Raw genomic sequence first — 114,358 nt, 5'->3', positions numbered from 1 at the left:
AGCAGCGTGAGCCGGATCCCGGCGTGCGCGGCGGCCTCCACCAGCGCGGCGGACATCGCGTTCGGGTCGTCGTACGGGCTGCCGTCCGGGCCGTGGTGCAGGTAGTGGAACTCGCCCACGCAGGTGATCCCGGCGAGCGCCATCTCCGCGTACGCGGCGCGGGCCAGCGCCAGGTAGGAGTCGGGGTCGAGGCGGGCAGCCACCTCGTACATCAGGTCCCGCCAGGACCAGAAGTCGCCCCGGCCGCCGTGGGTGCGCCCGCGCAGCGCCCGGTGGAACGCGTGCGAGTGCGCGTTGGCCAGGCCGGGCAGCGTCAGGCCGGGCAGCCGGACGGCGTCCACCGCGACGCCGGCGGTCGGCGGGCCACCACCGGTCAGCGGCGTGACCGTGGTGAGCCGCCCGTCCGTCGCCTCGATCAGCACGTCCGGCGTGGGTTCGGTGTGGTCCGGCAGCCAGGCGTACTCGGCCAGCCAGCGGGTCAGCGGCATGCCAGCTCCTCCAGCACCCGGGCCAGGGCGGTCACCCCGGCCGCGCAGTCGGCGTCGGTGGCGGACTCGGCGGGGGAGTGCGACACCCCGGTCGGGTTCCGTACGAACAGCATCGCGGTGGGCAGGTGCGCGGCCAGCACCCCGGCGTCGTGTCCGGCGCCGGTCGGCAGCGTCGGCGCGTCGAGCAGCTCGACCAGCCGCCGCGCGAGCCCGCCGTCGAACGCGACGAGCGGGGTCGTCGACTCCCGCGTGCAGGTCAGCGCGGTGCCGTCCCGGCCGGCCCGCTCGGTGGCCTTGGCGCGTACCGCCTCGACCAGGCCGTCCAGCGTCTCCGCCTCGGCCGCCCGCGCGTCCAGCCAGCCGGTGACCCGGGACGGGATCGCGTTTGTGGCGTTCGGCTCGACGGACACCCGGCCCACGGTGGCGTGCGCGTCGCGCAGCCGGGCCTCCTTGTTCGCCGCGAGCACGGTGAACGCGTAGGTGAGCATCGGGTCGCGGCGGTCGGCCATCCGGGTCGTACCGGCGTGGTTGCCCTCGCCGGTGAAGTCGAACCGCCACCGGCCGTGCGGCCAGATGGCGGACGCCACCGCGACCGGCGCGTCCGTGTCGACGAGCGCGCGGCCCTGCTCGACGTGCAGCTCCACGAACGCCGCGAAACGGCCGAGCAGCGCCGGGTCGGCGCCCGCCGGCCGCGCGCCCAGCGCGTCGGCGAAGCTCACCCCGGCCTGGTCGCGCAGCCCGGCCGCGCGGTCGGCGTCGATCGCGCCGGTGAGCAGCCGCGACCCCAGGCAGGGTACGCCGAACCGCGCGCCCTCCTCCTCCACGAACGCGGCCACCACGACGGGCCGGGGCGGGGTGGTCCCGGCGGCCCGCAGCTCGTCCACGGCGAGGAACGCGCTGACGATGCCGAGCGGCCCGTCGTACCCGCCGCCGTGCGGCACCGAGTCGAAGTGGCTGCCGGTGAGCACCGCCCCGCCGGCCGCCGGGTCGCCCCACCAGGCGAACAGGTTGCCGTTGCCGTCCTGCTGCACGGGCATCCCGCGGGCGTCGGCCTGATCCCGGAACCACTCGCGCAGCCGCAGCTCCGGCTCGGTCAGCGCGTACCGCAGGTAGCCGCCGCTGCCAGCGTCCCGCCCAACCGGCGCGATCTCGTCCCACAACGCGCGGAACGTGTTAGGAAGGGGCCCTTCACATGCAGAATGCGTTAACAAGGGGCCCCTCCTTACCGCTCGGCCATGGGGATGCGGAGGGCGGTGCGCGCGGCGGTCTCGCGGGCGTCGTCGTAGCCGGCGTCCACGTGCCGGATCACGCCCATCGCCGGGTCGTTGGTGAGCACCCGCTCGATCTTCTGCCCGGCGAGTGTGCTGCCGTCGGCGACGCAGACCTGGCCGGCGTGGATCGAGCGGCCGATGCCCACCCCGCCGCCATGGTGGATGGACACCCAGGACGCCCCGCTGGCGGTGTTGACCAGCGCGTTGAGCAGCGGCCAGTCGGCGATCGCGTCGGAGCCGTCGGCCATCGACTCGGTCTCCCGGTAGGGGCTGGCCACGCTGCCGCAGTCCAGGTGGTCCCGGCCGATCACCACCGGCGCGCTCAGCTCGCCGGAGGCGACCATCTCGTTGAACCGCACCCCGGCGCGGTCCCGCTCGCCGTAGCCGAGCCAGCAGATCCGGGCCGGCAGGCCCTGGAACGCGACCCGCTCGCCGGCCATCCGCATCCACCGGGCGAGCGACTCGTTCTCCGGGAACAGGTCGAGGATGGCCCGGTCGGTGGCGGCGATGTCGCGCGGGTCGCCGGAGAGCGCGGCCCACCGGAACGGGCCCTTGCCCTCGCAGAACAACGGCCGGATGTACGCCGGCACGAAACCGGGGAAGTCGAACGCCCGCTCGTAGCCGCCGAGCTTCGCCTCGCCCCGGATCGAGTTGCCGTAGTCGAACACCTCAGCGCCCGCGTCGAGGAAGCCCACCATCGCCTCGACGTGCTGCGCCATCGACGCCCGCGCCCGGTCGGTGAACTCGGCCGGCTTGGCCGCCGCGTAGTCCCGCGCGTCGGCGGGGTCCACCCCCTCCGGCAGGTACGACAGCGGGTCGTGCGCGCTGGTCTGGTCGGTCACGACGTCGATCTCGACGCCGCGCGCCAGCAGCTCGGGGAAGACGGTGGCCGCGTTGCCGACCACGCCGACGCTGAGCGCCCGCCGGTCCCGCTTCGCGGCCAGCGCGCGGGCGACCGCGTCGTCCAGCGAGTCGGCGATCTCGTCCAGGTAACGGTCGTGCGCGCGCCGTTCCAGGCGGCTGCGGTCCACGTCCACGATCAGGCAGACACCGCCGTTCATGGTAACCGCGAGCGGCTGCGCGCCGCCCATCCCGCCGCAGCCGGCGGTGAGCGTCAGAGTCCCGGCCAGCGTGCCACCGAAACGTTTGGCGGCGACCGCGGCGAACGTCTCGTAGGTGCCCTGGAGGATGCCCTGGGTGCCGATGTAGATCCACGAACCGGCCGTCATCTGCCCGTACATGGTCAGGCCCAGCGATTCGAGGCGGCGGAACTCCGGCCAGGTGGCCCAGTCGCCGACCAGGTTGGAGTTGGCCAGCAGCACGCGCGGCGCCCACTCGTGGGTGCGCATCACCCCGACCGGCCGGCCGGACTGCACCAGCATGGTCTCGTCGTCGCGCAGCTCGGTGAGCGTCCGCACCAGCGCGTGGTAGGACGGCCAGTCCCGGGCCGCCTTCCCGGTGCCGCCGTAGACCACGAGATCCTCGGGGCGCTCGGCCACCTCCGGGTCGAGATTGTTCATCAGCATCCGCAGGGCGGCCTCCTGCGGCCACCCCTTCGCGGTGCGTACGGTGCCGCGGGCGGCGCGGACGGGCTGGTGCATCTCGTACTCCTCTCAGCCGAGGAACAACTGGCGGCGGGCGGCGGACGACTCGAACGCCTCGAGCCGGGCCTGGGTCTCGGCCGGGGCGGCGTCGCAGATCGCCTGCAACACCACCATGGCCACTGTCATCGGGGCGGTGTGCAGGTCGAAGACGAGGTCGGTGCCGACCGCGGCGGGCAGCACCACCTCGGCGTGGTCGACGGCCGGGCTGACCGGGGAGTCGGTGATGGCCACCACCGTCAGCCCGGCGTCGCGGGCCTCGCGCAGCGCGTCCAGCGTCTCCCGGGGGTAGCGGGGCAGCACGAACGCGAGCAGCGCGGTGGCGCCGGCCGCGACCGCCTGGTCGAGACGGTCGGCGAGCAGGCTGCCACCGTCGTCGAGGACCCGCACGTCCGGGTGCACCTTCGCGGCGAAGTACGCGAAGTACGCGGCCAGCGGCGCGGCGGCGCGCAGCCCGAGCACCGGCAGCGGACGGGTGGCCGCCAGCAGCTTGCCCACCTCGGCGATCCGGTCGGCGTCGGCGAGTTGCCCGGCGAGCCGGTCGAGGTTGTCCATCTCGGCGTGCACCGCCCGTTGCAGCGGGTTCCCGGTGGCGGCCGGCGCCGCCGCCTGGGTGGCGGTGAGTTCCCGCAGCCGGCGGCGCAGCGCGGGGTAGCCGTCGTGCCCGAGCGTGATGGCGAACCGGGTCACCGACGGCTGGCTGACCCCGGCCAGTTCGGCCACCTCCGCCGCGGACAGGTACGCCGCCGCGCCCGCGTGGCGCACCAGGCAGTGCGCGATGCGGCGCTGGGTCGGGGTGAGGCGGACGCCGTGGAAGAGATCGAGCAGGCGATCGGCGCTGGACGCACCGTTTTCATTCACCCGCCGACTCTATGCATGAAAACTTTCACCTGGCAAGGCTGCCTAGACGGTGAGTGGGCTCAACGGGACGGGCGGGTGTCCAGCCCGGCGGTGAAGGAACGGCAGGATTCGTAGTCGGGCAGCCGGCCCGCCGCCCGCGTCTCGGCGAGGCTCGGCGCGGCCGCGTCCCGCGCCGAGAGCAGCGGCGTAGCGGTCGGCCAGTCGATGGCGAGGTCCTCATCGAGCGGGTGCACGGTGTGCTCGGCCGCCGGCCGGTACGTGGTGGAGCAGAGGTAGCTCAGCGTGGCGTCGTCGGTCAGCGCGCAGACGCCGTGCCCCAGCCCCTCGGCGAGGTAGACGGCCCGCCGGTCGGTGTCGTCGAGGCGTACCGTCTCCCACCGGCCGAACGTCGGCGAGCCGACCCGGACGTCCACCACCACGTCGAGCACCGCCCCCCGGACGCAGGTCAGGTACTTCGCCTGGCCGGGTGGGACGTCGGCGAAGTGGATGCCCCGCACCACGTCCCGCGCGGAGACCGAGATGTTGGCCTGGGCCAGCCGCAGCGGGTGCCCGACGGTCTCGGCGAGCCGGTCGAAGCGGTACCACTCCAGGAAGCGCCCGCGCGGGTCGCCGTGCTGCTGCGGCGTGACCTCCCAGGCTCCCTCGATGCCCAGCGGCCGGATCTTCACGACCCGCTCCCCACGGCGGCCGGCCGCTCGGCCAGCAGGCCCAGCAGATAGTCGCCGTAGCCGCTGCGGGTCAGCGGGCGGGCCAGGGCGCGCAGCCGCTCGTCGTCGATCAGCCCGGACCGCCAGACCACCTCCTCGACACAGCCGATCTTCATGCCCTGACGCTCCTCGATCACCCGGACGAACTCGGCGGCCTGCATCATCGAGGTGAACGTGCCGGTGTCCAGCCAGGCGGTGCCCCGGTCGAGCACGGTCACGGACAGCTCGCCCCACCCGCGGTAGGTCTCGTTCACCGCGGTGATCTCCAACTCGCCCCGGGCGCTGGGGGCGAGCTTGCCGGCGATGTCGACCACCCGGTTGTCGTAGAAGTAGAGGCCGGGCACCACGTACCGGGAGCGGGGCCGGGCCGGCTTCTCCTCGATCGAGAGCACCCGGCCGGCCGCGTCGAACTCGACCACGCCGTAGTCGGCCGGGTTGGCCACCGGGTACGCGAAGACCCGCCCGCCGGCCGGGTCGCCGTGCTCGGCGAGCTGCCGGCCCAGGCCGACGCCGTGGAAGATGTTGTCACCCAGGATCAGCGCGACCGACCCGTCGCCGATGAAGTCCGCGCCGATCAGGAACGCCTGCGCGATGCCCTCCGGTCGGGCCTGCTCGGCGTACGCCAGCCGCAGGCCCCACTGGCCGCCGTCGCCGAGCAGCCGCTCGAACTGCGGGCGGTCCTCCGGTGTGGTGATCACCAGGATCTCCCGTACCCCGGCCATCACCAGCGTGGAGAGCGGGTAGTAGACCATCGGCTTGTCGAACACCGGCATGAGCTGCTTGGAGACGGCCCGGGTGATCGGCCAGAGTCGGGATCCGGTGCCACCGGCGAGAAGGATTCCGCGCACCCGCGGAGCGTACCGTCGCGTAAACTCCTCCACCCGTGAGGATCCTCGTCACCGGCGGCGCCGGCTTCATCGGCTCGGCGTACGCCCGGATGCTGCTCGGGCGGCCCGGCGGCGACGCGGCGTGGACGCCGGACCCCGAGCCCGCCGCGCTGACCGTGCTGGACAAGCTCACCTACTCCGGCAACCCGGCCAACCTCGACCCGGTGCGCGACGATTCCCGCCTGCGCTTCGTCCGCGGCGACATCTGCGACGCGGCGCTGGTCGACGAGGTGGTGCCCGGCCACGACGTGATCGTCCACTTCGCCGCCGAGTCGCACGTGGACCGCTCCATCACCGGCGCGGCACCGTTCGTCACCACGAACGTGCTGGGCACCCAGACGCTGCTGGACGCCGCGCTGCGCCACGGCGTCCGCCGGTTCGTGCACGTCTCCACCGACGAGGTGTACGGCTCGATCGACGCCGGCTCCTGGACGGAGGAGTGGCCGCTGGCGCCGAACTCCCCGTACTCGGCCTCGAAGGCCGGCGCGGACCTGCTGGCGCTGGCCTACCACCGCACCCACGGTCTGGACGTGGTGGTGACCCGCTGCGCCAACAACTACGGGCCGTACCAGTTCCCGGAGAAGATCGTCCCGCTCTTCGTCACCAACCTCCTCGACGGCGGCACCGTGCCGCTCTACGGCGACGGCGGCAACGTCCGGGACTGGCTGCACGTGCACGACCACTGCCGGGGCATCGCGCTGGTGCAGGAGAAGGGCCGCGCCGGCGAGGTCTACCACATCGGCGGCGGCACCGAGCTGACCAACCGGGAGCTGACCGGCCGGCTGCTGGCGGCCTGCGGCGCCGGCTGGGACCGGGTGGTGCCGGTCGCCGACCGCAAGGGCCACGACCGCCGCTACTCACTCGACATCACCAAGATCAAGACCGAGCTGGGGTACGCCCCGAGCATCGACCTCGACCGAGGGCTGGCCGCCACCGTCAACTGGTACCGGGAGAACCGGGCCTGGTGGGAGCCGCTGAAGGCGGCACACGGATGACCCGGCTGCTGGTCACCGGCGCCGGCGGAATGCTCGGGCGGGACCTGCTGGCCGTGCTGCGCGCCCGGCCGGACCGGGCCGTCACCGCCACCACCCGCGCCGACCTCGACGTCACCGACCCCGACGCGGTGCGGGACGCGGTCGCCGGGCACGACGTGGTGCTCAACGCCGCCGCCTGGACCGACGTGGACGCGGCGGAGAGCCGTGAGCCCGACGCCACAGCGGTCAACGGCGACGCGGTCGCACACCTGGCCCGGGCCTGCGCCGTCACCGGGGCCCGACTGGTGCACGTCTCCACCGACTACGTGTTCGGCGGCGACGCCGACGAGCCGTACCCGGAGGACGCGCCGACCGGCCCGGTCAACGCGTACGGGCGGAGCAAGCTCGCCGGGGAGCGGGCGGTGGCCCGGCTGCTGCCCGAGCGCGGGTACGTGGTGCGGACCGCCTGGCTCTACGGCACGCACGGGCGCAACTTCGTCAGCACCGTGCTGCGGCTCGCCACCGAACGCGACCGGCTCGACGTGGTGGCCGACCAGCACGGGCAACCCACCTGGTCGTACCGGCTCGCCGAGCGGCTCGTCGCGCTCGCCGACGCGGCGCTGGCCGGCGACGCCCCGCCGGGCGTCTACCACGGCACCGCGTCCGGCGAGACGACCTGGTACGGCCTCGCCCGCGCGGTGTTCGCGCTGCGCGGCCTCGACCCGGAGCGGGTCCGCCCGACCACCAGCGACCGCTTCCCGCGCCCGGCGCCCCGGCCCCGCTACAGCGTGCTGGCCCACGACCGGTGGGCCGCCGCGAAGCTTCCGCCGCCGGGGGACTGGCACGCGGACCTGACCGACGCGCTGCCCGCGCTCAGCGGCCGGCGCCCCGGAACACCTCCGTCACGGTCCGCAGCACGATCTTGATGTCGAGCCACAGCGACCAGTTCTCCACGTAGTAGTTGTCGATTCACGTTCCGGCGCGGTGACCCTCGTCCGGCCGGCGCGTGCCAGGCGTCCTTAGCTTTCGCTTAGCCCGCTTGTCCGGCGACCACCCGGTCCGGCAGCATCGACCGGCGTGACCGACGGCAGCGCGCCCCACCCACCGACGCCCACCGGCGACGAGCACCCGCTCGCCCGGACCGGCCGCCGCGCCCCGGGCCGGGCCCGCCGCCGGCTCGTCGCCGCCGGCCTGGCCACGCTCGCCGCCGGGGTCGCGGTGACCCTCGCGGTACGCGGCGGCGCCGCACCCGCCTGCGCCGCCCCACCCCGGGCGGCCCTGCCGCCGGCCGCCGTCCCACCGCGTGCGGCCCCGCCGCCGGCCGCCGTCCCACCGCGTGCGGCCCTGCCGCTGGCCGCCCCGCCGGTCGGCGGCGTCGCGCACACCGGCAAGGCCACGTTCTACGACTCGAAGGGGGCCGGCGGCAACTGCTCCCGGCCCGCCGCGCCGGCCAACCGGCTCTACGTCGCGCTCGGCCCGAGCGAGTACGCGGCCGGCGCGTCCTGCGGCGGCTTCCTCGACGTCACCGGCCCGCGCGGCACCGTCCGGGTGCTCGTCATGGACCAGTGCCCGGAGTGCGCGCCCGGCCACCTCGACCTCTCCGCCGAGGCGTTCGCCCGGATCGCCGAGCCGGTGCAGGGCGTGGTGCAGGTCAGCTACCGGGCCGTGGTGGACCCGCCGCTGCCCGGCCCGCTCACGTTCCGCCTCAAGGAGGGCGCGTCGCAGTGGTGGTTCGCCGTCCTGGTCGGCGACCACGGCAACCCGCTGCGCTCGGTGGAGGTCCGACAGGGTGGATCGTGGCGCGCGGCGGCCCGGGAGGACTACAACTACTGGCTGATCCCGTCCGGCGCCGGCCCCGGCCCGTACTCGATCCGGGTCACCGACGTGTACGGCCACCGGGTCACCGCCACCGGCGTCAGGATGCTCCCCGGCCAGGTGCAGCGCAGCGGCACCCGGATGTACGGAGCCGGCACGGCGACCACCGCCCGCACCGCGAAGCCGTCCCGCTCGTCGCCGATTCGTCCGACCCCGACCCCGACCGCCAGCCGTCCCGCCTCCCCACCCCCGCCCACGTCATCCCCGTCCAGCCCACCCCCGCTCACCCCACTCCCGACCGCCCCACCCCCACTCACGCCGCTCCGCGAGGCCGCCGCCCCCACCTGCGCCTGACCCCCACCCCACCCCACCCCACCCCGGGCCCCTGATTCACGGAAACAGTGGCCATCCGGCCCGGAACAGCCACTCTTTCCGTGAATCAGCACACCGGAGCGGCCCAGGGGGGGAGGGGGGGGGAGGGTGGGCGGTTACCGGCGGGGGAGGTCCCGCCACATGAGGATCTCGTCTCGGGAGTCCGTGGGGGAGAGGCGGAGGGCGGCGGGGAGGCGGCCGACCTCGCGGTAGCCGAGGCGACGGTAGAAGCGGTCCAGGCCGAGGCCGTCGCGGATCGTCACGTGCAGCGCCGCCACGCCCAGCGCGCCGGCCACCCGCTCGGCCTCCCGCATCAGCGCCGCGCCGTGCCCGCGCCCCTGGGTGTCGGGGTGCACCATGACGCGCTTGAGCACCCGCCAGTGCGTCTTCAGGTGGAAGCGGTTGTCGGCGATGACGAGGACGGCGACCAGCCGGTCACCCTCGTAGCCGGCGAGCAGCCGGTCCGGCCCGCCGGCGACCTCGGCGAGCGTCGAGTCGGCGACCGGCCGCACCTCGGCGGCGCTCACCGGGGCGACGAAGCCGACCGCGCCGCCGGCGTTTGTCACGTCCACCCAGAGGGCGACGAGCTGTTCGCGCAGCTCGGGGGTCAGGTCGGGGTCGAGCACGAAACGCAGGTCCACGCCGCCATCCTGCGCGTGACGACGGGGCCCGGACCTGCGTTCGTGACCTTCCCGACAGCCGCCGGTGCCGAACGGCACCGGTGACCGGGTGGTAGGGCCGGCGGGACTCGAACCCGCACTGGTGCGGACCTAAACCGCATGCCTCCTGCCAATTGGGCTACGACCCCTTCACGGTGAACACCGTCGTCCTCCACGGCCATTCTGGCCGACGCCGCAGGCGCCTGCCGATCGGGAAGCCGGTCGGTGTCACAGCCTCCGGATCGTAGACCACGTCCGGTGCCGGCACGGCCGGCCTACGGTTGCCGGCGTACGTGGCGGTCTGGCTGTGGCAGTTCGGGCAGAGCAGCCGCAGGTTGCGTGGCCGGTTGTCCAGGAAGTCGCCGTTGATGTGGTCGACGTGCAGCGTGAGCGGCGCACCCTGCCAGGTGGCACCGATCCCGCACGCCTCGCACTCCTCCGGCAGGCCGATCGCGCGGAGCGCCCGCTTGAGTCGGTGGCCGGCAACTCTGCGGCTGCCCTCCGGGCGGTTCGTGAGCAGCGCCGTCACCGGGAGGCGGACGCCCCGCCCGCCCCGGTTGTGCGCCTGCCCGGTGAAGTGTGAGGTGTCGATGCCGAAGCGCTTGAGCTGCCGGCTGATGTGCGCGTGCGACCCGCCGCTGATCCGCACCCCGAGCAGCCGCATCACTTCGGTGACGCCGTGGGCCTGCGCCGCCGCTGCGGCCAACCGCTCGGGGGAGTATTTGTAACGAACCACGTGCCGACGGTAACGGAACCCTCCGACGGGTTCAGTCGAGACCGAGGTCGCGGCGCAGCTTGGCGACGTGGCCGGTGGCCTTGACGTTGTAGAGCGCCCGCTCGACCTTGCCGTCGGCGTCGATGACGAACGTGGAGCGGATCACGCCGGTGACGGTGCGGCCGTACGACTGCTTCTCGCCGTACGCCCCGTACGCGGTCAGCACCGCCTTGTCCTCGTCGGCGACCAGCGGGAACGTGATCGCGTCCCGCTCGCGGAACTTCGCCAGCTTGGCCGGCTTGTCGGGCGAGATGCCGACCACCTGGTAGCCGGCGGCCTGGAGCGAGGCGAGCGAGTCGCGGAAGTCGCACGCCTGCTTCGTGCAGCCGGGCGTCATGGCGGCCGGGTACGCGTACAGGATGACCTTGCGGCCGCGCAGGTCGGCCAGGGCGAGCGTCCCGCCGTCGTCGGTGGGGAGGGTGAACTCGGGGGCGGGGTCGCCGGGGTTCAGGCGGTCGGTCATGGCGGGAACGATACCGCCGTGCGGGGGTCGGTGGCGGGCGGCGACGCGCGGCGGACGGTGATCATCACCATGGCTTGTTGCAAGGGATTGGCAACAACACCGCCCGGGAAATAGGCTCGGCCCGTGGAAACCCTGGCGATGCACATCTCCAACGGGATCATCGACGGTCCCGTCGCCGCGATCTTCGCGGCCTTCGCGCTCGCCGCGCTCACGTTCTGCGTGCTGCGCGGCCGGGCCGATCTCGACGACCGGCTGGCGCCGATGGCCGGCCTGGTGGCCGCGTTCATCTTCGCCGTGCAGATGCTCAACTTCCCGATCTTCACCGCCGGGGTGAGCGGCCACCTGCTCGGTGGCGCGCTCGCCGCGCTGCTGGTCGGCCCCTGGGTGGGCGCGCTCTGCGTGGCAGTGGTGCTGGTCGTGCAGGCTCTGGTGTTCGGCGACGGCGGGGTGGCCATGCTCGGCCTGAACATCACAAACATGGCGATCCTCGGCACCGCCGCCGCGTACCTGCTGATCGCGCTGCTGCTGCGGGTGCTGCCGCGTACCCCGGCCGGGCTGGCGGTCACCGCGTTCGTCTCCGCGCTGGTCAGCGTCGTGGTCGCGTCGCAGGGCTTCGTGCTGCAGTACTGGCTGGGCGGCACCACCGACCTCGGCGGCAACCTCGGCGGGCTGGCCGGCACCATGGCCGTCGCCCACCTGCTGATCGGCATCGGCGAGGGCCTGATCACCGCCACCACCGTGGTCACCGTCGCCAAGGTCCGCCCCGATCTGGTGTACGCGCTGCGCGCCCTGAAGAAGCCAGCCGTTCCGGTTCCCGCCGTCCCGGTCGCCGGAGGTGCCCGATGAGCAAGCGTTCCTGGCCGTTCCTCCTCGGTGGCCTGCTGGTTGCCCTGCTGCTGGCCGGTGTGGTCAGCAACTACGCCTCGTCGCACCCGGACGGGCTGGACTCGTCGCTGCTCGAGGGCTGCACGGTGAACGCCGACGACGAGATCACCGGCGGCAGTTGCCCGGCCCAGCAGGCGAAGGACCACGAGTTGGCGGACAGCCCGCTGGCCGACTACGGCGTCCGGGGGATCGGCAACGACTTCCTCTCCACCGGCCTGTCCGGGGTGCTCGGCGTGCTGCTCACGTTCGCGCTCGGCGGCGGCCTGTTCTGGCTGGCCCGCCGCCGCAGCCCGGCAGGTGCCACCCCGGCCGGCCCGACGCGCGCCACCCCGGCCGGCCCGACGACCGAGGCCGGGACGGGCCCGGTAGGTGCCGCCGCCACCCGCCCCACCGGCGACCGCTGAGCCGGGGAAGGACGACGATGGGCGCCGGACACGGGCACGTGCTCTACCGGGAGTCCGGCTCGCCGGTGCACCGCCTCCCGCCGGAGGTGAAGATCACCGCCATGGTGCTGTTCACGGTGGCGGTGGTGGCCACGCCGCGGGAGGCGTACTGGGCGTTCGGCGGGTACGCGCTGCTGGTCACCGCCGTGGCGGCGCTGGCCCGGGTCGGCCCGCGCTGGCTGCTCGGCCGGGCGCTGATCGAGCTGCCGTTCGTGCTGTTCGCGTTCGCGCTGCCGTTCCTCGGCGCCGGGGAGCGGGTCGAGGCGGTCGGGCTGAGTCTCTCCGTCGACGGGCTGCACGGCGCGTTCAACATCCTGGCCAAGGGCACGCTGGGCGTACTCGCGTCGCTCCTGCTGGCGGCGACCACGACGACCCGGGACCTGATCCTCGGGCTGGACCGGCTGCGGTGCCCGCAGATCCTCACCCAGATCGCCACGTTCATGCTGCGCTACCTGGAGGTGCTGGTCGGGGAGGCCCGGCGGATGCGGCTGGCCCGGGTGTCCCGGGGCGACGACCCGCGTTTCCTGTGGCAGTTGCGCGGCTTCGCGGCCGGTGTCGGCGCGCTCTTCCTGCGGGCGTTCGAGCGCGGCGAGCGGGTCTACCTGGCGATGGTCTCGCGCGGCTACACCGGCCGGATGCCGGCGGTCTGGCAGGGGGCCGGCGCGGCCACCGCCGGGCAGTGGGCGGTCGCCGCGACGGTGCCGGTGATCGCGGCCTCCATCGCCGCCGCCGCACTCGTCCTGCAATGATCGGGTACGTGCAGCAGCCGCCCTCTCTGGACGTCCGTGGCGTCCGGTACGCGTACCCGGACGGTCACGTCGCCCTGCACGGGGTGGACCTGACGGTGCCGCGCGGCGACCGGGTGGCGCTGCTCGGGCCGAACGGCGCCGGCAAGACCACGCTGGTGCTGCACCTCAACGGCATCCTCGCCCCGACCGAGGGGACGGTCGAGGTGGGCGGGCTGACCGTCTCCCGCGACCGGGACACGCTGGCCGAGGTGCGTCGCCGGGTCGGGATCGTGTTCCAGGACCCGGACGACCAGCTCTTCCTGCCGACGGTGGCGGAGGACGTCGCGTTCGGGCCGGCCAACCTGGGGTTGCGCGGGGCGGAGCTGGCGGAACGGGTCGACGAGGCCCTGGCGGCGGTGGGCATGGGCGAGCACCGGGACCGGGCGCCGCACCACCTGTCGTTCGGGCAGCGGCGGCGGGTGGCGGTGGCCACCGTGCTGGCCATGCGCCCGGAGATCCTGGTGCTGGACGAGCCGTCGTCGAACCTCGACCCGGCGGCCCGCCGGGAGCTGGCGGAGATCCTGCGCGGCCTGCCGGTGACGCTGCTGATGGTCACCCACGACCTGCCGTACGCGGCCGAGCTGTGCCCCCGCGCGGTGATCCTGGACGGCGGCCGGATCGTCGCCGACGCCCCCACCCCCGCCCTCCTCGCCGACGCCGAGGTCCTGGCGAAACACCGCCTGGAACTCCCCTACGGCTTCGCCGCACCCGTCCACCCCTCCTGACCGCCCCACCCCATTCCCGCGATCTTGCACTTCCGGCCCGCGCAAAAGGGGCACAAGCCGTAATTCGTGGTCCGCAACTGCAAGATCGCGGGGCAGCGGGGCAGCGGGGCAGCGGGGCAGCGGGTCAGCGGGACGAGGGAGCGCGGGGGTGAGCGGGGCGGGGGGTGGAGCGGGCGGTGCGGGCGGCGGTGCGGAGGCGGAGCAGGCCGGCGGCGACCGCGCCGGTGCCGGTGGCCAGCGCCAGGGTGACCAGGACGCGGGTCAGCAGCGCCGGGCCGGCCGCCGGGGGCACCGCGCGGGACAGCACGGCGAGGTTGGACACGCCGGCGAACAGCGTGAGGCAGGCGCCGGCCAGCGCCAGCGTGAAGTCGGCGGCCGGCCGGCGGGCCAACGCGTACCCGCCGGCGGCCAGCGCGCCGAGGCCGGTGAGTAGCGTCCACACCTGACCGGTGACCAGCTCGGCGAGCAGGCCGCCGATCCCGGGTGTGCCGGTGTCGAGCGCCCGGCCGACGGTGAGCGCCACGGTGGCCGCGCCACCCACGGCGAGCAGCCCGCCCACCGCACGCAGCGCGCGGACGCCGGCCGCCGTCCCGGCCGGCACCAGCCCGGCCGCGCCGATCGCCAGGAAGCCGATCGTGGCGGCGACCCACCACGGGTACGGGTCGGGCGGCGGCACCCAGTCCAGCGTGCCGCGTACCTCGAGCGGGGTGTCGCCGGCACGCAGCGGCACCACCCAGTCGCGGACCCGCTGGACGCGGCCCGGGTCGGCGGCGACGGCGGCGGGCGGGCCGTCGGACCGCCAGAGCGTGCGCTGGTCGTGCCAGCGGTAGGTCGGCCCGTCGGCGATCCGCCGCCAGGCCGGCGCGGCGGCCGGGTCGGCCTCGGCCGGGAGCCGGGTCTCCCCGGCGATGGTGCGGTTCAGCCAGGTGGCCGGGGAGCGGCCGTTCTCGAACACGCCGGCCGGACCGATCCGCAGGTACGGCTCGCCGGAGTAGCCGAGCACTGTGACGTCGGCGCCGGTGCGGTTGGTCAGCTCCAGTCGCGCGCCGGCCTCCACCATCCGGGCGGTCAGTCCGGGCCGGTCCGGGCCGACGCCGGTGATCGTGGCCCGGTAGTCGGTGCCGTCCGGCGCGTCCGCGCCGTGCGCGGCGGCCGGCGAGGCGGACGCGAGCAGGGCGGTGGTCGCGGCGGCGACCAGCATTCCGGCCCGGCGCAGCGGTGCGGGGGTCACTTGCCGGCCGCCGCCACGGCCGCCCGGATGCCGTCCGGGCTCTTGTCCTGGTCCGCCAGCTCGGTGCCGTTGACCTTGATGGTGGGGGTGCCGGTGACGCCGGACCGGCTGGCCTCGTCGGTGACGTGCCCGGTCCACGCCTTGTACGTGCCGTCGTTCACGCAGGAGCCGAAGTCGTCCCGGTTCAGCCCGACGCCCACGCCGATGTCGATCAGCTCGTCGTTGCTGAGCCCGGCGCTGCCCTCGGCCGGCTGCTTGGCGAAGAGCTGGTCGGTGAACTCGCGGAACTTGCCGCCCTTCGCGGCGCAGCCGGAGGCGGCCGAGGAACGGGTGGAGTACTCGGTGGTCGAGTAGCGGTTCAGGAACGCGACCGGGTGGAAGACCACAGTGGCCTTGCCCTCGCTGACGAGCTGGTTGACGGTCTCGCCGTTGACCTGCTGGAACTGCTTGCAAACCGGGCAGAGGTAGTCCTCGTAGAGGTCGATGGTGACCGGCCCGCTGCCTTCCACGATGCCGGTGCCGGCGGCGTTCGCGCCGGGCGGGGCGGTGAAGTCGTCGGACTTCTGCGAGGAGTAGACGGCCCAGCCGATGCCGCCGGCGATCACCAGCACCAGCACCGCGGCGATCGTGGTCCAGAGCGTGCGCTTGCGCCGCTTCTCCCGGGCGATCTGCTCGCGTACCACCCTCGCTGCGTCCCGGCGTCCCTTGCGACTACTCATCGTCGTCCTCCACGGTGTCGCCCGCGAGCCACCCGTCCACCGAGAACGGGGTGCGGGGCCAGATCAGCAGGAACCCGGCCAGCGCCAGGAACCCGAGGTCCCGGAGGATCTCCGGGAGGTAGCTCGGCGTCTCGCCGGCGCCGAGCTGGCCGCCGCTGCCGAAGCACCCGCAGTCGATGGCCAGGCCGCGGGCCCAGGCCGAGGCGATGCCGGTGACGAAGACCACCAGCAGCGCCGCGGAGACGCCGGCGCTCACCCGGGTGGCCAGCCCGGCGAGCAGCAGCAGGCCGAGAGCCAGCTCCACGAACGGCAGCGCCGCACCGATCACGGTGGCCACGTCGTACGGCATCACCTGGTAGGCGTTCACGGCCCGGCCGGAGCCGGCCAGGTCACCGACCTTGGCGCCGCCGGCGACCAGCCAGACGGTGGCCAGCCCGAGGCGGGCCGCGACGCCCAGCCAGGGGCGCAGCGCCGGCCAGCGCGCGGCGGTGGTGGAGGGGTGCACAGTCATTCGTCGTCCGGCGGTCACGAAAGGTTCCCGCCTATCCGGCCAGCGCGTCGCCGACGGCGTCGATCAGCTCGTCGCGGGCCCGGGCGACCCGGGAGCGGATGGTGCCCACCGGCACCCCCTCCACGTCGGCGGCCTCGGCGTAGGAGAGGCCGAGCAGTTGGGTGAGCACGAACGCGGCACGCCGTTCGGCGGGCAGCCGGCGGACCAGGTCGGTGGCGCCGAGGTGGCCGGCCGGGTCCGGGTACGGCCGGTCGGTGGCCGCCCGGGCGGCGAGCCGCTCGTCGAGCCGGCGGCGGCGCACCACGGCCCGCAGGTGGTCGGCGCAGGCCCGCCGGGCGATGCCGAGCAGCCAGGTCCGGGCGGTGGAGCGGCCCTCGAAGCCGGGCAGCGCCCGCAACGCCCGCAGGTAGGTCTCCTGGGTCAGGTCGTCGGCGCTGTCCGGGTCGACCAGGGCGGCGGCGAAGCGCCAGACCTCGGCCTGGGTGGCCCGGACGAACGCGGCCTGCGCGGCCGGGTCGCCGTGCCGGGCCGCCAGCGCCCAGTCGGTGACCGGATCCCGGGCAGCCCCGGAACCCGCCGGGTGGCGGTCGGCGGCGGTGTCGCGCGGGGCGGGGATCACGTCAGCCGAGGTTACGCGGCGTACCTGTGCGGAACAGGGTCCTTCGGCCCAATCCGTGGTCCGGCACACGCCGGGAACTTTTCCCACCGGCCCACCGACTACCCCCGTATGACCTCCGAGCGACGCGCGGACCGGGCGCCTCGGCGTGCCCGCCGGAGGTCGACTCGCCGGATCCCGCACGTTTCGGGAACCATGGCGGTCATGACTGCTGCCGTACGCCGCCCGCCCGGGGCCGTCGTCGCCCGCTCCGGGGCCGCCGCCGGGCTGCTGCTCCTCCTGGTCGCCCTGCTCCTCGCCCCGGCCACCCCGGCCAGCGCCCACGCGGTGCTGGTGAGCAGCAGTCCCGCTGCCGCCGCGGTGGTGCCCGAGGCGCCCGCCCAGGTGGTGATCACCTTCAGCGAGGGCGTCCGCAAGGTGCCCGACAAGGTACGGGTGATCGCGCCGGACGGCTCGCGGGCCGACCGGGGCGAGCCGACGTTCCGCGGCGCGGAGGTCACCATCCCGGTCGACCCGTCCGGCGGGCGCGGCACCTACCTGGTGAGCTACCGGGTCATCTCGGCGGACAGCCACCCGGTCTCCGGCGCGTTCACCTACTCGGTCGGCGCGCCGTCCGAGCCGCCGACCGACACCGGCTCGGACAACCGGGCGAACCCGGTGACCGAGAACGCGGTCAAGGTGGCGAAGTACGCCGGCTACGTCGGCCTGCTGCTGCTGGTCGGCCCGGCCCTGGTGCTGGCCGCGCTCTGGCCGCGCCGGCTGTCCCGGCGCGGGCCGGCACGGCTGGCCTGGACCGGGCTCGGCGTGCTGGTGGTGGCCACGCTGGCCGAGCTGTGGCTCCAGGTGCCCTACACCACCGGCGGGGGTCTGTTCGACGTCACCGGCGCCGGCCTCGGCGACGTGCTGGGCAGCGCCTACGGCACCACCCACCTGGTCCGGCTGGGCCTGCTCGCCGCGGCGGCGTTCCTGCTGCGCCCGTTGTTCGCCGGGCCGGTCGGCCGCACCGACGGCATCATCCTGGCCGTGCTGGGCGGGGCGGCGTTGTTCACCTGGCCGCTCGCCGGCCACCCCGCCGCCTCGCCGGCGCCGGCGGTCTCCGTGGTGGTGGACGCCGTGCACCTGGGCGGCATGGCGGTGTGGCTGGGCGGCCTGGTGATGCTGGCGGTCTTCCTGCTGCGCCGCGCCGACGAGCGTGAGCTGGGCGCGATCCTGCCGATCTGGTCCCGCTGGGCCGCGCTCGCGGTGGCCGCGCTGCTGCTCGCCGGCACCGTGCAGGGCCTGATCGAGGTGGCCACCCCGAAGGCGCTCGTCGACACCACGTACGGCCGGCTGCTGCTCGCCAAGATCGTACTGTTCGCGCTGGTGATCGGCGTGGCCGCGTACTCCCGGGCGCTGGTGCGGCGGCGCGTCGCCGCCGGCCGGCCGGGCGCGATGCGGCGGGCCGTGGTGGCCGAGCTCGCGATCACCGCGGTGGTGCTCGGCCTGTCCGCCACGCTGGTGCAGACCACTCCGGCGCGCACCGCGGGCGCCGACGTGGCCGGTGCGCCGGCCGGCTACTTCTCCACCACGCTGAGCAGCCCGCTCTACTCGCTCCAGGTGGAGCTGGACCCGGCCGAGACCGGCAACAACTCGCTGCACCTCTACGCCTACACGACCGACAACCGGCCGCAGGCGGTGCAGGAGTGGAAGGTCACCGCGGCGCTGCCGTCGGCCGGGATCGAGCCGATCACGGTGCCGCTGCTGCCGCTGAGCGACAACCACGCCACCGGCGAGGTCAGCCTGCCGGCCCGGGGCGACTGGCAGCTCCGGATCACCGTCCGCACGTCCGACATCGACCAGGCCACGGTGACCGCCACCGTGCCGATCAAGTAACGGAAGGTTCCCACTGATGATCCGTCTCCGGCGTCCCGCGACCGCCGCCGCGCTCACTCTCGCCGCCGTCACCGCGACCCTGCTCGGCCTGGCCGGGCCGGCCTCGGCGCACGTCACGATCAACCCGAAGGAGGGTACGCAGGGCGGCTACGGCCGGTTCGCGTTCCGGGTGCCGAACGAGAGCGACACGGCGTCGACCGTCAAGGTCGAGGTGAACCTGCCGGCGAACGCCCCGGTCGGTTCCGTCTCCACCATGCCGGTGCCGGGCTGGACGGTGGCGGTGGAGAAGCGCAAGGTCGACCCGCCGGTCGAGGTGCACGGCAGCCAGCTCACCGAGGCGGTCTCCAAGCTGACGTTCACCGCGGCGCCGAACGGCGGCGTGAAGCCGGGCGAGTTCCAGGAGTTCCCGGTGTCGATGGGGCCGCTGCCGCAGGTCGACACCATGGCGTTCAAGGTGCTCCAGACGTACTCCGACGGCAACGTCTCCCGTTGGATCGAGGAGCCCGCGCCGGGCGCGGCGGAGCCGGAGAACCCGGCCCCGGTGCTCACGCTGGCCGCCGGCGAGGCGTCCGCGGCCCCGGGCGCGAGCGCGCCGGCCGTCGCGGCGGACGACGACGATGACGACGACGCGGGCTCCGGGACGGCCACCGCGTTCGGGGTGGCCGGGCTGGTCGCCGGCCTGGCCGGCCTGGTCCTGGGCGGGCTGGCGTTCGCGCGTACCCGGCGGGAGCCCGCCGCGAAGTCCTGAGCACGGCACGGCACCGGCCCGGCGGATCGTTCCCGCCGGGCCGGTGCCGTCGGTGGGCCGGGTGCGGTGGATATCCGGCGGTCGACGGAGCGTCGTCGGTAAGGTCGGCCGGGTAGTTGGCTACCGAGAGGGACGACGCGAATGCGTTTCGTACGCACGATCGCCGGCATGCTGCTGCTGGCCGTGGGAATTCCGGCGCTGCTGGTGGGTGCCGGGCTCTGGCTCACCGCCCGGCACGCCGATCCGGCCGGCGGCTTCACCGGCCGCCTCGAACCGGTGCGCACGCCCGCCCGCGCGGTCGTGGTGACCGATGTGGACGCGCTGCTCCGGGCCGACCTGCCGGCGGCGCGGACCGGGCAGGTCCGGCTGCGGCTGGCCGCGTGGGACGCGGACGGCCCGGTGTTCCTCGGTCTCGCCCCGACCGACCAGGTGCGCGAGTGGCTGGCCGACGTCCCGCACAGCACCGTGCGACGGGTCGCGGTGACCCGGGGGCCGCTGCCGGTGCGTCTCGACCCGGCCACCGCCGGCGTCGCCACCGCCGTCCCGGCCGGCCAACCCTTCTGGGTACGCCGGGGCGTCGGCTCGCTGGAGTGGCGCCCGGCCGAGTTGGCCGACCGGTCGTTGAGCCTGGTGGTGATGCGCGCCGACGGCGCCGCCGGGCTCGACCTGAGGATGCGGGCCGAGTTGCGGGCCGGCTGGTTCCCGGGCGCGGCGTGGGCGCTGCTGGCCGGCGGGGCGCTGCTGGTGGTCCTCGCCGTGGTGCTGCTGTTGCGCCCGCTCCGGCCCCGCGAGGTGGTCTTCGTGGTCGAGCCGGACCAGGTTCCGGTGCTGGCCGGGCGGCTCGGCATCGGCTCGCTGAGCGCGCTGGGCCGGCAGCCGGACCGGGCCTCCGGGCCGGACCGGCAACTGGTCGCTGTCGGCTCGGGCGCGGGTGAGCGCGGCCGCGCGGCGATCGCCCCCGCGCCGAGTCGGCGCCCGGCCAGCCTGGCCGACCTGCCGGCCGGCCGCGACTGGTCGTGGCCGCCGGTCTCCCGGCGGGACGACGGGTGATCCCGGCACGACGGCCGGTGGCCCTCCGCGCTGCCGACGCGGAGGGCCACCATCACCGGGGGATTCGGTGCTACCGGAGAGAAAACCGCGGTAGTTGAGACCAGATTAGCGGCGAACGCCATCGTTTGCGAGATCTGTCCGTTCAACGACCTTTTCCGACCGTCGGCGAACCGGCAGCACCACCAGCAGCAGCAGGCTGAGCAGCACGTACGCGTTACGCGTGACGAAATCGACCGGGTCGTCGGTATGCGCCGGCCCGGCGCCCCAGTCCTGGAACGTCACCACCCCGTACACGATCACCACGCCGGTGCCCACGGCCAGCGCCAGCCGGCCACGGCGCAGGCGGGCCCCGGCCGCCGTCGTCCGGTCGGCGTCCAGCGCCGCGTCCACCAGCACCACCACCGCCGGAATGAACCAGTACAGGTGGTGGGTCCAGGTGATCGGCGAGATCAGGCCGCCGACCAGGCCGGTCAGGGTCAGGCCGGCCAGCGCGTCGCCGGCCCGCGCCGCGCGCGCCGCCCGCCACAACCCGTAGCCGGCGACCGGCAGCACCAGCAGCAGCCACGGCAGCCGGCTCGGCTCCTCCGGCGCGGTGATCCGGCTGAGCAGCCCGAACAGGGACTGGTTGCCGGTGTAGTCGGTGCGGCCCACCCGGTCGGTGGCCCACAGCTCATGGGTCCAGAACCGCCACGAGTCGTCCGGCGCCACCGCCGCCGCCAGCAGCGTGGCCGCCGCCGCGGTCGCCGCCGCCACCGCCGCCGCCCGCCACCGCCGGGCGGCCAGCAGATAGAGCACGAAGATGCCGGGGAAGAGCTTGAGCGCCGTCGCCAGCCCCACGCCCACACCGGCCCAGCGCCGCCCCTGGGGTACGGCGAACAGCAGGTCGGCCAGGATCAGCACCACCAGCAGCATGTTGATCTGCCCGAAGGTGATCGTCTCCCGGGTGCTCTCCACCGCCAGCACCAGCAGCACGGCGACGGTCAGGCCGAACACGCGCGGCAGGCCGTGCCGCCGGAGCACCGGCGTCACCAGCCAGCGGGTGGTGACCACCACGCCGACCACGGTCAGCACCGTGAACGCGGCGATGGTGACCCCCAGCGGCAGCAGCGCGAACGGGCGCAGCAGCAGCGCCGCGAACGGCGGATAGGTGAAGTAGAGCGCGCCCTGCACCCGGTCCGGCTGGACGTAGTCGTAGAGCGGGTGCCCGGCCGCCCACCAGTCCATCGCCCGCATGTAGATCTTCAGGTCGAAGTAGTCGTGCACGAAGCCGGGCAGGTAGAGCGCGGGCAGCATGGCGGCCAGCGCCAGCACCGTGACCACCCGCCGAGCCGTACGCCCGCCCGCGTCGTCCGGGGTGACGGCGGGTGGGGCGACGGGTTCGGCTGGCACGGGGAAACCCTAGCGGTCCACCTGGCCGACCGTGCCGAGGCGCGGGCGGGTCGGCGGCGCGTAGTCTGTTCCGGTGGCTGATCTTCTCGTCTGGATCGATTGTGAGATGACCGGGCTGGACCTGCGTCGGGACGCCCTGATCGAGGTCGCCGCGCTCGTCACCGACCCCGATCTCAACGTGCTCGGGGACGGCGTGGACGTGGTGATCCACGCCGACGACGCGACGCTTGCGGGCATGCCGGAGATCGTGCGCACCATGCACGCCAAGTCCGGCCTGACCGAGGAGGTACGCCGGTCCACGGTCACCCTGGCCGAGGCGGAGGACCTGGTGCTCGACTACGTCACCAGCCACGTCAAGGACCCGCGGACCGCGCCGCTGTGCGGCAACTCGATCGCCACCGACCGGGGCTTCCTGGCCCGCGACATGACCCGGCTCGACGCCCACCTGCACTACCGCATGATCGACGTCTCCTCGATCAAGGAGCTGTGCCGGCGCTGGTACCCGCGGGTGTACTTCGGCCAGCCGCAGAAGGGCCTCGCCCACCGCGCGCTCGCGGACATCCGGGAGAGCATCCGGGAGCTGGAGTACTACCGGCGGACCCTGTTCGTGCCGCTGCCCGGCCCCGACGTGGAGACCGCGAAGGGCATCGCCGCCCAGCTCTGACGCCCGGGTCGGAACCCGGTGGACGGGGCGGGGCCGGGTGTGGCTATTATTGGTCCGCGCACCGCCCGGCTCGACCGGAGCGGCGAGCATGGTGGCTGTAGCTCAGTTGGCAGAGCACCGGGTTGTGGTCCCGGTTGTCGTGGGTTCAATTCCCATCAGTCACCCGTCTAGTGGATTTCCTCCACAGCAGTTCAGGCCCCGTCCGAGGACGGGGCCTGACGCGTTGTAGGGGACTGGTAGGTAACCCGGCATCCTCGCCGCCGCGCCGCGGCCGGAAGAGTGGACGTGTTGTGAGCGATATACCCCAGAGGCATAATTATGACTGTGGGGTATATCGCTCAGACCGAATCGTTCTTCATCGGGGCCACGCACGGTAACTGCGGGCCCTAGCGGTGACCGGTCAGGCGGTCGGCTCGTACGGCAGGGCGCTGCCCTTGACGTACTCGTCCCAGCTCAGGTTCCAGTCGGTCCAGCCGTTGCCGTTCTGAAGCTTGCGCTCGGTGCCCTTGACCGTGATCGGGTCGCCCAGGCGGGTGTTGGCGAACAGCCAGTTGCCGTCCTTCATCGAGACGTTGACGCAGCCGTGCGAGACGTTCGAGCGTCCCTGCACGCCCTCGGACCAGGGGGCCGCGTGGATGAACTCGCCGCCCCAGGTGAGCCGCTGGGCGTAGTCGATCTCGGTGCGGTAGCCCTCCTCCGGGCCCAACTCCTCCATGGTGTCGAAGACGGTGTGCCGGAGCTTCTCGATGACCACCATGGTGCCGCTGGAGGAGGGGGTGCTCTTCTTGCCGAGGCTCACCAGGATCGTCTTGACCACCTTGCCGTCCTTGGTGACGGTCATCCGCTTGGTGCGGTTGTCCACCGTCATCACGAACGACGGGCCGATCTTCACGTCGACGGTCAGGTCGGAGCGGCCGTACCAGCCGTCGCCCAGCGGCAGCCCGGCGGCCCGCACCTGGTAGGACACCGTGCTGTTGGCCTTCCAGAACGTCTTGGGCCGGTAGTGCACCTCGGTCGGGCTGATCCAGCGCCAGATGCCCTCCTGGGCCGGCTTCGCGGTCACCGTCATCCGGCGCTGCATGTCGTCGCGGTAGTCCTCCGGGATGGCCCGGCCGAACTTCACGATCAGCGGCATGCCCACGCCGACGACCTGGTTGTCACCGAGGAAGCTGGTCACCCGGACCTGCTTGGCCGGCTTGGCCATCACGGTGAACGTGCTGGTGGCGGTGGCCGGCTTGCCGTCGTCGCCGGTCGCCGTCACGGTCGCCGTGTAGGTCTGGGCGTAGTCCAGCGCGGCGGCGGGCTCCCAGCTCTTGCCGTCGGCGGCGAGCGTGCCCTCGACCGCCTTGCCGGTGGCGTCCTTCACCTCGACGCTGGTCTGCTGCGCCTCGGTGGTGGTGAAGGTGATGGCGGTGGTGGCCGGGACGTCCTTGGCGTCGGCGGCCGGCTCGCTGATGGTCGCCGCCGCCTTCGGGGCCTTCTCGCCGCCGTCGCCGCCGCCCTGCCAGCTCGACGGCTTGTCGCCGCCGCCGCCGGTGCAGGCCGTCAACGCCATGGTGGCGACGAGCACCGCGGCGGCGAATGCGCGGCGTCCGCCGCGGCGGACGCTCCCGCCCCGGATCAGTTCGTCCTGGCCAGCTCGCATGATTCCCTCACAAGTGTGCTGCGCGATCCCCATCGTCTCTGTTCAGACGCGTCGGACCGGGTACCCGTTGCCGGGAGTGAACCGGAACACCCCGTGACGGTGTAACGATTCTGTCGTCGTCCGGCGCTTCGTTGCGGGGGACGAGTCCCGGCGCTGCCGGAAGCAGCGCGCCCGACAACGGTACGCCGATCAGAACGGCGAGCCCTGTCCGCCCTTCGGCACCGGCAGGGCGCTGCCGGCGACGAACTCCGACCAGCTCAGGCTCCACGCCGTCCAGCCGTTGCCGGGCGCCAGTCGCCGCTCGGTGCCCTTCACCGTGATCGGGTCGCCGACCAGCGTCTTGCCGAACAGCCACCGGCCGTCGGCCATCGACACGTTGACGCAGCCGTGCGACACGTTCCGGCGCCCCTGCACCCCCTCAGACCAGGGCGCGGAGTGGATGTACTCGCCGCCCCAGGTGAGCCGCTGCGCGAAGTCGATCTTCGTGACGTACTGGTTGTCCGGGTCCGGCTCGTCGCGGGTGTCGAAGACGGTGGACTCCTTCTTCTCCATCACCACCATGGTGCCGCTGGAGGACGGCGTGCTCTTCTTGCCCAGGCTCACCGGCAGCGTACGGATCACCGCGCCGTCCTCGGAGACCGTCATCTTCTTGGTGGCGTTGTCCACCGTCATCTCGAACGCGCGGCCGATCTTCGCGGTGGCGCTCCGGTCGATGTTGCCGTAGCGGCCGTTGCTCAGCGGGATGCCGGCCAGCGCCAGCCGGACGGTGATCGTGGTACCGGTCTTCCAGTACTCCGGGGCGCGGTAGTAGGCCTGCGTGCCGTTGGCGACCCAGTGCCAGGCGCCGGGCTGCGGCGGGTCGGTCTGCACGAACATCCGCTTCTGCACCGCGGCCCGGTCCTTCTTCGGGATGCCCGGCGAGAACTCGGCGACCACCGGCATGGCCACGCCGTACGTCTTGTCGCTGAACAGGTAGAGCCCGGAGCCGATCGTCGACTTCGGCTTGGCCATCGTGGTGAACGTGCTGGTGCCCTGGTGGGTCGCGCCGTCCGTGCCGGTCCCGGTGATGGTGGCGGTGTACTTCGTCGCGAACTTCAGCGGGGTGGACGGCACCCAGCTGGAGCCGTCGCGCCGCATCCGCCCGCTGACGGCCTTGCCGTCGGCGCTGGTCAGGACGACCTTCGACACCGTGCCGCCGCCCGGGACCCGCGCGCTGATCTCGGTGCTGGCCGGCCGGCCGGTCGCGCCGTCGGCCGGGCTCACCGTCAACGACGACGCGGCGGGGGCCGCGTCGCTCGGCGGGACGCTCGTCGGATCCGGCGCGGTGGACGAGACGCCACCGACCTCCTGCTGCTGGCCGGGCACGAAGGCCGGCTTCTCCTCGTCGCCGCCGCACCCGGTCAGTGCCAGCGACGCCGTGAGGACCAGGACGCCCACCATCGCCCCGGCCCGCGCGAACCTGCCCATGCCCACCCCTGTCGTAGCGTGCCTGGCGGACATCGTGCCCCATCGACGCCATCGCGCCCGCCCCCGAAGTGGGCCGGCTGTCTGGTTTCGGCCTCTTTGCCGGTTAAGCTCGTCCGAAGGGTGGACCCCGGTATCGGATTGGAACCCCGCTCCGCGGGCATGCTAAGGTTCTTCCCGTTGTCAGCGAGCGCCGCTAGCTCAACTGGCAGAGCAGCGGACTCTTAATCCGCGGGTTCGGGGTTCGAGTCCCTGGCGGCGCACCAACGATCAAGGCCTTGACCTGGTGGTTCTCACTGGGCCGGGGCCTTTTTCGTGTCTGCGGGTAGGGCGTGGTGGCTCGGTGGGTGCTCGGGAGCCGATGGACCAGGGCGACGTCGGTGGACCCGGGCGGTGTTGATGGGACGCGGCGGGGTACCCGGGGCCGCCGGTCTGTGGCTGTCGGCGCGGGATGGTCGGGCGGCTGGGGTTGCGGCTGTCGGTGGCGCCGGATCGGTTCGGTTGGGCGGGCGTTTCCGGCATGGGCTCGGAGCTGGGTCCGGCGATCTTGACGGAGAGCGGTATGCCGGTTCTGCGGCTTCCGTCGTCAACTTTTCGACTGATTCGGTGAACAGTGATCATGGAAAAAGTCTCACAAACCCCGTTTTGAGGGTGTGGGAGTTCTCGCGGGGCGCCATGCGGCGACGGGTCGTCGGGGTGGTGGGGCGTTGGCGGGGTAGGGGATCATCGATGGGTGGCCGGTGGTCGTGAGCTGATACCGCGGCGGTGGCAGATCCTGTCGTTCCTGGCATTGCACGGCATGGCCACCACGAGTGACATCGCCGTGGTGGCGGGGGTGCCCCGGTTGACGGCGCACCGGGACCTCACCTGGTTGCACGCTGCGGGGCTGGTGGGCCGGGAACGGTCGGCGGAGGACCGGACGCATGCCTGGTGGTATCGGATCACCGGGCAGGGCATCGACCTGCTGAACCACGACCTCGTGGCCCTGGGACGGCCGGTGCCCCTGCAGCTCGGTCAGCGGCAGTGGGGTGCGGCGCACTCCCTGCTGTTCCTGCCGCTGCTGGAGGTCTCGCGGCGGGATCCGGGCCGGTGTGGGTTGTTTCAGTGGTTGACGACGTTGGACACGTCGGTGTGGCTGCGGCAGCGGGGGCTGGCGCACCTACGTGCTGACGGGTACGGGGTGTGGCTGGAAGACGGCCGGTGTCTTCGATTCCTGGTCCATGTTGACCCCGGGCCGGTCGGTGTCGCGATTGCCGAGCGCGAGCGGTCGACTGCTGGGCTCGGTGCTGTTCTGGCTGGGTACCGGCGTACCGATCCGGTCGTGCCGGTCGGTACCGTACTGGTCATCGCCCGAGACGCCGCCCGGGAGGACAACCTGCTCGCTGACTTGGTCAGCCGGCCGTTGCTTCCGCCGGTCGCGACCACCTCTGTCGACCTGCTGCAGCTGCACTGGCCGCATGAGCAGGTGTGGAGGTCGGCGACGGGCACCACACGTCACCGGCTGATCGACCTTCCTCCTCCAGTCAGAGTTATCCCCGATGAATTGAAATTGGGCGGATGGCCGTTATGGCATTCTTGATCCAGAAATCTTTCGCGGAATCTGGGCGCGCATGCGGCGTCCGGCAAGGTCCACTCCATCCAACTTCTCAATGACCCGCCGAAGGGCAGTGGATGGAGAGATAACAACGAACGCGAAGCCGCCATTTCCCGATGCATTGCGTCCGGGAAACTTTATCGACTCTACGTCGCAATGCTGGCCTACGACTTCAGACAACTGATGCTCGGTGGCTGCATACGGAAGGTTACCTAGGTATATTTCCGTCGTGTCCGTGGAGGGCAGCGAGCCTTCCGCATCCGGCGCATCGTGGCTAACTTCTACGGCTTCCGCGCGAAGGGGTGACTTGATGGTACTTGCCGACGGCGCACCCGGAATTACAACTCTAAAGCTGGGTATCTGCCGCTTCGGAACGCCCATTCTCTTGGCTTGTTGCATGAGTTTGTAATCGGACGCCGAACGCTCGATAAACTTCATTCCCCGCAATGGGGTAAGGATTTCGCGAACTAGATCGATGTCCACCAGGCCAAGGCGGTCGATAACGTCTTGGGTCGAGAATTCTCGGCCGCCGTATCCCAACGCCAAGACTGCCCGCTGCGACTCATCGAGTTTCATGTGTTCGAAATTGCTAAGCCAGAGCTGAATCTCGTCAGAATACATGGACCTGCTGAACAGCTTCACGAGGAAACCCGAGGAATCGTTAGCTAACTCTGGCGTAGCCAGAGCGCTGGACTTCATAACCTCGAATATCCGTCGAATCCCTTCGCCCATCTCGCGCACTAAGCCAACCTCTCGAAGAACGCGAGCGATAAGCGGGTTGCGAGACTCATGCACGCCCTTTAGGGATCGCAGGTCCGCAAGAGAAACAGTTGATAGGAGTTGGCCAGGGCTCTTGATTTCCATACGATCGTTGAACAGCGAGATCTCAATCCCGCGGCCCTCGATGGCATAATTGCGGTGGACGATTGCGTTGATAAGCGCTTCACGGCAAGCGATCTGAGGGTACAGGTAAGTTTGCTCAAAGCGGGCGCTCTCGGTTAGAGTCGTCTGCTGACTAATTGCTACCTGGACCCTTTCCCATGCCGTATCCGTCAAGCTGAGAATGTTCCCGGCAATGGTGTCGTCCTTAAGTACGTTGAATTCACTCCCACTCTGTGCGTCGGACCCTCGGTAGCTCGTTATTCTCACCTGGCAACGCGGATGCCAGCGTCTGATGTCCTTTGCGAATAGCAAAAGGGCGGCATTGGTCAATCTGAGTCCATTGGGGGTGAATTCGGCAAGGTCTAGATATTGAAGGCACTTCTCGGGACTAATGCCGTATGCGACCTGCGACGCTACGCTCTGGATTAAGTCAACATCTAAGTCACTTATCGTCGCTTGCGGCCAAGAAAACGATCTATCGTAATCCCGTGAAGCGTCTTCGAGCCTCTCGCCCTGAATCTTCTCGACACTTATGGGTACTGACTCTCTGTCCAGGCGTTTCACGCAGCGACCGTCTGCCGTCAGATAAACGTACTGCGTTCCTTTCGGGACGTAAAAGTAGACAACCTGCTTGCCGTCAATTGTCACTACGGTCTTGCGTGGAGGCGGTAGCGGCGTATCCGTATGGACGTGCGTCTTGTCGGCGTTAAGTAGGAGCTGAATCTTTTCTTTATCGTAAGGGACGCCAGTTACTGACCCGTCGTCCTCTACCCCGATCAGGAGCTCTCCGCCGTCGGAGTTCGCAAATGCAACGCACGTACGGCCTACGTCTTGCATTACAGACGAAAGAGGCCGCGCGGACTTATTGCCTGGCGCACCATCTATCGCACTCTTGAACTCACGAAAATGACTTTCGCCGATCTTGATCGCGAGTTCAATCCTCTCGGCCAAGAAGAGAGTTTCATCCGCCGCAAGCATTGACCCTCCCGAGGATACTTCGCGCAAAGTCTGTTCACCCTACGCCATTGCCTCCAGTGGCGGGATCCGCGGATGAGTCGCTAGTGGGCTATCGGTCTGAGTCATCTACATTGCTGCATTAATGTCTGATGTCTCGCGCTGCGCCATAGATTGTGTTGAAATGCGGGTCGGGTGTCAGTCAAGGCGCACTTCGGCTAGCGGAGGATGCGCTGCGGTCCGTCGTACCAAGTTTGTGAGGATGTCCAGACGGGCGCAGTGCTCCAGTACCAGATCATCCACTGCGCTGAGCTGGCCGTATGTATCGAGAAAGCTCCCGCATAGGTCTGGGCGGTGAGGCCATACGCGGGTGGCGAGTCGTACGAGGTCGCGAGCGGGTAGGTCATAGCGGGTGTGCTCGAAGTCGATCAGCCTGACCTCTCCGTCGTCGTAGATCATGTTGCGGGGCATGAAGTCGAGGTGGCACGGACGGGCAGGCAGCGGCGCCAAGTCTCGGAGGGCCCGCATGTGTGCGCGTACTTCGGCCCTGCGGGCGGCGGTGATGCGGTCCCCGGCCTGGTGGATCCAGTACTCGGCGCGGTCTGCGAGCCAGGCCGTCCAGTCCGGTTCGAGGCGGGGTGGTCCGGCGGCATGCAGTGTCTTGAGTAGCCGTCCGGCCTGGCGGTAGGCGCTCTGCTCGGCCTCGCGGCCGAGCTGCCGCTCGGCGAGCGGGACTCCCGCTACGGCAGTGATGACGATGGCCGGCGGGTCGTCGGTTGTCGCGAGCAGTCGGGGTGCCCTGTCTCCGAGGGCAGGAACCCAGGTCCGGTAGGCGTGGACTTCTTGGTGATGTCGTTCCAGCCCTCGATGGATCTTGACAACGACGTCTCCATGGGTGGCCGTCGAGGCGCGGAGGACGCGAGTGCCGGCGTGCCCGGGGTGCGAGGTCACGGGTTCGGCGTCGGCGTCGAGGAGCCGTTGGCAGAGCGCGAGGTGAACGTTGACGTCAGCCATGGCGGGGTTGGAGGTGTCGGGTGTCGTTGTGGCTGGCGAGTTGCCAGATGGTGCGGCCGAAGCGGTTGGTGGGCCGCTGCCACCGGGCGATGGAGGCGTGGTGGGTGACGAAGCCGAGTCGCAGGCAGGCGTTCCGGGGTAGGCCGAGGAGCAGGCTGTGAGCCGCTTCGACGGTTTCGCCGTGGGCGGCGATGAGGATCCGTTCGCCATCGTGGCGGGCGAGGATCTTCTGCAGGGCCGCGGTCGCCCGGTCGAGGTACTGGTTCCACGTCTCGGAGTCGAAAGCGTACTGGCGGTCCGGGCTGTGCTGAGGCGGTCCCTGGAAGGAGGTCTTGACGTCGACCCAGGGTCGGCCGTCGGCGTCGCCGTGGTCAGGGCCGCGGAGGTCCGGGTCGATGGTGGACGGCAAGTTCAGAGCTTGCGCGATGATCCCGGCGGTCTGGGTGACGCGGAGTCTGGGTGTGGCGTAGAAGGCGGCGTAGGGCCGTTTGGCGTGTTCGGCTGCCAGGCGGGCGGCGAGTTGCTGCGCCTGGTTCCGGCCGAGGTCGGTGAGGCCGGTGCAGCCCTGTTCGCCGCCGACGATCCCGGTGACGTTGCAGGTAGCTTCGCCGTGGCGGGCGATGGCGAGTTCGGTTGTCGGCGTCATGCGTGGGTTCCTTTTCAGGGCAGTTCGGTGAGGAACGGGTCGGGCCAGGGACGGACGGCGGGCCACGGGTGCCGATAGCCGTTGCGGCCGAGATATCGCAGAGTCAGCAGGTGGTGCAGCTCGGCGTACCGTTTCAGGTCGGCCAGGCTGCAGATCTGCGGAGCGACAGCGACGCGGTAGGCGCGCAGACAGCGAGTGATCGATCGGTCTGCCAAGCGGCCGTAGGTCATCGACGCGGTGACCAGCAGACCGGCCAGGTCGTAGCCGAAGGGCGCGAGCGTCAGGTCGTCGAAGTCGACGACGGCGACCTCATTACCGCTCGCGAGGTAGTTCCGAACGTTCGGGTCCTTGTAGAACGTCACGGACTCCCCGGCTCTGTCGAGTAGGGCGTCGATGACCGATCCGTGGATGCCCGCCTCGGCGGCGGCGTGGTGTAGCGGCGCCCGACGTGGACTGGCGAAGTCGGGGATCACGAGGCCGGTCGAGGTGGTGTGAGGTCGATCGAGGCGCGCGGCCCGAAGCTCCTGCCGGTGTGCGGCAGCGTGGAGACGGCCCAGGGCTGCCGCGGCCTGCGGAAGATCTTCGACCCCAGGTGCACGCCCGGGCAGCCGTCCGAACACAAGATGCTGGGCACCCCGCGCGATGAGAGCAGGCAGGCGTACGCCGGAGTCCAGGCCGGTGAGCCAGACGTGGTGGGCGGCAGCGGCGGCACAGCGTTCCGGGTCGTCGTACCGCTTGACGAAGAGATCGCCGCTCATGGTCGCGCCGCCACGGCGTAGCTGACCGTGGATCGCGTCGTGTAGGGCGGTGGGGCCAGCCGCTGCTGGAGGGTCGCTGTGAGAGCGGCGATCCCGCCGGTGAGGGCAATCCGGTACTTGGGTGTGGTGGTGAGGTAGCGGGCGAGGTGCGTGGCGTCGGCGAAGCGGAAGACGTGTTCCTCGTGCTGGACGTCGAGGACCGTTAGATGGCTGGCGGTGACGGTGCGCAGATTGTCGCTGTGGAAGCTCTCGTAGAGGCTCGGTCGGCTGGTGGCGTGCGGGTCGAGGCCGGCGGCGTGGACCAGATGGTCGAGTTCGGCGTAGCTGTCCAGCGACTTGGTGACCAGGACAGCGGTACCGCCGGGGCGTAGGCAGCGGGCGATCTCGGCGATGGCCTTGTCCGGTGTCGGCGAGTGGTAAAGGCAGAAGGCGGCAACCGCAGCGTCGGCAGCGCTGTCGGGCAGCGGCAGGTGGTGGAAGTCGGCCTGGACTACCGAGCCCAGCGCTCCGGCGTCCGCGAGGCGGCCGCGGGTGGTGTGGAGAAGCGCCGCGGAGGCGTCCACGGCAGCAAGGCGCTTGGGCCGGAGCCGGTCGGCCAGGCGCAGGGTTGTGGTGCCGCGCCCGCAACCGATGTCGAGCACGTCCGCCGCCGTCGGGACACGAGCGGCGAGCAGGTCGGCGATCGTATCGGCGACGTCGCTTCCGCTGATCTTGGCGCGATGCAGCGCGTGAGTGCGGTCGGCGAGCCGACCGTCACCCCGGTAGAGGCGGCCGCGGACCAGCGCGGGGTCAAGGAACGGGTTGGCCGACATGCGTCGCCTCCCGTTCCGCTGCGGTCAGGTCACCGGCGGGTGCTCGTCGCGGACACGTTTGACCAGTTGGGCGGCCTGACGGCGGCTGGTGAGGGTGATCAAGCGGACGTGTGGTCCATGTTCTTGGATTAGGTTTTGAACTCTCGGGCGCATGGTGCGCCGGTAGCCGAGGACGTAGCGGACGAAGTTCCAGGTGATGCGGTCGTAGACGCCGTCCTGGTGTTGCCCGCCCCGGTAGCGCCAGCGGCGCTGGGCAATGCCCCACAGGCAGGTCACGGCCGGCAGGTCGAGGAAGATCACGGTGTCGGCGGCGGCGAGCCGGATCGGCAGGGTGCCGGCGTAGTTGCCCTCGATGATCCACCGTTCGCCGGCGACCAGTTTCTCCTGCTGGGCAGCGAACTCGTCCTGCGGTAGGGGGTTCCAGTGCTCGTCGTAGTAGGTCGCGTCGAGGTGCGTCAGCGGCGCGTCGAGGATGCTGGCCAGCTGGCGTGCGACGGTGGACTTGCCGCTGCCACCGCAGCCGATGATGGCGATCCTGTCCATGGTTCTCCAGGGTAGAGGTGTGGTGCGCTCGTCCGGTGGTGACACGGTGGGTCATGACGGCACCGACCAGGGGTGATGCAGCAGGTAGGTGAGCACCTCGAGCTGGGTCGAGAGCCGGAACGGGTCGAGGTGACGTAGGCACCCTGCGATCAGATTCGCATGGTCACCGGTGCCGGCGATCTCGCTGAGCCAACCGATGCGGTGCCGCACCTCCGTGGCGTCGCGGACGATCAGTGACGAGGGGACAAGGGCGTCGGCGCTGCGGACGTCACGAGGCAGCAGGGGCACGCAGCCAGCAAGGATGGCCTCGAAGATCCGTTGGGTCATCTGCCCCGCTTCGGCGTACCGGGCGGGCAGCAGTAAAACGGTGGCGAGCGCGTCGGCGTAGATCGCGGACACCCTGGGGAACGGGACTCGGCCGCTGAAGTTCAGATCCGGCCATCGGCTGGTGTCCGCCCATTTGCCCGCAATCAGGTGGGGAAGTTGGGCGGCGGCCGCCGCGAAGTAGGTGTCGAATGCGTGGTCGCGGTCGTACTGGTTGCCGACGTAAACCAGTGGGGTGCGGCGGGGCAGGGCCGCCAGTGCAGCCGGGTCAGCGGTGTCGATGGCCGTGTCGGCCACGGGAAAGAGCAGTGGCACCGCGCCGGGAGTGGGGTGCAGAGCGGGTTCGCAGACGGCGACGTTGCGGGTATGGCGGAGGGGGTCCGTGGCGGGCAGCCGGCGGTCCTTGTCCCAGAGGATCGTGGGGATGCCGACGCGGCGGGCGTAGTGGTCGAGCAGCTCGGCCTGCCGGTGCAGGTCGCAAGTGTGGCCGGGTCGCCCGCAGGCGGTGGTGTTACGGCCGGGGATGGGCCAGCGCCATTCAAGGAACAGTGCGTCGATGTCGGGCAGGCCGACGTCCCAGCGGTAGTGGCCGGTGAGGTCGTCGCCGGCCTCGCACAAGTCCCGGTTGGGTTGCAGGAAGACGATGTCATGGCCGGCTGCCTGTAGCCCGTCGACCAGGGTCCGGCGGTGGCTGCGGCCTCCGTCCGGGGTGTCGGTGATGCCGGGGCCGAGGAATCCCCAGAAGCTGTAGCCGATTCTCACTTGGTTACCCACCAGCCTTCGATGAGCAGCGCGTCCAGGCCGGATTCGGTGAGGCAGTCCAAGGCCATCTCCGGTGTGCCGCAGATCGGCTTGCCCTTGATGTTGAGCGAGGTGTTGATCAGCACGGGGTGGCCGGTGAGTTCGCCGAAGCGGGTGAGGAGGTCGGCGAGGAAGGGGTGTTGCTCGCGCGTAAGGGTCTGGACTCGGGCGGTGCCGTTGACGTGCACGATCGCGGGTAGCTTGTCGCGGGTCAGCTCGGTCACGGGTGCCGCGAGCGACATGTACGGCGACGGTTGGCGCAGCCGGAAGTAGTCGGTGGCACTGTCGGCGAGGACGACGGGGGCGAAAGGTCGGAACGGCTCGCGGAACTTGACGGTGGCGTTGAGACGCTCGACCACACCGGCCTCCAGGGGAGAAGCGAGGATCGACCGGTGCCCCAGGGCCCGTGGGCCGGCCTCCAGCGCTCCGGTGAACAACCCCACGATCGCCCCGTCGGCCAGCTTCCGGGCCAGATGACGGACCGGATCCGCGGGTCGGCTGGCGCGCAGTCCGACGCGCGGTGCCGCCGGTAGTGCCAGGTCGGGATAGGCAGGGCCGAGGTAGCAGTGATGGCGCAGGCCAGTGGGCGGGCGGCCGGTCACGTCGAGCCAGGCGTGGGCGGCGGCGCCGATCGCGGTGCCCGCATCGCCAGGGGCGGGCGGCACATGCACCTCGTCGACGATGCCGGCCTGCGCGATGAGGCCGGCGCTTACGCAGTTCATCGCAACGCCACCACCAAGGCAGAGCAGCCCCGAGCCGGTGAGTCGGCGGGCCCGTTCGGCGAGGTGCAGCATCACCTGTTCGATGCGTTCCTGCAGGGCAGCGGCGAGGTCGGCATGCACCGGCTCCACCGGTGCCGCCGGCGGGCGCGGCGGGGATGTCGCGGCGGTGAATGCGGGCGTGACCCGGCCGTAGCGGCTGGCGAGCACCCGCAGGGCGATCAGCGCGGGATCGAGGGTGAACCCGTCAGGGGTGAGCCGGATCGCCCGGCACATCAGCTCCCGGAACCGGGCGGGGTCACCCAGGGCGGCCAGCGCCATCACGGTGCCTTCCTCATCGCCGCGCCGCCAGCCGAGGTGTTCGGTGACCGCACCGTAGGCGTAGCCGAGCGAGGCCGGATCGTTGATCGCGTGTGCCAGGTCGAGGCTAAGCCGTGAGCGGCGTTGCCGGGCGTGCCAGATGGTGGTCGTCTGCAACTCGCCGAGGCTGTCGACGATCAGGACCGCCGCGTCGTCCACACCGGCGGCGGCGAAGGCGTACAGGGCATGCGCCCGGTGGTGCTGCACCGGCTGCAGACGAGCGCGCGGGAAGCGCTCGGCCAAGTCCCGCATCCGGGCCTGGTAGCGGCGGTGGACCGTGGTGAAACTGAGAGCCCGAGGCACGGCTCGAGCGCGGCTGGCGACCTGCCGTAGATGAGTCGGCAGCTGGCCCAGCGCGCCCAGGTAGCGGCGTCCATCGAAGTTGTACGCCACCGTTGTCACCTCCGAGGGCGACAACCTGGCCTCGTCGAGCAGCCAGGCGACACCGCGTGTCGGGTAGGCCTTGCTGTGCTTGACCCCGTCGAGCCGTTCCTCCTCGACGAAGCCGATGAGATGGCCGTCGACCAGCAGCGCCGCCGCCGAATCATGCGTGTACGCACACAGCCCGAGCACCACATCCGCGCTCATGCCAACTCCGCCGAGGCCAGAGCCGGCTGGGTGAGGTGCCGATACCAGGCGACAAGGGCAGCGCCGAGTGGGCCCGGCGTGTCTTGGGCGAGCTCGCGCGCCAGGTCCCGCTGGCCGAGCTTCCAGCTCCGGTAGCTGGCCAGCACCTTTCCGAACGTGTCCCACGGGGTGCCGTCGGACAGGTCGCCGTCGCCACCGATGATCCGAACGAGGAGGGCGTCCAGGCTGGTCCAGTCCACGCCGAGCGGATCCATCTCGGTGACGGTTGGCTCGTGGTGGAGGCACTCGGCGGCGGCCGGGGCATGATCGGCGTACAGGTGCAGCGAGTCGACGTAGTGGTGGTATTCGCCGACCTCGACACCGAGCCAGCCAGCCATGAGCTCCTGCAGGAGCGTGGTCGCGAAGATGTCGTACGGGAAGCCGAGCCACAGGTCCTGGCTGCGCATGGCCGTGTGCATCTCGAGCCGGCCCTGCCGGATCAAAAACCGGTACCCGAGAGTGCACGGAACATCCCGGTAGCCGCGGTGGTCGCGTCCCGGGTCGTAGATCTGGACGACGGCCTGTCGGGAGTCCCGGTCGGCCGTCAGCTTGCGCACGACGGCGTCGAGCTGGTCGAGGCTGCCGCCCCACCGGCGGATCCGTGGCCCGTAGGCGCCCTGCAGGATTCCGTCGTCCGCGTAGCGGCGCAGGTTGTCGTTGAAGTCGAAGATCCACGGATCGTCCGAGCCGGAGAGGATCCACAGCGCCTCGGCGACGGCGAACGCCGGGTTGATGACGCGGACGGGCGGCACGGAGACCAGCCGGCGCCGAGGATTGGTCAGGCACAGGTGCGCGCCGACGACCTCGGTGGTCATCATGTCGCGCGGACAGGCGATGCGGCCGTTGAGCAGGACTGCCTGGCAGGCGGCGGTGAACAACTCGCTCGCGGAGTCCGCTGTCAAGACGATCATGAGAGGATCCCCTTTCAGAGTCAGGAGGTGAAGGCCGCGAGCCGATCGCGGGAGAGATTGACCAGCCAGGAGGACTGCCGGGCCATGCCCTCGTGCAGGCCGACCGTGGGCCAGTAGCCGAGCAGCCGGCCGGCAAGGGTCAGGTCCGCAGCCGTGGAGGCGACATCGCCGGGCTGAGCCTCGGCTACCTGAACCGGGATGTGCCGTCCGGTAACCGTGGACGCCTCCCGAATGGCGCCGCGCATGGAGACGCTCGCGCCGCCGCCGACGTTCGCCACAGCACAGCGGGCATCGATGTGAGCGGCAGCAACCGTCGCGGACACCACGTCGGTGATGTAGGTGAACTCGCGCCGTTGGCTGCCGTCGCCGAACAAGGTGATCGGCAGGCCGGTGTAGGCCGCGAACAGCAGCCGGCCGATGGCCATGTCAGGTCGCTGCCGTGGCCCATACACCGTGAAGTAGCGCAGCGCTACGACGCTGAGTCGGCTGTCGGGGCGACGGGCGTAGGCCAGACACAGCTGCTCGGCGGCGAGTTTGCTCACCCCGTACGGAGACACCGGGCAGGTCGGGTCGGTTTCGCGGCTGGGCCGCTCCGCCGGGCCGTACACGCTCGACGACGAGGCATAGACCAACCGTCGCACGCCCGAGCGGGCGCAGGCGTCGAGCAGCCGGTGGGTGCCGAGGACGTTGGACTGGGCGTAATCGTGGAATTCCGCGCCCCAGGAGGGCCGGACCCCTGGTCTGGCGGCCAAGTGAAACACGATGTCGCAGCCCTCGAGAGCGTCATCAAGCCGGTCGGTGGCAAGATCGCGAAAGAGCGGTGTGAACAGTGGATTGCCGGCTGCGGCTGACAGGTTCTCGTCGGCGATGGCGTTCTGGCCGAGGCGGCGGCGGTCCAGACCAACCACCTGCGTGCCTCGGGCCAGAAGCGCGTCGACGACGTGCGAGCCGATGAAGCCGGCCGCACCGGTCACCAGCACCCGCGCCGTCACCGGCGGCCACCGGCCTGAGTCGGTTGCGACAGCATGCGCTGCCACACGAAGGTGAGCAGGATGGGCTCGGTCTGGGAGACCTTTGCTCGGCCAGTCGCTGGTATGCGGAGCTGCGCCGCCGGAGTTGGCCCGTCCGTGCATGCGTGCCGGGAGACGTACACGGTCATGACGCCGCCGCCCGACGAGCTGCGGTTGACTCCCGCTGGTTGGTCCAGTCACGGCGGGCCCGCCGAGGTGCCGGCGGGCCCGCCGTGGTGAGGCGGCGGCTGGGAGCACCCCGCCGGTCACCCGCCCGCGCAGCCCCGATGGCAGTACGCGGGCGAGGAATCAACCTCACGACTGCACCCCCGGCCGCCGCCGCATCAGGCAGCGTCTGCTTGATAGACGTCGTGTTCGATCTCTTCACCGTGAATCCCCTGGCGTCGATGACATTGGGTTGGTGAGCTGGCGCCGCCCAGCAGCGTCCGTCGATGCTCGTCAACAGCGAACCGTCCAGCGGATCGGATCGGTACCGTCCACGAGCCGTCCGCTCGCAACCAGGTAGTGACGCGCGGTAGCGGAGATGGCTAACGTGACCGTCGTCGACGCAGGACGTATGGAGGTGCGCGAATGGCCGGACGGCGCTACCCCGCCAATCGGCGGCTAGCGTGGGAGAGGCTCCAGCGGGGCTGGTCCTACGAGGAGGTCGCCGAGCGCATCCGCACCGAGATGAGCCACGCCGGGGAAGCTGACACCGGCTTGAATGCCAACACGGTGCGGCGGTGGGAGACCGGTGAGCGGTGGCCCGACCCGCGCTACCGCAAGCACCTCGTGGCCATCTTCGACAAGCCGGCGAGCCAGCTCGGTCTGCTCACCCCCGACGAGCTGGCGATGCGCCCCCAGGCGGAAACACTGGACGAGTTCAGGAGGTTGTGGGAAATGATCACCGGAGGCGACGAGGCCGGCTGGGACCGGGCAACCGTTCTGCGCGCCTTGTTCGGCGCCAGCATGCTTCCCCTGGTGGCGCCCCTACTGTCCCTCGATCCGCAGGCCGCGTACGCCCAAGCCAAGGCCATAGATCCCGACGCGTACGCCGAGATCGTCCGGTGTCAGCGCACGCTGTACTGGACCAGCCCCGCCCGGCCGCTCTACGAGGCCGCGTACGCCCACACCCAGCTCGGCAGCGGACTCGTCCGCGCGGCCACCGGCACCAGCCGGGTGACCCTCGCCGGTGCTCTCGCCGAATCGGCGCTGCTCACCGCACGACTGGCGTTCTTCGATCTCAACCAGCCCGCCGTCGCGCAGCGCTGCTACGACGTCGCCCTGGCCGCCACCCGTGAGGCCGGAGACCACGCCCTGGCCGCCGCCATCCTCGGCCACATGGCCTTCATCCCCGCCTTCGGACATGATCCGGCCGCAGCCCGGTCACTGATCGACGCGGCGCTCCAGCACACCTGGCACGGCGTCAGCCCGGCCGTTCGCTCCTGGCTGCACTGCGTGGCCTCGGAAGTCGAAGCCCGCGCGGGTGCCGGAGCGGCGGGACGGCACCAGATCGATCTCGCTGCCACCGCACTCGAAGCGCGTCCCGAAGCGCCCGCATGGTTCGACTACTACGACACGGGCCGGCTGCACTCCTTTGCCGGTTATGCGGTCCTCGCCGCTGGCGACCATGCTGAGGCCGCGCGCCACCTGGCCGAGTCCCTCGCCCGCTTGACCGCGACGGGCGCCAAGCAGCGCAGCGTCGTCCTCGCCGACCTGGCCTCGGCGCACAGCAGCGACGGCGACCACGCCGCCGACTACCTCAACCAGGCCCTGGACGCCCTGAACACCGACTGGTACGGCACCGGGCTGGAGCGGGTCAGAGCGGTCCGGCAGGTACTCGGTGACAGCCGAGCGGGCCACCAGCTCGATGACCGCATCGCCGCCCTCGCGACCAGCCGGGCCGCTCTTCCGGGGAGCTAAGCCGCCGACTCGTTGTGTCGGCGTACCAGCTCGGGCAGCTCTGCCAGCGAGTCGAGCTGGAAGAGGCAGCGGTCGCTGATGGTCTTGTCGTCGAGGATGTGTCCCCACGGTCCGCGCCGTACGAGGGCGGTGGCGAGCCCGGCGGCCTGGGCGGGGCGGATGTCGTTGTCGAGCCGGTCCCCGACGTAGAGGACCTGGTCGGCAAGGCAGCCGGCCTCCGCGACGACGCGGTCGAAGAACGCGGCCGACGGTTTCTCGACGTTCCAGCCGTCCGAGGTGCCGATCACGTCGACCGGCAAATCCAGGGCACGGAGGATGGTTTCGGCTCGGGCGGTCTGGTTGCCGGCCAGGCCGACCTGCACGCCGAACTCCCGTAGTGCAGCCAGGCAGGGCCGGGCGTCCGGGTAGAGGTTCTCCTCGGAGAAGTGTTCCGGCTGCCCGGCATCGGTCCGGCGCTGCCGCTCCTCGGCCAAGTCGAAGCCGGGGCGGAACACCTGGAACGTCTGCCGGTAGTCCAAGCCGCGAGCGATGACGGCGCCGAAGACGGCGGAGAAGGTGTGCCGCGGGACGCCGAGCCAATCGGCCCAGGTGCCGTACTCCCGGGACTCGTCGACGATCGTCTCACCCACGTCGAAGAACACGCTCGAGATCATCCTGGGATTGTGCCTCTCGGGCTCCACCGGATCAACGCGTGCCGCAGGCGGGGCCGTCGCGCGGGTTGTGGTGCTGCAGAGATGGCAGGAAACCACCGCCGCTGGGGATGCCCCGTCCCCGGCCGACGATACGATCCGGCTCGCTATCTGGTGGAAGGCGCGGTTCCGTTTTCGAGGTAGACGCCGCCCCGCCCGATCGCGGCGACCGCCGCGGCAACTCGCCGAGCCAGCCGGGGGATCAACACGTCGCCCAGGCGCTCTGGCTCGACGAAGTCGAACCGGTCGAGCTCGTCTGGGCGCAGGCGCATCGTCGCGATCTGGTCCGGCGTCAGTACGCCGCCGTCGAAGACGAACATGAGGCCGCCGTCCCAGGGCGGGTTCGGCGGCACCCAATCGACGCACAGCAGCGCTCCCGTCGGCATCGACAGGCCCAGTTCCTCTCGGATCTCGCGGGCGCAGGCGGCCGCCGGAGACTCGTCCGCCTCCACCATCCCGCCGGGAATCTCCCACACGTCCTTGTAGGTCGGGTGGACCGCCAATACCCGGCCGGCCTTGTCACGGAGGACCACGCCGGCCGCCGCGCGGACCCGTGTCACGCTGGCGATGTAGGAGAGGTCGGGTTCGGTCGGCGTCTCGGACACGCGACCGACCCTACGGGCTCCTTCCCAGCGCGTAGCTCAACAGCGAGCGAGGCCGGCCGGGCCGGTCGACCATCGGCCCGCCCTGGAGCCGCTAACGAGCATGGCCGGACAACTCGGGCGGCCGGAGGAGACGGCGCTCGCGCCCTGACTGACCTCTTGCCGAGACCCCAGTCTCATAAAGTGAGACACCTGCGTGTGCTGGCCAAGATTCTTCGCCCCGTTCGGGAGGGGAATCCGTGCGAATTCAGGTCAGTGCGGGTTAGCGGGTGCCAACGCGTCCAACTGGGTCCGGAAGCGTGATGATCGACTGCCGGTGATGCTGGTTGACAGGGTGCTGCCGGCGGAGGCGTACTGGTACGCATCCGACCGCGTGGCGGTCCGCCCGCTGGGGTTGATCGGCCGGGCTGGTGGCGCTCCTTCGGGAGCGTCGCCGGTCGTTCGAGGGGCCCCAGGAGCGGGCAGGCCGTCGATGGGTCTGAGTGACAGGGGGTTCGCGATGAAGGATCTTTCTCCGGCGGGTTGACCCGACGCCCGACCCGGGTCGTCGTGATGTCGACGGACCTGGGTGCTCCTGTCCTGGGTTGAGGCGAAGCCCGTGCTCGGTGCGGTGCCATGCCGCCCGCTGCAACTGCCACCGCTGTTCCCCGCTGTACGCGGCTGCCCCTGCTGGCGGTCGTGTCGAGCGCTGCTGCCCTGATTCGCCCACGGGCCGGCCAGTACGCCGGTCGGCGTGTTCGTTGACAACTCCACAGTGTGAAACATCCGCAGCCCGTCGCACCCGCCGCGCCAGGCTCGGCGGCTGCGGCAGGGCTTCCGCGACCTTGCCATGGCGTCGTGACTTTCGACGCCTTCTTCGTCTTCTTCGTCTTCTTCGATCAAGGAGTTGCTGTGTTCCCCGTACCTGTCGACCTTCTGCGCCCCGGCTTCCGACCGGGGGTAGGGACAGAACCGGTCTCGATCCCCGTTTCGGGGTCCGGGTTGGCGTCCGGGTTGAGGTCAGTCTTCACCCGGACGCCGGAACGGACCCCCTGTCTCGTCTCACACCGCAGGTCAGGCCGGCTGTCAGTGTCGTCGGCTTGTCCTGCGACAGACCCTGCCTGGTCTCGGGTCTCTCCCCCTGGGGCTGGCATTCCCTACCCGGAATGGAGGTGGTAGCCGGTGGATGATCCGGTCCTTCGGGTCCAGTCCCAGCTGACCGGCCGTGACCGGGTGCTGCTGGGCTGGTTGTACGACCACGGCGTGTTGACGTCGTTCCAGATCGCGACCGCCCTGTTCCCGTCCCTCGATTTCTGTCAGCGGCGGCTGCGGACCCTGTACCGGCTGCGCCTCGTCGCTCGGTTCCGGCCGCAGCGGGCCGACGGCGGCTCGTATCCGTACCACTACGTCATCGACCAGCTCGGCGCCGAGGTCGTCGCCGCAAGCCGGGACGAACGTCCACCGCGGCGGGACCACGCCCGGGTGGAGCGGCGGCGCTGGACCTTGACCCGCAGCCTCTCTCACCGCCTCGGGGTGAACGGGTTCTTCACCGACCTGGCCGGGCACGCCCGCACCCATCCGGGTGCCGGCTTGGTGGAGTGGTTGCCGGAGGCGGTGTGCCAGCGTGCCGGTGCGTTCACCAGCCTGCAGGATCCGGGGCTGGTGCGGGCGTATCAGCCGCGGGTCCGCCCGGACGGCTACGGCCGGTGGGTCGAGGACGGTGTCGAGGTGCCGTTCTTCGTCGAGTACGACACCGGCGCCGAGCAGCTGTCGATCCTCGCCGGCAAGGTGGACGGCTACCGGGAGTTGTTCGCAAAGATCGGGCGGGCGTGGCCGGTGCTGTTCTGGCTGCACTCGGCCGCCCGGGAACGCAACCTGCGCCGCGTCCTGGCCGATGGGCCGCTGTCGGTGCCGGTCGCCACCGGTGCCCGCGACCACGCCGTCTCGGCGGGACTGAGCCCGGCGGAGGCGGTGTGGGCGGTGGCCGGCGGGGGAGGGCAGCGACTGCGGCTGGTCGACCTTGCCGGGTACGTGGCGGACGCCTCACGTCGGGCGGGTGAGGCGGCGTGATCGGCGACCGCAGGACGGCGGCGGACGGTACCTCTACCGCCGGGCGGACGGCAGAGGTCGACGTCTGTCACGGATCTGTCGGGACCGGCTCAGCCGGTGCTGACAGATCCGTGAGAGAACCGGACGTCCCCTCCCACAGCGGGCGGACCGCGTCCGAGTCCCGCGTCCGCTGCGGGCGGTCCCCGACCAGTGTCCGGTCCCTGCCCCGAGGGTGGTCCGACGCGGAGTCGGTCCGCCATCCCATGCCGCCTCCTGCGACTGACGGACGGACCGGAACACCGGTCCGAGTCGAGGAGGTGATGGGCCACGACAGCACCGGTCCCTGAACCGGACGCCAATCCGCGCGATAGCCGTGGTGAGGGTGGCGTCCAGGTCGTCATCATGCTGGCGATCGGCGGCGCAGCGGGGGCGGCCAGCTTCACCCACGTGCACAACGTGGCCGCCGCGCACGGCCAACCTGGGTGGCTGGCCTGGGCCGACGCGATCGTCCTGGAGCTGATGTCCATCGCCTCCGGCCTGGAACTACGCCGCCGCAAACGCGCCCACACCTCCACCGTTTTCCCCGCCACCGTGCTGGCCTGCGCGGTCACCCTGTCCCTGGCGGCACAGGTCGTCGAGGCCGAACCTTCGGTCATCGGCTGGGTCGCCGCCGCGGTACCCGCGCTCGGGTTCCTCGTCATGGTCAAGATCGCCCTCGGACGGACCAGCACCGCCACGCCCGCCAACACCGCCTGGACGGTTGGGGACGGCCGACGGGATGAGGCCGGGCGGACCGTTCCGGACAGCGGACTGGACGAGGCGACCCAGTCCGCTGTCACGGCGGGGGAGCGGCGGTCCCGGACCCGGACCGTCCGCTCACCGGATGCTCGTCGCCGACACGGCGGCCGGAACCGGCAGCGAGCGGACCGGGGACGGTCCGCGCAGCCGTCCGGCGACGTGGCCGAGCTGCTGCCGGCGGCGCGCAAGGTCCGAGACCGGCTCGCCGCGGACGGTCAGGCACTGACCCGGGCGGCACTCGCCGAAACCCTCCGCGCAGCCGGTCACACCGTGTCCAACACCCGCCTATCCGAACTCCTCAAGACCCTCAAGGTCGAGTCGTCGGCACCACCTGAGCTGATCGCGAGCCCGGCCGTGCCGACCAACCCGACGCCACCGCCTCTGTCACTGGAGCGGCGCAACGGTGGCGGAGCAGCCACCCCTGCGCCGGTCGACCCAGACGGGAGCACCCCCGCTCCTACCGCACAGCCATCCATCTCATAACCAGGAGAAACCTGATCATGAACAGCCCCACTAATCACGCTGACCAGACCACCCGCACCACGACCGACAGCACCACCACCGCGCCCGGCGCCGGGGAGGTGTGGACGATCGAGCGCATCCGTGCCCTCGGCGTCACCACCACCCTCGCCACCACCGCCTCAGTGCTCGGGATCAGCCGATCCCAGGCGTACCGGCTCGCCGCCACCGACCAGTTCCCCGTACCGCTGATCCGGGCCGGCAGCCGCATCATCGTCCCGGTTGCCGGCCTTCTTCAGCTCCTGCTGGTCGGGGACCCCGCTTCGACCGACGACCACCGACGACTTGATGCCGACGCGAAGGTGAGCGTGGATGCGGTGACCCCGCCACCAGCGGATTCCACCCGGTACCGCTGGCGGCACCATACGAAGCATCCAGGAGACGATGAGTGAAGGGATCCACCTTCAAACGCTGCGGCTGCCGCGACAGCGTCACGGGCCGGCGACTGGGACGATCCTGTCCCCAGCTTCGCCGGCCCGGCGGCGGCTGGTCCCGCACCCACGGCCACTGGCACTGGCAGATCGAAGTACCAGCCCGCGCCGACGGCACCCGCCGCCCGCTCCGCCACGGCCCCTACGCCACCCAGGCCGACGCCGACGCCGTCCTGGACCGCATCCGGGCCGCGCTCGCCGTTCCCCGACCCCACCGACCCGCACACCACCGTCAAGACCGGCGACCTGATCGAGGCTGCCGTCAAGACCGGCGCTCCCGTCCCCAGCCGGGAGCAGGTCCGGCGGGCGTTGCACCTGGACATCACCCCGACCGAGCTGCCCACGATGCAGGCGTACCTGACCGACTGGCTCGCCGGACGCAAGAACATCAAGACCGGCACCGTGCGCTCCTACGAAGGGCACATCCGGCTGTACCTCATCCCGCATCTCGGCCACCTGCGCATCGACCGGCTCCGGCCCGGACACATCGACGCCATGTACGACGCCATCGCCCAGCGCAACACCACCATCGCCACCCTGCGCGCCAGCCGCGACCCCGCCAAGCGCACCCAGGTCAAGAACCAGCGGATCGTCGGCCCCAGAACCCTGCACGTCATCCACGCCACCCTGCGCAAGGCCCTCAACGACGCGATGCGCCGCCACCGCTATATCGACACCAACCCCGCCCTCATGGTCGAACTACCCACCGCCCGAGCACCCAAGCCCACCGTCTGGACCGACCAACGCATCCGCACCTGGCGCGACACTGGCAAGACCCCCAGCCCCGTCATGATCTGGACACCCGAACACACCGGCAGATTCCTCGACCACACCCACGACGCCGACGACCGGCTCTACGCCCTCTACCACCTCATCACCTTCACCGGACTCCGCCGCGGGGAAGCCTGCGGCCTGCACTGGGACGACCTCGACCTCGACGCCCACACCCTCACCGTCCGCTGGCAACTCGTCCAACACGGCTGGGCCACCGCCATCGACACCCCCAAAACCACCGACAGCGAAGCCGCGGTCGCCCTCGACACCGAAACCGTCGCAGTGCTGCGCGCCCACCGCACACGGCAACACCGCGAACGCCTCGCCGCCGGTCCTGCCTGGACCACCACCGGACTCGTGTTCACCACACCCACCGGTGGGCGGCTCCACCCGGCCGACGTCACCGACCACTTCCACCACCTCGCCACCCAAGCCGGACTACCACCCATCCGACTCCACGACCTCCGCCACGGCGCTGCGACCATGGGACTCGCCGCCGGCGTCCAGATGAAGATCATCTCCAACCGACTCCGCCACTCCAGCCCACACTTCACCGCCACGTTCTACGGCGCTGTCCTCCCCGAACTCTCACACGCCGCAGCCGAAGCAACCGCCGCCATCGTCCCCCGCCGTGGTAGCACCGCAATGCCGGCGTAGTTCGCAGTTTCGCCTCCATCAGTCGCGCAGGGCCGGCCGACGACGCTGTCGGCCGGCCCTACGCTGTCTTCGTCAGCGCGGCGTCTGCCGGCCCGCTCTGGCTGATCCGGTTCCGCAACGTCTTGTGATGCAGACCAAGTTGTCGTACTGACGGATCATCGACTGGCGTCCAGATCCGGCGGTCGGTCTGGGGCGAGGGCGACCTGCAGGTCGCGAGGTGCGATCCTCTCTGGGAAGCCAACCCCTCGAGCGCTTCGTGACCGTGTGCCTGGTCGACGCCCCTGTCAGCTCAGCAGTGTCCGGGCACGTTGACTCGGCTTGAGGGTCGTGACTTTGAATGGACAGTTCTTGTCCGTCAACAGGGCATATGCGTCGATGGCCCGGGTGGCGGCGTCTTGAGCCTGGTCGGCAGGCTTCACGCCGCGTCCACGGTTGCGGAACAGGGCACCGTAGAAGGCGGAGCTGAACACGCCGCTCTCATGCCAGCCGATGATGGAGGAGGTGCCCACGTAGGTGACCTCGCCCTGGAGGCAGTCTCGTACCGCCTTCTGCCACGCGCCGGTGCCGGTCTTGCAGCCGTCCGCGATGATGGCGCCGGTCGAGATGCCTCTGCCCCTGCCTGCCGCGACTTCCCCGAGCTGCTCGAAGGACACGGTGAACTCGCCGTCCGTGCTGGTGAACGACGGCGTGACGCTGTGGTCGCCGTGGGCCATGACGTGTAGGACGTCGCATGACGAAGTGAACGCGGACAGCACGGTGTCGGGATCACGGGAGCGGACGAAGTCGATGTCCACGATCGGAGCTTCACAGCCGGCGTTGATGTTCTGCAGTGTCGACTGGACGAACGTCATCGCAGCATCGAACGACGAGTCCAGTCCGATGTCGAGCAAGGTCACTCTTCTCGGCCTCATTTACGACCCTCCCTGGCGCTTGCATGGTCGACATGGCCTGGAAAGGGGTATGCGTGAACGACCGTAGTGACCGGAACCCATGCCGCTTCACCGACTCGTTCAGCCTTCCGATCTCCCATATGACATCGGGCGTGGCCTTCTTCCCAGGCCTCCTACTCGGCGGTCAGCTTCGCTGCACCACTATCAGCTGGTCACGCGCCCGGGTCGCCGCGACGTAGGTCAACGACCGGGCCCGGAGCTCCGCGTCCGCGCGCTCGGCAGGATCCAGCAAGGCAAGGCGTTCCATCTCCGCCGGCGATGGTTTGCCTGCGGCCAGCAGGACCTTGGAGAACTCGGTGCCCTTGGCACGGTGCATCGTGAGTACTGGTACCCGGCCTGCCGGGGGGCGGTCACGGTCCACGGCGCGGGCATCGATGCCGGCATCGGTGAGAACGGTGACGACTCGGTCGCGGTGGTACCGGTCGGGGACCAGGACGGCGACGTTCTCGAGCGGATCTCCGGCGTCGAGCCAGGTGCGCACGTGTCGGACGACCACCGCTGCTTCTTCGGCAAGGGAGTCGACGAGTTCGATGATGGGCATCGGGCCGGTGCGGGCCGATCGGTAGCCGGTGCCTTCCGGCTCGTCCTGCAGGTCGACGTACTGGCCGCCGCCGAGGATCGTCATGGCGTAGTGCAGGTTCTGCGCCGTGGTCCGGTAGTTCAGGGTCAGCCGCTGGGAGCGACCGACGATGGCGACGCCGTACCGCCCGAGCACGACGCGGGTGCCGTAGATGCGCTGGTGGGAGTCCTCGGCGATGAACAGGTCGTCGGCGTGCTCCCCGACGATGGCACGGAGCAGGAGCCAGTGGGTGGGCGAGAGGTCCTGCCCTTCGTCAACGAGCACGTGATCGGCGGGACGCGGGTCGGTGACCGTCAGGTGCGCTGCGGCGACTGCGGCGGCCTCAGCGAAGTCGAGGCCGCCGTCGGCCCGACAGCGGGCCCGGTATGCCTCGACGAGTGCCCAGACGGCTCGGCGTTTGGCACGGTCCAGCGCGACGCCTCGACCTGGTCGGCGTACCCGTAGATAGCCGACCTCGTCGTGCACCTTGTTGGGTAGGACGACGTGCGCGTACTCCGAGGCGAGGAACGTCTCGTTGGCCAGCTCGTACGGCAGCATGGTGCCGGTCGATTCGACGACCTCCCGCCAACGATTCGGTGCGGTGCGGGCCAGCGGCATCGACCGCTCCTCGCCGAGGACCTCCCGCATCGCAGGGGCCAGGCCGCGACCAGCGGTCCGTAGCACTGCGGAGGCGAGCGCGTCCACACCCGTCACGTACACGCCGGGCTGGTCGAGGGCCTTGGCCTGTGGCACACGCGGGTCGAGCTGGCCGAGGCTGTCGCCCAAGGCGTCCGCGAGGTTGGTGGTGAAGGTGGTCAGGATGATCCGGGCGTCGGGATTGCGGCGGGCGAGTGCGCGGGCCCGATGGACGAGCACGACGGTCTTGCCGGTTCCGGCTCCGCCCGAGAGCCGGAACGGGCCACTGTACGAGCGGTCGACGTAGCGACGCTGCTCGGGGTGCAGGAAGATCCGCCAAGCACCGAAGTCGCCGCCTTCGATGACCCGCCGCAGTTCCTCCTGGTCGTCGATGAACGCGTACTGCAGCGCGGCGGCCGGATGTTTGAGTGACTGCAACACGTCGGCATCGTCGTCACCGGACGAGGAGGCCTTCTCCAACTGCATCCGTCGGACGATCGCGTCGATGTCGTCCCCTGCGGCCAGGTCGACCAGGATGGTGCCGATCCAGCCCTCGTGTCGCTGTGCGAGGTCGAGGATGCCGTCCTCGTCGGAGGCGGCCACGGCCTGGGTGACGACGTCTTCAGGGAGGCCGAGCCGCTCGACGAGTTCGCTGCGTTCGTGGCCGAGTTGGGCGAACAGCGGCTTCGTAGGCCTCGTCTTGGTCTCGTCGGGAGGCGAAGTCGGGGCTGGGGAAGGCTCGATCTCTTCGATCTGGGGTAGGCCGTTGATGGGGTTCACCCTCAGTCGCACGCGTCGTGCGATGCCGATGGCGTCGTCGTGTGGCCAGATGCCGTGGATGACGTAGTGGGTTTCACCGTCGCCGTCGAGGCGGAACATGACGGCCCGCCAGAAGTCGTCGACCCGCCCGGTGCGAACCCGTGGGTCGACGCTGTGCTGGATGGGTTCGACGTGCAGGCCCGGGGTGGCGTCGTCGACTCCGAGCTTCTGCAGGAAGGTCATCGCCTTTCCACGGACCGAGCCGTCGATCTTGCCGGCGAGCTTTCCCATGATGATGGTCGGCATCAGTGTCCTTCGTCCGTCTCGACGGCAGCGTGGGCCAGGGCAGCGACGACCTCGGCGGGCGTGGGCGCCACCAACCGCCAGCCGTGGCGGGCCAGGTCGGTGCGGTCCTCCGGCGGCATGTGGGGAAAGGCCACGGCGACGCGCAGCGTAGGCCAGCAAATGTCGAGCGGGATGCCGTCCGGGCCCTCCGCTCCGACTGTCGGTGGTGTGACGTCGTGGCTGGCCAGGGAGCTGATCAGTTCCTTCTCGTCCTGCGAGAACGCGGCCTCGTACACGTCGGCCCAGGCACCCACCGGCCGCAGCGGCTCGGCCGTGTCCGGACTGCCGGCGATCGGCTCGACGAGGCTGGACGTCGTCACGGCGGTCGGCCAGTCTCGTGGACCGAGCGCGTTCGCGAGCCGCAGCCAGGCTCGCCACGATTCGGCATGTCTCTCGTCGAGCATCTCGGACCGATCGTCGAGCACGACTGCGACCTCGACGCCGGTGGTGTGCCTCATCTCGACGACAGCTGCGAGGGAACCGCTGCGATGCAGGTGGACTCTCCGCTCGCCGACGGGCGACTCCTCACCGAGCAGAACCGCCCGGCCCACCTGGGCGAGGGTGAGGTCCGAGGCAACCTGGAGCGGTTGCGCCCCGGCGGACAGAAACATCGGCACGGCGCGTGCGGCAGCCCGCGCCGCAGCCGGGTTCGGGTCGAGAACCCAGCCGACCAGCCAGTCGACCATCCCTCGACCCAGTGCCTTGTACGCCTCCGGCGGTGCCTGGAACCCCGGTACGTTCATCAGGTTGCCGGCCAGGGCGGCATTCCACCACTGCGGCGCGGTGTGGGTGCCGGTTTCGGCAGCGGCGATGTCGGCGCTGGTGAGGGCGACCACCACCATGCCCAGGTCACGCAGGTGGGCACGCTTGGCGGCATCGTCCGCGAGTCGGTTCACCGTGGCGGTGGCGTGGTAGGCCCGGCCATCGGTGAAGACCGCGACGTCGGGCACGTTCGTGTCGTTGGCCTTGAGCAGGAAGTCCGGCCGCGAGTTGGCGACGTTCACCTGTGGCGTCAGGGTCCAGTGCCGGGGTGTGCCGGGCAGGGTGAACCGGGCGACGTTGCCGACCGGGGAGGGTGTTTCGGCGACCGCCGCGCCGCTACGGCGCAACCGGCCCAGGAACACCCGGTGGAACGCACGCTCCAGATGGGACTCCGGTTCCTCGTTCGGGGCCACCTTGGTCACCGTCCAGGTCGTGTCCTCGGCTGTGTGCACGTCGGGAGCCAACCCGAGCAGGGTGTGCAGGTGTCGTTCGGCAGAGGCCCGCGAAACCCGGCGGACGACTCCCGGCGGAGGGAACGGTAGCAGGCAGCGATGGCAGGCTAACCGCTCCTCGAGGCGGCACTCGCAGTCCCGCACCCGGTTCCAGGCAAGGACCAGCAGCTTCCTGAAGTCGTCCGGATCGGCGATGCCGGCCAGATACCCTGTGCCGCCCGGAACGGTGTCGTGCAGCAGGATCGCGTCGTGGTTGTCGCTTCCGTCGGACAACGTCGGATCGACGACCTGCTCGACCCGGATGTGGTCGGGGTGACCGCCCATCTGCTCCCGCAGGCCCAGCAGCAGCGCTGCGGACAGACTCGGTACGGCGAAGTCGTCGCCGAGGGTGACCGTATGGGGCAACCGGACCAGCAGACCCTGGGTGCGCAGGGTCCGGGACAGCGCGACGGTGCTGGTCACCTCGCTCACCGAAGTCCGGTGCGGGCACCAGGGGCGGTGCTCGTGCGGCCGGTTGCGGCCGGTGTCGGTGTCGCGTTTCCCGCAGCCGGAGCAGACCCGGAACAACGTTCCCTGCCGTTCGGCCCCGGCGATGGTACGGGTCGGACCGTGCCCGGCCGGGCCGAGATTGAGCCAGCGGATGTCGACCGAGCGAAGGAGGCTGCAACCCAGCCCGATGCCCTCGGCGAACCATCGGTCCGCCACGTCGTCCGGGTTCACGTCCACGGTGGTCACGATCTGGAAGGCGACTCGGCCTCGCTCGTCGCGGCGGTCGGAGATGGCCACCTCGTCACGGCGCAGTTCGGCGGAGACGCGGGTGAGTTCGACCACGTCGAGGCGTTGCCCGGTGTCGTGGATTCCCCGGCTGCCGCAGCGCGGGCAGGTGACCGGGACGACTTCCCTCCCGGTCAGCGCCAGATCGGCCGCGTACCCGCAATCCGGGCAGAACGCCCAGGTGCGGACCGACGCCCCGTCCAGGCCGAGATCGACAGCGTCGATCTCGATCTCCCAGCCACGGGCGTAGAAGGTGGCTCCGGGCGCGAACTCACGCAGGGCGTGTGCCGAGCCCCGCTGGAACTGCGCACTGTCATAGCGGTACTTGGCGTCGTCCGGGTTGATCCACGACAGCCCGACGTCCAGGGTGACGGTGTCGTCGAGCAGCGTGTAGTTGGGCAGTAGCCCGTACTCCTCGAGGACACCGATCCAGTAGCTGCTACGCAGATGAGCCAGCTGACCACTGGTCATCTGCCGGGTCGCCTGCGCGGACCGCAGCGCCTGCCGGTCGTCCTCGGTCACCGCAGGAGACTGCGCCCGCGCCTCGAGTTCCGGAAGAAGTTCGATGATCTTCGCTCGGCGCTGCTCGAGCACCGCGACCGTCTGCTGCCAGCGCCCGCTCGCCTCCTGCAGGTGCCGGGCGAATCCGCTGCTGCGTGGGCCGGCCTTCGGCACCAGCCAGTCTCGCAGCCCGTCCACCACCTCGTCGGGTAGGTCGGCCAGCGTCGCGACGAAGCGGGCCAGATCCTGCTCCCACGACTGCTCGGCACGCAGGACCAAGTCACCGAGGAAGGTGCCCGGCGCGCAGGACCCGATGGCCCCGGCCGCCCTGCTCGGATGCCGGCGGCCCTGGTCCCGAGCCGACGCGTCGATCAGGTAGGCCGTGAACTGACGGCGCAGGATCTCCTCGGCGGCCAGGTAGGTCGCCGGTGGTCGCACCTCGCCGTCGATCACCGACAGCGGGTCGCCGAGCTTCGGCAGGTGCTCGCCGCGACCGGTGACGAACGACAGGTCGAAAGCGTTTCCGGTGAGACGCCCAGCCCGCCCGACCCGCTGCAGATAGGAAGCCACCGTACGGGGTAGCGAGGCGAGGAACACCGCCGACAGGTCGCCGATGTCGATGCCCATCTCCAGGGTGGGCGTCGCGACCAGCACGTTCGGCGCCTGCGGGCTGGTCGCCGCATCACGGAAACCGTCCTCGTACGCCAGACGCGTCGCGTCGTCGAGCAAACTGGTGTGCTCCCGGGCGACGACCCGCCGCATGTCCGGCGAGGCGTAGAGGCGGCGGTAGAAGTTCTCGGCCGGCAGCGGCTGAGGCTGCAGGCGTCCACGGCACCGTACGTTCAGGCAAGGTGCCCCGGACAGCTGGACGACGGTGGCGACGCCGCCGGGCATGCTGCCCCGGCAGGTGTCGCAGACCAGAAGGTGCCGCCCGGAGGCCAGGTCGACCTCGTCCGTCGGGGCCACCACCACCCCGGAGGCGGGCAAGGCATAGACGGTGGCCCCGGACTGGCTGGTCGTCGTGGTCAGCACACCGTCACGGGCGAGCCGCTCGAACAGCATCCGGGCGAGCCGGCCACCGTCGAGGGGCGAGACGTCGAGCACCCGCGACGTCCAGCGGGCGTACCAGGACTGAGAGGCGGTCACCGGGTCCAGGTGGGAGTAGTTGGTCGGCCCCGGCGAGCCACCCACTTTCGGGTACGCCGGTCGCGGCCGGTCGCGGGGAAACGCCGGCATGCCGTCCCCGCGGGGCCGGCCACCCCAGATCGACCAGTCGCGCCCGTCCTCGGCGCGATAACGGTCGAACCACGGATGCTCGATCGCGCCCCGTATCCGCATCCGGTCCAGCACACCGCGCACCCACTGCACCAGGACGTCGTCGCCGACACCGGCCGACCCCAGACGCTCCTGCCAGGCGGTGCCTTCGAGGGCGGCCCGAGCCAGGCCGGCGATGCGTGCCGGAAGACCCGCCTCGACCTCGACCGCCACGGACCCGGTCAGCTCCAGCGTCCGGCCGATACGGGAGTTCAACCCGAACTCCAGGGAGGCATCCAGGGCCAGCCGCTTGCGCACCCGCGAGTGCACCGACGTCTTGACGGCCCGCTGACGCGGCGCTTGCCAGAACGGCGTGAACGACTCCCGGTCGGCGCAGTCCGGTGCCAGGACGCGGTAGCGCCGGACCGGATCGTCACCCGCCTTCGTCAGCACCTCCTCCACCAACCGATCGAGCGTCAGTGCCCCCTCCGCGACAGCCTCGTGCAACACCGAACGCATGGTCAGCGTGTGCGACCGGGCCTGCACGAAACCGGCCCGGTGGGCCGCGTCCTGCACCGAGTCGGTGAAGACCAGCGCCTTCTTCTCCTCGGAGGCCAGCTTCGGCGCACCGAAGAGGGTGGACAGCGACACCGACAGCAGGGTGGCGATGGCGCTGCCCAGGAACCGGATGCCGTCCTCCTGCCCGCACGACGGGCACGTGTCCTTGCGGCTGAGCTCGTCGGCGGCGTCCCCGACGTTCGTCAGCACCGGCAGGACCCAACCGTCACGCAGATCCGGATCGTCCACGTCGACCGTGCCTAGCAACTCCCGGCTGCGCACCGCGAACCACACCAGCCCCTCGACCGGCGACTCGTCGTCGGACTGGACGGCGGCCTCGGCCGGCGCGTACAGCAGGGGCCGGAACCGGCCCTCCCGGGCGGCATGCTGCCGACGGATGCCCTCGTCCTCCGGGGCCAGGCTGTCGCCCACCGGGGCGAGCCCGACCCCCCATCCCGACCGCCCGCAGTGCCGGCAGAAGATCGCCGGGAACGACGGGCGAGCCTCCTCGGCCTCGTCACCCGCGACCACCGGCCCGTCGTCACTCCACCGGAACCGCGCCGTGGCGGCCGCAGCCCGATCGATGCGGGTCAGCTCCCGCACCCACAGGTGCACGTCGACCGAGAGCGCACCACCACCGACGACCTTACGTACGTGCCCGAGCATCGCCAGGACCTGCGACAACGACGCCTCGGCCTGCTCCGGCTCGGCCTGCGGACCGAACACCCGCAGCGCGAGGTCACTGAGCGCGACGGCCTGACCGGCCGACCGCGCTAGCTCGATCACGAGCGGATGCGCTCGGCACAGCGCCGACAACGTCTCCGGCGCCGCACCGGCAAGCTCGTCGCTGGTTACCCCGTACAGCAGCCCGAGTACGGCGTACGCGGCCTCCGCGCCGGAGGCGTCCAGGCTCACCTCCGGTAGCGGCTGGATCCCGGCGGCGCGCAGCTCGTCGAGGCTCTTCGGTGTGAACCCCGCCGTGGCAACCGCCTCGGCCGCGCCGTCGGCCCAGTCCGCCAGGACCAACCGCGTCTCGGTGACCACCGACGTGGAGTCGAAGCGTTCCCCGAAGACGGTTTGGGCGAACTCCCGCATTACCGACGGGTCGCCCTTGTCACCGAGCGTCGCGGAGGTCGCGACCGGCGTCATCAGGCCGAGCGGCCGGGATCGGGCGGCGTCGTCGATCAGTGGATCGTCGTCATGCCAGTGGCTCTTCAGCGCCAGCCCCAGCCGGCGCAGCAGCATCGCCACGTCGGTGCCCTGCGCCCCGTCGTAGGTGTGGAACTCGTCTAACACCAGGTAGCGAAGGCTCGTCGCCGACTGCCGCCACAACTCCTGGTCCTCGGAGCGCAGCAGCAACTGGTCGAGCATCTTGTAGTTGGTCAACAGCAGGTCCGGGGCGGTGTCCCTGATCGCCCCCCGGTCCGTGATCAGCCCATCCGGGGTGACCGTGGTGCGGGTGGCGCCCTCCTGCCCGGTGTAGAGCGCGGCCGTCACGCCGGCCAGCGCCGAGTGCGTGGTGAGCAGACGGGTCAGACGCGTCGCCTGGTCGTTGGCGAGCGCGTTCATCGGGTACAGGATCAGCGCCTTCGTGCCGGTCACCCCGTCGCGACGGGCCCGGATCACATGGTCGAGGATCGGATGCAGGAACGCCTCGGTCTTGCCCGAACCCGTACCGGTGGTAACCAACGTCGGCAGCGGTCGACGCGGCTCGCCGCCGACCGCCGACGCCAGCCGGGCGAACGCCGCTGCCTGGTGGCCGTAGGGCGGGAAACCCTCGTACCACTCCAGGCTGTTCCGCCACCCCTCCGCAGCGGGCCGGAACGGCAGCCGCAGTCGCACGTAGGGGCCCTTGAACATGCCCGTGTCCGGGTCGGAGAGGAACCGGTCCAGACCGTCGCGTGCGTCGCCGTCGGTCAGCCCGAACGTCGTCGTCAGGTAGTCGACCAGACCTTGCCGAATTCGGGCCGCCTGGAAGGTGGGCAGCAGTTCGGTCACGAACGCTCCCGCAGCCGCTGTTCGAAGACGGCGTACGCCTGCCGCATGTCCGCCTCCCGGTCCAGGGTGACGAACGGCAGCTCGTAGGTGTAGGTGTAGCCGGCCTGGTTGGTCGCGGTCCGCTCCTCTGCGGTGATCCGGTCGCCCTTCCTGCGCCACACGGTGAGCACCGAATTAGGCACGAGCCGCCCGTTGACGTCGTAGAAGTAGACGTTGCGGTCGTAGCCGCGCAACACCGCGAACTGGGTCCGGTAGATCGAACAGAGCTCGTCGGCCGTCAACCCGAGCATCAACGCGACCAGCGCATCGATCTCCACGAGCGCCTGACGCCGGTCGGCGGCGATCCGCAAGGGCGTGTCGGAGGTCCACTCCGGCTCGACCTGCCCCAGCGGCTTCCGTCGCCGATGTGCGAATCCGCCCGCCCAGCCATCCAACTCGTATGAGCCAAGATACGTGCGAGACCAGAGATCCGCATAGGCCTCCGTTGCACAGTTAAGGCGCAGAATTCGGTGCGTTGCGTGGCTCGCCAAGGATGAATTCGATTCTGCGGGAAGCGCGGATATGTTGACAGGAAGAATATCCGCGCGAGGTGCGCAGCGGATCCTAAAGTCACAAACCAGGGAAGCTAGAAATGCTGACGCAAGGACCGTGGCGCGCGGGTCGTCGAGATGGGCGCCACTTCTAACCGTGAACACGTGGGCCGCGCCGGGCGGGATGATGGCGGGGATGAGAGTGCGTTCGCCCTGGTTGGCGGCCATGCGGCGCCAGGCGATGCGGTAGTGGTCGCGGGCGGGGTCGGGATGGTCCTCGTCACCCCAGTCGGTGTAGGCGCAGTCGTATTCGTACCGGTCGCCGATGGGCTGGTAGGCGGTGGCCGGGATCGCGTCGGCCGGCAACTCCTCGAAGTCCGTCACCGACCAGTCCTGATTGTTGCGCATGGTCTTGTTCGGAGTCTTGTAGAGCGGCGTCGCCACGAACAGGTGCGGCCCTTGCAGAATCACGTCGTCCCAAGACGCCGGCACCGCCCACTCCGACTCGAAGTAGCCCTTGCGTCGATCGGTTGTCTCGTTCCATCCCTGCGAGAATCGGAGCCCGAGTTCGTGCATGCGGCGTGCATGCGACAGCTTCTCCAGTACCACTGCCGTAGACCGGTTCACCGCGTACACCATCCGGGTCTGCTGGACTGGCACTTCTTCGGTTTCCATGGTGGCGTGCCAGGCGCGTAGCGTCTCGTCGGTGACGCGGGTGATCCGCGATCCGTGCGGGCGTAAGTCCCATTTTCCATCGTCGTCCTTTAGCCCTGGCTCAGGCCCGGAACCGTCGTGGACGAGTGATCGCAGCGCAGTGTCGGGGTGGTAGAGCCAACTCGCCTGGGTGAACGCCGACGCTTCCTGCCGAGATCCGTGCACCGTGATGCCGTAGTGCTTGTGGTCTTCGATTTCAAAGAGCCTGAGTTCGTTGACGAAATGCCAGTGGCGGCGTAGGCGGAGATACAGCTCGGAGCGGAGAACGCCCGCCTTCTCGTCCGTGAAGTGCGAGTTCAGGTGGATCATGCCGATCGTGCCGAGCTTCGAGCTGTGCCGCCACATCACCTCCATGAAGCAGCGATAGAGGTCGGGCCGCAGCCCGACGAGATGCGGATACTGCGGCTTTGCGCTGACGGAAGATCCGACGCAGGCCGTGTCCGCGATACCGTCGATGACGAACTCCGTCATGCCAGGCAAGGCAAGCGTGCCGGTGCGCTTCGCGGCGACCTGCGCCTGGGTTGGCCTGAGCGCGAGCTGCCACCACGGGTCCCCCTCGGCCAGTAGTGCTGCGACATCGACATCCGGTCGAACCCATGGGGGGTTACCGACTTGGAGGTCGAAGCCGCCACCGGCGAAGACCGTTGCGAAGTCCAGGTTCCAGTGGAAGAAGCCCTGTCGTTGGGCGATCCGCTCGCAGACCACCAGCCATGGGTGCTTCTGGAGCACCTCGCCGATGGATTCCGCGCTGGCGAAACCGATCTCCAGAGACTCGGCTTCGTCCAACTCGGCCCAGCTCATGCCCGCGCCGAAGCGCAGCTCGACCGGCTTGCGCTTGTGCACGTCCGGGTTGCGACCGAGTAGCGCCTGCAGGCCGGTGATCCATTGTGCGGCCGTGGGCGGCTCGATCACCTCGCCGTTCACGGTGGCGAGCGAGTCGGTGAGGGGCCAGAACCACAACGCGGTCCAGGCGTCCATCGATCGTCGTAGCCGACGGTAGGCACCATTCTGGTCGGCGAGCGCCGTCTCGATCTGCTCGCGAGTCACTGCTCCACCGGCGGGCAGCTCACCCGCTCCCCACACCGGGATCGACCGGCGGATCTGCTCCTCGGCGATGGTCAGCCGCCGGTACGCGATCTGCCACAGGGTTTCGACCCGGTGGGCGAGTTCGGTGTACGCGTCGACCTGGGTCTTCGTGGGCTTGTTCCGCGTGCCGGTTCGCCACCTCCTGAGCTTCTTTGCGGCGTCCGGGGCCAAGGCGGCGGCCTCTCTCGCGTCGGCGGCCGAGCCCCAGCCGTCGGCGGGCAGCAGGAAGTGGTGGATGCCGTCGGTGGCAATCCGTCCAGCGTCGATGTCCTCGACCAGCGAGGTCAGCGGCACCTCCTGCGGTACGGCTCCCAGCCAGGACTTGTCGGCGACCTGGCTGCGGCGGTAGACGGCGCGGCGAGCACCGATCAGCGAGTTGCCTCGGCGCAGGTGCAGGCCGAACCATGGCGCGGACAGGCCCTCGACCATGGTGTCCAGCCATAGCGAGATCTCGGCCAGCTCGACGGCCGTGTCGTTGAGGTCGACGCCGTAAACGTTGTGCAGCGCGAGGTACGCCTTGACCTCCTGCAAGCGCTTCGGGTGCTCGTCCGGGTCGATACGCTGGTCGAGTTCCTTCTGCCGGCGCTTGAGGTAATGATCGGCGAGCTGGCGGACCGCTTCGATTGCGAATGCGCCCGAGCCCAGCGCCGGCTCGCAGATCGTCATGCTCAAGATCTGCTCGGCTGGAGTCTCGTCGGTAAGCAGTTCCTCCAGGGCCTGCCCGACGGTGAAGCGGGTCAGCACCTCGGGGGTGTAGTAGGAGGCCGACTGCTGGCGTTCCCGCCCGGCGAGGCGGAACACGAACGAACCCTGCTGGTGCACCACCGGGCGGGACTCGCCGGTCACCGGGTCGGTGGTCTTCACGAAGTCGGTGGCGGCGATGCCGTCGGCCCGCTCGACCGGGATGACCCACGATCCCTTCGAACCGTCGCCGTTCTTGGCCACCTCGTACAGGTCGGTGTCGGCGAAGAAGCCGGTGTAGGACATCAGGCCCTCGTAGACCGCGCCGAGCTGGTTGATGCCAAGCTCGGCGTACGAGATGAAGCCTCGGTCCTTGCCGCGCTGCTCCTTGCTGAGCAGCAGGTGGGCCAGCACCTGCTGGACGGCGACGTTGCCCAAGCCGACCTCGTCGATGTGGGCGATGGCTTCGGGACGGAACAGGTCGGCGCGCAGCGGGTTGAAGGTCAGGCCCGGGATGCTCGTCGCATCATCGTCGTCGCCGGAGGCGGCTGACGGGTGGCCCTTGTCGACGAGGCGGAACAGGACTCCCAGCGACTCGTAGAGGTGCGTGCCAGTACGAGCCCGGGGGGTGGCCAGTTCGACCTGCACGAGTTCGCGGAGCCGGTCGAGGCTGTAGCCCTGGTCGTACTCGGGGGCACCGACCGGCAGCACGCCCAGCTCGGGAGAGGCTTCGGCGTAGAGCAGGAACAGGATGCGGTAGAGGAATCGCAGCGACTGCCGGGCCAGCCGCTGGGCCTCGGATTTCGGCAGTGGCGGCAGCTCCTTGGTGCAGCGCCGGGCCACTACCTCGTTGGCGACGATCTCGATGGAAAGGCGTACGCCCTCGCGTAGGTCCTGGGAGACACCGACGGTGTGCTTGACCGACGCCTCCAGCACACCGTGCCACCACAGCTTGCCATCGGCGTCTGGGGCGATCGACTCGGCGCACAGGCAGGCCAGCGCCCGGTCGACCTCGCCGCCCTTCTTGGTGTCGTTGCGCTCGCAGACCAGTTGAATGTCGACGGCGAGATAGCGGCCTTCGGCCCAGCGTTCGCGTTCGGCGAGCAGCGCCCACCGACCGGCCAGGACCAGCGCCAGTTCCGGGGCATCGTCGGCGACGAAGAGGGCGGACAGCAAACGGGCGACGCTCTTGACGTCCTCGCCGTCCTCGGTCAGCCGGACCGGTTCGTCGAGCGTCACCGCGTCGCGGGCGAGCAGTTCCTCGACGGTGGCGACGGGCGGAGCCGCGAGGACGACCAGCGGCGCGGGTCCGGTCACGCCGACCGAGGAAACACGGGTGACCGGACCGGTTTCGATGGTGACGAACCCGGGCGCGTCGAGTCCGAGGACGGTGCGCATTGTCGTGGCGACCCGGGCGGGTGCGCCGTGGGCCGTCCGGCTGCCCACTTGCTCAGTGGCGGCGGCCGGGTCGAGCAACTCGGACAGGGTTGCCAGGTCGCTTTCCAACTCCTTGCGGGCGGCGAGGAACCGGGACCGTGGTGTCGGGCGCTTCTCCGCGCCCTCGGCGTCCCACGCGGTGCGGCGTTCCAGGACCTTGGCGCGGAACGATTCTCTCGTGGCCTCGGTGGTGAAGTAGTGCTCGGAGATCCAGCCTTCGCCGACGAGGATCGCGTCCGACCCGCTCACTCGTTCTCGCCTTCCGTGTCGGGCACGACCACCAGCAGCGGGCGTACCAGTTGTCGGGACGGTGCCATCGATTCGGCCAGTTCGCGTTCCTCGTCGATGCGGGCCCGGCTGGCTTGTACGTCGCTGCGCCGGATCAGGACGTCCGCTCCCTCGTCCCACGCGTCGAGCTTGCGGCGCCAGGTCTCGACCCGTTGCTCGGCGTCGCGGCTGGCCGCCTCGAAGACGTTCTTCTCCAGGTAGGCCGCAGCCTGGTGCACCGCAGGCGCGACCAGAGGTTCGAGGCTGTCGATCGAGGGCACGGGGCCGGGGTTGGCTCGCGGTGTGGTCCAGCCCAGCTCCTGCAACGCGGTACGGACCGACTCGTGCGGCGTCACCAGGACGAACGACGGGTCCTCCGGGGCAGGGAACTGCGCGGTCAGCCACGCCGTGGAGACCACCTGTCCCCGCTTGTTCGTCAGCGTGCCGAGCAGCAGCACCGTCGGGGTCTCCACGGTGCCGCGCACGGCGAACACCTCGTTGCGGCCGAGGGCGGCCAGGGCCCGGTCGGCGGCCCAGTCGAGGACCGGGTGCAGTGGGCTCAGGTAGTGCGCGTCGGGCCAGGTCGTACCACTGCGGTCGCGAAGGGCTCCGGCGAGTCGTTCCCGGCCTCGGGCCATGGTCGTGGCGAGCACCAGGCGTTCGGTGACCTTGCGGTCGGCGAGATAGCTCTGCGGCAGCACGTCGAGGCGTTGCACCAGGTCGGTCGGGGGGACGAGTTCGGCGGTGCCGAACGCCTCGTCGCGGCGCCAGCCGACACCGCCTCGGGCCGGCGGCGCGGTGGGGTCGACGAACGCCTCCCGCAGGGCCTCCTCCAGGTACGAGACCTCGTCGTCGTAGAGGCCCGAGCCGGCGTCGCCGGGCTCCACCGTGGCATCCGGGGCCACGGCCTCGTCGGTCGTCTGCCCGGGGGCGTCGAAGAGTTGAGCGAACAGCGCGGCGAGGTCGTTGCCGGCGGCGACCTCGGCGACCGGTCGGATCACGTCGTCGAGCGGCTTGGTGCCGGCGAGCACCGAACGGATCTCGTTCTCCTCGCCCTTGACGTCGTACTGCCCCATCAGCGAGGCGACGTCACCCAAGGCCGTGTGCGCCTCGTTCTCCTTCTCGATCAGCTTGGCGAGCACGCGGACGTCTCCGGCGAACCTTGCGCTGGCCGGGTCGAGAAGCAGGGCGGTGATGCGGGGCGGGTGCTTCTGGCCGTAGCGGTCGATGCGGCCGTTGCGCTGCTCGATCCGGATCAGGCTCCACGGGATGTCGTAGTGGATCAGCTGGTGGCACTGGGCGTGCAGGTTGACGCCCTCGGAGGCGACGTCACCGGTCACCAGCACGCGTACGGCCGCCTGCTCCTGCTTGAAGCGCTCGACGACGTTCTGCTGCTCGGCGTCGGTGAGGCCACCGTGCATCAACTCGACGGCATTCGCCGGCAGGCCGAGGTCCTTCGGCAGGCTGCGGTGCAGCCAGCGCAGCGTCTCCAGGCGCTCCGCGAAGACCACCGCCCGGGTGGGGGAGCCGGGACCGACACCGATCTCCTCCAGGTACGCCACCAGCCGGGTGTACTTGGCCGACGGCTCCCGCATGGTCCGCTCGTTGAGCTGCCGGAGATGGCGTAGCGCCCGAAGTTCGGTCTCCGCCCGGTCGGGTGACACCTTCTCGTCCTTGGTGACCCGATCGATGCGGCCCTCGATCGTCTCCTGGAGCGCTGCCGGTGAGGACAGGAACGCCTTCGCGAGCGTCCAGGGGAAGAACGCTGCGCGCGGCCCCGAGTACGGGCTTCCGCCCTCGCCGGGCCACAGCCAGGTGTGCTCGAGTTCGTCGGCGACCGCGTTCTCGGCCGGGGTAGCCGGCACCAGGACGTTGTTCGGCTCCTGCCGCTCCGCCCAGTCGGCGCCGACGGCGTTTGCGACCTCGGGGCTGTGCCGGTGGCGACGGACGACGAGCCGGCGAACCTCCTCCCGGTCGAGGACCCCGCTCGGTGGCACGGCGGACGGGTCGAGCAGACGCACCAGTTCGGCGAAGGACTCCGCCTTGCCGTTGTGCGGGGTGGCCGAAGCCAGGATCAGGGCTTCGGCGTTGCGGGCGAGTAGACGAGCGAGCCGATTGTTGAGAGTCGCGGCGTTCGACAGGTTGTGCGACTCGTCGATGACCACCGCGTCCCACCGCTGTCTACGCAGGCTGGCCACGTATCGGTCGGACTTGAGCGTGTCGATCGAGATGATCGCCCGGCGGTAGTAGGTGAACGGGTTGCGGGTCGCCGGTAGTTTCTGTCGAACCCGCTGGATGCCTGCGGTGTCGAGTCGTACGAACGGCAGGGCGAACCGGGTCCACAGCTCGTGCTGCATCTGTTCGAGCACGTGGCGTGGGGTCACCACGAGGATGCGGTCGCCGCGGCCGCGGCGTACCAGCTCGGAGAGCATCATGCCGATCTCGAGGGTCTTGCCGAGGCCGACGGCGTCGGCGAGCAGGATCCGGGGCCGTAGGTTCGCCGGGTCCAACGCCTTGCGTACCGCCGACTGCTGGTAGCTCAACGCGTCCGCCAGCCCTCTTGTCGCCGCCGTCAGCGAGCGTTCGCCGAGGGGCACGGCTGTCTTCCGGAGCGTCGATTCCAGCCAGAGGCGCGCGGTGCGGTATCGAGGGCTGGCGTCGGCCACCACCCGGGCCCGAGCGGGGTCCGACACGACCACCCGGTCCAGCCGGGTGTAGAACGAGGCGGTGGTGTCGCGGACGAGTTCGCCGAGCCCCTGGACGTGGACCAGGGTGCCGTCGGCTGTCTCCTCGGCCGCGCGGACGAGCCATTCCTCGTCGCGGACCACCACGACCGATCCTGGTGCGAACGAACCGTGGACGTCAGGCTTGGTTGCCGGCACAGGCGCATGCTCCGTCTTCGAAACCGTACGAAAACGACACCGAACAAGTCTCGGGTCGTTACCCGGCGAAAGCCTAGCCGTGCACGATCATTCACGATTCCGCAGAGAGGCCGAGAGTATGGTCCGAAAGTCGACTGTGCCGACACCGCTCGACGCCGCCACGTCGGTCCGCATGCGCCGCCAGCCCCGCACGTCCACCAAGCCCGAACTGGCACTCCGCCGTGAGCTGCACCTGCGGGGGCTGAGGTTCAGGGTCAACCACCCGGACCTGCCCGGGCGGCCTGATGTGGCCTTCAGCCGCGCCAAGATCGCCGTCTTCGTCGACGGTTGCTTCTGGCACCGCTGTCCGCAGCACGGAACCGTTCCCCGCAACAACCGCGAGTGGTGGCAGGCCAAGCTCGACCGCAACGTCGCCCGCGACCGAGCCAAGGACGCCGCTCTCGCCGAGCTTGGCTGGGTCGTGCTGCACGTGTGGGAACACGAAGCCATCGACGCTGCCGCCGACCTGGTCCAGGCCGAGTGGCGACGCCGGGTGACGACTATCGGGCGGTGACCGAGGTACGCAGGAAGCCGTCCCTTCCGAACAGCACGCCGCGATCAAGGAACCGGTTGAAGAATCGGCACGACGGCTCACCGAGGTGTACGCAGGCGGTGCATGCGCCGCTGCCGATGCTGCAGCCCGGGTCCAGCGGGCACCGGTGCTCGGCGTCGACGAACGCGGTCAGCAGATCGTCGAGATTGGACTCGAAGACCGCTTGCATTCCGCCGAGCACGAAGTCGCCCCGGGCGGCCGCGTACACGAAGAAGCCGAGGTGCTCGGGCACCAGGTACTCGCTGAGGGCGTCGCGCTCGATGCCAGCAAAGACCGCCGTCTGCCGGATGAACCGGTGTGCGTACGTGTGGATCAGCTTGAGGACGTCGGAGCCGACGGACTCCACCTTGGGATCGTCGCGCTTGGTGGGAATCACTGCCGACTCCAGGATCGCCACCCGCGCCGCGAGCGCGTCGGTCGGCTCGGAGGTCCAGCCGGGCAGTCGGTGACCTCGGCCGGACAACCATGTCGCCACACGTACCGGGTCGAGGCGGATCAGGAAGGCCTCGGTCTCCGCCAGGTTGCCGTAAAGCCGATAGCCGCTGCGCTTGCGCCGAAACGGCACCAGCCGACACTTCGACGGATCGTCGTCACCTCGGGTGTAGCCGTACATGGCGTTGAGCACCGGGAACCTGTCGACCAGGTCGAGCCCGTCGATGCCGGCACGGCGCAGGGCCGGAGGATAGGCCTCCCGGTAGCGCCGCTCGAGTGGGTCGTGCGGCTCGGGCGCGCGCAGGGCTGTCGTCGGTGTCCGGCTCTCCGCCAGGGCCATCGCGATGTCGACGGCCACCCGCTCGGCCACTTCGCGGCGCGCTGTCGACAGCCGGTCGACCGGGTGATCCCCGGCTACGGCCAGCTGACCGCCCGCCTCGGCCAGGTCCGCCATCTGTTCGGCGATGTCGGGAGCCATGCCGTTGGAGATCAACTGTTCGACAAGGTCCTTGCGGGTCTGCTTCGCCGCCACGTCGGCAGGGCGGCCTGCGGTCAGGCCCTCGACCACCCAGACGAGGGCCTTTCGGGAGCCGCCGGCGAGCTTCAGGCTCTCCCGGTGTTCCGGACGCGGCGGGTTGATCAGCACCATGCCGCGCGGCACGTAGACCATGCGGGCCTTGTGCACGTTCCATCGCACGTTGCCGTCGCCGCACGCACACTTGCGCCCGTGGCCGAGCCCCTGCCCCTGCATAGTTTCCGTGCGGCAGGTCGGGCACACGAACTTGATGTCGGCCGCCTTGGCGCTCTTCGGGATGACCACCTGCACGTCGTCGTGCTGGGGGCAGCGCCTGATCCAGGGCTCGGTGATGGCTCCGCACTCGTGCACGCCGACGAAGTGCAACTGCCCCCAGGCCCGTTTGCCGCACTTGCATCGGGCGTCCTCCGACTTCCCGATGCGCTTGCAGGCGCGGCACAGCCAGACTCGCGGGTATCGCTCGACCGTGACGCCGCGGCGTTCGTCGAGTTCGACCACCTCCACCGGCACCTTGCGCAGCAAGTCGCCGGCCATGCCGCTGTCCTTGTCGTTGGCGCTCCACACGGCAATCTCGTTCAGCAGGCTCCAGCGAACCAGCTCGGAGTCGACGTCGATCGGGCTCGGTGCCGACCACTCGTCGACCCGGTAGATGTCACCGCGCAGGTCGACCGTCTGCGCTGGCAGGAAGGTCCGCAGGATCTGGCTGCCGCTGCGGGAGCCCAGCTTCGTCATGTCGTCCGCCTCAGTCGTGGATCGGGGCTTGGGCCTCGACGTCGCGCAGGCTCGTCATCGGGGACGGGCTGCCGATCTCGCCGATGAACCGGGCTTTGCTGGCAGTGTCATGGAGATCGGCGAACCACTCCTGGACCCATTCGACGATCTGCTGCTGGTGCAGGGAGTCCTCCGGCCCGTCGAGCCCGAGGACCTCCGTCACAGCCGCCGCCTCGTCGGCCGGTGTCAGCCCGGCATCGTGGGCGTACTGACGTAGCTTCGCCGGTGTGCTCAGCCGCTGCTTGCTGGCCGGTTCCTTGAGCATCAGGACCCGCGCCGCCACGACGCCGGGCATCGTGAGGGCCAACACGCGCCGGCTGCGGCGGGTGATCGGAATGGCGTCGACGAACCGGTCGCCCTGGCTCACGTACTTGTCGAAGTGGCGGAACGTCTGGGCGTCGCGCTCACGGCCGATCTTGTGCAGGACGTACACCAGGCCGGGGTAACGACGACCGACGCGGGCCGTGGTCTGGATGAACTCGGCCGTGGTCAGCGGCAGGCCAAGCATGACCATCGTGTTGAGCCGGTTGACGTCGACACCGTGGGAGAGCATCGAGCTGGCGGCGATCACGTGGATGCGGTCCTCGAACTTCTCCTCCGGATTCTCCAGCCGCTCCAGGATGTCGCGCACCTCGTCGAAGTCGGTCTGGCCGGTGAGCTGCTCGACGTTGATGCCGTCGACGGTGTTGTTGCTGCCGAGGCTTCGGCCGGCGGCCTCCACGTCGTAGAGGGTCGAGCCGTAGACCACGTCGGTGCCGTAGATGCTGATCAGCTCTCCGGCATGGCTCGGGTCGATCCCGGCTTCCACACACACCTTCGCCGGGTCGTCCAACATTTCCCGCACACATCGCTGCAGGGCGTCCAGTGTCCGGTCGCTGACGTGTTCCAGCGTGACGCCGCGCGGTGCGACGGCGACGAAGCGCCGCAGTTTGGTGTCCTCCGGCAGGCTCCAGAAGGACTCGCCGGCTCGGGGCCCCGGCTGAGGGAAGACGCGCCCTTCACGGCGGTAGAGGATCCTGACCTGATGGTCGTACCCAGTCAGGGTCGCGCTGCTTGCGACGATCTTGGCGCGGGTGCCGCAGAGCTTGTGCTGGAGGTGGTCCAGCAGGCTCTCGTAGTGCGAGTCGACCGCGCCGAGGCTGTCACGCAGCAGGTGAAGCTCGTCCTGCAGCCGCAGCGACGGACCGAAGCGCTTCTCGGGCATAGGTAACTCGAGGAGAGTGCCCTGGCAGTCGGGTACGAGGCAGCCGTTGGGGGACTTCGACCGGGTCGAGTAGGTGAAGCCGTGCCACTCTTCGGAGCACATGTGCTGGGGCGGGCCGATGAGACCGCGCATGGCCTGTTGCAGGCCGATCGATGCCGCCTTGTCGAGGGTGCCGACGACGACGGTCGGCAGGAAGCGGAACACCTCCTGGTCGACGACGTAGATCGGTAGCGCACCCCGCTTCCAGGGGCATGCCTGGTTGGCGCAGTGGTGCTCCAGTTTCCACCGCTTGCGGTCGAACTTCATGGTCAGGCGTTCGTCGCGGCAGAACGGGCATTGCAGCAGCACCTGGTACTTGTCGGGCATGCCCGGGCTGTCCGGCCCGGTCTCGTCGTTCTCCGGCTTTGGAACGATCTTGTTCGGGGTGCCGGCCTGGCCGACGAGGAAGCCCAGGCTGAACGGGGCGGTTCGGCGGAGATCCTCCTGCTGCTGGCGGACCAGTTCCGCGCCGGCGAGCGCGTCGGCGAAACGCTGCGTCTGCTGCAGGCTCAGCAGCCGCAGGGGGAACCGTGACCAGGCGGTCACGCCCGTTCGCTTCCCGGTCAGCCGGTCGAAGAACGCCGCGGTCAGCAGCAGGCCGAGATAGGTCTCGGTCTTGCCTCCACCGGTGGCGAACCAGACGGTGTCGACGTGATCGGCTTCTTCGGCCGGCTCGGCGAGAAACCGGATGGCGGACAGCAGGAACCCCACCTGGAACGCCCGCCACGAATGGTAGCCACGTCCCTTGGCGCTCAGCCCGATCGCCTCGTTCATGAGCTGGAACGAGCGTCGGATCTCGGGATGCGTCCGGACCAGGTCCAGGCCGGTGCGCAACCGAGCAAGCTCGTCGAACACCAGTGTCGCCGAGCGGTCCGCTTCGGCGCGCATCGCATCCGACCAGCCGTCGGCCAGCTGACGTGTGTCCAGCGCGGCTACCGACCAGTGCTTCTGGTCGTACTCGTCGAGCGCGTCCACCAGGTCGGTGAGGACCGGGATCGGATCTGCGGCGAGACGGGCGAAGGAGAGATCGGGCTTCGGGCGGTCGCTGTTCCAGTACTCCGGTCGGAAGGTCTGCACGCTGACGGTGTCGGTGGTACGGAACACGCCGGGGGCAACCACCTCGACGCCCACGTTGATTCCGTACGCCGGCACCTTCCGGTCGTAGCGGAAGGTGTCCGGCAGGGCCTCCAGCTCGAACGGAACTGTGAGGAGCCCCGCCACCTCCAGCTGCGTCTCGTAAAGATGGGGATCGGTCAGCCCTCGGCCTTGCTTGGGGCTGGTATTCACCAGTTGCACGACCAGCTCGGGCTGCTTGTGCCAGTCCTCCACCTCGACGCGGACCTCAGCGCTCAGGCCGGGTGCGCCGACCGCCGAGAACGCGTCCTGCAACTGCTTGGCCCCGAAGGCCCCCCCGGAAGCGCCGATCACGACCGGAATCCTCTCTTCCACCAGGCCAGTTCGCCACCAGGGACGATCGGGCTCCGGACCGTCTCTGGGGTCCTTCACCCAAGCCCGAGCCCGCACGGTCACCGTCATCGACCACGGCGACGACTCGGCCGGGCGGAGCCGAATGCCCATCGCGCACGGGTCCAGGCGATCCGACCGATCGTCGTTGGCGCCCCCGGCGTCCTCATCCTTGCCGACGAGCCGGCTGAGCCGGCCGAGCCAGAACGTTCCGGAGGGCGCCACTTCCAGCCGCTGCAGACCGTCGCCGCGGCCTGCCGCCACAACGCGGCGGTCCAGCCAGGTGACGAACCGGTCACATGCCTCCATCAGCGGCTGGCCCTTGTCGACGCTCATCACGCTTTCTCCTCAGCGGCATCGCCGGACTCGACCACGGGAGCGTCCGTCACGTACTCGCGCAACGCCAACGCCCTCTCGTCTTCCCGGAGTGTGTTCATCGCCTTGGCCTGAATCTGGCGGATCCGTTCGCGGGTGACACCATAGTCGGCACCGATGTCGTCCAGGGTCTCCTGGACGCCAGTGCCGAGGCCGAACCGCCGTCGGAGCACGTTCACCGTCCGCTCCGGCAGCACCTTCCGAAGCGTGCGGTCGAGGTCGGCTTGGAACATCATGTGACCGACGATCTCCGCTGGGTCGGTGCGCCCGTCGCGTTCCTGTTCGTCGGCGAGAACATCGGACAGGCGAAGATCGCCCTCGTCGCCGAACAGCTGATCGAGGCTGAGCAGCGGGCGCAGATGGTCCAACACCGCCTGCACCCTGCCGGGGTCGAGGCCGGTCTCCTCGGCGAGTTCGGCAAGGGTGGGCTCCCGATCCAGCCGGTCGGTCAGTCTGCGGGCCGCCTTGTCGACCTTCTGCGTCTGCTCTCGGACATGGACGGGAAGCCGGATCGTCCGGCCGTGGTTGGCGATGCCCCGTTCGATGGACTGCCGTATCCACCACGTCGCATAGGTGGAGAACTTGAATCCTTTGGATCCGTCGAAGAGATCGGCCGCGTGCATCAAGCCGAGGTTGCCGTCCTGGATGCGGTCGGCGAACTCGACCCCGCCACGGTTGTAGTGGTTGCCCTTGGCGATCGAGACGACGAGCCGCAGGTTCGCACACACCAGCTCGGCGTGTGCGGCGCAGCCATCCTCGATCCGGTCACGCAGCGACCGTCGCTCCTCGCGTGGAAGGTCGTTCCAACCGGCCTCGAGCGTACGTCGCGCTGCCTCTCCCTGCCTCATCAGCGACCACAGCTCCACCTCACGCTGGGCGCCGATCAGCGGGTACCGGCCGATGCTGCGTAAGTACTGGCGCACGGTGTCCCCGTGCAGCTCGTAGCCCTTTGCGGCAGACGAGGCCGGACGCGCGTCGGCGGATGCGGGCAGTTCGACCCCGGCTTCCTTCAGCAATCGCAGCAGTTCGCCATGCTGCTCTGTAGAGAGCGCCCGCCGCGTAACGAGCAGCGCTACCTCGGCGCGCGTCAGCTTTCCGCCCGTGCGAGTCCAGTCACCGAGCAGATCGTCGAACGCGCCCTGCACCTTGTCGTCGGACGCCAGCGCGACGGGCTGCTCGGGAACGTCGCCGAACATCCAGTCGAGGCCGTCGTCGACCGTCTCTTCGTGTCGAGGCTGGGCGGTGTCGTCCTCGCCTCCGGCCGAGGTTGGTGGATCGCACTCCGCCGCTTCAGGTTCCTCGGTGGGTGCACTCTCGGGGTCGGGCGAAGCAGTTGCCTGGTTCTCGGAGCGGCTGGGTGGATTAGTCGGGACTGGCTCCCGGGTCAGCATCACCAACAGGGCGTCGACGTCGTTGTGGTCGAGGCGGTGACGGACGACGAAGTCCGCCACCAAGGACTGGGCTGTGTGCCTGCCGCTGCGATCGAGGATCCCCCGCAGTTCGTCGACCAGGATTGCGGACACGTTCGCGGAAGGTGACGCAAAAGACCTTGCGACCGCCGCCATGGGCGCTCCCCTCCTCCATGGAGATCCGAGCATAGAGCTGGGGTGTGACAAAAGCGGACGAGTCGAACAAATGTTCTATTCGTCGTCCTGCAGCCCTCCAGGTGACCGTATGACACTCCGGCTCCTCGGGCGACCACTGTGGACGTCTTCCTGCCTTCTTGCCGGGCCTCGAGTGCGACGGGGACGTTCAAGTGACGTAGCAGTCGAGGATCCGACCGTCCGTCGCCGACGCGAGGCCGAAGGTGCGAACGTCGACGCCGTCAGCGTCGACGCCTGTCGACCAACTACAGTCCTGGCATGGCTCCGCGAACCGTCAAGATCTCCGCAGTCGACCTCTTCTGCGGAGTCGGCGGGCTTTCGTACGGACTGCAGGAGGCAGGCCTCGACGTCGCTGCAGGTGTCGACATCGACCCGGCGTGCGAGTACCCCTACCAGTCGAACATCCGCGCCCCCTTCCGTAAGAAGGACGTGCGCGAGCTGGAGGCCAAGGAGCTAGCCTCGATGTGGCCGAAGGGAACTATCCGGGTGCTGGCCGGATGTGCTCCCTGTCAACCGTTCTCCTCGTACCGCCGTGGCACGGACACCTCTCACGAAGCCCAGTGGCCGCTGATCGACGAGGTCAGCCGTTTGGTCGAGGGCACGAAGCCCGAGATCGTGACCATGGAGAACGTTCCTCGCATCGGGAGCACTCCGATCTTCAAGGCGTTCGTCGACAAACTGCAGAAACTCGGCTATTCGGTGCACCATGAGTCCTGCCACTGCCCGGCCTACGGCGTGCCCCAGCATCGTCGGCGCATGGTCCTCGTCGCATCGCTCCTCGGCGAGATCCGCGTACCCAAGGGCAAGGTCGCACCTACCGACTACGCCACCGTCGAGCAGGCCATTCGCGGACTTCCCGCACTCGAAGACGGCATGGTCGACCCCACCGACCGCCTGCACAAGAGCCGCAAGCTCACCCCAGTCAACCTGGAGAGAATCAGGAGCTCGAACCCAGGCGGCACCTGGGAAGACTGGCGTGAAGAACTTCGCGCGCCCTGCCACCGAAAGTCGTCCGGCTCCACCTTCCGCAACGTCTACGCCCGTATGGTCTGGGACGAGCCGTCACCCACCATCACGACGTTGTCGTACAACTACGGCGCCGGTCGATTCGGCCATCCGGAACAGGACCGCGCCATCTCTCTACGCGAAGCCGCGATCCTCCAGAGCTTCCCGCGTGACTACGAGTTCGTCGCCCCTGGAGAGCCCGTGCAATTCGCGCCTCTGGGACGGCTCATCGGCAACGCCGTGCCACCGAAGCTCGCTCAAGCAGTAGGCGAAGCCATCGTGCAGCATGTGGAGACCACCAGGACGCCGATCAGGCGAGTTCGTCGGCCTATTGCGGCCTCACCTTCTTCTGTGAAGACGCCACGCCCAGTACCGTCGCCCGCAGCGGTCGTGTGAACTGATGCCGAGCCCGGTGCTCGCCGGAGGCCGGCGGGTCGGTTCGGTGCCGAAGCGCGTCGTTTCGTGGGTGCTCGGTGGGTGCTCCGGCGCGATGGACGGGCTGGGCACGCGATGGACTGGGCTGGACGCCGTCCCGCTGAAGCTGGGGCCTGACCGCGAACAGATGGACTCGCGCGCCCCCGTTGGACCAGACGACTCGACCAAGATCAACCTCTTAATCCGCGGGTTCGGGGTTCGAGTCCCTGGCGGCGCACCAACGATCAAGGCCTTGACCTGGCGGTTCACGCCGGGTCGGGCCTTTTTCGCGTACGCGGGCAGGGGGCGGTCGCTCGGTGGGTGCTCGGGAGCCGCGCCGCCACCACCGAACGCGAAACGTTGCAGCACGCAGAACATCGATTAGTATCTTTTCTTGTGATGCGGTCGAGGTCGGCGCTCCGGTCGGAAGGGCGAACGCCGGCCCCCGCGGCTGGACGCCTTGGCCTCGTCGCCGCACCGATGACATGGCCGGCCGTCCGGAACAGTAGGGGCACCTGGCAGTCGACCACCATCTATTCGAGGAGCAGAGTCATGTCCACGGTCCGACGACTCACCGGCGCTGCGGCGCTCGCCACGGCGATGCTGGCATCGAGCCTCGCCGTCGCCTCTCCGGCCTCGGCCGCCCCGCCGCCGGGGGTGCAGATCTTCACCGGCTACGGCATCAGCTCGATCCCGCAGATCGCGTTGATCAACGCTCAGAACCAGGCCCGCAACCTGGCCTACGCCGCGGGCTATCCGGAGCCGTTCATCCAGTGCTCCAACGGGGCGTCCTGGGTGAGCCAGTCGATGCCCAACTTCTACTCGGCCCAGGCCCAGGTCATCTGCGCCGCCTGAAAGCTCCGCCGGGTGACCGGGCCGAGGAGTCGATCGGTCGGGTCATCCGGCGCGGCAGGTGACCGTCGGCCAGGTCCGGTTCGACATCAAAGCATTGTCCAACATCGATGGGTTGACTGCATATAGACAAACGGTAATGTATGTGTGAGTTCGGTCCGTCCCGGGCTGATCGGCGGCGGGAGTCTCTGATGGGTGTGCAACGACGGCGCAAGCCACGTCCGACCACGGCGATCGGTGCGGCCGGATCACTCGTGCTGGGCCTGTTGACCACCCCGGCGGTCGCCGGCCCGGCGGCAGCCGCCGACGGGCTCACCCTGGCCGTGGACGCCTCCGCCGCCCGGCACGCGATCAGCCCCGACATCTACGGCATGAACGGTGGCGACCCCGCGCTCGTCGCGGAACTCCGCACGCCGGTGGCGCGTTGGGGCGGTAACGCGAGCAGCCGCTACAACTTCAAGAACCACACCTACAACACCGGCAGCGACTGGTACTTCGAGAACATCGTGGCCGGACCCGACAACACGGTCGAGGCGTTCGTCCAGCGGAACCGGGACCAGGGGACCAAGCAGGTGGTCGCCGTGCCGTTGATCGGATGGGTGGCGAAGGACTCGCCCTCGTCGCACCCGTTCGCCTGCGGCTTCCCGGCCACCCGTTTTCCGGAGCAGGACTCGTTCGACCAGTGGGACCCCAACTGTGGCAACGGCCGGCACGCCGACGCGAACCTGGTCGGGGCGGTCCCCTCGGACACCTCGATTCCGGCCGACGCGTCGTTCGCGGGCGAGATGGTGTCCCATCTGGTGAACCAGTTCGGCCCGGCGTCACGTGGCGGCGTGCCGATCTACGAACTCGACAACGAGCCGGTGTTGTGGAGCTCCACCCACCGCGACGTGCATCCCGAGCCGGTGAGCTACGACGAACTGGGCGGCAAGGGTACGGCGACCGCGGCGGCGATCAAGGCCGCCGATCCGCGTGCGGCGGTGCTCGGCCCGTCCGGTTGGGGCTACTGCGAATGGGTGGCGTCCGGCGTGGACGGATGCGCGCCGGGTGCGGACGCGGCGGCGCACGGCGGGCTCAACCTGTCCCAGTGGTACCTGAGGAACATGAAGGACTTCAGCGACGCCCACGGCGGGAAGCGCTTCCTCGACTACTTCGATCAGCACTACTATCCGCAGATCAGCGGCGGTAAGGACCCGGATGCCAACGCGCTGCGGCTGCGCTCCACCCGGTCGTTGTGGGACCCGACGTACGTGGACGAGTCCTGGATCGGTCCGGGCGGGGTGAATGCGCCGCCGTTGCAGTTCATCCGCCAGATGAAGGCGTGGGTCGCGCAGTACTACCCCGGTACGAAGGTCGCCATCACCGAATACAACTGGGGCGCGCTGGACGACATCAACGGCGCGCTCGCGCAGGCCGACGTGCTCGGCATCTTCGGGCGCGAGGGTCTCGACCTGGCCACCATCTGGGGCGAACCGAAACCGACCGACCCCGGTGCGTACGCGTTCCGGATGTACCGCAACTACGACGGAGCCGGGAGCCGGTTCGGCGACGTGAGCGTGTCGGCGGTCAGCAGCGACCAGGGGAAGCTCGCGGTCTACGCGGCGCAACGCTCGTCCGACAAGGCGCTCACCCTCATGGTCGTCAACAAGACGGGCGACGACCTGACGTCCCGGATGGCGCTCGCCGGATTCCACGGCAGGGACAGGGCGCAGCGGTTCACCTACGGTCCGGCCGATCTCACCTCGATCGTCCGGGGCGAGGATCTCCGGGTGACCCGTGGCGGCGTCAGCGCGACGTACCCGGCGAACTCCGTGACGCTGCTCGTCCTGCCGCAGCGCCGACACTGAAACCCGTCGAGGGCGGGCCCGTTGCCGGGCCCGCCCTCGGACGTGTCGTCTTGCGCTACCAGGTCAGCGGCAGGGTGCCGATGAACCGGGTGAGCGCGCCGGCGAGGAGCTGGTCGTCGCGTCGCGACGGGTGCCAGTCACAGCCCAGCTTGTCCAGACCCAGCGCGTTGTCGTCGTAGTAGAGCGAGCGGATCCGGCTGTCGCCCGCGTCCGTCCGGGTCCGGACGACCTGCTGCACGGAGCTGGCGAGGAGCGTGCCGGACAGGTCCGGGTAGGTGAGCACGATGAACGTGTCGGGGCCGTACCGGGCCCGCAGCTTGTCGAGGAAGCCCAGGTACGCGGTCCGGAAGTCGGCGGCGAGCTGGTCGGGGGTGCTCCACCGCTCGCCGGCGTTGAGGGCGGTGGAGAAGTCGTTGATGCCCAGGCCGACCACGACCAGTTGCGGTTGCCAGGTGGCCGGCTTCTGCCACACCGTGCTGTTCCAGAGCGCCTGGAGGTCGGTCTCGTAGTAGGTGCGGAAGTTGTCGGTGCCCCCGCCGTTGTAGTTGCGCACCATGCCCAGGCCGGACCAGGCGATGAGCTGGTAGTCGGCGTTCAGGCTCTGTGCGGTGAGGGCGCCGAACGTGACGTCGGCGTTGGAGTTGCGGGTGACCCCGCCGTTGGCGGAGCAGTCGCGGGTGGTCGACATGTTGCCGTAGCCGGCGGTCCACGAGTCACCGATGAACTCGATCTGCCGGCTGCGGGCGGCGGGCTTGGCCAGGATCGTGCCACCGGGCGCGACGACGAGACCACCGAACTCACCGGCGGCCCACGGGCTCTCGGTGCGTTTGACGAGCCGTACGGTGTGGACGGCGTCGGCGAGGTTGCGGACCCAGTAGGTGGTCTGCCCGGGGGTGACCAGGGTGGCGACGGTGGTGCCGTCGACCTGGACGGCGTAGTCGTTCTGGCTGTCGTTGAGCACGATCCCGACGCCGGTGCCCCGGAACCGCCCTTCGAAGTAGGTGCCGGGCCAGGTGTACTGGACGCTGGCCCCGACCGCCCGGACGCGCCCCACCGTGCTCGTCTGCGCGGCGGACGGCGGCGGGCTGGTGGGCGGCGGCGCGGTGGTGGGTGGCGCGGTGGTGGGTGGCGGGCTGGTGGGCGGTGGCGGGGTGGTCGGCGCGGGCGTGGTGGGGGTCGGGCTTCCGGTGCACGGCACCCCGTTGAGCGCGAAGTCGGTCGGCGCCGGGTTCGCCGAGTTGTTCCACGAGCCGCTGAAACCGAGCTGCGCGCCGGCGCCGGTGCCGAGGTTGCCGTTCCAGCCGGCGTTGGTGACGGTGACCCGGCCACCGGACTGGGTCACCGTGCCGTTCCACAGTTGCCCGACCACCTGCCCGGCGGTGAACGACCAGGTCAGTCGCCAGCCGGTCAGCGGGTCACCGAGGTTGGTGAGGTCGATGTTCGCGCCGAAGCCGCCCGGCCACTGGCTGGTGACGGTGTAGGCGACCCGGCAGCCGGCGGCGGCCTGCGCGGCGACGGTGGTGGTGAGTGCGGCGGTCACGGCGACGGCGACGGTGGTGGACACCGCCACCGCCGACCGGAGCCGGGTACGGGTGAGTCGCATCTGTGCTCCTTGAGGGGATGCGCTACGAGCTGGAGCAGGTGATCCCGCTCGGGGCCGGTGAGCTGCTGCCGTTGGCGAGGAAGCCGAAGCTCGTCGACCCGCCGGCGTTGAGGGACCCGTTGTAGGCGGCGTTGCGCACGCTGACCGGGCCGCTGGCGCCGGTGGCCACGCCGTTCCACACGTTGCTGATGCTCTGCCCGCCGGCCAGGGTCATCCGTACCGTCCAGCCGGTGATGGCCCTCGTGCTGCTCACGGTCACCTCGCCCTGGAACCCGCCGGTCCAGCTGCTGACCAGGCGGTAGGTGGCGGTGCAGGCGCCCGAGGGGTCCGGCGGCGGGGTGGTGGGGGGCGGCGTGGTGGGGGGCGGGGTGGTGGGCGGCGGGGTGGTGGGTGGCGGGGTGGCGCCGTCCGGGGCGACCGCCCGGCCGGTGGTCGGCGAGATCATGCCGGCGCACAGGCCACGGCTCGCGAGATTGCTGACGATGCGCGGGATGGCCGCGATCGTGTTCGCCGGCCAGTCGTGCATCAGGATGGACCCGCCGGCCTGGAGCCGGTCGGCGTTCTGCACGATCTGGTCGGTGCTGGCGTTGTTCCAGTCCTGGGAGTCCACGTCGGCGTTGATCTCGGTCAGCCCGAACTGGGCCTCGACCGCTCGCAGCATCGCGTTGGACTCCAGGTAGGGCGGCCGGAACAGCTTGGGGGTCTCCCCGGTGGCCTGCTGGATCGCCTGCTGGGTCTGGGAGATCTCCGAGGCCATCTGGGCCTGACTGAGCTGGGTCATGTGCGGGTGCGTCCAGCTGTGGTTCCCGATCCACATGCCGGCGTCCCGCTGGGCCTTGGCCAGCGCCGGATTGCTCTGCACGTTCTGGCCGACGTTGAAGAACGTCGCCCGTACGCCGGCGGCCTTGAGGGTGTTGATCAGCGTGGTGGTGTTGCCGGGGGTGGGCCCGTCGTCGAAGGTCAGCGCCACGTAGCCGGTGCAGGCGGCGGCCATCGAGGGCGCGGCGGTGACGGCCAGGCCGGACGTCACGGCGGTCAGCAGGGCGGCGGCGGCTGCGGCCACCAGCGTGGGGCGACGCGAGGATCGGGGCGGGGTGGAGGAGCTGGCGAAGGGGGTCATCGGTGGTTTCTCCCGCTGGCGTTCGAGGTGCTGCTCGGCGCCGTCGCGGATCGCTCTGCCCGGGAGTCGGTCCGCGACGTGGCTCGCGGCCCGCTGGCAGCACGTCGGGTGGGTGGCCACGGTCCGCCGGCTTCGGCGCACCGTGTGGTTCGGCCTGAGGCCAGCCCGGCTCCGGTGGAGATTATGCCGCTATGCTTCGACAGTCGTCAATTCCTGGAGGCTCCTCGCATGAAGATCGTTGCGTTGTCCTGCACCCAGAAGCGCCTGCCGTCGGTGACCGACGCGTTGCTGGAGGCAGCGATCACCGGCGTGGTCCGGGAGGTCGACGGCGCGGAGGTCCAGCGGATCCGGTTGATCGACCACCGCATCGCGATGTGCGAGGGCGAGGACACCTGCCTCGACCCGGAGGTGGGCCGGTGCCCGATCGACGACGACTTCGCGCACGTCGTCGAGCTGGCCGAGGGGGCGCAGGCGATGCTGCTCGCCATGCCGGTGTACGCCGGGAACGTGCCCGCGGTGTTGAAGATCTTCCAGGAACGCCTGAAGAGCTTCATGAACGCCCGGCATCGACCGTTCGGCAACCTGCTGGTCGGGACCATCGTGCATTCGCGCACCATGCTGACCGAGCCGGCGCTGGGTGCGTTGTTTCCGTGGTACTTGCGGCTCCGGAACAAGAACGTGGCGTCGGCGTGCTTCACCCGCAACGATCATCAGGACCTGACCCGCACCGCGGCGTTCGACATGTGTGTGGCAGTGGGCCGGCAACTCGGCATGACGCTCGTCGCCAGCCGGTCGCCGGCCGACGAGCGCACGCTGCTGCCGGTGGTTCAGTCGCCGGCTCGTCCGCGGTGCGGCGACCCGGCCGTGTCCTCTTCCGGGGCGGGAGACTCCGCGCGCCAGGTGCACCCGTCGCCGGCCTGCACGCACGACACCCTGACGTCCGGTTCCACATAGCGGGCGGCGATGGCCGTGTTGAGTTCCTGGCAGTACGGGCACGGTGACGAGAACGTCAGGACGACGCCGGCGCGGGCGGCCCGCCTGCGGTAGCGCAGGATCCCGCAGTCGGCGTTGCGCAGGACGGTGCCCGAGGGCTGGGGCTCACTGGTCACCGCCGAGTCGTACAGCAGGAGCTGCCGTTGCAGCCGGGTCATGAAGTGGTCGGTGGCGGACATCCCGGCGGGCCGCTGCGCCCGTAGCAGCTCCGCGGTGATGCGGGAGTTGGCCCGGATCCACGCGGCCAGGCCCGCTTCGCCGTGCTCGCCCAGGATGAACTCCTCGGCGGCCGCCTGGGCCTCGAAGAACCGCTGGCGCCACAGGTCGACCTTCTCGGCCGGGTCGAGGGGAGGCGGCTCACCGGTCATCGTCCGCGGCCCTCCCGGTGGCGTCGTCCAGTTCGGCGAAGACCTCCTGGGCCACGCGCAGTCCGTTGTTGGCGACCGGCCAGCCACCGTAGTAGGCGAGCTGGATGATGACTTCGACGATCTTCTCCCGCGACATCCCCAGGTGCAGGGCGGCACCGATGTGGCCGCGCAGCTCCCAGTCGGTACGGGCCAGCGCGACAGCGGTCAGCGCGACCAGTTCGCGCTCCTCGACGCTCAGGTGCGGGCGGGTCCAGATCTCCCCGAACAGGTGGTCGACCGTGATCCGCAGGAACTCCGGATAGGAACCCGGGCGCGGCGCACGGCCGAAGACCTGCTGAAACATGGCCTCACCCCGCTCATGGCGGTCAGCCGGCTGATCCATCGGTCAACTCCTTCGGGTAGGCCGATCGGTGGTCAACGTGCCCGACGCCACGAAGGCGACGGCCAGCAGCGCGGCGCCGCTGGCGAAGGCGGCCGGAACGTTCACGCGCTCGGCGACGAGCCCCACGACGACCGGTCCGACCACGGCTCCGACGTCGGTGCACATCGAGAAGACGGCGACGCCACTGCCGGCCCGGCCGGCCACGACGTCACCGATCAGCGCCGCCGGCGCGGCGTTGAGCAGCGCCGATCCCGCCGCGTAGACGACCAGCAGCGCGGCGAGCCAGGCGTACCGGTCCACGAACACCAGGGCGGTGATCGCCGCCGCCGCCACACCGGTGCCGGCGATCATGGCGATCCGGCGGCCGGCCCGATCGACCATCCGGCCGGCCGGCATGATCAGCAGCGCCTGGACGGCGGCGGACAGCGTGAACGCCCACCCCACCCACGACACGTCGTGTCGCCACGCCACCACCACCAGCGTGGGGACCAGCGCGCTGCGCAGCCCGAACAGGACCCATCCCTGGGCCAGCGCGGCGAGGCAGGCCACCAGGTAGCGTCGGTCCCGCAGCAGCGCCGGTAGCCCGACCTCCGGACGACCGGGCTCCGCGCCGGCGGTCCGGCCCCTGCGCAGCAGCGCCGGCGTCAGCACCGCGGCGGTCAGCAACAGCGCGGCGTACGCCAGGAACGGCGTGGACAGGGAGACGAGCGCGAGGAGCCCGCCCAGGGCCGGTCCGCAGATCCCGCCGAGCAGGAAGCCCGCCTCGAACACGGCGCTGGCCCGCCCTCGTCGGTCGGCCGGCGCGACCGCCAGGAGCATCGCCAGCGCGGACACCGAGAACAGCACCGAGCCGACGCCGCCGAGGCCACGGAACACGAGCAGTTGCCCGTACGACGAGGCGTTCGCCGTCAGGGCCGAGGAGACCGCACAGAGCAGCAGGCCGGCGACCACTACCCGCCGTTCCCCGAAACGCGCGCCCAGTCGGCCACAGAACGGGCTGGCGACCAGCCGCATCAACGCGAACAGGGCGACGAGCGCGCCGATCCGGGTGGGCCCCGCCCCGAACGTCGCCGCGTACACCGGGAGCACCGGGAGCACCAGCCCCAGGCCCAGCATGACGCATCCGCCGACGACACTGAGGACGTACACCTCGCGCGGGAGACCCGGCTGGACGGCGGCGACGGGTGGGGCGCTGCCCGGGACGGCCGTCTTCACTGCCCGGTCACAGGATGATGCTGAGCTTTCCGTGCTCGACCAGCGTCTCGTGGTCCAGCACCACGACCCGTCGCCGGGTCCGGAACGACCCGCCCTCGACGACGAGTTCGAACCGGTATTTTCCGACGTAGACGTCGGAGCGTCCGTGCCCGAACCGGTGGACGACGACATTCGCCGCCACGTCGAGGTGGGTGCCCCGATCGGTCAGGATCTCCACGTTGCCGACCATCCGGTTGGTCCGTGACCGCGGGTTCTCGCACCACACCTCGCCGTCGAGGAGTTGTTCGATGCGCTGGCGCAGGCGGGCGGCGTCGTCGTCGATGAGCCCGAGCGCGTCGGCCGCCTCGTCCCGGACGTCGGTGGCCGGCACCCGGTAGCGGACGTCGTCGGTCAGCATCTCGTCGTACCACTCGCGCAGGCGCCACTCGTCGAGCAGCCGTGCCTCCCGGAAGAGGAACTGGTTCACCCGGTGCCACAACCGCACCTGGGCCGTCTCGTCGACGGTCAGCTCGATGGTCATCGCGATTCCGCCCCCTGACGCTCCGCCCGCCGGGCGACCTCGTGGTGTTCGTCGTCGCCGTGCATGAGCCGGTCCCACTGCCGCCAGAACTCCCGGGCGGGAAGCTCGTCGGTCGTCTCCGGTACGGCCTTGTTCATGCCGCGGGACAGATCCGAGTAGCGGACCGTGCGGTTGAGGTAGCCCCGCTGGCACGACTCGACGATCTCGATGTCGTCGGGGGTGGCGAAGCCGGCGGGGCCGAGGAACGTCAGGTAGTGGCTCTTGCGGAGTTCCCGGATGTCCGGATCCTCGTCCCGGGGGGCCAGCGCGACCGAGGTGATGGCCATCCGATCGGGGCCGATCGGGTCGATCTTGCGGATCGTGATCGCGATCGCGTCGATGATCATCAGGTTGGGAAAGATCAGCAGCGCGCGATTGGTGTGGGTGATCCGCTCGGCGCGCTCGGCGCCGAACCGGTCGACGAACCGGGCGGCCGTCGCCTCGATCCGCGGCCGGACCTCGGCGCCGAACATCGGCGTCCAGTAGGCGAGCGGGCGGGCCGCCGCCGGTGGCAGCTCGTTGGCGCCGTGTCCCAGCCCGAGGGCGCAGCCGAAGCCGCCGCGCCGTCGTGGTGGCACCGACCCCAGCGACTCCATGTAGCCGACGTACCGCTTGTGCAGGGCCCGGAAGTGGTAGATGTCGACGCTGTTCTCCATCATGAGCTTCCAGTTGGCCCGAGCGCCGTGGAGTTGCGCGCCCTGGATCACCTCCATCCCGACCTCGGACTGGTCGTCGATCAGATCGAGGTACTCCGTCGCGCCCGCCAGGTATTCGGTCAGGCTGCGCCGCTGGTGCGGGTCGAAGGTGACGAACACGAATCCGCGGTAGGCGTCACTGCGGTGCTGCGCGAGGCCGTGGTCCGCCTTCCGGAAACCCGGCCCGTACCCGTCCGGGATCGGGACCCCGACCAGGTCGCCCCGATTGGAGAACGTCCAGTCGTGGTAGGGGCACCGGAACGACCTGGCCTGCCCGGCCGGCTGCGAGCAGATCAGCGCCCCGCGGTGCGGGCAGCTGTTCGCGAACACCCGGATCACCCCGTCGGACCCGCGCGCCATGACCACCGGTCGCCCGCCGACGTCCCGGGCCACGTAGGAGCCCGGGCCGGGGACCTCCGACTCGTGCCCGACGTACAGCCAGCAGCGGTCGAAGATCCTGGTCATCTCCTGCGCGGCCAGGTCGCCGTCGGTGTAGGCGCGGCGATCCACCCGGAACGTGTGGCGCTCCCGGTCGTCGAGCACGATCGGGTCGCCCGGCGGTCGCGCCCCGGTCGTCACTGCTTCTCCTCGCGCCGTGGCGACCGGGCCGCGTCGATGACCAGCTCCGCCGTCCGTACGGCGGAGTCGCCACACTCCGGCTGGGCGGCGCGCAGCCGGGCCCGGTAGTCCCGGGTGGGGTCGAGCAGGTCGGTGACGGCGTCGGTGACCGCCTGCGCGGTGACGTCGGCCGGCGCCAACGCCGTCCCGAAGCCCGCGCTGCCCACGAAGTGCGCCTGCACCGGCTGATCCACCGCCAGCGGGATCACCAGCATCGGCGTCGCCGCCCGGATCGACTCGGCGACGGAGTTGTAGCCGCCGTGGGTGACGAACACGTCGGCGCGCTCGAGCACCTCGCGTTGCGGCAGATAGGGGGCGGCGAGCACGTCGTCGGGCAGCGCGAGGTCCTCGGCGAGGTCCCCGACCGCGGCGATCACCTGCGCGCCGGTGGCCGCCGCCCCGGTGATGACCGTGCGCAGCAGGTCGGGTCGTCGATAGAAGATCGTGCCGAAGGAGACGTACACCATCGGACGGCCCGGTTCGAGCCGGTCGAGGCCGGAGAAGGCGACCTCGTCGCCGCGGGTTCCCGCCGCGCCCGGCAACCCGATCAACTGCACTCCGTCGTCGGTGACGCCGTCGTTCCCGACGAGCGCGGGAATCGTCGGCATCAGATTGAGAATGGGCGATCGCGCCGAATGGGTACGGGTCGACCACCGCACCCCGTGCCGGGTCAAATAGTCACCGACCTGCTCGTCGTAGGCCCAGCGTCCCCGTCGGTGCTCGCGCGGGCAGACGCCACCCAGGTTGGCCCAGATCATCCCGTACGGAATGCCGGCGGCCTCGGTGCCGACCATGGCCGACGCGGTGACCGGCAGCGAGTCGACGAGCACGAAGTCCGGTGCCGTCGCGCGGAGCGCCTCGGTCGTCTGGTCAGCCACCGGCGACGCCTGGAGCATCGCGCCGATCTGCGCCGGATCGCCGCTCCACGGCGCCATCTCGACCGTGCCGATCACGTGGACCGGCGTGCTGCCGAGGGCACGGCGACGCTGGTCGTCGAGCATGCCGCCGTCCGCGGACAACAGCAGCAGCGTGACCTCGCCGCCGGCGGCGCCCAGCGCGTTGACCACCGGGACGTACGGGTTCAGATGACCGTGCTGCGTCGTGGTCAGGAGGGCGACGCGCATCAGGTCTCCGATCCGTCGGGAAACGGCGTCAACTCGTTCTCGGACACGCGGGAAAGGCGCGACAGTGAAAGGGAAAGCCGAAATGCATCACGTTTCCCGGCGTTCCGCAAAGCCTGCCGGGATGGGGCATCGATGTCAATGCCTTGTGTCTGCCATTCGTCGCCGGTCGACGGGATGCAAACGTCGTCCGAGCTTTGCCGGGACTGCCGCCACGCCCGGCTTTGTGCGGCACGACTTCGGCTGTCGGTTGCCCTACGGCTGGGGTGGATGTCCGCCGACGGGCGACTGGCGGGCCACCGCGCGCAGCAGCCGGTCGAGCGCACTGCGGTCGCCGCTGAGCGTGGCGCGGCCGTCGTGCAGGGCTGTGTCGAGGATGTCCGGTGCGTGCACCGCCGCGTTGAGGGTCGCCGGGTCGGTCCGGAGGTCGTACTCCGGTGCGGGTGGCCCGCCCTGCGCGATCTCTGTCCGGCCGGCGGCGGTGCGGACGGTGAAGACCCGTCCGGCCAGCTCGACGCGACCGGTCGACGGCGGGTCGCCGGGGTCGGGGCGGCCGGCGGTGCGCAGGAACAGCAGCACCGAGGTGGCGCCCACGGTGGGCTGGGGCGGGAACGGCGCGCGTAGTCCCCATTCGCCGAGGGCGATGACGATCGGCTCCAACCGCCGCCCCCAGTCGGTGAGTTCGTAGACCCAGGAGGCGGCCGGCGGTGGCAGCCGGTGCCGCCGGACGACACCCCGGTCGGTGAGCTCGCGGAGCCGGTCGGCCACCAGGTTGCTGCTGGCCGAGGCGAGACTCTGGCGCAGGTCGGTGAAGCGTTGCGGGCCGAGAATCAGCTCCCGCACGACGAGTAGGGCCCATCGTTCGCCGACGACGTCGAGGGCGCGGGCGATGCCGCATCCGTCGCCGTAGCTGCGGTTGGTGGGCACGTTGTCCTCCCGGTACGGCAAGTTGTCAATATAAACCGAGTGGTTGTTCTTCACAACCTACATCGTTACGGTGAGGGTCCACGCGGACGACGCAACGAAAGGGACCGGTCGGGACGATGGGCAATCCAGTTATCCATTTCGAGATCATCGGCAAGGATCCGGAGCGGCTCCGGGATTACCTCGGTGACCTGTTCGGCTGGCAGTTCGAGACCGGCGGTCCGGTCGCGCCGTCGGTCTCCGAGGCGGGTCGGTACGGCTTCATGGACGCCACCGACGAGACCGGGCAGCGGATCCCCGGCGGCATCGGGGGCGGGCCGGGGTTCGACAGTCACGTCGTCTTCTATGTCAAGGTGCCGGACGTGGAGGCGGCACTGCGGCGGGCGGAGAGTCTCGGCGGCAGGCGGGTCATGGGGCCCGAGCGCAACGCCGCCGGGCTCGTGGTCGGCCACCTCACCGACCCGGAGGGCAATCTGATCGGCCTCGCCGCCCTGCCGTGACGCGGCCGCCGGGCGCTCGTCCGCCGCTGAGCGACCGGTCCCCGACAGAGCACGGGAATCGTGGCGTCGCGCCCCTACAGTCCCCTCCATGAAGTGGACGGTGCGATTCACGACCGGGCTCGCCGTACTGGTGACGACCCTGGTGGCCGGGGCGGTGAGCGCCGCCGCGGCGCCCGCCGACGGCGGCCTCGGCCTGACGGTGCGCCCGGGCCGGGCGGACCTCCGCGCCGGCGACCAGGTCCGCCTGGACCTCACGGTCACGAACTCCACCGGGTCGGCCTGCGCGCTGCCCACCAGCGCCGTCGGCACCGTCCAGATCACCGGGGTACGCCGGGACGGGCGCGACCTCGCGCCGACGCTCGCCCGCAGTTTCCACGACGACGGCATCGCCGCCGCCGCCACCGCCGGCCTGACCACCGTCGAACCGGGCGCGACCACGACCGTGGCGCTGACCGGCGTCCGGCTGCACGACGGCGACCGGCCCGGCGACGTCGTGCTGCGGTCGGTGGCCGCCACCGGGGACGGCGGTGGCCTGGACTCGCTCTGGCCGGTCGGCGCCCCCGGCCGCTACGAGGTCACGGCCGGCTACGTGCCGCTGCCGGTCACCGGCGCGACGAACCTCTGCCCGGGCGCAACGGCGCTGCGGACCGCCACGTTCACTGTCGGTCGGGGCGACGACGGCGGGCCCGGTCACCGCTGGCTCTGGCCGGCCGCCGGGGCGGTGCTGCTGGTGCTGCTGCTCGCCGCGCTGATCGTGGTGCGGCGGCTCCGCCGCCGGCCGACCGCCGCCGCCGTGGCGTTGCTGCTGGTGGCCGCCGGCACGCTGGTCGGCGGCGGCCGGCCGGCGCGGGCCGACTACTCGGTCGACCCGACCGCCGGCGTGCCGGTCAGCGGCATCGACTTCCAGGCCGCGGTCGACGGCTGCCTGGCCGGGTTCGCGCTGCCCGGCGGGGATCCGGCCGGCCTGCTGCCCCGGCTGAAGGACAAGAAGAGCCCCAAGGTGCGGATCATCCCGACGCCGGGCGGCTCGGGCGCGTTCGAGACGCCGGACAGCGCCGACGGCAAGGGCTCGTCCACGGTGACCTGGAACCCCACCTCCACCGACGCGTACGAGGACGGGGTGGCCCGGGACCCCTGCGCCGCGCTCTACCACGAGCTGAACCACGCCGACGACATCTCCCGCGACGCGGTCCCGCCCGGCCAGTGCGGCAGCACCGGAATCCCCACCGCCGAGGTGAAGGCGACGCTCGCGGAGAACCGCTACCGGGTGGCGAAGGGCCTGCCGCCGCGCACGCAGTACAAGGGGAACCCGCTGCCGAAGAGCCTCGACGAGTGCAAGAAGCCGGCGAAGAAGACGCCGCCGCCGAAGGGGCCGGTGAAGCTCTGCGAGGACGGGGCGGACTGCGGCGGCAGCAACGGCGACCCGCACCTGGTCACCTTCGACCGGGTCGCCTACGACTTCCAGGCCGTGGGCGAGTTCACGCTGGTCGCCGCCACCGGCGGCGACCCGCTGGAGGTGCAGGTCCGGCAGACGCCGATGGCCGGCACCCGCACCGCCTCGGTCAACTCGGCGGTCGCGTTCCGGGTCGGCGCCCACCGCGTCGCGCTCACCCTCATCGACGGCGTCACCCGGGTCCACGTCGACGGCGGCGCGCTCGCCGCGCCACCGGAGCGCACCGACCTGGCCGGCGGCGGGAACCTCACCCGCCGTCCCTCCGACACCGGAGAAACCGACGGCTACGACGTGACGTGGCCGGACGGGTCCGCCGCCGCGGTCGACCAGATCGGCCGGTACGGCTACCGCGTGCTGGTGCGGCTCGCCGACGGCCGCGCCGGAAAGGTCCGTGGCCTGCTGGGCGACTTCGACGGCGACCCGGCCGACGACATCGCGCCCGCCGCCGGCCCGGCCCTCGCCCAGCCCGTCCCGTTCGCGGCGCTCTACCCGGCGTACGCGGACAGTTGGCGGATCACCGCGGACCGCTCGTTGCTGCCCTACGACGACGGGGAGGACACCGGCACGTTCACCGACCGGAGCTTCCCCGAGCGGGAGGTGACCGCCGGCGACCTCGACCCGGCCCGCCGCGCCGCCGCCGAGCAGGTCTGCCGGTGGGCCGGCGTCACCGCGCCCGGCCCGCTCGCCGAGTGCGTCTTCGACGTCGCCGTCAGCGGACGACCGGAGTTCGCCGTCGCGGGCGCCGGCACCGAACTCCTCGCCCCGCCGGCCGGTACGCCGATCACCGCGACGCCGATCGCGACCGCCGGCCTCACGCCGGGCGGTGCGCCGCTGACGTTCCCCGGCCGCGCCGGGGACGCCGTCTTCGTCGACGTCACCGCGCCCGGCATGGCCGACCGCTGCTCGCCGTACGTGCTCGTCGACCCGGACGGGCAGGAGATCGCGAGCGGCTGCACCATCAACGGCGCCGGGTACGTCGACCGCGTCGACCTCACCACCACCGGCACGTACGCGCTGCGGGTCACCGCCGCCCCCGGCGACACCGGCCGCGCCGCCGTGCGGGTCTACGCGCCCCGGGACAGCGGCGGCACGCTGCAACCGAACGGCCCGGCGGTGACCGCCTCGATCGCCCAGCCCGGCGCCCGGGCGCGCTACCGGTTCACCGGCCGGGCCGGTGAGCGCGCCTACGTCGAGGTGCCCGGCAGCACGCTGACCGACCAGTGCTCCCCGCTGGAGCTGCGGGACCCGGCCGGGCAACTGCTGCGCAGCGGCTGCGTCGTCAACGGCGTCGGCGAGGTCGACGGCACGCTCCTGCCCGCCGACGGGACGTACACCGTGCTGGTCGACCCGGTCGAACGCGGCACCGGCACGGCCACGCTGCGCCTGGTCACCAGCCGGGACCGGGACGCGACGGTCACGGTCGGCGGGCCGCCGGTCGTCGCCGGGATCGACCGGCCCGGCGCGGTCGGAGACCATCGGTTCACCGTCGCCGCCGGCACGTCGGTGACGATCACCGCGACCGCCGCGACGCTGCCCGACCAGTGCGGCGTGCTGGTGCTGCGCGCCCCGGACGGCAGCACCCTCGCCACCGGCTGCGTGATCAACGGGGCCGGCGGGATCGACGCGACCACACTGCCGGCGGCCGGGGAGTACACGCTGTCGGTGGATCCGTCGGGGGCCGCGACCGGGCAGGTCACGCTGGCGGTGCGCTAGGGCCGGCCCTGCCGTCGGGGGCCGGCGCGGAGGCTGCTAACGTTCCGTCCCGTTGCTGGCGAGCGCCGCTAGCTCAACTGGCAGAGCAGCGGACTCTTAATCCGCGGGTTCGGGGTTCGAGTCCCTGGCGGCGCACCAACGATCAAGGCCCTGACCTGGTGGTTAACACCGGGTTAGGGTCTTTTCCATGTACGTAGACTGCTGGTGGTCGCTCGGTGGGTTGCGATACGGCGACTTCATCGCCGGCAACGTCCTCCATCAACCCATCACCGCCATGCTCGCCCGCGCCGGCAACCTGGACTACGTCGCCGAGTTCGTCACGGCCGTCAACGACTGCGCCGACCACTGCGCCTTCTACGACTTCTGCCGTGGCGCCCAGGCCGGCAACCGCTACTTCGAGCACGCGACGTTCACCACCCGAGAAACGACCTACTGCCGGACCACCCGACAGGCCCTCGTCCGCGCCGCCGCGGACCACCTCACCCCTCAAGGAGGAGCACCATGACCAACGCTCTCGCGGTCCTCGTCAACGCCGCACCCGAGCAACTCGCCCGCCTCGGCGTCGACCCGCAGCGGTCGATAGCGTCAATCGAGGCGGCGAAGTTCGACAACCGCCCCACCTGGGACAACAAGGGTAAGTTCGACAGCCGACCCGGCTGGGACAACTGGAACAAGAAGAAGTAGCCACCACCACGGGGACGCGGGGGGTGGCGTGCCCACCCCGCGCCCGTACAGGTTGAGGACACATGCGCACCACCACGATCGGCGACGTGAAGGTCCTGCTCCCGGACCTCGAACCGGACGACCTCGACACCACGACGGACCTGGACGGCGGCCTCACCGACGCCCTCGTCGAGGGCGCAGCGTGGCACGGCTCGCACCTTGAGGACGTCAGCATCCGCAGCAGCATGATCACCGGCGCGGACCTGAGCGAGAGCACCTGGGAAGCCGACAGCCTCTATGGCTGCGAGATCACCCGCACCGACTTCTCCGGCTCGACCCTGACCGGCATCACCATCGAACGGTGCGCGATAACCGGCTCCCGGTTCACCGGCACCAGACTCACCGACGTACGCCTCAAGGATGTCCTGTTCGACGGCTGCCGCTTCGACTACGCCACCCTTCAGCGTGTCACCGCTGCCGGCTCGGTCGCGTTCACCGACTGCACTCTCACCAACGGCGCGTGGTCGTCCTGCCGACTACCGCGCGTCGCGCTGCGGTCATGTGACCTCGCCGGACTGGAATTGGACTCCTGCCACCTCGACGGCACCGACCTTCGGGGCAGCCGGCTCCACGGTCTCAAGACGCCGCTGGACAACCTGCGCGGCGTCACCCTCGGCGAGGACCAACTTCCTGACCTTACCCAGCTGGCCGTCGCTGCCCTCAGCCTTACCGTCCATAGAAAGTGAATCCGAGGAGGGATCGTGCTCGCTGAACCCACTGGCAGCCCGGAAATTGGGAGACCCGGATATCAGAACCCGCGGAATGCGGGTATCTGATCAGCCGCCCGGCTCTGCCAGCACGTCCGATGCCGAGGCCCTCGGTCACTCCGCCGCTGGCACATCCTGTGAGGTGAGTCTCGTAGGGACGGGTAGTACCGCCTGTCCTCCTCGTATCGGTCGAGGTCGACCACAGTGAGGCCCGCCGTGGCCCACCATGCTGGGTCTGTCTTGGGACCGTGCTGCCGCGATCGTGGACGTCAGGAACACGTCGGCGGGAGGGTCCAGGCACATCCTGATCCCACGGTGCTGGCGGGTCAGCGGCTAGGTCACGCCAGGGAGAACCAGATGGACGTGTCGATCGGCGACAGGTCGGAGTGCGACCCGACGCACCGGCAAGTGCTCGCGCCGGGCACTCCGTCGAACGTACGGGTGAATCCCCGTTCGTGTACCGCCAGCGAGGCTGTGTGGGCGGGTGACCGGCGGTCTGCTCCCCGCCCTCCTGGTGTAGAGGCCACTGGGCCGGCGCTTCCAGGAGGATCCGGGCTTCGGGGTCAAATGGGGTTCGGCCACCGGTGCATGATGGACGCTCATCCAGGGGCAGCCACCCGGTTGTCTGGTACGCGACTGCGCGCCGTATGCATCGAGGTTGCTCCCGGGTGGCGGTCTGGGATGCTTCGGCCATGCCTTCCTTTCCGCCCACCTTCGCCGACCGGGTCGTCGCGTTGCCGGCCGGCGCCCAGTTCGAGGCGTTCCTCGACGAGCACCGTGACGCGCTCGACGGCTGCCTGGACGGGCTGACCGAGGCTCAGGCACGCCGGTCGCTCGTCGCGTCCCGGACCACGTTGCTGGGTCTGGTGAAGCACGCGACCTTCGTGGAGAAGGTCTGGTTCGACGAGGCGGTCACCGGCCGGTCGCGCGCCGAGATCGGCATTCCGGAGCGGTCGGAGGACTCGTTCGTCCTCGACGACGGCGACACGATCGCCACGGTCCGGCAGGCACACCGCGACGCCTGTGCGGCGTCCCGTCGGGCCACGTCGTCCCTCGGCCTGGACGACGTCCTGCGTGGACATCGCCGTGGCCCGCTGCCGCTGCGGTGGGTGTACCTGCACGTGCTGCGCGAGCTCGCCCAGCACTGCGGGCACGCGGACATCCTCCGTGAGCAGCTCCTCGACGGCTGACACCCGCGCGGGCGCCCGGTCGCGCCGCGGCTCAGCCCTGACGGGTGGGCCGGATGGTCAGGTCGCCGATCTCGACGTCGTCGGGCTGGTCGATGGCGAAGGCGATCACCCGGGCCACCGCCGCCGGGTCGATGCCGAGGTCGGCCATGTGCTGTCGGGCCTGCTCGCGCGTGGCCGGGTCGTCCATCGCGTTGTCGATCAGCTCGGTACGCACGTAGCCGGGGGAGATCGACGTGGTGCGCAGCACGCCGTCGGTGCTCTCCTGGCGCAGCGCTTCCAGGAGGGTGCGGACCGCGTTCTTCGTGCCGGCGTAGACCGCCTGGGTGGGGACGATCTTGAGCCCCGAGGTCGACACGACGGTGACCAGGTGCCCGCTGCCCTGGCGGCGGAACGTCGGCAGCGCGGCGGCGATCCCGTGCAGGATGCCCTTGACGTTCACCTCGATCATGGCCGACCAGCCGGCCACGTCGAGGTCGCCCAGCGGGCCGATCCTGGTCATCCCGGCGTTGCCGACCAGGACGTCCAGCCGCCCGTACCGCTGCACGGCGGTGTCGACGAGCGACGTGAGGTCGTCGGCGTCGGTGACGTCGACGCGTACGGCGGTCGCGGCGCCACCGGCGGCGGTGATCTCGTCGACGAGCTGGTCCAGCCGGTCGGTGCGGCGGGCGCCGAGTACGACGGTCGCGCCCAGCGACGCGAGGTGGCGAGCCGTCGCCGCCCCGATACCGCTGCTGGCGCCGGTGATGGCGACGACCTTGCCCTGGATGGCCATGATGCTTCCCCCTAGACTGGACACATGTCCGGTTACTCCGACCAGCCTAGCGGACACATGTCCGCTTCCGCCACCGGCCACCCGTCGCGGCGGGCCGACGCGCAGCTCAACCGCGAACGGATCCTCGCGGCGGCCCGCGAACTGGTGCGCCAACCGGGCGAGCTGAAGCTCAACGCGGTCGCCAAGGCGTGCGGCATCGGGCAGGGGACGTTGTACCGGCACTTCCCGACCCGGGAGGACCTGCTGGCCGAGGTCTACCGCCAGGAGGTCGACGAGCTGGTCGCCGCCGCCCCGCGACTGTTGGCCCGACACCAGCCGGTGGACGCGCTCGCGGCCTGGTTCGACCGGGTGGCCGCGTACGCCCGGGTCAAGCGCGACGTGTTCGCCGCCGTGGAGGCGGCGACCTGGCGCGGCCTGGCCGCGCACAGCCTGGGTCCGATCGGCGAGGCGGTCGAGCTGCTGCTCGCCGCCGGCCGCGCGGCGGGCACCATCCGCCCCGACGCGGACGCCCGCGACGTCATCGTGCTCATCAGCTGGCTGTCGCGCCTGGACGACGCCGAACTCGACGCCCGTGGGTCCCGGCTGCTCGCCATCCTGGGCGACGGGCTCCGGGCGCGCCCCGCCTGAGCCGGTGCCCGTCCGGCGACCGCACGGTCCCGGCCGGCCGGGACCGGACCGGCCGGCGCGTCAGTCCGGCTCCGGTGTGAAGAAGCGGACGATGTCGTCGGCGGCGGTGGGCGACAGCATCATCGCCTGGACCCGGGCGGACATCTCGGCGATCGGGTGGATCCTGCGGAACATCGCCTCCTCGTAGGCCCGGATCGCCGCGTCCGGGTCGGCGGGGGTGCGGACGAGTTCGGCCGCGAGCTCCGCCGCGTCGAGCATGGCCTGGTTGGCGCCCTCGCCGACCGGCGGCATGAGGTGCCCGGCGTCGCCGATGAGGGTGACGCCTGGCCGGTGCGTCCAGCGGGTGCCGGTGGGCATCGCCTGGACCTGGCGGGGGACCGGCGGTCCCTCGCCGGCTTCGATGAGTCTGGTCAGGCGGGGGTGCCAACCGTCGAACATGGCCAGCAGCGCGTCCTTGCTGCGGCAGGTGTCCGGGTGTCGATCGTCCGCGGGCAGGGTGATCCCGACCCGGATGCTGCCGTCCCCGAGGCGTTGCGCGGCCAGGATCCGGCGTACGCCGACGCACCAGAGGTTGCCGGGGCCGACCAGTTCGGCGATCTCCGGGTGGCGCCGGTCCGCGTCGCCGATGCGGAGCTCCACCGAGGTGGACACCTCGACGAGGGGAGCGTCGGTGAGCAGCGACCGGACGACCGAGCGGGCGCCGTCCGCGCCGACGAGGAGGTCGCAGTCGTCGCGGTGGCCGCCCTCGAACGTCAGCCGGAAGCCGCCGCCGGGGCGTGGCGCCGCCGCGACGAGCCGGTGCCGCCACCGGACCGTGCCGGCGGGCAGCGAGTCGAGCAGAAGGTCACGCAGTGCGCCGCGGTCGATCTCGGGGCGGCCGTCGAACGAGCCGGGTTGCGGCACGTGGTGCACGAGGGTCCGGCCGGCCGGGTCGAGGATGCGGTGTTCCTCGCCCTCCGGCCGCGCCTCGGACCGGAACCGGCCGGTGAGGCCCGCCTCGTCCAGCGCCCGCTGGCCGGACTCGGGATGCAGGTCCAGCATCCCGCCCGGGGAACGCGCCGTGCGGTCGGCCTCGCGCTCGTGGACCACCGCGTCGATGCCGTGTCGGTGCAGGATCCGGGCCAGCGTCAGGCCGCCCAGGCCCCCGCCGGCGATTGAGATTCGCATCGCCACCTCCTCTTGCCGTACACTGTCTTTTATGGATACGCCGTACGGTAACGTACCGTTGCCGGTCTGGGAACGCCCCGAACCTCAGCCGCGGGCGGCGCCGGTGCCGCTGAGCCGGGCGAAGATCGCCGCCGCCGCGATCGGGCTCGCCGACGCGGACGGCCTCGACGGGGTGTCGGTCCGCAAACTCGCCAAGGCGCTCGGCGTCGGCCCGATGCGGCTCTACGACTACGTGCTCAACCGATCCGAGCTGCTCGATCTCATGGTCGACGCCGTCTACGCCGGGATCGCCGAGGCCGACCGGCACGCCGAGTGGCGCGCCACCGTGCTGGCCGTCATGCACCGGACCCGCGAGGCCGCACTCGCGCACGAGTGGTTCGTCGACCTGCTCGGCGCGCGGCCCCACCTGGGACCGCACGCGCTCGCCGTCGGTGAGGCAACCGCGGCGGCGCTCAGCCGGGCCCCGGCCGTACGCGACATCGACGACCTCCAACGGGCGCTCGGCGCGCTCAACGCCTTCGTCGTCGGGGCGCTCCGCCGGGAGATCACCGAGCGACGCACCGCGCGGTCGACCGGCGCCGACGTCGCCGCCTGGCAGGCCGCCCTCGGGCCCTACCTGACCCGCATGCTCGACACCGGCCGTTATCCCACCGTCGCCCGGCTCGTCGTCGACGGCGCCCACCTCGACGCCGCGGAGACGTTCCACCACAACCTGGCCACCGTCCTGGACGGCATCACCAGACTGCGGTGACCGGTTGGGAGGCCGCTCCGGGGACACTCCAGACTCGACGGTCCGGGCGTAGCATCGCCTGCGTGATCGAGGACTTCGCCGGTCGGCTGGTGCGCGACCTGGCCCGCCCCTGCGATCATCGGCCGATGCGGGGAGCGGCATGAGCATCACGTCGGTGATCAACTACAAGGGCGGGGTCGGCAAGACCACCGTCACCGCGAACCTCGGCGCCGAGCTGGCCGCCCGTGGCCGCCGGGTGCTGCTGATCGACCTCGACCCGCAGGCCAGCCTCACCTTCTCGTTCTATCCGGCGCACGAGTGGGAGAAGGACCTCGCGTACGAGAGGACGATCCTGCAGTGGTTCGGGTCGGTGCTGGCCGAGGAGCCCACCGGCCCGCTGCACCCGTACGTGCTCACGCCGGAACCGGCCAACGCGCTGCTGCCCGACGGGGGTCGGCTCGACCTCGTCGCCTCCCACCTGGGCCTGGTCGACGTCGACCTGGACCTCGCCGCGGCGCTCGGCGGGTCGCGCTTCCAGCACGGCAGCCCGCACTTCCTGCCGCTGCACCGGGCGCTGGCCGACGCGCTCGCCGCCGAGGAGTTCGCCGGGTACGACGACGTCCTGATCGACTGCGCGCCGAACTTCACCATGGTCACCCGGACCGGCATCGTGGCCAGCGAGCACATCCTCACCCCGGCCCGGCCCGACTACCTGTCCACGCTCGGCATCGACTACCTGCGCAGCAAGGTCTCCGAGCTGGTCCGCGACTTCAACCGGGTCGCCGCGCCGGGGCCGACCATCGACCCGCAGTACCTGGGCGTGGTGTTCACTATGATCCAGTACGCCGCGGGCGGGCCGATCAACGCGTCCCGCAACTACATGAGGCACACCGACAGCCTGGAGGTCCCGGTGTTCCGCCAGACCATCCGGGAGAACAAGACCCTGTTCGGCACCGCCGGCGAACGGCGGCTGCCCGCCGTGCTGGTGCCGAACGCCAACGAGACGGTGCAGCACGAGCTGCGGCAGCTGGCCAGCGAGTTCCTGGCCCGCACCCGCCTGTGAGAAGGAGACTTCCCGGTGTCCAACCCCGCCGACCTGGCCCACGCCGTCCTGCTGCGGGTGGCGGAGTTCGTCCGCGCGCTGCCCGCCGACCAGCTCACCGCGCTGGCCGACGGCACCGCGAAGCTGGCCGTGGTCGACCGGACCCGGGCCGCCGCCCGGAAGACCGCCCCGGCGTCGGCCGGTGTGGACACCGACCGGGTCCGCGCCGACCTCGCGGCGATCGGTGACCGCGCGGCCGGCGTACGCTACCTCGCCGACCTGAAGCTCACCGTGGCGAAGCTGCGGGCGCTGGCCGGGGAGCTGGGCATCGCGGTGCCCGGCAAGGCCCGGAAGGCCGACCTCGAGCACGACATCGTGCAGTGGACGGTGGGCCGGCGACTGGACTCGGCCGCCGTCAGCCGTCCGTCGGCCGCGCGGGGCTGACCGCGTCGCTCGGCAGGAGCGTCCGCACCTCGGCGAGCACGTCGGCCCAGAAGGCCGACGGGGCGGCGCTGCGCAACTGCCCGGCCAGGTGCTCGGCCAGCCGGTGCGCCTCCCGCCGGGTGAACGGCGCGTCCGTGTCGTCACCCACCCGCGGCGGGGGACGGACCGGCGCGTCCAGCGGCACCGGCTCGCCGGTGCAGACGATGTCGAGGTGCCCGATGGTGCGCGTCAGCGCCACGTAGAGCAGCCGGTGACCGCGTTCGTCGCCGGCCACGATCTCCTCCGGCTCGACCACCACCACCGCGTCGAACTCCAGGCCCTTCGCCTCCTGCGGGCTGACCAGGTTGACCGCGCCGCCCAGCTCGCCCCGGTCGGCGCTGCTCCAGGCCATGTCGTTCGCGGCCAGCGCCGCCTCGATCGGGCGCCGCTGGCGCGGCGGGCAGACGATGCCGACGAACCGGCCGGCCTCGGCGTGCTCCCGCGCCACCGTCACCGCGCGGCCGGCCAGCTCGGCCAGGCCGACCCGGTGCACGCCGGTGTCGGCCGGGCCCTCCCGGACCACCTCCACCGGCGTGACGCCCGGCGCGGCCACCGGCAGCAGCGCCGCCGCCGTCGCGTACGCCTGCCGGGGTACGCGGTAGCCGTACCGCAGCGGGGCGATCCGGGCCGGATGCGTGGCCGGCAGGTGCGCGAGCACCTCGTCCCACGAGTCGCGCGCCCACCTGCCGGTCGACTGGGCGAGGTCACCGACCACCGTCAGTGACCCGGTGGCGCTGCGCCGGGCCACCGCGCGCAACTGCATCGGGGACAGGTCCTGTGCCTCGTCGACCACCACGTGCGCGTACCGCCGGCCGGGGGAGTCGATGAGGTGCGCCAGCTCGTCCAGCAGCGGCAGGTCGGCCGCCGACCAGGTCTCCCGGGACAGCCGGTCCGCGCCGCGCCGGTGCAGCGCCCCCACCTCGGCCGGGGTGAACGCGTCCCCGGCGGCGGCCCGCAGCCGTGCGGTGGAGCCGAGCAGGTCGCGCAGCAGGCCGGTCGGCGTCTGCTGCGGCCAGAGCCGCTCGACGAGGTTGCCGACCGCGTCGGACCGGGCCGGGTCGACGCCGGTGCGGGCCGCCACCAGGGCGGCGAGCCGGTCACCGAGCAGCCGGCGCCGGCCGGCGTACGGCAGGGCGGCGGCCCGGGCCACGGCGAGCGCCTCGGCCACCTCGGCGCCGGGCAGCGTGACGAACCGGCCGCCGACGAGCAGCCGCTCGGCCGGGTCGGGGACGCCGATCCGGGCGTCGAGCGCGCGGGCCAGCAGGCTTGCCATCCGGGCCTCGCCCTTGACCCGGGCCACCGCGTCGGACTCGGTGCGCCCGCGGGGCACGTCCGGGGCGAGTCGGCCGACGTCGCGCAGCTCCACCCCGTCGTCGCCGAGCGCGGGCAGGAGTTGGCCGATGTAGCGCACGAACGTCGGGTGCGGCCCGACCACCAGCACGTCCGCGGCGGACATCTCGGCGCGGTGCCGGAACAGCAGCCAGGACACCCGGTGCAGCGCCACGGCGCTCTTGCCGGTGCCGGGACCCCCCTCGATCACCAGCACCTGGTCGCGCGGGGCGCGGATCAGCGCGAACTGGGCGGCCTGGATGGTGGCCACGATGTCCCGCATGGTGCCGGTGCGACCGCGGCCCAGCTCGGCCAGCAGGTGCGCGTCCACCGCCTCGGCGATCTCGGCGAGGATGGTGTCGGTGAGGTCGTCGATGGTGTTGCCGGTGCAGGTGAAGGCGCGCTTGCGGCGCACCCCGGCGGGGTTGTCGGGGGTGGCCTCGAACCAGCCGGCGGCGGCCGGGGCCTGCCAGTTGACCACCAGCACCTCGCCGTCGGCGTCCCGGATCAGGTGCCGCCCGACGTACCGGATCTCGCCGGCCTCGTCGTCGATCCGGCCGAACGCCACCGCGTCGTCGGCCGCGCCGAGCGCCCGCCCGGCGTCGGCGGCGTACCGGCGCAGGTGGGCGGCGGCGGTGGGGTGGGCGGCGGCGGACGGCAGCCGGGCGAGGTGGTCGCGGCGCCGGTCGCGGTGCTCGGCCGCGGTGTCGAAGTACTTCTGCTCGGCGGCGATGTCGGCTGCCCTGGACGCCACGCGGATCTCCCTCATGCCGGTGCGGACCGGTCCGGCCGACGGGACTCGGTCGGACCACCGTACCGGCTCGGTCCGACGCCGCGCCGGAACGTCACCCGCCGGAAACGGCATTGACATATGTCACTGGCCGGCCTAGGGTCTGGTCGAATCGATTCGAGTCGCGCGCTGTGGCGTTCCAGCGGCGACGGCGGGCGGTTCGGGTCGCGGTCGGGCGCGTGCGGTGCGGGTGCCGCCGCCGACGCGACGGCCGGCTGGTCCCGCACCGGGCATGCGGACCAGGGGTGAGGCCCGGGAGCTGAGCCGATCACGGCGGGCCCCGGCGTGCGCGTTCCCCCGTGCCGGCCGGTGGAGTGGCGGTACGGGGATCGTTCGCGGTCCCCGTACCCGAAACAGGTTCTCACCAAGTGGCGAAGGAGCCGCGTCATGACGATACGCAGCACTGTGTTGGGGCCCCTCGCGGCCGCGGCGGCCCTGGTCGTGGTGGCCGCGACGGCAGTGGCCGGCGGTCCGGGCGGGGCCGCGTCGGCCGCGTCGGCCGGCGCGCTCGCGGGGACCGCGGGGTGCGGTCGGGCCCCCACGTTGACCAGTGGTCCCCGGTCCATGCAGAGCAGTGGCCAGAATCGAAGCTTCATCCTGCGGATCCCCGACAACTACGACCGGAACCACCCCTACCGGCTGATCTTCGGATTCCACTGGAACGGCGGCACCGCGAACGACGTCGACTCCGGTGGGGCGGACCGCGAGGCCTGGTCCTACTACGGCCTGCGGCAGCAGGCGAACAACAGCACCATCTTCGTCGCGCCGCAGGGCAACGGGAACGGTTGGGCCAACCCCGGCGGTCAGGACGTGACGTTCGTCGACGACATGATCAGGCTGATCGAGGGGGACCTGTGCGTCGACACGACGCAGCGGTTCGCCCTCGGCTTCAGTTACGGCGGCGGCATGAGCTACGCGCTGGCCTGTGCCCGGGCCACCGTCTTCCGGGCCGTCGCGGTCTACTCCGGTGGCCAGCTCAGCGGGTGCGCCGGCGGCACGCAGCCGATCGCGTACCTGGGGATCCACGGCATCGGGGACCCGGTGCTCAACATCTCGGCCGGCCGCTCGCTGCGGGACACGTTCGTGCGCGCCAACGGCTGCACCCCGCAGAACCCGCCGGAGCCGAGGGCGGGCAGCCTGACGCACCTCACCACCACCTACGCCGGTTGCCGGTCCGGCTATCCGGTGGTGTGGGCCGCGTTCGACGGTGGCCACACCCCTGGCCCGGTGGACGGCGGTGGAGACAGCGGCGCCCGGACCTGGACGAAGACCGAGGTGTGGCGGTTCTTCACCCAGTTCGGCGGGGCCGGGCCGACGCCGACCCCGACGGCCAGCCCGACCACCCCGCCGCCGAGCGGCACGTCCGTCGTCCGCAACGCCGCCGCCGGCCGGTGCCTGGACGTCAACGGTGGCTCGCAGGCCAACGGCGCGGCGGCGATCATCTGGGACTGCCACGGCCAGAGCAACCAGTCCTGGACCTCGACCGCGGCCCAGGAACTGCGCGTCTTCGGCGGCAAGTGTCTCGACGTCAACGGCGCCGGCACCGCCAACGGCAGCTCGGTGATCATCTGGGACTGCAACGGCCAGTCCAACCAGCAGTGGCGGCTCACCGCCGACGGCACGATCACCGGGGTTGGTTCGGGCCGGTGCCTGGACCTGGTCGGCGCCGGTACGGCGAACGGCACGCGGACCGAGATCCGGGACTGCACCGGCGCGGCCAGCCAGCGGTGGAGCCGCGCCTGAGCCGTTGACCGTTCTTCGTGTGAACGCTAACATATGACGTCTTATAGATCGACATTGATCGATTAAAGGTGACCGGGAGGCGGATCGGATGTTCAGCACAGTGAGTCGTCCACGGAGATCGTGGCGGGCGGTGATGTCAGCGGCGGCGGCATCGGTCCTGGCGGCGGCGGCCGTACTGACCGCATCCGCCTCCCCGGCCCAGGCGGCCACCGCCATCACCATCAACGGGGCGTCCGGCGGGCGGGCGCTCGACGGCATCGGCGCGGTCAGCGGCGGCGGCGGGAACAGCAGGTTGTTGATCGACTATCCCGAACCGCAGCGCAGCGACATCCTCGACTATCTCTTCAAGCCGGGCTACGGCGCCGCGATGCAACTGCTCAAGGCGGAGATCGGCGGCGACACCAACTCCACCTCCGGCGCCGAGCCCAGCCACGAGCACACCCGGGGCAGCGTGAACTGCAACCGGGGCTACGAGTGGTGGCTGATGGAGCAGGCCAGGCTGCGTAATCCCACCATCGCGCTGGCCGGCCTGGCCTGGGGGGCGCCGGGCTGGATCGGCAACGGCAACTTCTGGTCCACCGACTCGATCAACTACCTGGTGGGATGGCTGGACTGCGCGGCGACGCACGGGCTGACCATCAACTACCTGGGCGGCTGGAACGAGAAGGGCTGGAACACCACCTGGTACAAGAACCTGCGGTCCACGCTCAACGCCCGCGGCTACGGCAACGTGAAGATCGTCGCCTCGGACGACTGGGGGTGGGGCGCCGTCGACGACTCGCTGCGTGACCCGGCCTTCGCCAGCGCGGTGCAGGTCTTCGGCAGCCACTACGTCTGCGGCTACCGCGGCCCCCAGAGCAGTTGCCCCAGCTCCGCCAACGCGGTCTCGACCGGCAAGCCGCTGTGGGCCAGCGAGAACGGCTCCGACGACTACAACGCCGGCGCGCCGGCGCTCGCCCGGGGCATCAACCGCGGCTACCTCGACGGCAAGATGACCGGCTACATCAACTGGCCGGTGATCGCCGCGATCACCCCGAACATCCCCTGGTCGACCACCGGCGTGGCGGTGGCCCAGCAGCCCTGGTCCGGCGCCTACTCCATCGGCAAGAGCACCTGGGTGATGGCGCACACCACGCAGTTCGCCGCCCCGGGCTGGCGCTACCTCGACGCGTCGAGCGGCTACCTCGGCGGCAACCGCAACAACGGCAGTTACGTCTCGCTCAAGTCCACCAACAACAGTGACTACAGCACCATCATCGAGACGCAGGACGCCGGCGCGGCCCAGCAGCTCGACTTCACCGTCACCGGCGGCCTGTCCACCGGCACCGTGCGCGTCTGGGCGACCAACGTACGGTCGAACAACAGCGCCGACCACTTCGTCCGGGGCAGCGACATCACGCCGAACGGCGGGCGCTTCTCGCTCACCGTCCAGCCCGGCTACGTCTACAGCATCACCACCACCTTCGGACAGGGCAAGGGCACCGCGGTCAGCCCGGCCCAGGGCAACCTGAAGCTGCCGTACAGCGACAACTTCGACAGCTACGCCACCGGCCGCGAGGCCCGGTACCTGATGGACCAGCAGGGCTCGTTCGAGATCGCCGGGTGCACCGCCGGGCGTACCGGCCAGTGCGTGCGCCAGATGTCGGAGCAGGCGCCGATCTACTGGACGTCCGGCCAGGCCGAGCCGTACGCCCTGCTGGGCGACCTGACCTGGCGCAACTACACCGTCTCCTCGGACGTACTGCTGGAGAAGCCCGGTTACGTCCAGCTCATCGGGCGCGGCAACACCTACAACCACCAGGGGCCGCAGAACCTGAACGGCTACTACTTCCGGGTCACCGACGGCGGCGCCTGGTCCATCCGGAGCAACAACACCAGCGGCAACTGGCGCACCCTGGCCAGCGGCAACACCACGGCGCTGGGCACCGGACGCTGGCACAACCTGTCGTTGAAGCTCAACGGCGGCACCCTCACCGCGGCGATCGACGGCACCACCGTCGGCACCGTGTCGGACTCCGCGTGGGTCGCCGGCCAGATCGGGTACGGCACCGGCCAGGGCGTCACCGCCCAGTTCGACAACCTCTCCATCACCCCGGGCGACGGTTCCAGCAGCCCGACCGGCGAGGTTCGCAGCGCGAGCGCCAACCGCTGCCTGGACGTCAACGGCGCCAGCCAGGCCGACGGCGCGGTGGTGCAGATCTGGGACTGCAACGGCGGCGCCAACCAGCAGTGGACGGCCGGCACGAACAACCAGCTCACCGTCTACGGCAACAAGTGCCTCGACGTGGCGGGCACGGCCTCCGGCAGCCGCGCGCGGATCATGACCTGCAACGGCGGCAGCAACCAGCAGTGGCGGCTCAACGCCGACGGCACCATCGTCGGCGTCGGCTCGGGGCTCTGCCTGGACGTCAACGGCGCGGGCACCGCCAACGGCACCGCGGTCCAGGTCTGGACCTGCAACGGCGGCAGCAACCAGCAGTGGGTACGCGGCTGACGCACGACCGTCCGTCGACCCGGTCGCCCCGTCACGGGCGGCCGGGTCGACGCGTCACACCGGCAACTACGGTCAGGGACATGGCCGACTCGTTTGAGGGACGCAGATGATCCCACGACGCACCACCACCGAGCTGGAAGTACCCGACCGGCTGTTCCAGATCACCCACGTGAGCCGGACCCACACCCAGGTGTGGCTCCAGTCGGACGCGAGTGAGAACCACAAGCATCGGCTGGAGGTCCTCTTCCAGGACGTGCGATACCTCTGCATGCCGTTCGTGCTGCGCGGTCTGTGGTTGGCCAAGGCCGAACCGGAGCACGCGGCCCGCCTGCTGGACCAGCACGAGCTGGACGCGGACCCCGCCTGGGACGTCTACCGGGTCTCGCGCACCCAGGACTGGTTCGTGGTCTCGGCCAGCCCGCTCTGGGCGGAGTCGAAGCTGGGCTATCGCGACGAGCCGGTCTTCTGGTCCCAGACGGGCCGCGAGGACGTGGTGGTGTCACTCGGCACGGTGGAGTGACGCCAGCGCACTCGGCACGCGCCCCGGTCCGCTCGACGGGCCGGGGCGCACCCGTGTGGGAGGGAGGCGCGGCCGGAGGAGCGTCAACCCAGGGTTGACGAAAGGCATGCGTCAACCTATGGTTGACGCATGGACGAGACCGAACCGCTCAAGATGAGCCACCCGGTGCGCCTCGACGATCTGATCGAGGGCATCAAGAAGTCGCACACCGACGCGCTCGACCAACTGGCCGACGCCGTCCTCGTCGCCGACCACCTCGGTGACGTCGCCGACCACCTGATCGGGCACTTCGTCGACCAGGCGCGCCGCTCGGGCGCCTCGTGGACGGAGATCGGCCGCAGCATGGGGGTGAGCAAGCAGGCCGCCCAGAAGCGCTCCGCCGCCAAGGCGGAGACCGCTGCCGCGCTCGACCCGAACGCCGGGTTCGGCCGGTTCACCCCGCGCGCCCGCAACGTGGTGCTGGCCTCACAGGAGGAGGCGCGCGCCGCCGGCCACGCCGAGATCACCCCGGGGCACGTCGCGCTGGGGCTGCTCGCCGAGCCGGACGGGCTGGCGGCTGCGTTGATCAAGGCGAGGGGCGTACCCCTGGAGATGTTCCGGGAGGCCGTCGCCGCGACCCTGCCGGCGAAGGCCGACCAGGTCCCGGACCTGATCCCCTACGACGCGCGGGCCAAGAAGGTCTTGGAGCTGACGTTCCGGGAGGCGCTGCGGATGGGGCACAACTACATCGGCACCGAGCACATCCTGCTCGCCCTGCTGGAGGAGGAGGGCGGCGACGGCGTGCTCGGCGGGCTCGGCCTGACGAAGGAGGCGATGGAGTCCGCGGTGGAGGGCGCGCTGGCCGAGCTGGCCCGTAAGCGGGCCTGAACCGCGCCGGGCGCGCGCCACGGGGGCGCGCGCCCGGCACGCGGATGTCAGTCGGCGGCGGGGAAGCCGTAGCGGGCGGCGTGCTCCGGGTCGGCCGGGTCGACCTGGCGGATGCCGGCGTCGGCGAGCCGCTTGTTCACCTCGTCGAGACGGTCCCGGACCAGCCGGGCCTCCTCCTCGGTGACCCGGCCGCGGTGCGGCCGGCCGGCGTGCTCGACGGTGCCGTAGTCGATCTTCTCGGCGGCGCGGCGCGCCTTGGGCGGCTTGACCCGCTCGGCGGTCCGCAGCAACTGCGCCATCGGCACGTCGGTGGCCATCGCGTCGAACTCGCTGGCGGTCAGCACCACCCGGCGCGGCTCACCGCCGCCGTGCCGGTCGTGGATCTCCACCACGGCGACGTCCAGCGCCGCGTCGTCGATGCTCTCCACGTCGACCGCTGTGGCGTCCAGTTGCACGGGCCCGGCGACCAGGTCCGGGTGCTCCAGCACGACGACCCGGACCACCTCGTCGTCGGGGGACAGCGCCTGGCCGGTGAAGTCGGAGACGTGGATCGTCTTCTTGCCCATGCGCGGAGCTTCTCCTGTCGTTGGCCGGAAATCGGACCACAAGACGCTACCGCACAGGCGTACGAAGGCCGGTGCGGCCGCCGCCCGGTGTGTCGCCGCCCGCGCCGGTCAGAGGCTGCCCCTCGGCGCGACCCACTCGGTGGGCTGGCCGGTCAGCGCCGAGATCCGGTCGTAGTCGGCGTCGTAGTGCAACACCACCGCCCCATGGAGTTCGGCGGTCGCCGCGATGATGAGGTCCGGCAGGCGGAAGTTGCGGTGCTGGCTGTCGGCCGCCAGGAGTCGGTGGACGGACAGGGCGCGGTCCATCGCCTCCGTGGTGACGTCCAGCCAGCGGTGCCCGCGGAGTGCCTGCCAGAGGATCTCGTAACCCTTGGGGTGGGGCGCGTTGTTCAGGTATTCCAGGGAGGTCATCTGGCACGCCGCCAGGCGTCCTTCCATCAACAGCGGCTCGAAGCGTTTCCGGACGGAGGGGTGGCGGGCCTGGAGCACGTAGACCGACGTGTCCGCCAGGTGGATCCGACCAGCCATCAGGCCGCGGCCTCGCCCTCTCGTGCGTGTTCGGCCAGCCGGCTCAGATCACGCCCTCCGCCGTGCCGCCACGCCTGCTCCGACATGGTGAAATCCATCTCGACCTGGTCGAAGGCCGAAACGATCTCCTTGGCCTGTCGCCGGACCGCGAACGCGTGGAGCGCGGCGTTGATGGTGGCGACCTTGGTGTCCGTGCCCAACGCTTCCCGGGCCGCTTCGAGCCACTCGTCGTTCACGTCCACGGTGATGCGCGTCACGCCCCCGACCGTACGCCAGGGGAACCGCCTAAAACGCACCAAGGAGTCGGGTGTCGTGGTGTGTCAACCCGTCGTGAGGCCGCGCCAGGCGGGGGTGTCGGCGGGCTGCGCGTTCAGCTCGGCCCAGGAGGCTCCCCGGTGTCGGGCCTCGCGGTAGGCCGGCTGCGCCGGGAATCGCCCGGTCGCGTCGGCGGCCCGCCAGCTCCGCGTCGGGTCCTGCTGGAATCGGTCATTCGGCTTCTGAGGCATGACCACTACCGTCCCAGAGAAACTTGTCCATGTATGGAAATGAATATGACGTGGGATCGATGCGTTCGGTTCCGTCGACGCGTCAGATTCCGGCGGCCGGCAGGCGGACCACGAATCGGCATCCGTCGCTGACGTTCTGGACCTCTACCCGCCCGCCGTGCGCCTCAACCAGGCCGCGCACGATCGCCAGCCCGAGCCCGCCGGATCCGCTCGGCTCCACCGCCGCCGGGGTACGGGCCGGCTCGCCGCGGAACGCCACGTCGAAGACCCGGGGCAGATCGTCCGCCGGAATGCCGCCGCAGGTGTCCGCGACCGCCAGCCAGGCGGTGTCGACGTCCCGCCCCGCGTCCACCGTCACCGTGCCGTCGGCCGGGGTGTAGCGGATCGCGTTGAGCAGCAGGTTGCCCACCACCCGCGCCAGTTCCCGCTCGCTGGCCGTCACCGCCGGCCAACCCGCCTCGGGGGCGACCAGCCGGATCCGGCGGGCGGCGGCCAGCGGCGCCGCGCCGGCCAGCGCGTCGGAGACCACGTCGCCGAGCGCGACCGTGGACAGCGACAACCGGAGCGCGCCGGCGTTGATCCGGGACAGCTCGAACAGGTCGTCCACCAGCCGGGTCATCCGGTCGGTCTCGACCCGGATCCGGCGGTGGTACTCGGCCACCGTCACCGGCTCGTCCACCACCCCGTCCTCCAGCGCCTCGGCCATCGCCCGCAACCCGGCGAGCGGGGTCCGCAGGTCGTGCGAGACCCAGGCGACCAGATCCCGGCGACCCTTCTCGATCTGCCGTTCCCGGGCCCGCGCCTGGTCCGCCCAGACCGCGGCGGCGGCCAGCCGGCGGCCGAACAGCCAGCCCACCGCCAGGCTCACCACGGCGGCGGCGGAGAGCGTGGTCAGCACCACCTGGAGGTCGTGCGGGGACAGGAACATGGCCTGGGCGACCACCGCCACCCCGGCGGCCACCGCGCCGACGGTGGTGGTCAGCAGCACCGAGATGTGCACGGTGATCGACCGGCCGCGCAGCACCCGCAGCGCCACCGCGCCGACCAGCCCCACCGCGAGCGCCGCGGCCAGCGCCGCGCCGAAGATCAGCGCGAGGTCACGCATCGGTCGGCTCGTACCGGTAGCCGACGCCCCAGACGGTGACGATGCGGCGGGGGCGGGCCGGGTCGGCCTCGATCTTCTCCCGCAGCCGCCGCACGTGCACGGTCACCGTCGACTGGTCGCCGAAGCTCCAGCCCCAGACCCGCTCCAGCAGCTCGGCCCGGCGGAACGCCCGCGCCGGATGCCGCATCAGGTGCGCCAGCAGGTCGAACTCGCGCAGCGTGAGGGCCAGCTCCCGGCCGTGCAGGCGGGCCACCCGGGGGCCGGTCTCCACCTCCAGGTCGCCGTCCGTGAGCAGCTCCGGCAGCGCGCCGGCCGGCTCGCCACCGGACCGGCGCAGCACCGACCGGACCCGCAGCACCAGCTCGCGCGGGGAGAACGGCTTGCCCAGGTAGTCGTCCGCGCCCAGTTGCAGGCCGAGGATCCGGTCGGCCTCGTCGCCGCGCGCGGTCAGCATGACGATGGGTACGCCGTCCGGCCGCTCCCGGAGTCGCCGGCACACCTCCAACCCGTCGAGCACGGGGAGCATCAGGTCCAGCACCACCAGGTGCGGCGGGCGGCGGGACACGGCGTCCAGGGCCGTGGCCCCGTCGCCGGCGTGCTCGACCTCGTAGCCGGCGTGCTCCAGGTAGCGGCAGACCACGTCGGCGACCGTCCGGTCGTCGTCGACCACCAGCACCCGCTGCGCCACCGTGCACCTCCTGCCGGCCGGGAGGCCAGCGTAGCCACGGGCGGACACGTGATCCATTGCCAGGTTCTTACGGTCGGCGGCGACCGGGTGGGCCCGGTGGGCGTACCGTGATCATGTGCTCGACCGGCGGCTCTTCCTGCACCTGGCGACCTGGTTGGGGCAGTGGCCGGCGGGCCCCGGGTTGCACGTGGTCCGGTCCTGGCGCCGCGCCCGCCCGGCCTGGGACGGTCGGCCGCGCCCGGCCATCGGCGTCGCGGTCGGCGACAGCACCATCCTCTCGGTGCCGCCGGCCCGGGTCGAGGCGGTGCGCGCGCTGGTCGCGGGGCGGTCGATCGAGGAGTGGCTGCCGGCGTTGCCGGCGGCGGTCGGCGCCCCGGAACTCACCACGAACCGGGGAGTGTTCCGCTGGTGCACCGACCCGGCGCCGCTGCCCGACGTGGGGGAGTGGCTGCCGCCGGCGATGCCGGGGGCCCCGCCCTGGCTGGGCCTCTTCGACAGCGACGTGCTGGTGGTCCGGGACGCCGACGGCGCCTACCTGGCCGGCGTGGGGATCAAGCGGCACGACGCGTACGGGCACGAGCTGGCGGTGGGCACGGTGCCGGCGGCCCGGGGGCGCGGGCTGGCCCGGCGGCTGGTCGCGCAGGCGGCCCGGCGGGTGCTGGCCGAGGGGGCGATCCCCACCTACGTGCACGGCCCGGGCAACCTGGCGTCGGCCCGGGTGGCCGAGGCGGCCGGGTTCCCGGACCGGGGCTGGACCTCGTTCGGCGTCTTCCCGCACTGATCGGCGGCGTGGGCGCGGACCGTGGATCCCGGGCCGGATCCACGGTCCGCTGCCTCTCCCCCCAGGCCCCGATACCGGTAACGCTAGGTGAACGTATGCGGTCGGGCAAGATGCTGACCTTGTCTGGTTGTGGACTTGACCTGCGAAATCCCGGTTGCGATCACGTAGTGGTCAGTGACGCAGCGTGTTGATGAGCGTGACTGCCTGACGGGTGACCGGGCGCAGCACCCGGAGTCGGGACAGTGCCACCAGACGGTCGACCAACGGGACCGCGCCGTCGATGAGCTGTCGGGTCCTGACCTGCTCGGGTGAGCGGTCGTGCACCCAGTAGAGCACCACGCCCAGGTAGCCGAGCCAGAGCAGTTCCGGCAGCGCGGCCCGCAGTTCGGGGTCCGGCTTCGCGGTGGAGCCCGCGAGCACCTCGCGGAAGAGCGCCACGGACGCCTCCCGGGGCGCCGACGACTCGGCGGAGAACGGGCTGAGCGGCGAGGTCGGCTCCGCCGCCGTCTTGAAGAACGAGCCGGCGAACGAGTGGTACGGACTCAGCACGTCCACGCCGGCGTGCAGCACGCCGGCCAGCCGGGGCGCAAGGTCCCGCTCCCGGGCGAGCACCGGCGCGGCGGCGGTCCGGTGCTCACGCTGGGTGTCCGCGTAGAACTCCTGGACCAGGTGTTCCTTCGAGCCGAAGTAGTAGTAGGCGTTGCCCACCGCCACGCCGGCCTCCTGGGCGACGGCCCGCATGGTGGTGCGCGCGTACCCCCGTTCGCGGAACAGCCGCATCGCGGTGTCCAGGATCAGCCGGCGGGTCTGCTCACCCCGGGCGGTCGCCCCGCCGCTCGGGCCACCCGCACCGTTCGTCGGCGCACTCTGCTCGGTCATCGTCGTCACCGTATCCCGGTTCCCGGACGCGTTCGCGAACCGCGGCGGCGGCCGCCACCACCCGCCGGGCCAGCGGCAGCAGGTGCGGGCGGGCCAGCCGTTCGGCGGTGGCCCGGTGCCCGGCGAGCGCCCAGAGGCAGGCGAACCAGGCGCCGTCGCCGGTCCAGACCGCGCCGGTGTCGGCGACCACTGTCAGCTCCCGCAGCGTGGCGTCGTGGTCCAGCCCGGGGAAGCGCTGCCGGGCCTGCGCCGACCCGGCCGCCACGAACTCCAGCGGTACGAGTTGGTCGCGTGCGGCGAGCCACCGCCGGGCGGAACGGCACAGCGGGCAGCCCGCGTCGTAGAGGACGGTGAACCCGCGGATTCCACCGGCCCCGTGCCCGGTGGAATCCGACGGGTGCCCGCCGGGGGCGGACGTCACCGGGCCGGCGGGTTCGGGCCGGCGGGCTGGACCGGTCGCGGGACGCCCTGCGGCGGGAGCATGCCGGCCGGCGGGATCGGCGGTTGGGTCGACTGCTGGCGCAGCCGGCCGCGCCGGTAGCGGCCGAGGGCGAACACGTTGAAGAAGTGCAGGGCGCCCAGGACCAGGAGCACCATCCCCACCTTCAGGGACAGTTGCTCCAGCGCCTGGCTGGCGTCGCCGATCGGGTCGGACTCCTTCATGGCCACCGTGACGTAGCCGAGGTTGAGCAGGTAGAAGCCGACCACCAGCAGGCTGTTGACGGCCTCGGCCAGCCGGCTGTCGGGGAACACGTCCCGCAGGAAGACCAACCCGTTGCGGGAGAGCGTCCGCGCCACCCAGACGGTCAGCCCGATGCTGACCGCGAGGTACGCCAGGTACATCCAGACCTTCGCATCCATCCCCGTCGCCTTTCTTGAACGCGTTCAAATTTGCGTCCCGCTGAGCGTACGACGTCTTTTGAACGTGTTCAAGTCGGGGGTCCCGGAAACGCGCCGGCCCGCCGTCGATGGACGGCGGGCCGGCGGGAACGGACGGATCAGCCGGTCAGGCCGAGCACCCGGGCGGCGGCGCGACCGTTGGCGTGGCTCGCGCCGTAGGTGGCGACGAACGCCCGCGCGCCGGCCGGCCGCCACGCCCCCGGCCAGCCCATCTCCACCACTGTCACCGGGTGCGTGGCGGCCAGCGTCTCGACCAGCTCCCGCGCCCCGGGCAGCCGGTGCAGGTGCCGTCCGACCAGCACCACCGCCCGCTCGCCGGCGAGCCGGCCCAGCTCGCCCGGGTCGGTCTCACCGGCCACCGCGCGGGCCTGTTCGACACCGGCGGCCAGGTGCGGGCCCAGCCCCCACGGCACCCGCCCCTCGGCGATGGTGGAGGTGGCGTGCACCTGCACCACCAGCGGGGCGCCCGGACCGGGCAGGTCGCCCTCGACGTGCACCGCCCGCAGCGCGGCGGCGTAGCCGAGGTCGTCGGCGGCCGGCGTCGGGGCGTCGGCCGGGCCGGCCCAGCCGGCCAGCGCGGCGGTCCGGCCGGCGGCCTCCTCCACCCGGGCGCGGTCCAGCCGGCCGTCCCCGAGCGCGGCGACGATCTCGGCGGCGACGCGTTCCACCAGCGCGGCGTCGACCTGGGCGCCGATGCAGAGCAGGTCGGCGCCGGCGGCCAGCGCGCGGACCGCGGCCGGACCCACCCCGCCGGCGGCCAGCGCCGCGCCCTTCATCTCCAGCGCGTCGGTGACGACCGTGCCGGTGAAGCCGTACTCGACGCGCAGCAGGTCGTGCAGCACCGCCCGGCTGAACGTCGCCGGGCCGTCGCCGGTCAGCGCCGGCACCCGGATGTGCGCGGTCATCACCGCGCGTACGCCGGCGTCGACCACCGCGGCGAACGGCGGCAGGTCCCGCTCCCGCAGCAGGGCCGGCGGCACGTCGACAGTGGGCAGCTCGTGGTGGGAGTCGGCGACCGTGGCGCCGTGCCCGGGGAAGTGCTTGGCGCAGGCGGCCACCCCGGCCGACTGGAGGCCGTCGACCGCGGCGGCCGAGTGCACCGCCACCCGCTTCGGGTCCGCGCCGAACGAGCGGGTGCCGATCACCGGGTTCTCGTCGGCGGTGTTCACGTCGACCGTGGGGGCCAGATCGAGCGTGAGGCCGAGCGCGGCCAGCTCCGCGCCGATCGCCGCGTACACCGCCCGGGTGAGGTCGGGGTCGTCGACCGCGCCGAGCGCGGCGTTGCCCGGGTACGGGCTGCCGGTGGCGTGGGCCAGCCGGGTGACGTCGCCGCCCTCCTCGTCGATCGCGACGATCACGTCCGGGCGGCCGGCGCGCAGCGCCGCCGTGGACGCCGCCACCTGGGCCGGGTCGTGCACGTTGGTGCCGAACAGGGTGTGCCCGGCGAGCCCGTCGCCGAGCAGGTCGACCGCCCAGCCCGGCGGCACCGGGCCGGGGTACGCGGCCAGCAACGTGCCCAGCGCGAGCCGACGGAGTCCTGGATCCAGCCCCACTGTCGTTCCCCTTTCCCTGCCGGGTCGTCCGACCTCCGTCGGACGGGGTGGCCGATACGCTAACGGGCACCCTTCGGCAGGCGTTTCATGGTGAGAAAACCTTACGGAAAAATTGAGGACGTTGGCATGAGTGCGACCCGGCTGCCCGGCACCCCCCGACTGTTGCGGGCGCTCAACGACCGTGCGGCGCTGGAGCTGCTGCTCGAGCGCGGCCCGCTGACCCGGGCCCGGATCGGCGAGCTGACCGGGCTCTCCAAGGTGACCGCGTCCCAGCTCGTCGAGCGGCTGGAGGAACGCGGCCTGGTCGCCCGGGTCGGCGAGCAGGCCGGCGGGCGGGGCCCGAACGCCCAGCTCTACGCGGTGCGGCCGGGCAGCGCGTACGTGGTCGGCGTGGACGTCGGCGCGGAGCGGGTGGTGGCCGCCTGCGCCGACATCACCGGCACCGTCGCCGGTCGGGTCGAGCAGTCGACGAAGGACACCGACGACCCGGTCGGCGTGGTGCACAACGCCGTGGTGCAGGCCGCCAGCAGTGCCGGGGCGGAGCTGTCCGCGGTCCGGCGCGTCGTGCTGGGCACCCCCGGCCTGGTCGACCCGCACACCGGCGACATCACGTTCGCGTTCAACCTGCCGCGCTGGCACAGCGGTCTGCTCGCCGCGCTCCGGGAGGACCTGGACACCCCGGTCGTGTTCGAGAACGACGTGAACCTCGCCGCGGTGGCCGAGGCGCAGTCGGGCGCCGCCCGGGGCACCGCCGACTTCGTGCTGGTCTGGGTGGACGCGGGTGTCGGCCTGGCGATCATGCTGGGCGGCCGGCTGCACCACGGCAGCAGCGGCGCGGCCGGCGAGATCGGCTACCTGCCGGTGCCCGGGGTGCCCATCCCGCGGGACGTGTCGCGGCGGGCCAAGCCGGCGTTCCAGCAGCTCGCCGGCGCCGACGCGGTGCGCGCGGTGGCCGCCGAGCACGGCTTCGCCACGCCGGACGCGGCCGAGCAGGGCGTCGCGGCGGCCCGGGCGGCCGAGGCGGTGCAGGCCGCCATCGCCGCCGGCGCGGCCGGCGGCCAGGTGCTGGACGAGCTGGCCCGCCGGCTGGCGCTGGGCGTGGCGAGCACCTGCGTGGTGCTCGACCCGCCGCTTGTGGTGCTCGCCGGCGCGGTCGGCCGGGCCGGCGGGGCGGCGCTGGCCGAACGGGTGCAGCAGGAGGTCGCGGCCATCACGCTGGTCCGTCCCCGGGTGGTGAGCACCGGGCTGACCGAGGAGCCGATCCTGCGCGGCGCGTTGCGCACCGCGCTCGACGCGGTCCGGGACGAGGTGTTCGGCTCGACGGTCGGCTGACCGCCGACCCGTCACCGCCCCGGCCGCCATGTGAAGGAATTCTTCACGCTGCGGGCGGAGTCTGCAAGGAGTTGTCGGCGCCGCCCGGCCGGCCGGGCGGCGCCGACGTGCTCAGATCAGGTCGCGGCGGCGGAACACCGCGAACGCGGCGGCCACCAGCGCGGCGGTGAGCCCGACCAGGACCACCAGGCCCGCCGGCCAACCCACCGTGTAGGAGCCGTCGCAGAAGCCGGAGATCCCGGTGCGGCACGCGTTGTCGTCCCAGAACCGCACCTGGCCGGCGAGCCACGCCCCCAGATAGCTGGAGAGCATGAACCGGTCCGGACGGCCCACCTGGAGGATCTGGAACACCAGCCGCGCGCCCAGCTCCCACACCACCACGTACGCGGCCACCGTGCCGAGCGCCGCCGAGGTGTGCCGGCCCAGCGTGGCCACCGCGAACCCGAGCGCCGCGGCGAGCAGCACCAGCACCACGCCGCGCGCCCAGACCGCGCCGAGCCCGGCCCAGAACTCGCCGCTCATCCGGCCGGTCAGCCCGGACGCCTGGCCGATCAGCCAGAACGCACCGAGGTACGCCACCGACGCCAGCACGGAGAGACCGAGCAGACCACCCAGCAGCGTGCCGAGCTTCGCGGCGAACACGGTCGGTCGGCGTGGCCGCCACAGCAGCAGGTTGACCACGCCGCCCGAGTTCAGGTCCGCCCCGATGTAGGAGGCGCCGACCAGGAACCCGAACAGCGCCAGGAACGCGATCAGGAAGTAGAGCAGTGGCTTGGCCTCCTTGGCGAAGACGAACACGCCGCTGAGGTAGTCGGACGCGGTCGGCAGCTGCTCGGACTGGGCCGGATCGATCTGGGCGCAGTCCCGCGGCAGGTAGTCGTTCTCGTCCGGGCTGAGCGTGCCCGCCTTGATCCGCAGGCAGCGGTCGTGCGCCAGCTCCAGCCGGCGCACCTCGTCCGCGGCCTGCGACTGGGCCCGGCTCAGCTCCACAGCGGTCGGCCGGTGCGAGCCGCCCAGCGTGGTCACCACCGTCACCGCGAACGCGACCGCCAGCAACACCACCATGAGCTGGACGAAGCGCCGGGCGGCGAGCCGCTCCAACTCGGCACGGACCAGGTTCACGCGTCCACCTCCCGGCTGCCCCGTACGTCGAGATCGATCACGCCGTCGTGGACCGGCGCGCCGTCCACCTGCCGCGGCACCGCCACGTGCTCGTGGCCGCCGGTCAACTCCAGGAAGACGCTCTCCAGGTCGGGGCGGAGCGGGACCAGCTCCCGCACCCACATGCCCTGCTCGCCCAGCGTGCGGCTGATCACCTCGGGGTCCTCCACGCCGGTCACCACCAGATGGTCGGCGTGCCCGGCCACCGACAGGCCGGCCCGGCCCAGCAGGTGCGCGGCCGGCTCGGGCTCGGCCACCCGGACCCGCCACTGGTGCTGGTCGAAGCCGGCCAGCACCTCGTCGACCCGGCCGTGCGCGACCCGCCGCCCCCGGCTGACGATCGTCACGTGGTCGCAGATCAGCTGGATCTCGGCGAGGATGTGGCTGGACAGCAGCACGGTCACCCCGGACGCGGCGAGCGACCGGGTCAGGTCACGCATCTCCCGGATGCCGGCCGGGTCCAGCCCGTTCGCCGGCTCGTCGAGGATCAGCAGCTCCGGTCGCTTGAGCAGGGCCGAGGCCACCGCCAGCCGCTGCTTCATGCCGAGCGAGTAGCCCTTGACCCGCTCCTCGCCCCGGTCCCGCAGGCCGACCTGCTCCAGCACCTCGTCCACCCGGCTGGTGGGCACGCCGCCGGCGAGCGCCAGCAGCCGCAGCGTCCGGTGCGCGGTGAAGTTGCCGAAGAACTGCGGGCTCTCCACGATGGCGCCGACCCGCCCGGCCACGTCCGGCAGCTGCTCCGGGGAGCGGGCGCCCAACACGTGCATCTGGCCGGCATCCGGCCGGACCAACCCGAGCAGGGCCCGCAGCGTCGTCGTCTTGCCCGAGCCGTTCGGCCCGAGGAAACCGTGCACCTGGCCGGCCTCGACCAGCATGTGGAAGTCGTCGACGGCGACCCGGCGCCCCTGACGCAGCGTGCGGAACGTCTTGCGGAGGCCGGCGATCTCGATGACCGCGCTCATCCGCCTGCCTCCCGGCAGCGGTCGGGCATGAGTCGTCCTTCCTCCGGCGGTGACCAACGACACGGCGCCCCACCCTATGGCGGCGGCGCCGCCCGTGGGGGGCGCCGGGCCGGGTGCGTGGTTGGATGGGGCGGTGACTGGTGACCTGATCCCCGGCGCCGTGGGCGCCCCCGCTCCCTCGACCGTGGACGCGGATCTGGTGGTCAGCCTCGACGGGGTCGGCGTCGTGCGCTCCGGCACCGCGCTGGTGCACGACGTCGACTGGCGGGTCGAGCTGGACGAACGGTGGGTGCTGCTCGGCCCGAACGGCGCCGGCAAGACCACACTGCTCAACCTGGCCGCCGGCCGGCTGCACCCGAGCAGCGGCGTCGCGCACGTGCTCGGCGAGCGCATCGGCCGCACCGACGTCAACGAGCTGCGTACCCGGATCGGCCTCTCCACCGCCACCCTCGCCGAGCGGATCCCCGCCGAGGAGCGGGTCGTCGACGTGGTGGTGACCGCCGCCTGGTCGGTGGTCGGCCGCTGGCGGGAGAGCTACGACCGCACCGACGAGACGCGGGCCGCCGCGCTGCTGAGCCAGCTCGGCGTCGGCCACCTCGCCGAGCGCGGCTACGGCACGCTCTCCGAGGGCGAGCGCAAGCGGGTGCAGATCGCCCGCGCCCTGATGACCG

95 protein-coding genes, 4 tRNA genes and 4 pseudogenes (2 of these 103 running past the window's edge) are annotated in these 114,358 nt (G+C 71.2%); 42 read left to right on the top strand and 61 right to left on the bottom strand.

What is annotated here, in order from left to right; all coding sequences use genetic code 11:
• The 6 genes in view from ACH495_RS18010 to rfbA are tightly spaced (at most 59 nt apart) and all read right to left on the bottom strand, a layout consistent with a single transcriptional unit that may run on beyond the window.
• Window positions 1-482: the start of a formimidoylglutamate deiminase gene (locus ACH495_RS18010; protein WP_396859002.1), read on the bottom strand. Its footprint begins 865 nt before the window's first position; only the first 482 of its 1,347 coding nucleotides appear in the window; the start codon lies at window positions 480-482; its stop codon lies beyond the left edge, outside the window.
• The gene (locus ACH495_RS18005) at window positions 479-1,699 is read right to left on the bottom strand and encodes an allantoate amidohydrolase (RefSeq protein WP_396858844.1); all 1,221 of its coding nucleotides are present in this window, start codon (window positions 1,697-1,699) and stop codon (window positions 479-481) included. Before ACH495_RS18005 ends, ACH495_RS18010 begins: the two co-directional genes overlap by 4 nt.
• Before the next feature lie 11 nt (window positions 1,700-1,710).
• The gene (hutU, locus tag ACH495_RS18000) at window positions 1,711-3,360 is read right to left on the bottom strand and encodes a urocanate hydratase (RefSeq protein WP_396858843.1); all 1,650 of its coding nucleotides are present in this window, start codon (window positions 3,358-3,360) and stop codon (window positions 1,711-1,713) included.
• A gap of 12 nt (window positions 3,361-3,372) precedes the next feature.
• Complete coding sequence (locus tag ACH495_RS17995; protein WP_396858842.1) at window positions 3,373-4,221, bottom strand: MurR/RpiR family transcriptional regulator; 849 nt, start codon at window positions 4,219-4,221, stop codon at window positions 3,373-3,375.
• A 59-nt stretch (window positions 4,222-4,280) separates the two neighbouring features.
• On the bottom strand, window positions 4,281-4,889 hold the full coding sequence (locus ACH495_RS17990; RefSeq protein ID WP_396858841.1) for a dTDP-4-dehydrorhamnose 3,5-epimerase family protein: 609 nt from the start codon (window positions 4,887-4,889) through the stop codon (window positions 4,281-4,283).
• Complete coding sequence (gene rfbA, locus ACH495_RS17985; protein WP_396858840.1) at window positions 4,886-5,776, bottom strand: glucose-1-phosphate thymidylyltransferase RfbA; 891 nt, start codon at window positions 5,774-5,776, stop codon at window positions 4,886-4,888. Before rfbA ends, ACH495_RS17990 begins: the two co-directional genes overlap by 4 nt.
• Before the next feature lie 35 nt (window positions 5,777-5,811).
• On the opposite strand from rfbA, the gene rfbB reads away from it, so the two are divergent.
• The 3 genes from rfbB to ACH495_RS17970 all read left to right on the top strand — a co-directional run bounded on the left by rfbB (window position 5,812) and on the right by ACH495_RS17970 (window position 8,958).
• A complete protein-coding gene (gene rfbB / locus ACH495_RS17980; protein WP_396858839.1) occupies window positions 5,812-6,810 on the top strand; it encodes a dTDP-glucose 4,6-dehydratase in 999 nt (332 codons plus the stop codon).
• Window positions 6,807-7,715, top strand: coding sequence for a dTDP-4-dehydrorhamnose reductase (gene rfbD / locus ACH495_RS17975; RefSeq protein WP_396858838.1), 909 nt, complete (start codon window positions 6,807-6,809; stop codon window positions 7,713-7,715). The genes rfbB and rfbD overlap by 4 nt, the downstream gene beginning before the upstream one ends.
• A gap of 151 nt (window positions 7,716-7,866) precedes the next feature.
• Complete coding sequence (locus ACH495_RS17970) at window positions 7,867-8,958, top strand: expansin EXLX1 family cellulose-binding protein (RefSeq protein ID WP_396858837.1); 1,092 nt, start codon at window positions 7,867-7,869, stop codon at window positions 8,956-8,958.
• Between the two features lie 134 nt (window positions 8,959-9,092).
• Here the strand turns inward: ACH495_RS17970 and ACH495_RS17965 are convergent, their stop codons facing one another.
• From ACH495_RS17965 to bcp, 4 genes are all read right to left on the bottom strand, one after another.
• Window positions 9,093-9,617 (bottom strand): GNAT family N-acetyltransferase, encoded by a 525-nt coding sequence (locus ACH495_RS17965; protein WP_396858836.1) that lies wholly within the window; start codon window positions 9,615-9,617, stop codon window positions 9,093-9,095.
• An 89-nt stretch (window positions 9,618-9,706) separates the two neighbouring features.
• Window positions 9,707-9,784: transfer RNA gene (locus ACH495_RS17960), tRNA-Leu, on the bottom strand.
• Window positions 9,775-10,371, bottom strand: coding sequence for an HNH endonuclease (locus ACH495_RS17955; protein ID WP_396858835.1), 597 nt, complete (start codon window positions 10,369-10,371; stop codon window positions 9,775-9,777). Before ACH495_RS17955 ends, ACH495_RS17960 begins: the two co-directional genes overlap by 10 nt.
• A gap of 31 nt (window positions 10,372-10,402) precedes the next feature.
• Window positions 10,403-10,873: a thioredoxin-dependent thiol peroxidase gene (gene bcp, locus ACH495_RS17950; protein ID WP_396858834.1), complete on the bottom strand. Its 471-nt coding sequence runs from the start codon at window positions 10,871-10,873 to the stop codon at window positions 10,403-10,405.
• Between the two features lie 123 nt (window positions 10,874-10,996).
• Between bcp and ACH495_RS17945 the strand changes: the two genes are divergently transcribed.
• The 4 genes from ACH495_RS17945 to ACH495_RS17930 are packed head-to-tail and all read left to right on the top strand — an operon-like array spanning window position 10,997 to window position 13,714.
• Complete coding sequence (locus ACH495_RS17945) at window positions 10,997-11,719, top strand: energy-coupling factor ABC transporter permease (RefSeq protein WP_396858833.1); 723 nt, start codon at window positions 10,997-10,999, stop codon at window positions 11,717-11,719.
• Window positions 11,716-12,162 carry a PDGLE domain-containing protein gene (locus ACH495_RS17940; RefSeq protein WP_396858832.1) on the top strand — a complete coding sequence of 149 codons (447 nt, stop codon included), beginning with the start codon at window positions 11,716-11,718 and terminating at the stop codon, window positions 12,160-12,162. The genes ACH495_RS17945 and ACH495_RS17940 overlap by 4 nt, the downstream gene beginning before the upstream one ends.
• 17 nt (window positions 12,163-12,179) lie before the next feature.
• The gene (cbiQ, locus tag ACH495_RS17935) at window positions 12,180-12,950 is read left to right on the top strand and encodes a cobalt ECF transporter T component CbiQ (protein WP_396858831.1); all 771 of its coding nucleotides are present in this window, start codon (window positions 12,180-12,182) and stop codon (window positions 12,948-12,950) included.
• Complete coding sequence (locus tag ACH495_RS17930) at window positions 12,947-13,714, top strand: energy-coupling factor ABC transporter ATP-binding protein (protein WP_396858830.1); 768 nt, start codon at window positions 12,947-12,949, stop codon at window positions 13,712-13,714. Before cbiQ ends, ACH495_RS17930 begins: the two co-directional genes overlap by 4 nt.
• 124 nt (window positions 13,715-13,838) lie before the next feature.
• Here ACH495_RS17930 and ACH495_RS17925 read toward each other — a convergent pair whose 3' ends face one another.
• From ACH495_RS17925 to ACH495_RS17910, 4 genes are read right to left on the bottom strand one after another with little or no spacing between them, the layout of a single operon-like run.
• Window positions 13,839-14,945 (bottom strand): hypothetical protein, encoded by a 1,107-nt coding sequence (locus ACH495_RS17925; protein WP_396858829.1) that lies wholly within the window; start codon window positions 14,943-14,945, stop codon window positions 13,839-13,841.
• Complete coding sequence (locus ACH495_RS17920; protein WP_396858828.1) at window positions 14,942-15,664, bottom strand: DsbA family protein; 723 nt, start codon at window positions 15,662-15,664, stop codon at window positions 14,942-14,944. The genes ACH495_RS17925 and ACH495_RS17920 overlap by 4 nt, the downstream gene beginning before the upstream one ends.
• Entirely contained in the window at window positions 15,657-16,175 is a 519-nt protein-coding gene (locus ACH495_RS17915; protein WP_396858827.1) for a MauE/DoxX family redox-associated membrane protein, read from the bottom strand. Before ACH495_RS17915 ends, ACH495_RS17920 begins: the two co-directional genes overlap by 8 nt.
• Before the next feature lie 31 nt (window positions 16,176-16,206).
• On the bottom strand, window positions 16,207-16,794 hold the full coding sequence (locus ACH495_RS17910; RefSeq protein WP_396858826.1) for a sigma-70 family RNA polymerase sigma factor: 588 nt from the start codon (window positions 16,792-16,794) through the stop codon (window positions 16,207-16,209).
• A gap of 201 nt (window positions 16,795-16,995) precedes the next feature.
• Between ACH495_RS17910 and ACH495_RS17905 the strand changes: the two genes are divergently transcribed.
• The 3 genes from ACH495_RS17905 (at window position 16,996) to ACH495_RS17895 (ending at window position 20,461) form a co-directional block, all read left to right on the top strand.
• Window positions 16,996-18,663, top strand: coding sequence for a copper resistance CopC/CopD family protein (locus ACH495_RS17905; protein WP_396858825.1), 1,668 nt, complete (start codon window positions 16,996-16,998; stop codon window positions 18,661-18,663).
• A 16-nt stretch (window positions 18,664-18,679) separates the two neighbouring features.
• On the top strand, window positions 18,680-19,411 hold the full coding sequence (locus ACH495_RS17900) for a YcnI family protein (protein WP_396858824.1): 732 nt from the start codon (window positions 18,680-18,682) through the stop codon (window positions 19,409-19,411).
• 141 nt (window positions 19,412-19,552) lie between these two features.
• Window positions 19,553-20,461 carry a hypothetical protein gene (locus ACH495_RS17895; RefSeq protein WP_396858823.1) on the top strand — a complete coding sequence of 303 codons (909 nt, stop codon included), beginning with the start codon at window positions 19,553-19,555 and terminating at the stop codon, window positions 20,459-20,461.
• A 105-nt stretch (window positions 20,462-20,566) separates the two neighbouring features.
• Here ACH495_RS17895 and ACH495_RS17890 read toward each other — a convergent pair whose 3' ends face one another.
• On the bottom strand, window positions 20,567-21,850 hold the full coding sequence (locus tag ACH495_RS17890) for a glycosyltransferase family 87 protein (protein WP_396858822.1): 1,284 nt from the start codon (window positions 21,848-21,850) through the stop codon (window positions 20,567-20,569).
• Between the two features lie 73 nt (window positions 21,851-21,923).
• Here ACH495_RS17890 and orn point away from each other — a divergent pair, with 73 nt between their 5' ends.
• Complete coding sequence (gene orn / locus ACH495_RS17885; RefSeq protein ID WP_396858821.1) at window positions 21,924-22,514, top strand: oligoribonuclease; 591 nt, start codon at window positions 21,924-21,926, stop codon at window positions 22,512-22,514.
• A 91-nt stretch (window positions 22,515-22,605) separates the two neighbouring features.
• Window positions 22,606-22,678 (top strand) — tRNA-His (locus ACH495_RS17880).
• Between the two features lie 236 nt (window positions 22,679-22,914).
• Here the strand turns inward: ACH495_RS17880 and ACH495_RS17875 are convergent.
• Window positions 22,915-24,159: an Ig-like domain-containing protein gene (locus ACH495_RS17875; RefSeq protein ID WP_396858820.1), complete on the bottom strand. Its 1,245-nt coding sequence runs from the start codon at window positions 24,157-24,159 to the stop codon at window positions 22,915-22,917.
• A gap of 189 nt (window positions 24,160-24,348) precedes the next feature.
• The gene (locus ACH495_RS17870) at window positions 24,349-25,626 is read right to left on the bottom strand and encodes an Ig-like domain-containing protein (RefSeq protein ID WP_396858819.1); all 1,278 of its coding nucleotides are present in this window, start codon (window positions 25,624-25,626) and stop codon (window positions 24,349-24,351) included.
• Between the two features lie 187 nt (window positions 25,627-25,813).
• Here ACH495_RS17870 and ACH495_RS17865 point away from each other — a divergent pair.
• Both ACH495_RS17865 and ACH495_RS17860 read left to right on the top strand, forming a co-directional pair.
• A tRNA-Lys gene (locus ACH495_RS17865) sits at window positions 25,814-25,889 on the top strand.
• A gap of 467 nt (window positions 25,890-26,356) precedes the next feature.
• A complete protein-coding gene (locus tag ACH495_RS17860) occupies window positions 26,357-27,202 on the top strand; it encodes a MarR family transcriptional regulator (RefSeq protein WP_396858818.1) in 846 nt (281 codons plus the stop codon).
• Here ACH495_RS17860 and ACH495_RS17855 read toward each other — a convergent pair.
• The 11 genes from ACH495_RS17855 to amcA (ACH495_RS17805) all read right to left on the bottom strand — a co-directional run bounded on the left by ACH495_RS17855 (window position 27,188) and on the right by amcA (ACH495_RS17805) (window position 37,727).
• Entirely contained in the window at window positions 27,188-29,077 is a 1,890-nt protein-coding gene (locus tag ACH495_RS17855; RefSeq protein ID WP_396858817.1) for an ATP-binding protein, read from the bottom strand. The genes ACH495_RS17860 and ACH495_RS17855 overlap by 15 nt on opposite strands.
• A gap of 174 nt (window positions 29,078-29,251) precedes the next feature.
• Complete coding sequence (locus ACH495_RS17850; RefSeq protein WP_396858816.1) at window positions 29,252-30,067, bottom strand: phosphotransferase enzyme family protein; 816 nt, start codon at window positions 30,065-30,067, stop codon at window positions 29,252-29,254.
• Window positions 30,060-30,713 carry a histidine phosphatase family protein gene (locus ACH495_RS17845; protein WP_396858815.1) on the bottom strand — a complete coding sequence of 218 codons (654 nt, stop codon included), beginning with the start codon at window positions 30,711-30,713 and terminating at the stop codon, window positions 30,060-30,062. Before ACH495_RS17845 ends, ACH495_RS17850 begins: the two co-directional genes overlap by 8 nt.
• 14 nt (window positions 30,714-30,727) lie before the next feature.
• Window positions 30,728-31,471, bottom strand: a complete 744-nt coding sequence (locus tag ACH495_RS17840) for a phosphotransferase (protein ID WP_396858814.1) — start codon at window positions 31,469-31,471, stop codon at window positions 30,728-30,730.
• The gene (locus ACH495_RS17835) at window positions 31,468-32,283 is read right to left on the bottom strand and encodes a class I SAM-dependent methyltransferase (protein ID WP_396858813.1); all 816 of its coding nucleotides are present in this window, start codon (window positions 32,281-32,283) and stop codon (window positions 31,468-31,470) included. The genes ACH495_RS17840 and ACH495_RS17835 overlap by 4 nt, the downstream gene beginning before the upstream one ends.
• A gap of 24 nt (window positions 32,284-32,307) precedes the next feature.
• Window positions 32,308-32,826, bottom strand: coding sequence for a topology modulation protein (locus tag ACH495_RS17830; protein WP_396858812.1), 519 nt, complete (start codon window positions 32,824-32,826; stop codon window positions 32,308-32,310).
• Window positions 32,827-32,877: 51 nt separating this feature from the next.
• Entirely contained in the window at window positions 32,878-33,912 is a 1,035-nt protein-coding gene (locus tag ACH495_RS17825; protein WP_396858811.1) for a hypothetical protein, read from the bottom strand.
• A complete protein-coding gene (locus ACH495_RS17820) occupies window positions 33,909-35,618 on the bottom strand; it encodes a carbamoyltransferase (protein ID WP_396858810.1) in 1,710 nt (569 codons plus the stop codon). Before ACH495_RS17820 ends, ACH495_RS17825 begins: the two co-directional genes overlap by 4 nt.
• On the bottom strand, window positions 35,615-36,568 hold the full coding sequence (locus ACH495_RS17815; RefSeq protein WP_396858809.1) for a thymidylate synthase: 954 nt from the start codon (window positions 36,566-36,568) through the stop codon (window positions 35,615-35,617). The genes ACH495_RS17820 and ACH495_RS17815 overlap by 4 nt, the downstream gene beginning before the upstream one ends.
• Window positions 36,569-36,588: 20 nt before the next feature.
• On the bottom strand, window positions 36,589-37,560 hold the full coding sequence (locus ACH495_RS17810) for an NAD-dependent epimerase/dehydratase family protein (RefSeq protein ID WP_396858808.1): 972 nt from the start codon (window positions 37,558-37,560) through the stop codon (window positions 36,589-36,591).
• Window positions 37,557-37,727, bottom strand: coding sequence for a multiple cyclophane-containing RiPP AmcA (amcA, locus tag ACH495_RS17805; protein ID WP_396858807.1), 171 nt, complete (start codon window positions 37,725-37,727; stop codon window positions 37,557-37,559). Before amcA (ACH495_RS17805) ends, ACH495_RS17810 begins: the two co-directional genes overlap by 4 nt.
• Window positions 37,728-38,169: 442 nt before the next feature.
• Between amcA (ACH495_RS17805) and ACH495_RS17800 the strand changes: the two genes are divergently transcribed.
• Window positions 38,170-39,501: a multiprotein-bridging factor 1 family protein gene (locus ACH495_RS17800; protein WP_396858806.1), complete on the top strand. Its 1,332-nt coding sequence runs from the start codon at window positions 38,170-38,172 to the stop codon at window positions 39,499-39,501.
• Here the strand turns inward: ACH495_RS17800 and ACH495_RS17795 are convergent.
• Both ACH495_RS17795 and ACH495_RS17790 read right to left on the bottom strand, forming a co-directional pair.
• Window positions 39,498-40,154: an HAD family hydrolase gene (locus ACH495_RS17795; RefSeq protein WP_135243618.1), complete on the bottom strand. Its 657-nt coding sequence runs from the start codon at window positions 40,152-40,154 to the stop codon at window positions 39,498-39,500. The genes ACH495_RS17800 and ACH495_RS17795 overlap by 4 nt on opposite strands.
• A gap of 143 nt (window positions 40,155-40,297) precedes the next feature.
• Window positions 40,298-40,795, bottom strand: a complete 498-nt coding sequence (locus ACH495_RS17790; protein WP_396858805.1) for an NUDIX domain-containing protein — start codon at window positions 40,793-40,795, stop codon at window positions 40,298-40,300.
• Window positions 40,796-41,953: 1,158 nt separating this feature from the next.
• Between ACH495_RS17790 and ACH495_RS17785 the strand changes: the two genes are divergently transcribed.
• From ACH495_RS17785 to ACH495_RS17770, 4 genes and pseudogenes are all read left to right on the top strand, one after another.
• Complete coding sequence (locus tag ACH495_RS17785) at window positions 41,954-42,841, top strand: replication-relaxation family protein (protein WP_396858804.1); 888 nt, start codon at window positions 41,954-41,956, stop codon at window positions 42,839-42,841.
• Between the two features lie 381 nt (window positions 42,842-43,222).
• Window positions 43,223-44,135: pseudogene (locus ACH495_RS17780) on the top strand (DUF2637 domain-containing protein).
• Window positions 44,119-44,529, top strand: a complete 411-nt coding sequence (locus tag ACH495_RS17775) for a helix-turn-helix transcriptional regulator (protein ID WP_396858803.1) — start codon at window positions 44,119-44,121, stop codon at window positions 44,527-44,529. The pseudogene ACH495_RS17780 and the gene ACH495_RS17775 overlap by 17 nt, the downstream one beginning before the upstream one ends.
• Window positions 44,526-45,999: pseudogene (locus ACH495_RS17770) on the top strand (tyrosine-type recombinase/integrase). The gene ACH495_RS17775 and the pseudogene ACH495_RS17770 overlap by 4 nt, the downstream one beginning before the upstream one ends.
• A gap of 284 nt (window positions 46,000-46,283) precedes the next feature.
• Here ACH495_RS17770 and ACH495_RS17765 read toward each other — a convergent pair.
• The 5 genes from ACH495_RS17765 to ACH495_RS17745 all read right to left on the bottom strand — a co-directional run bounded on the left by ACH495_RS17765 (window position 46,284) and on the right by ACH495_RS17745 (window position 63,144).
• Entirely contained in the window at window positions 46,284-46,895 is a 612-nt protein-coding gene (locus ACH495_RS17765; protein ID WP_135243623.1) for a hypothetical protein, read from the bottom strand.
• 178 nt (window positions 46,896-47,073) lie between these two features.
• Complete coding sequence (locus ACH495_RS17760; RefSeq protein WP_135243624.1) at window positions 47,074-49,209, bottom strand: UvrD-helicase domain-containing protein; 2,136 nt, start codon at window positions 49,207-49,209, stop codon at window positions 47,074-47,076.
• Complete coding sequence (locus ACH495_RS17755; protein ID WP_396858802.1) at window positions 49,209-55,547, bottom strand: DEAD/DEAH box helicase; 6,339 nt, start codon at window positions 55,545-55,547, stop codon at window positions 49,209-49,211. Before ACH495_RS17755 ends, ACH495_RS17760 begins: the two co-directional genes overlap by 1 nt.
• Entirely contained in the window at window positions 55,544-60,244 is a 4,701-nt protein-coding gene (locus ACH495_RS17750; RefSeq protein ID WP_396858801.1) for an Eco57I restriction-modification methylase domain-containing protein, read from the bottom strand. The genes ACH495_RS17755 and ACH495_RS17750 overlap by 4 nt, the downstream gene beginning before the upstream one ends.
• Entirely contained in the window at window positions 60,241-63,144 is a 2,904-nt protein-coding gene (locus ACH495_RS17745) for a helicase-related protein (protein WP_396858800.1), read from the bottom strand. The genes ACH495_RS17750 and ACH495_RS17745 overlap by 4 nt, the downstream gene beginning before the upstream one ends.
• Window positions 63,145-63,280: 136 nt before the next feature.
• Here ACH495_RS17745 and ACH495_RS17740 point away from each other — a divergent pair, with 136 nt between their 5' ends.
• The gene (locus ACH495_RS17740) at window positions 63,281-63,697 is read left to right on the top strand and encodes a very short patch repair endonuclease (RefSeq protein WP_396858799.1); all 417 of its coding nucleotides are present in this window, start codon (window positions 63,281-63,283) and stop codon (window positions 63,695-63,697) included.
• Here the strand turns inward: ACH495_RS17740 and ACH495_RS17735 are convergent.
• Genes ACH495_RS17735 through ACH495_RS17725 form a run of 3 tightly spaced genes read right to left on the bottom strand, consistent with a single transcriptional unit; the run spans window position 63,684 to window position 70,121 of the window.
• On the bottom strand, window positions 63,684-65,435 hold the full coding sequence (locus ACH495_RS17735; protein ID WP_135243629.1) for a hypothetical protein: 1,752 nt from the start codon (window positions 65,433-65,435) through the stop codon (window positions 63,684-63,686). The two genes, ACH495_RS17740 and ACH495_RS17735, sit on opposite strands and share 14 nt — an antisense overlap.
• Window positions 65,436-65,445: 10 nt before the next feature.
• Window positions 65,446-68,517, bottom strand: a complete 3,072-nt coding sequence (locus ACH495_RS17730; RefSeq protein WP_396858798.1) for a helicase-related protein — start codon at window positions 68,515-68,517, stop codon at window positions 65,446-65,448.
• Window positions 68,517-70,121, bottom strand: coding sequence for an RNA polymerase sigma factor RpoD/SigA (locus ACH495_RS17725; RefSeq protein ID WP_396858797.1), 1,605 nt, complete (start codon window positions 70,119-70,121; stop codon window positions 68,517-68,519). Before ACH495_RS17725 ends, ACH495_RS17730 begins: the two co-directional genes overlap by 1 nt.
• Window positions 70,122-70,418: 297 nt before the next feature.
• On the opposite strand from ACH495_RS17725, the gene ACH495_RS17720 reads away from it, so the two are divergent.
• From ACH495_RS17720 to ACH495_RS17710, 3 genes are all read left to right on the top strand, one after another.
• Window positions 70,419-71,561 (top strand): DNA cytosine methyltransferase, encoded by a 1,143-nt coding sequence (locus ACH495_RS17720; protein WP_396858796.1) that lies wholly within the window; start codon window positions 70,419-70,421, stop codon window positions 71,559-71,561.
• 570 nt (window positions 71,562-72,131) lie between these two features.
• Window positions 72,132-72,434, top strand: a complete 303-nt coding sequence (locus ACH495_RS17715) for a hypothetical protein (protein ID WP_396858795.1) — start codon at window positions 72,132-72,134, stop codon at window positions 72,432-72,434.
• Between the two features lie 188 nt (window positions 72,435-72,622).
• Entirely contained in the window at window positions 72,623-74,278 is a 1,656-nt protein-coding gene (locus tag ACH495_RS17710; RefSeq protein WP_396858794.1) for a glycoside hydrolase family 44 protein, read from the top strand.
• Between the two features lie 55 nt (window positions 74,279-74,333).
• Here ACH495_RS17710 and ACH495_RS17705 read toward each other — a convergent pair whose 3' ends face one another.
• Both ACH495_RS17705 and ACH495_RS17700 read right to left on the bottom strand, forming a co-directional pair.
• Window positions 74,334-75,881 carry a cellulose binding domain-containing protein gene (locus ACH495_RS17705; protein WP_396858793.1) on the bottom strand — a complete coding sequence of 516 codons (1,548 nt, stop codon included), beginning with the start codon at window positions 75,879-75,881 and terminating at the stop codon, window positions 74,334-74,336.
• 22 nt (window positions 75,882-75,903) lie between these two features.
• The gene (locus ACH495_RS17700) at window positions 75,904-77,001 is read right to left on the bottom strand and encodes a polysaccharide deacetylase family protein (protein ID WP_396858792.1); all 1,098 of its coding nucleotides are present in this window, start codon (window positions 76,999-77,001) and stop codon (window positions 75,904-75,906) included.
• Between the two features lie 183 nt (window positions 77,002-77,184).
• Here ACH495_RS17700 and ACH495_RS17695 point away from each other — a divergent pair.
• A pseudogene (locus ACH495_RS17695) lies at window positions 77,185-77,589 on the top strand (flavodoxin family protein); the annotation flags it as partial.
• A gap of 239 nt (window positions 77,590-77,828) precedes the next feature.
• On the opposite strand, the gene ACH495_RS17690 reads toward ACH495_RS17695, so the two are convergent.
• From ACH495_RS17690 to ACH495_RS17660, 7 genes are all read right to left on the bottom strand, one after another.
• Window positions 77,829-78,362, bottom strand: a complete 534-nt coding sequence (locus tag ACH495_RS17690) for a hypothetical protein (RefSeq protein ID WP_396858791.1) — start codon at window positions 78,360-78,362, stop codon at window positions 77,829-77,831.
• Entirely contained in the window at window positions 78,352-78,744 is a 393-nt protein-coding gene (locus tag ACH495_RS17685) for a carboxymuconolactone decarboxylase family protein (protein WP_396858790.1), read from the bottom strand. The genes ACH495_RS17690 and ACH495_RS17685 overlap by 11 nt, the downstream gene beginning before the upstream one ends.
• A 3-nt stretch (window positions 78,745-78,747) precedes the next feature.
• Window positions 78,748-79,893 carry an MFS transporter gene (locus tag ACH495_RS17680; RefSeq protein ID WP_396859001.1) on the bottom strand — a complete coding sequence of 382 codons (1,146 nt, stop codon included), beginning with the start codon at window positions 79,891-79,893 and terminating at the stop codon, window positions 78,748-78,750.
• Between the two features lie 73 nt (window positions 79,894-79,966).
• Window positions 79,967-80,479 carry an aromatic-ring-hydroxylating dioxygenase subunit beta gene (locus ACH495_RS17675; protein WP_396858789.1) on the bottom strand — a complete coding sequence of 171 codons (513 nt, stop codon included), beginning with the start codon at window positions 80,477-80,479 and terminating at the stop codon, window positions 79,967-79,969.
• Window positions 80,476-81,792, bottom strand: a complete 1,317-nt coding sequence (locus tag ACH495_RS17670) for an aromatic ring-hydroxylating dioxygenase subunit alpha (protein WP_396858788.1) — start codon at window positions 81,790-81,792, stop codon at window positions 80,476-80,478. Before ACH495_RS17670 ends, ACH495_RS17675 begins: the two co-directional genes overlap by 4 nt.
• Complete coding sequence (locus tag ACH495_RS17665) at window positions 81,789-82,955, bottom strand: glycosyltransferase (protein WP_396858787.1); 1,167 nt, start codon at window positions 82,953-82,955, stop codon at window positions 81,789-81,791. The genes ACH495_RS17670 and ACH495_RS17665 overlap by 4 nt, the downstream gene beginning before the upstream one ends.
• Window positions 82,956-83,207: 252 nt before the next feature.
• A complete protein-coding gene (locus tag ACH495_RS17660) occupies window positions 83,208-83,900 on the bottom strand; it encodes a winged helix-turn-helix transcriptional regulator (protein WP_396858786.1) in 693 nt (230 codons plus the stop codon).
• Window positions 83,901-83,995: 95 nt separating this feature from the next.
• Between ACH495_RS17660 and ACH495_RS17655 the strand changes: the two genes are divergently transcribed.
• The 7 genes and pseudogenes from ACH495_RS17655 (at window position 83,996) to ACH495_RS17625 (ending at window position 90,162) form a co-directional block, all read left to right on the top strand.
• Window positions 83,996-84,376, top strand: coding sequence for a VOC family protein (locus ACH495_RS17655; RefSeq protein WP_396858785.1), 381 nt, complete (start codon window positions 83,996-83,998; stop codon window positions 84,374-84,376).
• Between the two features lie 88 nt (window positions 84,377-84,464).
• The gene (locus ACH495_RS17650) at window positions 84,465-87,542 is read left to right on the top strand and encodes a VWD domain-containing protein (protein WP_396858784.1); all 3,078 of its coding nucleotides are present in this window, start codon (window positions 84,465-84,467) and stop codon (window positions 87,540-87,542) included.
• 62 nt (window positions 87,543-87,604) lie between these two features.
• Window positions 87,605-87,680 (top strand) — tRNA-Lys (locus ACH495_RS17645).
• Window positions 87,681-87,765: 85 nt separating this feature from the next.
• A pseudogene (locus ACH495_RS17640) lies at window positions 87,766-88,047 on the top strand (radical SAM protein); the annotation flags it as partial.
• A complete protein-coding gene (gene amcA / locus ACH495_RS17635) occupies window positions 88,044-88,226 on the top strand; it encodes a multiple cyclophane-containing RiPP AmcA (protein ID WP_396858783.1) in 183 nt (60 codons plus the stop codon). The pseudogene ACH495_RS17640 and the gene amcA (ACH495_RS17635), both read left to right, overlap by 4 nt.
• Before the next feature lie 62 nt (window positions 88,227-88,288).
• Window positions 88,289-88,951, top strand: a complete 663-nt coding sequence (locus tag ACH495_RS17630; RefSeq protein WP_396858782.1) for a pentapeptide repeat-containing protein — start codon at window positions 88,289-88,291, stop codon at window positions 88,949-88,951.
• Between the two features lie 713 nt (window positions 88,952-89,664).
• Window positions 89,665-90,162 (top strand): DinB family protein, encoded by a 498-nt coding sequence (locus ACH495_RS17625; RefSeq protein ID WP_396858781.1) that lies wholly within the window; start codon window positions 89,665-89,667, stop codon window positions 90,160-90,162.
• A gap of 31 nt (window positions 90,163-90,193) precedes the next feature.
• Here the strand turns inward: ACH495_RS17625 and ACH495_RS17620 are convergent, their stop codons facing one another.
• Entirely contained in the window at window positions 90,194-90,934 is a 741-nt protein-coding gene (locus tag ACH495_RS17620) for an SDR family oxidoreductase (RefSeq protein ID WP_396858780.1), read from the bottom strand.
• 57 nt (window positions 90,935-90,991) lie between these two features.
• Between ACH495_RS17620 and ACH495_RS17615 the strand changes: the two genes are divergently transcribed.
• A complete protein-coding gene (locus tag ACH495_RS17615) occupies window positions 90,992-91,561 on the top strand; it encodes a TetR/AcrR family transcriptional regulator (protein WP_396858779.1) in 570 nt (189 codons plus the stop codon).
• Between the two features lie 60 nt (window positions 91,562-91,621).
• Here ACH495_RS17615 and ACH495_RS17610 read toward each other — a convergent pair whose 3' ends face one another.
• Complete coding sequence (locus tag ACH495_RS17610) at window positions 91,622-92,728, bottom strand: FAD-dependent oxidoreductase (protein ID WP_396858778.1); 1,107 nt, start codon at window positions 92,726-92,728, stop codon at window positions 91,622-91,624.
• A gap of 31 nt (window positions 92,729-92,759) precedes the next feature.
• Here ACH495_RS17610 and ACH495_RS17605 point away from each other — a divergent pair, with 31 nt between their 5' ends.
• The 3 genes from ACH495_RS17605 to ACH495_RS17595 all read left to right on the top strand — a co-directional run bounded on the left by ACH495_RS17605 (window position 92,760) and on the right by ACH495_RS17595 (window position 94,944).
• A complete protein-coding gene (locus ACH495_RS17605) occupies window positions 92,760-93,479 on the top strand; it encodes a TetR/AcrR family transcriptional regulator C-terminal domain-containing protein (protein ID WP_396858777.1) in 720 nt (239 codons plus the stop codon).
• Window positions 93,480-93,618: 139 nt separating this feature from the next.
• The gene (locus ACH495_RS17600) at window positions 93,619-94,521 is read left to right on the top strand and encodes a ParA family protein (protein WP_396858776.1); all 903 of its coding nucleotides are present in this window, start codon (window positions 93,619-93,621) and stop codon (window positions 94,519-94,521) included.
• A 15-nt stretch (window positions 94,522-94,536) separates the two neighbouring features.
• Window positions 94,537-94,944, top strand: a complete 408-nt coding sequence (locus ACH495_RS17595; protein WP_396858775.1) for a hypothetical protein — start codon at window positions 94,537-94,539, stop codon at window positions 94,942-94,944.
• On the opposite strand, the gene ACH495_RS17590 is transcribed toward ACH495_RS17595, so the two are convergent.
• Window positions 94,916-97,066 (bottom strand): HelD family protein, encoded by a 2,151-nt coding sequence (locus ACH495_RS17590; protein WP_396858774.1) that lies wholly within the window; start codon window positions 97,064-97,066, stop codon window positions 94,916-94,918. The genes ACH495_RS17595 and ACH495_RS17590 overlap by 29 nt on opposite strands.
• A 423-nt stretch (window positions 97,067-97,489) precedes the next feature.
• On the opposite strand from ACH495_RS17590, the gene ACH495_RS17585 reads away from it, so the two are divergent.
• From ACH495_RS17585 to ACH495_RS17570, 4 genes are all read left to right on the top strand, one after another.
• Entirely contained in the window at window positions 97,490-98,845 is a 1,356-nt protein-coding gene (locus tag ACH495_RS17585; protein ID WP_396858773.1) for a ricin-type beta-trefoil lectin domain protein, read from the top strand.
• A 133-nt stretch (window positions 98,846-98,978) separates the two neighbouring features.
• Window positions 98,979-101,339 (top strand): ricin-type beta-trefoil lectin domain protein, encoded by a 2,361-nt coding sequence (locus tag ACH495_RS17580; protein WP_396858772.1) that lies wholly within the window; start codon window positions 98,979-98,981, stop codon window positions 101,337-101,339.
• Window positions 101,340-101,445: 106 nt separating this feature from the next.
• Window positions 101,446-101,859, top strand: coding sequence for a hypothetical protein (locus ACH495_RS17575; protein WP_396858771.1), 414 nt, complete (start codon window positions 101,446-101,448; stop codon window positions 101,857-101,859).
• 129 nt (window positions 101,860-101,988) lie between these two features.
• Window positions 101,989-102,726 (top strand): Clp protease N-terminal domain-containing protein, encoded by a 738-nt coding sequence (locus ACH495_RS17570; protein ID WP_396858770.1) that lies wholly within the window; start codon window positions 101,989-101,991, stop codon window positions 102,724-102,726.
• 47 nt (window positions 102,727-102,773) lie between these two features.
• Here ACH495_RS17570 and ACH495_RS17565 read toward each other — a convergent pair whose 3' ends face one another.
• From ACH495_RS17565 to ACH495_RS17545, 5 genes are all read right to left on the bottom strand, one after another.
• Window positions 102,774-103,292, bottom strand: a complete 519-nt coding sequence (locus ACH495_RS17565; protein WP_396858769.1) for a hypothetical protein — start codon at window positions 103,290-103,292, stop codon at window positions 102,774-102,776.
• Between the two features lie 108 nt (window positions 103,293-103,400).
• Window positions 103,401-103,820 carry a PIN domain nuclease gene (locus ACH495_RS17560; RefSeq protein ID WP_396858768.1) on the bottom strand — a complete coding sequence of 140 codons (420 nt, stop codon included), beginning with the start codon at window positions 103,818-103,820 and terminating at the stop codon, window positions 103,401-103,403.
• Entirely contained in the window at window positions 103,820-104,077 is a 258-nt protein-coding gene (locus ACH495_RS17555; protein ID WP_396858767.1) for a type II toxin-antitoxin system VapB family antitoxin, read from the bottom strand. The genes ACH495_RS17560 and ACH495_RS17555 overlap by 1 nt, the downstream gene beginning before the upstream one ends.
• Before the next feature lie 331 nt (window positions 104,078-104,408).
• On the bottom strand, window positions 104,409-105,431 hold the full coding sequence (locus ACH495_RS17550; protein WP_396858766.1) for a sensor histidine kinase: 1,023 nt from the start codon (window positions 105,429-105,431) through the stop codon (window positions 104,409-104,411).
• Complete coding sequence (locus ACH495_RS17545) at window positions 105,424-106,119, bottom strand: response regulator transcription factor (RefSeq protein WP_396858765.1); 696 nt, start codon at window positions 106,117-106,119, stop codon at window positions 105,424-105,426. Before ACH495_RS17545 ends, ACH495_RS17550 begins: the two co-directional genes overlap by 8 nt.
• A 115-nt stretch (window positions 106,120-106,234) precedes the next feature.
• On the opposite strand from ACH495_RS17545, the gene ACH495_RS17540 reads away from it, so the two are divergent.
• A complete protein-coding gene (locus ACH495_RS17540) occupies window positions 106,235-106,900 on the top strand; it encodes a GNAT family N-acetyltransferase (protein ID WP_396858764.1) in 666 nt (221 codons plus the stop codon).
• Between the two features lie 171 nt (window positions 106,901-107,071).
• On the opposite strand, the gene ACH495_RS17535 is transcribed toward ACH495_RS17540, so the two are convergent.
• From ACH495_RS17535 to ACH495_RS17520, 4 genes are all read right to left on the bottom strand, one after another.
• A complete protein-coding gene (locus ACH495_RS17535; protein ID WP_396858763.1) occupies window positions 107,072-107,779 on the bottom strand; it encodes a TetR family transcriptional regulator in 708 nt (235 codons plus the stop codon).
• Complete coding sequence (locus tag ACH495_RS17530) at window positions 107,712-108,200, bottom strand: thiol-disulfide oxidoreductase DCC family protein (protein ID WP_396858762.1); 489 nt, start codon at window positions 108,198-108,200, stop codon at window positions 107,712-107,714. The genes ACH495_RS17535 and ACH495_RS17530 overlap by 68 nt, the downstream gene beginning before the upstream one ends.
• Window positions 108,197-108,640, bottom strand: coding sequence for a hypothetical protein (locus ACH495_RS17525; protein WP_396858761.1), 444 nt, complete (start codon window positions 108,638-108,640; stop codon window positions 108,197-108,199). The genes ACH495_RS17530 and ACH495_RS17525 overlap by 4 nt, the downstream gene beginning before the upstream one ends.
• A gap of 137 nt (window positions 108,641-108,777) precedes the next feature.
• The gene (locus ACH495_RS17520) at window positions 108,778-110,232 is read right to left on the bottom strand and encodes a glycoside hydrolase family 3 protein (protein WP_396858760.1); all 1,455 of its coding nucleotides are present in this window, start codon (window positions 110,230-110,232) and stop codon (window positions 108,778-108,780) included.
• 126 nt (window positions 110,233-110,358) lie between these two features.
• On the opposite strand from ACH495_RS17520, the gene ACH495_RS17515 reads away from it, so the two are divergent.
• Window positions 110,359-111,564: an ROK family protein gene (locus tag ACH495_RS17515; RefSeq protein WP_396858759.1), complete on the top strand. Its 1,206-nt coding sequence runs from the start codon at window positions 110,359-110,361 to the stop codon at window positions 111,562-111,564.
• 111 nt (window positions 111,565-111,675) lie between these two features.
• Here the strand turns inward: ACH495_RS17515 and ACH495_RS17510 are convergent, their stop codons facing one another.
• Together ACH495_RS17510 and ACH495_RS17505 are read right to left on the bottom strand one after the other, a co-directional pair.
• Window positions 111,676-112,686 (bottom strand): ABC transporter permease subunit, encoded by a 1,011-nt coding sequence (locus ACH495_RS17510; protein ID WP_396858758.1) that lies wholly within the window; start codon window positions 112,684-112,686, stop codon window positions 111,676-111,678.
• Window positions 112,683-113,687: an ATP-binding cassette domain-containing protein gene (locus tag ACH495_RS17505; RefSeq protein WP_396858757.1), complete on the bottom strand. Its 1,005-nt coding sequence runs from the start codon at window positions 113,685-113,687 to the stop codon at window positions 112,683-112,685. Before ACH495_RS17505 ends, ACH495_RS17510 begins: the two co-directional genes overlap by 4 nt.
• A gap of 76 nt (window positions 113,688-113,763) precedes the next feature.
• Here ACH495_RS17505 and ACH495_RS17500 point away from each other — a divergent pair, with 76 nt between their 5' ends.
• Window positions 113,764-114,358, top strand: the 5' portion of a protein-coding gene (locus tag ACH495_RS17500) for an ABC transporter ATP-binding protein (RefSeq protein ID WP_396859000.1). Its footprint extends 302 nt past the window's final position; the window shows 595 of its 897 coding nt (coding positions 1-595); the start codon lies at window positions 113,764-113,766; its stop codon lies off the right edge, out of view.

This window comes from Micromonospora sp. NPDC018662 (genome assembly GCF_044391475.1).
Lineage (GTDB): Bacteria > Actinomycetota > Actinomycetes > Mycobacteriales > Micromonosporaceae > Micromonospora.
The sequence above is the reverse complement of the archived record's forward strand: the minus strand, read 5'-3'. Positions and strand labels throughout refer to the sequence as shown.

What these genes read in the sequence shown, in the direction of transcription:
- ACH495_RS17715 (WP_396858795.1), top strand. Translation starts at nt 72,132, where the DNA reads ATGTCCACGGTCCGACGACTCACCGGCGCTGCGGCGCTCGCCACGGCG.
- ACH495_RS17720 (WP_396858796.1), top strand. Translation starts at nt 70,419, where the DNA reads ATGGCTCCGCGAACCGTCAAGATCTCCGCAGTCGACCTCTTCTGCGGA.
- amcA (WP_396858807.1), bottom strand. Translation starts at nt 37,727, where the DNA reads ATGACCGTGTACGTCTCCCGGCACGCATGCACGGACGGGCCAACTCCG.
- ACH495_RS17575 (WP_396858771.1), top strand. Translation starts at nt 101,446, where the DNA reads ATGATCCCACGACGCACCACCACCGAGCTGGAAGTACCCGACCGGCTG.
- ACH495_RS17730 (WP_396858798.1), bottom strand. Translation starts at nt 68,517, where the DNA reads ATGAGCGTCGACAAGGGCCAGCCGCTGATGGAGGCATGTGACCGGTTC.
- ACH495_RS17535 (WP_396858763.1), bottom strand. Translation starts at nt 107,779, where the DNA reads ATGACCGAGCAGAGTGCGCCGACGAACGGTGCGGGTGGCCCGAGCGGC.
- ACH495_RS17630 (WP_396858782.1), top strand. Translation starts at nt 88,289, where the DNA reads ATGCGCACCACCACGATCGGCGACGTGAAGGTCCTGCTCCCGGACCTC.
- ACH495_RS17700 (WP_396858792.1), bottom strand. Translation starts at nt 77,001, where the DNA reads ATGACCCCCTTCGCCAGCTCCTCCACCCCGCCCCGATCCTCGCGTCGC.
- ACH495_RS17835 (WP_396858813.1), bottom strand. Translation starts at nt 32,283, where the DNA reads ATGTCGGCCAACCCGTTCCTTGACCCCGCGCTGGTCCGCGGCCGCCTC.
- ACH495_RS17800 (WP_396858806.1), top strand. Translation starts at nt 38,170, where the DNA reads ATGGCCGGACGGCGCTACCCCGCCAATCGGCGGCTAGCGTGGGAGAGG.
- ACH495_RS17870 (WP_396858819.1), bottom strand. Translation starts at nt 25,626, where the DNA reads ATGGGCAGGTTCGCGCGGGCCGGGGCGATGGTGGGCGTCCTGGTCCTC.
- ACH495_RS17710 (WP_396858794.1), top strand. Translation starts at nt 72,623, where the DNA reads ATGGGTGTGCAACGACGGCGCAAGCCACGTCCGACCACGGCGATCGGT.
- ACH495_RS17525 (WP_396858761.1), bottom strand. Translation starts at nt 108,640, where the DNA reads ATGGATGCGAAGGTCTGGATGTACCTGGCGTACCTCGCGGTCAGCATC.
- ACH495_RS17875 (WP_396858820.1), bottom strand. Translation starts at nt 24,159, where the DNA reads ATGCGAGCTGGCCAGGACGAACTGATCCGGGGCGGGAGCGTCCGCCGC.
- cbiQ (WP_396858831.1), top strand. Translation starts at nt 12,180, where the DNA reads ATGGGCGCCGGACACGGGCACGTGCTCTACCGGGAGTCCGGCTCGCCG.
- ACH495_RS17895 (WP_396858823.1), top strand. Translation starts at nt 19,553, where the DNA reads ATGCGTTTCGTACGCACGATCGCCGGCATGCTGCTGCTGGCCGTGGGA.
- ACH495_RS17580 (WP_396858772.1), top strand. Translation starts at nt 98,979, where the DNA reads ATGTCAGCGGCGGCGGCATCGGTCCTGGCGGCGGCGGCCGTACTGACC.
- ACH495_RS17850 (WP_396858816.1), bottom strand. Translation starts at nt 30,067, where the DNA reads ATGGCTGACGTCAACGTTCACCTCGCGCTCTGCCAACGGCTCCTCGAC.
- ACH495_RS17675 (WP_396858789.1), bottom strand. Translation starts at nt 80,479, where the DNA reads ATGACCATCGAGCTGACCGTCGACGAGACGGCCCAGGTGCGGTTGTGG.
- ACH495_RS17615 (WP_396858779.1), top strand. Translation starts at nt 90,992, where the DNA reads ATGTCCGCTTCCGCCACCGGCCACCCGTCGCGGCGGGCCGACGCGCAG.
- ACH495_RS17585 (WP_396858773.1), top strand. Translation starts at nt 97,490, where the DNA reads ATGACGATACGCAGCACTGTGTTGGGGCCCCTCGCGGCCGCGGCGGCC.
- ACH495_RS17815 (WP_396858809.1), bottom strand. Translation starts at nt 36,568, where the DNA reads ATGATCGTCTTGACAGCGGACTCCGCGAGCGAGTTGTTCACCGCCGCC.
- ACH495_RS17855 (WP_396858817.1), bottom strand. Translation starts at nt 29,077, where the DNA reads ATGCTTGCGGCGGATGAAACTCTCTTCTTGGCCGAGAGGATTGAACTC.
- ACH495_RS17905 (WP_396858825.1), top strand. Translation starts at nt 16,996, where the DNA reads ATGACTGCTGCCGTACGCCGCCCGCCCGGGGCCGTCGTCGCCCGCTCC.
- amcA (WP_396858783.1), top strand. Translation starts at nt 88,044, where the DNA reads ATGACCAACGCTCTCGCGGTCCTCGTCAACGCCGCACCCGAGCAACTC.
- ACH495_RS17515 (WP_396858759.1), top strand. Translation starts at nt 110,359, where the DNA reads ATGAGTGCGACCCGGCTGCCCGGCACCCCCCGACTGTTGCGGGCGCTC.
- ACH495_RS17605 (WP_396858777.1), top strand. Translation starts at nt 92,760, where the DNA reads ATGGATACGCCGTACGGTAACGTACCGTTGCCGGTCTGGGAACGCCCC.
- ACH495_RS17570 (WP_396858770.1), top strand. Translation starts at nt 101,989, where the DNA reads ATGGACGAGACCGAACCGCTCAAGATGAGCCACCCGGTGCGCCTCGAC.
- ACH495_RS17505 (WP_396858757.1), bottom strand. Translation starts at nt 113,687, where the DNA reads ATGAGCGCGGTCATCGAGATCGCCGGCCTCCGCAAGACGTTCCGCACG.
- ACH495_RS17735 (WP_135243629.1), bottom strand. Translation starts at nt 65,435, where the DNA reads ATGACGAAGCTGGGCTCCCGCAGCGGCAGCCAGATCCTGCGGACCTTC.
- ACH495_RS17830 (WP_396858812.1), bottom strand. Translation starts at nt 32,826, where the DNA reads ATGGACAGGATCGCCATCATCGGCTGCGGTGGCAGCGGCAAGTCCACC.
- ACH495_RS17840 (WP_396858814.1), bottom strand. Translation starts at nt 31,471, where the DNA reads ATGAGCGGCGATCTCTTCGTCAAGCGGTACGACGACCCGGAACGCTGT.
- ACH495_RS17665 (WP_396858787.1), bottom strand. Translation starts at nt 82,955, where the DNA reads ATGCGCGTCGCCCTCCTGACCACGACGCAGCACGGTCATCTGAACCCG.
- ACH495_RS17625 (WP_396858781.1), top strand. Translation starts at nt 89,665, where the DNA reads ATGCCTTCCTTTCCGCCCACCTTCGCCGACCGGGTCGTCGCGTTGCCG.
- ACH495_RS17705 (WP_396858793.1), bottom strand. Translation starts at nt 75,881, where the DNA reads ATGCGACTCACCCGTACCCGGCTCCGGTCGGCGGTGGCGGTGTCCACC.
- hutU (WP_396858843.1), bottom strand. Translation starts at nt 3,360, where the DNA reads ATGCACCAGCCCGTCCGCGCCGCCCGCGGCACCGTACGCACCGCGAAG.
- rfbD (WP_396858838.1), top strand. Translation starts at nt 6,807, where the DNA reads ATGACCCGGCTGCTGGTCACCGGCGCCGGCGGAATGCTCGGGCGGGAC.
- ACH495_RS17725 (WP_396858797.1), bottom strand. Translation starts at nt 70,121, where the DNA reads ATGGCGGCGGTCGCAAGGTCTTTTGCGTCACCTTCCGCGAACGTGTCC.
- ACH495_RS17550 (WP_396858766.1), bottom strand. Translation starts at nt 105,431, where the DNA reads ATGCGTGACCTCGCGCTGATCTTCGGCGCGGCGCTGGCCGCGGCGCTC.
- ACH495_RS17845 (WP_396858815.1), bottom strand. Translation starts at nt 30,713, where the DNA reads ATGACGCCGACAACCGAACTCGCCATCGCCCGCCACGGCGAAGCTACC.
- ACH495_RS17600 (WP_396858776.1), top strand. Translation starts at nt 93,619, where the DNA reads ATGAGCATCACGTCGGTGATCAACTACAAGGGCGGGGTCGGCAAGACC.
- ACH495_RS17690 (WP_396858791.1), bottom strand. Translation starts at nt 78,362, where the DNA reads ATGACCGGTGAGCCGCCTCCCCTCGACCCGGCCGAGAAGGTCGACCTG.
- ACH495_RS17760 (WP_135243624.1), bottom strand. Translation starts at nt 49,209, where the DNA reads ATGCCGACCATCATCATGGGAAAGCTCGCCGGCAAGATCGACGGCTCG.
- ACH495_RS17775 (WP_396858803.1), top strand. Translation starts at nt 44,119, where the DNA reads ATGAACAGCCCCACTAATCACGCTGACCAGACCACCCGCACCACGACC.
- bcp (WP_396858834.1), bottom strand. Translation starts at nt 10,873, where the DNA reads ATGACCGACCGCCTGAACCCCGGCGACCCCGCCCCCGAGTTCACCCTC.
- ACH495_RS17650 (WP_396858784.1), top strand. Translation starts at nt 84,465, where the DNA reads ATGAAGTGGACGGTGCGATTCACGACCGGGCTCGCCGTACTGGTGACG.
- ACH495_RS17920 (WP_396858828.1), bottom strand. Translation starts at nt 15,664, where the DNA reads ATGAGTAGTCGCAAGGGACGCCGGGACGCAGCGAGGGTGGTACGCGAG.
- ACH495_RS17560 (WP_396858768.1), bottom strand. Translation starts at nt 103,820, where the DNA reads ATGGCTGGTCGGATCCACCTGGCGGACACGTCGGTCTACGTGCTCCAG.
- ACH495_RS17820 (WP_396858810.1), bottom strand. Translation starts at nt 35,618, where the DNA reads ATGAGCGCGGATGTGGTGCTCGGGCTGTGTGCGTACACGCATGATTCG.
- ACH495_RS17685 (WP_396858790.1), bottom strand. Translation starts at nt 78,744, where the DNA reads ATGGATCAGCCGGCTGACCGCCATGAGCGGGGTGAGGCCATGTTTCAG.
- ACH495_RS17565 (WP_396858769.1), bottom strand. Translation starts at nt 103,292, where the DNA reads ATGGGCAAGAAGACGATCCACGTCTCCGACTTCACCGGCCAGGCGCTG.
- ACH495_RS17900 (WP_396858824.1), top strand. Translation starts at nt 18,680, where the DNA reads ATGATCCGTCTCCGGCGTCCCGCGACCGCCGCCGCGCTCACTCTCGCC.
- ACH495_RS17940 (WP_396858832.1), top strand. Translation starts at nt 11,716, where the DNA reads ATGAGCAAGCGTTCCTGGCCGTTCCTCCTCGGTGGCCTGCTGGTTGCC.
- ACH495_RS17610 (WP_396858778.1), bottom strand. Translation starts at nt 92,728, where the DNA reads ATGCGAATCTCAATCGCCGGCGGGGGCCTGGGCGGCCTGACGCTGGCC.
- ACH495_RS17655 (WP_396858785.1), top strand. Translation starts at nt 83,996, where the DNA reads ATGGGCAATCCAGTTATCCATTTCGAGATCATCGGCAAGGATCCGGAG.
- ACH495_RS17915 (WP_396858827.1), bottom strand. Translation starts at nt 16,175, where the DNA reads ATGACTGTGCACCCCTCCACCACCGCCGCGCGCTGGCCGGCGCTGCGC.
- ACH495_RS17795 (WP_135243618.1), bottom strand. Translation starts at nt 40,154, where the DNA reads ATGATCTCGAGCGTGTTCTTCGACGTGGGTGAGACGATCGTCGACGAG.
- ACH495_RS17620 (WP_396858780.1), bottom strand. Translation starts at nt 90,934, where the DNA reads ATGGCCATCCAGGGCAAGGTCGTCGCCATCACCGGCGCCAGCAGCGGT.
- ACH495_RS17930 (WP_396858830.1), top strand. Translation starts at nt 12,947, where the DNA reads ATGATCGGGTACGTGCAGCAGCCGCCCTCTCTGGACGTCCGTGGCGTC.